The organism is Agrobacterium sp. Ap1, from assembly GCF_017313375.1.
Lineage (GTDB): Bacteria > Pseudomonadota > Alphaproteobacteria > Rhizobiales > Rhizobiaceae > Neorhizobium > Neorhizobium cellulosilyticum.
The window spans coordinates 1-114,711 of sequence record NZ_JAFLMY010000014.1; the positions used below are offsets into that span (position 1 = coordinate 1).

Annotated in this window: 111 protein-coding genes, 2 tRNA genes and 2 pseudogenes (1 of these 115 only partly in view); 50 read left to right on the top strand and 65 right to left on the bottom strand. The window is 59.4% G+C overall.

Going from position 1 to position 114,711, the window contains the following annotated elements; genetic code table 11:
* Positions 1-784 precede the first annotated feature (784 nt).
* Positions 785-2,722, top strand: a complete 1,938-nt coding sequence (locus JZX87_RS22050) for a M23 family metallopeptidase (RefSeq protein ID WP_206828041.1) — start codon at positions 785-787, stop codon at positions 2,720-2,722.
* A 74-nt stretch (positions 2,723-2,796) separates the two neighbouring features.
* Here the strand turns inward: JZX87_RS22050 and clpB are convergent, their stop codons facing one another.
* Complete coding sequence (gene clpB / locus JZX87_RS22055) at positions 2,797-5,397, bottom strand: ATP-dependent chaperone ClpB (protein ID WP_206828042.1); 2,601 nt, start codon at positions 5,395-5,397, stop codon at positions 2,797-2,799.
* A 343-nt stretch (positions 5,398-5,740) separates the two neighbouring features.
* Between clpB and JZX87_RS22060 the strand changes: the two genes are divergently transcribed.
* On the top strand, positions 5,741-5,920 hold the full coding sequence (locus JZX87_RS22060; RefSeq protein WP_148148270.1) for a hypothetical protein: 180 nt from the start codon (positions 5,741-5,743) through the stop codon (positions 5,918-5,920).
* A 118-nt stretch (positions 5,921-6,038) separates the two neighbouring features.
* Here JZX87_RS22060 and JZX87_RS22065 read toward each other — a convergent pair whose 3' ends face one another.
* The 9 genes from JZX87_RS22065 to JZX87_RS22105 form a co-directional block, all read right to left on the bottom strand.
* Entirely contained in the window at positions 6,039-6,254 is a 216-nt protein-coding gene (locus JZX87_RS22065; protein WP_206828044.1) for a hypothetical protein, read from the bottom strand.
* Between the two features lie 318 nt (positions 6,255-6,572).
* Entirely contained in the window at positions 6,573-6,902 is a 330-nt protein-coding gene (locus JZX87_RS22070) for a hypothetical protein (protein WP_206828046.1), read from the bottom strand.
* A gap of 150 nt (positions 6,903-7,052) precedes the next feature.
* The gene (locus JZX87_RS22075) at positions 7,053-8,018 is read right to left on the bottom strand and encodes a class 1 fructose-bisphosphatase (RefSeq protein WP_206828048.1); all 966 of its coding nucleotides are present in this window, start codon (positions 8,016-8,018) and stop codon (positions 7,053-7,055) included.
* Between the two features lie 294 nt (positions 8,019-8,312).
* Positions 8,313-9,170, bottom strand: coding sequence for a DUF4167 domain-containing protein (locus JZX87_RS22080; RefSeq protein WP_183828158.1), 858 nt, complete (start codon positions 9,168-9,170; stop codon positions 8,313-8,315).
* A 251-nt stretch (positions 9,171-9,421) separates the two neighbouring features.
* Positions 9,422-10,330: a peptide chain release factor N(5)-glutamine methyltransferase gene (gene prmC / locus JZX87_RS22085; protein WP_206828050.1), complete on the bottom strand. Its 909-nt coding sequence runs from the start codon at positions 10,328-10,330 to the stop codon at positions 9,422-9,424.
* A gap of 19 nt (positions 10,331-10,349) precedes the next feature.
* Positions 10,350-11,432, bottom strand: coding sequence for a peptide chain release factor 1 (gene prfA / locus JZX87_RS22090; RefSeq protein ID WP_148148265.1), 1,083 nt, complete (start codon positions 11,430-11,432; stop codon positions 10,350-10,352).
* Between the two features lie 157 nt (positions 11,433-11,589).
* Positions 11,590-13,854: a phosphoenolpyruvate--protein phosphotransferase gene (gene ptsP / locus JZX87_RS22095; protein ID WP_206828171.1), complete on the bottom strand. Its 2,265-nt coding sequence runs from the start codon at positions 13,852-13,854 to the stop codon at positions 11,590-11,592.
* 81 nt (positions 13,855-13,935) lie between these two features.
* A complete protein-coding gene (locus JZX87_RS22100) occupies positions 13,936-15,213 on the bottom strand; it encodes an aspartate kinase (RefSeq protein WP_148148264.1) in 1,278 nt (425 codons plus the stop codon).
* A gap of 258 nt (positions 15,214-15,471) precedes the next feature.
* A complete protein-coding gene (locus JZX87_RS22105) occupies positions 15,472-16,353 on the bottom strand; it encodes an SH3 domain-containing protein (protein WP_353654235.1) in 882 nt (293 codons plus the stop codon).
* 392 nt (positions 16,354-16,745) lie between these two features.
* On the opposite strand from JZX87_RS22105, the gene ubiG reads away from it, so the two are divergent.
* Positions 16,746-17,492, top strand: a complete 747-nt coding sequence (ubiG, locus tag JZX87_RS22110) for a bifunctional 2-polyprenyl-6-hydroxyphenol methylase/3-demethylubiquinol 3-O-methyltransferase UbiG (RefSeq protein ID WP_206828052.1) — start codon at positions 16,746-16,748, stop codon at positions 17,490-17,492.
* On the opposite strand, the gene JZX87_RS22115 is transcribed toward ubiG, so the two are convergent.
* The 5 genes from JZX87_RS22115 to JZX87_RS22135 are packed head-to-tail and all read right to left on the bottom strand — an operon-like array spanning position 17,493 to position 20,435.
* On the bottom strand, positions 17,493-18,068 hold the full coding sequence (locus JZX87_RS22115) for a DUF3291 domain-containing protein (protein WP_206828054.1): 576 nt from the start codon (positions 18,066-18,068) through the stop codon (positions 17,493-17,495). It abuts the gene before it with no gap.
* Positions 18,069-18,082: 14 nt separating this feature from the next.
* A complete protein-coding gene (locus tag JZX87_RS22120) occupies positions 18,083-18,511 on the bottom strand; it encodes a DUF1178 family protein (RefSeq protein ID WP_148148261.1) in 429 nt (142 codons plus the stop codon).
* Positions 18,508-19,374, bottom strand: a complete 867-nt coding sequence (locus tag JZX87_RS22125) for a carbon-nitrogen hydrolase family protein (RefSeq protein WP_206828057.1) — start codon at positions 19,372-19,374, stop codon at positions 18,508-18,510. The genes JZX87_RS22120 and JZX87_RS22125 overlap by 4 nt, the downstream gene beginning before the upstream one ends.
* Before the next feature lie 15 nt (positions 19,375-19,389).
* Positions 19,390-19,644 carry a glutaredoxin 3 gene (gene grxC / locus JZX87_RS22130; RefSeq protein WP_148148259.1) on the bottom strand — a complete coding sequence of 85 codons (255 nt, stop codon included), beginning with the start codon at positions 19,642-19,644 and terminating at the stop codon, positions 19,390-19,392.
* Positions 19,645-19,691: 47 nt separating this feature from the next.
* Positions 19,692-20,435: a ComF family protein gene (locus JZX87_RS22135; RefSeq protein ID WP_286195007.1), complete on the bottom strand. Its 744-nt coding sequence runs from the start codon at positions 20,433-20,435 to the stop codon at positions 19,692-19,694.
* 89 nt (positions 20,436-20,524) lie between these two features.
* Between JZX87_RS22135 and JZX87_RS22140 the strand changes: the two genes are divergently transcribed.
* Entirely contained in the window at positions 20,525-21,397 is an 873-nt protein-coding gene (locus JZX87_RS22140; protein ID WP_206828061.1) for a methyltransferase domain-containing protein, read from the top strand.
* A gap of 36 nt (positions 21,398-21,433) precedes the next feature.
* Here the strand turns inward: JZX87_RS22140 and JZX87_RS22145 are convergent, their stop codons facing one another.
* The 6 genes from JZX87_RS22145 to JZX87_RS22170 all read right to left on the bottom strand — a co-directional run bounded on the left by JZX87_RS22145 (position 21,434) and on the right by JZX87_RS22170 (position 25,478).
* On the bottom strand, positions 21,434-21,607 hold the full coding sequence (locus JZX87_RS22145; protein ID WP_206828063.1) for a Flp family type IVb pilin: 174 nt from the start codon (positions 21,605-21,607) through the stop codon (positions 21,434-21,436).
* Between the two features lie 45 nt (positions 21,608-21,652).
* Positions 21,653-21,973 (bottom strand): hypothetical protein, encoded by a 321-nt coding sequence (locus tag JZX87_RS22150; RefSeq protein ID WP_183828186.1) that lies wholly within the window; start codon positions 21,971-21,973, stop codon positions 21,653-21,655.
* Positions 21,974-22,076: 103 nt separating this feature from the next.
* A complete protein-coding gene (mutT, locus tag JZX87_RS22155) occupies positions 22,077-22,487 on the bottom strand; it encodes an 8-oxo-dGTP diphosphatase MutT (RefSeq protein WP_148148255.1) in 411 nt (136 codons plus the stop codon).
* Positions 22,484-23,254 (bottom strand): GNAT family N-acetyltransferase, encoded by a 771-nt coding sequence (locus JZX87_RS22160; RefSeq protein WP_206828066.1) that lies wholly within the window; start codon positions 23,252-23,254, stop codon positions 22,484-22,486. The genes mutT and JZX87_RS22160 overlap by 4 nt, the downstream gene beginning before the upstream one ends.
* 8 nt (positions 23,255-23,262) lie before the next feature.
* Positions 23,263-24,504, bottom strand: coding sequence for a bifunctional glutamate N-acetyltransferase/amino-acid acetyltransferase ArgJ (gene argJ / locus JZX87_RS22165; RefSeq protein WP_206828067.1), 1,242 nt, complete (start codon positions 24,502-24,504; stop codon positions 23,263-23,265).
* A 77-nt stretch (positions 24,505-24,581) separates the two neighbouring features.
* Complete coding sequence (locus JZX87_RS22170) at positions 24,582-25,478, bottom strand: peptidylprolyl isomerase (RefSeq protein WP_206828069.1); 897 nt, start codon at positions 25,476-25,478, stop codon at positions 24,582-24,584.
* Between the two features lie 243 nt (positions 25,479-25,721).
* Between JZX87_RS22170 and secA the strand changes: the two genes are divergently transcribed.
* The 3 genes from secA (at position 25,722) to JZX87_RS22185 (ending at position 31,275) form a co-directional block, all read left to right on the top strand.
* Positions 25,722-28,433 (top strand): preprotein translocase subunit SecA, encoded by a 2,712-nt coding sequence (gene secA / locus JZX87_RS22175; protein WP_148148251.1) that lies wholly within the window; start codon positions 25,722-25,724, stop codon positions 28,431-28,433.
* Positions 28,434-28,597: 164 nt separating this feature from the next.
* Entirely contained in the window at positions 28,598-30,007 is a 1,410-nt protein-coding gene (locus JZX87_RS22180) for a lipopolysaccharide biosynthesis protein (RefSeq protein ID WP_206828175.1), read from the top strand.
* 2 nt (positions 30,008-30,009) lie between these two features.
* Positions 30,010-31,275, top strand: a complete 1,266-nt coding sequence (locus JZX87_RS22185) for a GNAT family N-acetyltransferase (protein ID WP_206828071.1) — start codon at positions 30,010-30,012, stop codon at positions 31,273-31,275.
* A gap of 71 nt (positions 31,276-31,346) precedes the next feature.
* Here JZX87_RS22185 and JZX87_RS22190 read toward each other — a convergent pair whose 3' ends face one another.
* Entirely contained in the window at positions 31,347-32,114 is a 768-nt protein-coding gene (locus JZX87_RS22190) for a hypothetical protein (protein WP_206828073.1), read from the bottom strand.
* Between the two features lie 231 nt (positions 32,115-32,345).
* Between JZX87_RS22190 and JZX87_RS22195 the strand changes: the two genes are divergently transcribed.
* The 4 genes from JZX87_RS22195 (at position 32,346) to JZX87_RS22210 (ending at position 34,130) form a co-directional block, all read left to right on the top strand.
* Positions 32,346-32,430: transfer RNA gene (locus JZX87_RS22195), tRNA-Leu, on the top strand.
* A gap of 186 nt (positions 32,431-32,616) precedes the next feature.
* On the top strand, positions 32,617-32,898 hold the full coding sequence (locus JZX87_RS22200) for a hypothetical protein (protein ID WP_206828074.1): 282 nt from the start codon (positions 32,617-32,619) through the stop codon (positions 32,896-32,898).
* Positions 32,899-33,021: 123 nt separating this feature from the next.
* Positions 33,022-33,363: a hypothetical protein gene (locus tag JZX87_RS22205; RefSeq protein ID WP_286194999.1), complete on the top strand. Its 342-nt coding sequence runs from the start codon at positions 33,022-33,024 to the stop codon at positions 33,361-33,363.
* 251 nt (positions 33,364-33,614) lie between these two features.
* On the top strand, positions 33,615-34,130 hold the full coding sequence (locus JZX87_RS22210; protein WP_206828076.1) for a disulfide bond formation protein B: 516 nt from the start codon (positions 33,615-33,617) through the stop codon (positions 34,128-34,130).
* A gap of 33 nt (positions 34,131-34,163) precedes the next feature.
* Here the strand turns inward: JZX87_RS22210 and JZX87_RS22215 are convergent, their stop codons facing one another.
* Entirely contained in the window at positions 34,164-34,721 is a 558-nt protein-coding gene (locus JZX87_RS22215) for an HNH endonuclease (protein ID WP_148148246.1), read from the bottom strand.
* Between the two features lie 99 nt (positions 34,722-34,820).
* A complete protein-coding gene (locus tag JZX87_RS22220) occupies positions 34,821-35,477 on the bottom strand; it encodes a DNA-3-methyladenine glycosylase family protein (protein ID WP_206828077.1) in 657 nt (218 codons plus the stop codon).
* A 195-nt stretch (positions 35,478-35,672) separates the two neighbouring features.
* On the opposite strand from JZX87_RS22220, the gene gluQRS reads away from it, so the two are divergent.
* Positions 35,673-36,554 carry a tRNA glutamyl-Q(34) synthetase GluQRS gene (gene gluQRS, locus JZX87_RS22225; protein WP_206828078.1) on the top strand — a complete coding sequence of 294 codons (882 nt, stop codon included), beginning with the start codon at positions 35,673-35,675 and terminating at the stop codon, positions 36,552-36,554.
* On the opposite strand, the gene JZX87_RS22230 is transcribed toward gluQRS, so the two are convergent.
* Complete coding sequence (locus tag JZX87_RS22230) at positions 36,483-37,445, bottom strand: YihY/virulence factor BrkB family protein (RefSeq protein WP_286195008.1); 963 nt, start codon at positions 37,443-37,445, stop codon at positions 36,483-36,485. The genes gluQRS and JZX87_RS22230 overlap by 72 nt on opposite strands.
* A 94-nt stretch (positions 37,446-37,539) precedes the next feature.
* Here JZX87_RS22230 and JZX87_RS22235 point away from each other — a divergent pair, with 94 nt between their 5' ends.
* From JZX87_RS22235 to JZX87_RS22265, 7 genes are all read left to right on the top strand, one after another.
* Positions 37,540-38,373, top strand: a complete 834-nt coding sequence (locus JZX87_RS22235) for an SDR family oxidoreductase (RefSeq protein WP_206828079.1) — start codon at positions 37,540-37,542, stop codon at positions 38,371-38,373.
* A gap of 20 nt (positions 38,374-38,393) precedes the next feature.
* Entirely contained in the window at positions 38,394-38,597 is a 204-nt protein-coding gene (locus tag JZX87_RS22240; RefSeq protein ID WP_183828216.1) for a twin transmembrane helix small protein, read from the top strand.
* Positions 38,598-38,609: 12 nt separating this feature from the next.
* Entirely contained in the window at positions 38,610-39,182 is a 573-nt protein-coding gene (locus tag JZX87_RS22245) for a cob(I)yrinic acid a,c-diamide adenosyltransferase (protein WP_206828080.1), read from the top strand.
* A gap of 22 nt (positions 39,183-39,204) precedes the next feature.
* Positions 39,205-39,951 (top strand): rhomboid family intramembrane serine protease, encoded by a 747-nt coding sequence (locus JZX87_RS22250; protein ID WP_206828082.1) that lies wholly within the window; start codon positions 39,205-39,207, stop codon positions 39,949-39,951.
* Positions 39,952-40,090: 139 nt separating this feature from the next.
* The gene (locus JZX87_RS22255) at positions 40,091-40,837 is read left to right on the top strand and encodes an electron transfer flavoprotein subunit beta/FixA family protein (RefSeq protein WP_206828084.1); all 747 of its coding nucleotides are present in this window, start codon (positions 40,091-40,093) and stop codon (positions 40,835-40,837) included.
* A 25-nt stretch (positions 40,838-40,862) separates the two neighbouring features.
* Entirely contained in the window at positions 40,863-41,792 is a 930-nt protein-coding gene (locus JZX87_RS22260) for an electron transfer flavoprotein subunit alpha/FixB family protein (RefSeq protein ID WP_206828087.1), read from the top strand.
* Between the two features lie 165 nt (positions 41,793-41,957).
* Positions 41,958-42,833, top strand: coding sequence for a 3-hydroxybutyryl-CoA dehydrogenase (locus JZX87_RS22265; protein ID WP_148148236.1), 876 nt, complete (start codon positions 41,958-41,960; stop codon positions 42,831-42,833).
* 332 nt (positions 42,834-43,165) lie between these two features.
* On the opposite strand, the gene tlpA is transcribed toward JZX87_RS22265, so the two are convergent.
* Positions 43,166-43,834: a thiol:disulfide interchange protein TlpA gene (gene tlpA, locus JZX87_RS22270; protein ID WP_206828089.1), complete on the bottom strand. Its 669-nt coding sequence runs from the start codon at positions 43,832-43,834 to the stop codon at positions 43,166-43,168.
* 26 nt (positions 43,835-43,860) lie between these two features.
* Here tlpA and argH point away from each other — a divergent pair, with 26 nt between their 5' ends.
* The 4 genes from argH (at position 43,861) to JZX87_RS22290 (ending at position 49,730) form a co-directional block, all read left to right on the top strand.
* Positions 43,861-45,261 (top strand): argininosuccinate lyase, encoded by a 1,401-nt coding sequence (gene argH, locus JZX87_RS22275; RefSeq protein WP_206828091.1) that lies wholly within the window; start codon positions 43,861-43,863, stop codon positions 45,259-45,261.
* A 101-nt stretch (positions 45,262-45,362) separates the two neighbouring features.
* On the top strand, positions 45,363-45,560 hold the full coding sequence (locus tag JZX87_RS22280; RefSeq protein ID WP_148148233.1) for a hypothetical protein: 198 nt from the start codon (positions 45,363-45,365) through the stop codon (positions 45,558-45,560).
* A 15-nt stretch (positions 45,561-45,575) separates the two neighbouring features.
* The gene (gene lysA / locus JZX87_RS22285; RefSeq protein WP_206828093.1) at positions 45,576-46,844 is read left to right on the top strand and encodes a diaminopimelate decarboxylase; all 1,269 of its coding nucleotides are present in this window, start codon (positions 45,576-45,578) and stop codon (positions 46,842-46,844) included.
* A 156-nt stretch (positions 46,845-47,000) separates the two neighbouring features.
* Positions 47,001-49,730 carry a TIGR02302 family protein gene (locus tag JZX87_RS22290; RefSeq protein ID WP_206828095.1) on the top strand — a complete coding sequence of 910 codons (2,730 nt, stop codon included), beginning with the start codon at positions 47,001-47,003 and terminating at the stop codon, positions 49,728-49,730.
* 218 nt (positions 49,731-49,948) lie between these two features.
* Here JZX87_RS22290 and JZX87_RS22295 read toward each other — a convergent pair whose 3' ends face one another.
* The 3 genes from JZX87_RS22295 to JZX87_RS22305 form a co-directional block, all read right to left on the bottom strand.
* On the bottom strand, positions 49,949-50,326 hold the full coding sequence (locus JZX87_RS22295) for a response regulator (RefSeq protein ID WP_148148230.1): 378 nt from the start codon (positions 50,324-50,326) through the stop codon (positions 49,949-49,951).
* A 150-nt stretch (positions 50,327-50,476) separates the two neighbouring features.
* Positions 50,477-51,019 carry a hypoxanthine phosphoribosyltransferase gene (hpt, locus tag JZX87_RS22300; RefSeq protein WP_183994937.1) on the bottom strand — a complete coding sequence of 181 codons (543 nt, stop codon included), beginning with the start codon at positions 51,017-51,019 and terminating at the stop codon, positions 50,477-50,479.
* Between the two features lie 65 nt (positions 51,020-51,084).
* Complete coding sequence (locus JZX87_RS22305; RefSeq protein WP_206828097.1) at positions 51,085-51,747, bottom strand: hypothetical protein; 663 nt, start codon at positions 51,745-51,747, stop codon at positions 51,085-51,087.
* 221 nt (positions 51,748-51,968) lie between these two features.
* Between JZX87_RS22305 and ftsE the strand changes: the two genes are divergently transcribed.
* From ftsE to JZX87_RS22325, 4 genes are all read left to right on the top strand, one after another.
* Entirely contained in the window at positions 51,969-52,628 is a 660-nt protein-coding gene (gene ftsE, locus JZX87_RS22310) for a cell division ATP-binding protein FtsE (RefSeq protein WP_183686322.1), read from the top strand.
* A gap of 85 nt (positions 52,629-52,713) precedes the next feature.
* Positions 52,714-53,664 carry a cell division protein FtsX gene (locus JZX87_RS22315; protein WP_244654445.1) on the top strand — a complete coding sequence of 317 codons (951 nt, stop codon included), beginning with the start codon at positions 52,714-52,716 and terminating at the stop codon, positions 53,662-53,664.
* A 70-nt stretch (positions 53,665-53,734) separates the two neighbouring features.
* Positions 53,735-54,466: a YdcF family protein gene (locus tag JZX87_RS22320; protein ID WP_148148225.1), complete on the top strand. Its 732-nt coding sequence runs from the start codon at positions 53,735-53,737 to the stop codon at positions 54,464-54,466.
* A gap of 72 nt (positions 54,467-54,538) precedes the next feature.
* Entirely contained in the window at positions 54,539-55,330 is a 792-nt protein-coding gene (locus JZX87_RS22325) for a lysophospholipid acyltransferase family protein (protein WP_206828101.1), read from the top strand.
* Positions 55,331-55,335: 5 nt separating this feature from the next.
* Here the strand turns inward: JZX87_RS22325 and JZX87_RS22330 are convergent, their stop codons facing one another.
* Complete coding sequence (locus tag JZX87_RS22330) at positions 55,336-55,854, bottom strand: gamma-glutamylcyclotransferase (RefSeq protein WP_206828103.1); 519 nt, start codon at positions 55,852-55,854, stop codon at positions 55,336-55,338.
* 52 nt (positions 55,855-55,906) lie between these two features.
* Here JZX87_RS22330 and JZX87_RS22335 point away from each other — a divergent pair, with 52 nt between their 5' ends.
* On the top strand, positions 55,907-56,911 hold the full coding sequence (locus tag JZX87_RS22335) for a DUF2125 domain-containing protein (protein ID WP_206828104.1): 1,005 nt from the start codon (positions 55,907-55,909) through the stop codon (positions 56,909-56,911).
* 51 nt (positions 56,912-56,962) lie between these two features.
* Here JZX87_RS22335 and JZX87_RS22340 read toward each other — a convergent pair whose 3' ends face one another.
* Positions 56,963-57,892 (bottom strand): prephenate/arogenate dehydrogenase family protein, encoded by a 930-nt coding sequence (locus tag JZX87_RS22340; protein ID WP_286195001.1) that lies wholly within the window; start codon positions 57,890-57,892, stop codon positions 56,963-56,965.
* The gene (gene hisC / locus JZX87_RS22345) at positions 57,892-58,998 is read right to left on the bottom strand and encodes a histidinol-phosphate transaminase (RefSeq protein WP_206828109.1); all 1,107 of its coding nucleotides are present in this window, start codon (positions 58,996-58,998) and stop codon (positions 57,892-57,894) included. The genes JZX87_RS22340 and hisC overlap by 1 nt, the downstream gene beginning before the upstream one ends.
* A gap of 141 nt (positions 58,999-59,139) precedes the next feature.
* On the opposite strand from hisC, the gene JZX87_RS22350 reads away from it, so the two are divergent.
* Positions 59,140-59,568, top strand: a complete 429-nt coding sequence (locus JZX87_RS22350) for a nuclear transport factor 2 family protein (RefSeq protein ID WP_206828111.1) — start codon at positions 59,140-59,142, stop codon at positions 59,566-59,568.
* Here JZX87_RS22350 and JZX87_RS22355 read toward each other — a convergent pair.
* Positions 59,559-60,308, bottom strand: coding sequence for a class I SAM-dependent methyltransferase (locus JZX87_RS22355; protein ID WP_206828113.1), 750 nt, complete (start codon positions 60,306-60,308; stop codon positions 59,559-59,561). The two genes, JZX87_RS22350 and JZX87_RS22355, sit on opposite strands and share 10 nt — an antisense overlap.
* Before the next feature lie 89 nt (positions 60,309-60,397).
* Here JZX87_RS22355 and gloB point away from each other — a divergent pair, with 89 nt between their 5' ends.
* Both gloB and JZX87_RS22365 read left to right on the top strand, forming a co-directional pair.
* Positions 60,398-61,168 carry a hydroxyacylglutathione hydrolase gene (gene gloB, locus JZX87_RS22360; RefSeq protein WP_206828115.1) on the top strand — a complete coding sequence of 257 codons (771 nt, stop codon included), beginning with the start codon at positions 60,398-60,400 and terminating at the stop codon, positions 61,166-61,168.
* A 4-nt stretch (positions 61,169-61,172) separates the two neighbouring features.
* Positions 61,173-61,613: a cupin domain-containing protein gene (locus tag JZX87_RS22365; RefSeq protein WP_206828116.1), complete on the top strand. Its 441-nt coding sequence runs from the start codon at positions 61,173-61,175 to the stop codon at positions 61,611-61,613.
* Here JZX87_RS22365 and yddG read toward each other — a convergent pair whose 3' ends face one another.
* Both yddG and JZX87_RS22375 read right to left on the bottom strand, forming a co-directional pair.
* Positions 61,614-62,504 (bottom strand): aromatic amino acid exporter YddG, encoded by an 891-nt coding sequence (gene yddG / locus JZX87_RS22370; RefSeq protein ID WP_206828117.1) that lies wholly within the window; start codon positions 62,502-62,504, stop codon positions 61,614-61,616.
* A 51-nt stretch (positions 62,505-62,555) separates the two neighbouring features.
* Entirely contained in the window at positions 62,556-63,326 is a 771-nt protein-coding gene (locus JZX87_RS22375; RefSeq protein WP_183686326.1) for a DUF3108 domain-containing protein, read from the bottom strand.
* A gap of 243 nt (positions 63,327-63,569) precedes the next feature.
* On the opposite strand from JZX87_RS22375, the gene rpmB reads away from it, so the two are divergent.
* Both rpmB and JZX87_RS22385 read left to right on the top strand, forming a co-directional pair.
* Positions 63,570-63,860 (top strand): 50S ribosomal protein L28, encoded by a 291-nt coding sequence (rpmB, locus tag JZX87_RS22380; protein ID WP_148148213.1) that lies wholly within the window; start codon positions 63,570-63,572, stop codon positions 63,858-63,860.
* 109 nt (positions 63,861-63,969) lie between these two features.
* A complete protein-coding gene (locus tag JZX87_RS22385) occupies positions 63,970-64,611 on the top strand; it encodes a queuosine precursor transporter (protein ID WP_206828118.1) in 642 nt (213 codons plus the stop codon).
* A gap of 29 nt (positions 64,612-64,640) precedes the next feature.
* Here JZX87_RS22385 and JZX87_RS22390 read toward each other — a convergent pair whose 3' ends face one another.
* The 4 genes from JZX87_RS22390 to JZX87_RS22405 form a co-directional block, all read right to left on the bottom strand.
* A complete protein-coding gene (locus JZX87_RS22390) occupies positions 64,641-65,585 on the bottom strand; it encodes an esterase-like activity of phytase family protein (RefSeq protein ID WP_206828180.1) in 945 nt (314 codons plus the stop codon).
* Between the two features lie 50 nt (positions 65,586-65,635).
* Positions 65,636-67,546 carry a cobaltochelatase subunit CobT gene (gene cobT, locus JZX87_RS22395; RefSeq protein ID WP_206828119.1) on the bottom strand — a complete coding sequence of 637 codons (1,911 nt, stop codon included), beginning with the start codon at positions 67,544-67,546 and terminating at the stop codon, positions 65,636-65,638.
* A gap of 19 nt (positions 67,547-67,565) precedes the next feature.
* Positions 67,566-68,558 (bottom strand): cobaltochelatase subunit CobS, encoded by a 993-nt coding sequence (cobS, locus tag JZX87_RS22400; RefSeq protein ID WP_112509309.1) that lies wholly within the window; start codon positions 68,556-68,558, stop codon positions 67,566-67,568.
* Between the two features lie 61 nt (positions 68,559-68,619).
* Positions 68,620-69,252, bottom strand: a complete 633-nt coding sequence (locus tag JZX87_RS22405) for a J domain-containing protein (RefSeq protein ID WP_206828120.1) — start codon at positions 69,250-69,252, stop codon at positions 68,620-68,622.
* A 105-nt stretch (positions 69,253-69,357) separates the two neighbouring features.
* Between JZX87_RS22405 and JZX87_RS22410 the strand changes: the two genes are divergently transcribed.
* Positions 69,358-69,639, top strand: coding sequence for a BolA family protein (locus tag JZX87_RS22410; RefSeq protein WP_206828121.1), 282 nt, complete (start codon positions 69,358-69,360; stop codon positions 69,637-69,639).
* A gap of 116 nt (positions 69,640-69,755) precedes the next feature.
* The gene (locus JZX87_RS22415) at positions 69,756-70,106 is read left to right on the top strand and encodes a nucleoside triphosphate pyrophosphohydrolase family protein (protein ID WP_286195002.1); all 351 of its coding nucleotides are present in this window, start codon (positions 69,756-69,758) and stop codon (positions 70,104-70,106) included.
* Here JZX87_RS22415 and JZX87_RS31445 read toward each other — a convergent pair.
* From JZX87_RS31445 to JZX87_RS22435, 5 genes and pseudogenes are all read right to left on the bottom strand, one after another.
* A complete protein-coding gene (locus JZX87_RS31445; protein ID WP_286195009.1) occupies positions 70,103-70,729 on the bottom strand; it encodes a GGDEF domain-containing protein in 627 nt (208 codons plus the stop codon). The two genes, JZX87_RS22415 and JZX87_RS31445, sit on opposite strands and share 4 nt — an antisense overlap.
* Entirely contained in the window at positions 70,680-71,282 is a 603-nt protein-coding gene (locus tag JZX87_RS31450; protein ID WP_286195003.1) for a hypothetical protein, read from the bottom strand. Before JZX87_RS31450 ends, JZX87_RS31445 begins: the two co-directional genes overlap by 50 nt.
* Before the next feature lie 107 nt (positions 71,283-71,389).
* Positions 71,390-72,262, bottom strand: a pseudogene (locus JZX87_RS22425) (CBS domain-containing protein); the annotation flags it as partial.
* An 11-nt stretch (positions 72,263-72,273) separates the two neighbouring features.
* A complete protein-coding gene (aroB, locus tag JZX87_RS22430; protein ID WP_206828122.1) occupies positions 72,274-73,404 on the bottom strand; it encodes a 3-dehydroquinate synthase in 1,131 nt (376 codons plus the stop codon).
* Positions 73,401-74,021: a shikimate kinase gene (locus JZX87_RS22435; RefSeq protein ID WP_148148205.1), complete on the bottom strand. Its 621-nt coding sequence runs from the start codon at positions 74,019-74,021 to the stop codon at positions 73,401-73,403. Before JZX87_RS22435 ends, aroB begins: the two co-directional genes overlap by 4 nt.
* A gap of 156 nt (positions 74,022-74,177) precedes the next feature.
* Here JZX87_RS22435 and JZX87_RS22440 point away from each other — a divergent pair, with 156 nt between their 5' ends.
* From JZX87_RS22440 to JZX87_RS22460, 5 genes are all read left to right on the top strand, one after another.
* Positions 74,178-74,333 (top strand): hypothetical protein, encoded by a 156-nt coding sequence (locus JZX87_RS22440; protein ID WP_206828124.1) that lies wholly within the window; start codon positions 74,178-74,180, stop codon positions 74,331-74,333.
* Positions 74,334-74,347: 14 nt separating this feature from the next.
* Positions 74,348-75,292, top strand: coding sequence for a site-specific tyrosine recombinase XerD (xerD, locus tag JZX87_RS22445; protein WP_183828293.1), 945 nt, complete (start codon positions 74,348-74,350; stop codon positions 75,290-75,292).
* Positions 75,293-75,355: 63 nt separating this feature from the next.
* Positions 75,356-76,309 (top strand): acetyl-CoA carboxylase carboxyltransferase subunit alpha, encoded by a 954-nt coding sequence (locus tag JZX87_RS22450; protein WP_183828296.1) that lies wholly within the window; start codon positions 75,356-75,358, stop codon positions 76,307-76,309.
* A gap of 178 nt (positions 76,310-76,487) precedes the next feature.
* Positions 76,488-77,801 (top strand): L,D-transpeptidase family protein, encoded by a 1,314-nt coding sequence (locus JZX87_RS22455; RefSeq protein ID WP_206828125.1) that lies wholly within the window; start codon positions 76,488-76,490, stop codon positions 77,799-77,801.
* Positions 77,798-78,046, top strand: a complete 249-nt coding sequence (locus JZX87_RS22460; protein WP_353654236.1) for a sulfurtransferase TusA family protein — start codon at positions 77,798-77,800, stop codon at positions 78,044-78,046. The genes JZX87_RS22455 and JZX87_RS22460 overlap by 4 nt, the downstream gene beginning before the upstream one ends.
* Here the strand turns inward: JZX87_RS22460 and JZX87_RS22465 are convergent.
* Complete coding sequence (locus tag JZX87_RS22465; protein ID WP_206828126.1) at positions 78,036-79,226, bottom strand: CobW family GTP-binding protein; 1,191 nt, start codon at positions 79,224-79,226, stop codon at positions 78,036-78,038. The two genes, JZX87_RS22460 and JZX87_RS22465, sit on opposite strands and share 11 nt — an antisense overlap.
* Positions 79,227-79,238: 12 nt before the next feature.
* A complete protein-coding gene (locus JZX87_RS22470) occupies positions 79,239-80,336 on the bottom strand; it encodes a D-alanyl-D-alanine carboxypeptidase family protein (RefSeq protein WP_286195004.1) in 1,098 nt (365 codons plus the stop codon).
* Between the two features lie 258 nt (positions 80,337-80,594).
* On the opposite strand from JZX87_RS22470, the gene JZX87_RS22475 reads away from it, so the two are divergent.
* Complete coding sequence (locus tag JZX87_RS22475; protein WP_206828127.1) at positions 80,595-81,758, top strand: M20 aminoacylase family protein; 1,164 nt, start codon at positions 80,595-80,597, stop codon at positions 81,756-81,758.
* Between the two features lie 55 nt (positions 81,759-81,813).
* Positions 81,814-81,890, top strand: a tRNA-Arg gene (locus JZX87_RS22480).
* Between the two features lie 31 nt (positions 81,891-81,921).
* On the opposite strand, the gene JZX87_RS22485 is transcribed toward JZX87_RS22480, so the two are convergent.
* The 3 genes from JZX87_RS22485 to JZX87_RS22495 form a co-directional block, all read right to left on the bottom strand.
* On the bottom strand, positions 81,922-82,080 hold the full coding sequence (locus JZX87_RS22485) for a hypothetical protein (protein ID WP_183686332.1): 159 nt from the start codon (positions 82,078-82,080) through the stop codon (positions 81,922-81,924).
* Positions 82,081-82,306: 226 nt separating this feature from the next.
* Entirely contained in the window at positions 82,307-84,229 is a 1,923-nt protein-coding gene (locus JZX87_RS22490) for a hybrid sensor histidine kinase/response regulator (RefSeq protein ID WP_206828128.1), read from the bottom strand.
* 24 nt (positions 84,230-84,253) lie between these two features.
* Entirely contained in the window at positions 84,254-84,994 is a 741-nt protein-coding gene (locus JZX87_RS22495) for a helix-turn-helix domain-containing protein (RefSeq protein ID WP_148148197.1), read from the bottom strand.
* 117 nt (positions 84,995-85,111) lie between these two features.
* Between JZX87_RS22495 and JZX87_RS22500 the strand changes: the two genes are divergently transcribed.
* Positions 85,112-85,840, top strand: coding sequence for a response regulator (locus JZX87_RS22500; RefSeq protein ID WP_148148196.1), 729 nt, complete (start codon positions 85,112-85,114; stop codon positions 85,838-85,840).
* Here the strand turns inward: JZX87_RS22500 and JZX87_RS22505 are convergent.
* The 3 genes from JZX87_RS22505 to JZX87_RS22515 form a co-directional block, all read right to left on the bottom strand.
* Positions 85,813-86,277: a hypothetical protein gene (locus JZX87_RS22505; RefSeq protein WP_206828129.1), complete on the bottom strand. Its 465-nt coding sequence runs from the start codon at positions 86,275-86,277 to the stop codon at positions 85,813-85,815. The two genes, JZX87_RS22500 and JZX87_RS22505, sit on opposite strands and share 28 nt — an antisense overlap.
* Positions 86,278-86,408: 131 nt before the next feature.
* Entirely contained in the window at positions 86,409-86,957 is a 549-nt protein-coding gene (locus JZX87_RS22510) for a DUF2937 family protein (protein ID WP_353654238.1), read from the bottom strand.
* 90 nt (positions 86,958-87,047) lie between these two features.
* Positions 87,048-88,277 carry an FAD-dependent oxidoreductase gene (locus JZX87_RS22515; protein WP_206828131.1) on the bottom strand — a complete coding sequence of 410 codons (1,230 nt, stop codon included), beginning with the start codon at positions 88,275-88,277 and terminating at the stop codon, positions 87,048-87,050.
* Between the two features lie 127 nt (positions 88,278-88,404).
* On the opposite strand from JZX87_RS22515, the gene dxr reads away from it, so the two are divergent.
* A complete protein-coding gene (gene dxr / locus JZX87_RS22520) occupies positions 88,405-89,592 on the top strand; it encodes a 1-deoxy-D-xylulose-5-phosphate reductoisomerase (RefSeq protein WP_206828132.1) in 1,188 nt (395 codons plus the stop codon).
* 33 nt (positions 89,593-89,625) lie between these two features.
* On the opposite strand, the gene hemA is transcribed toward dxr, so the two are convergent.
* Positions 89,626-90,840, bottom strand: coding sequence for a 5-aminolevulinate synthase (gene hemA, locus JZX87_RS22525; RefSeq protein ID WP_206828133.1), 1,215 nt, complete (start codon positions 90,838-90,840; stop codon positions 89,626-89,628).
* A gap of 391 nt (positions 90,841-91,231) precedes the next feature.
* On the opposite strand from hemA, the gene JZX87_RS22530 reads away from it, so the two are divergent.
* The 5 genes and pseudogenes from JZX87_RS22530 to JZX87_RS22550 all read left to right on the top strand — a co-directional run bounded on the left by JZX87_RS22530 (position 91,232) and on the right by JZX87_RS22550 (position 100,767).
* Positions 91,232-91,495, top strand: coding sequence for a YMGG-like glycine zipper-containing protein (locus JZX87_RS22530; RefSeq protein WP_148148190.1), 264 nt, complete (start codon positions 91,232-91,234; stop codon positions 91,493-91,495).
* A gap of 187 nt (positions 91,496-91,682) precedes the next feature.
* Complete coding sequence (locus tag JZX87_RS22535; RefSeq protein WP_206828135.1) at positions 91,683-93,611, top strand: autotransporter assembly complex protein TamA; 1,929 nt, start codon at positions 91,683-91,685, stop codon at positions 93,609-93,611.
* A gap of 3,294 nt (positions 93,612-96,905) precedes the next feature.
* A pseudogene (locus JZX87_RS32055) lies at positions 96,906-98,126 on the top strand (translocation/assembly module TamB domain-containing protein); the annotation flags it as partial.
* Positions 98,127-98,318: 192 nt separating this feature from the next.
* On the top strand, positions 98,319-98,798 hold the full coding sequence (locus JZX87_RS22545; protein WP_148148187.1) for a chemotaxis protein CheW: 480 nt from the start codon (positions 98,319-98,321) through the stop codon (positions 98,796-98,798).
* Positions 98,799-99,003: 205 nt separating this feature from the next.
* A complete protein-coding gene (locus JZX87_RS22550; protein ID WP_206828138.1) occupies positions 99,004-100,767 on the top strand; it encodes a methyl-accepting chemotaxis protein in 1,764 nt (587 codons plus the stop codon).
* Positions 100,768-100,811: 44 nt separating this feature from the next.
* Here JZX87_RS22550 and JZX87_RS22555 read toward each other — a convergent pair whose 3' ends face one another.
* The 8 genes from JZX87_RS22555 to JZX87_RS22590 form a co-directional block, all read right to left on the bottom strand.
* Positions 100,812-101,861 (bottom strand): aldo/keto reductase, encoded by a 1,050-nt coding sequence (locus JZX87_RS22555; protein ID WP_206828139.1) that lies wholly within the window; start codon positions 101,859-101,861, stop codon positions 100,812-100,814.
* A 176-nt stretch (positions 101,862-102,037) separates the two neighbouring features.
* Positions 102,038-102,865, bottom strand: a complete 828-nt coding sequence (gene fdhD, locus JZX87_RS22560; RefSeq protein ID WP_206828140.1) for a formate dehydrogenase accessory sulfurtransferase FdhD — start codon at positions 102,863-102,865, stop codon at positions 102,038-102,040.
* A 107-nt stretch (positions 102,866-102,972) separates the two neighbouring features.
* A complete protein-coding gene (locus tag JZX87_RS22565; protein WP_206828141.1) occupies positions 102,973-103,869 on the bottom strand; it encodes a LysR family transcriptional regulator in 897 nt (298 codons plus the stop codon).
* Positions 103,866-104,672: a phosphate/phosphite/phosphonate ABC transporter substrate-binding protein gene (locus tag JZX87_RS22570; RefSeq protein ID WP_206828142.1), complete on the bottom strand. Its 807-nt coding sequence runs from the start codon at positions 104,670-104,672 to the stop codon at positions 103,866-103,868. Before JZX87_RS22570 ends, JZX87_RS22565 begins: the two co-directional genes overlap by 4 nt.
* A 103-nt stretch (positions 104,673-104,775) precedes the next feature.
* The gene (locus JZX87_RS22575) at positions 104,776-105,708 is read right to left on the bottom strand and encodes an L-lactate dehydrogenase (RefSeq protein WP_183828344.1); all 933 of its coding nucleotides are present in this window, start codon (positions 105,706-105,708) and stop codon (positions 104,776-104,778) included.
* A gap of 61 nt (positions 105,709-105,769) precedes the next feature.
* Positions 105,770-106,894 (bottom strand): mandelate racemase/muconate lactonizing enzyme family protein, encoded by a 1,125-nt coding sequence (locus tag JZX87_RS22580; RefSeq protein WP_206828143.1) that lies wholly within the window; start codon positions 106,892-106,894, stop codon positions 105,770-105,772.
* Between the two features lie 250 nt (positions 106,895-107,144).
* Positions 107,145-108,644, bottom strand: a complete 1,500-nt coding sequence (locus JZX87_RS22585) for an aldehyde dehydrogenase family protein (protein WP_206828144.1) — start codon at positions 108,642-108,644, stop codon at positions 107,145-107,147.
* Between the two features lie 12 nt (positions 108,645-108,656).
* Entirely contained in the window at positions 108,657-109,841 is a 1,185-nt protein-coding gene (locus JZX87_RS22590; RefSeq protein WP_286195006.1) for an iron-containing alcohol dehydrogenase, read from the bottom strand.
* Between the two features lie 82 nt (positions 109,842-109,923).
* On the opposite strand from JZX87_RS22590, the gene JZX87_RS22595 reads away from it, so the two are divergent.
* Positions 109,924-110,820, top strand: a complete 897-nt coding sequence (locus JZX87_RS22595; RefSeq protein ID WP_206828146.1) for a LysR substrate-binding domain-containing protein — start codon at positions 109,924-109,926, stop codon at positions 110,818-110,820.
* 212 nt (positions 110,821-111,032) lie between these two features.
* On the opposite strand, the gene JZX87_RS22600 is transcribed toward JZX87_RS22595, so the two are convergent.
* The 4 genes from JZX87_RS22600 to atpA all read right to left on the bottom strand — a co-directional run.
* The gene (locus JZX87_RS22600; RefSeq protein WP_183686345.1) at positions 111,033-111,440 is read right to left on the bottom strand and encodes a F0F1 ATP synthase subunit epsilon; all 408 of its coding nucleotides are present in this window, start codon (positions 111,438-111,440) and stop codon (positions 111,033-111,035) included.
* Positions 111,441-111,550: 110 nt separating this feature from the next.
* A complete protein-coding gene (gene atpD / locus JZX87_RS22605; protein ID WP_148148175.1) occupies positions 111,551-112,981 on the bottom strand; it encodes a F0F1 ATP synthase subunit beta in 1,431 nt (476 codons plus the stop codon).
* 23 nt (positions 112,982-113,004) lie between these two features.
* A complete protein-coding gene (locus tag JZX87_RS22610) occupies positions 113,005-113,883 on the bottom strand; it encodes a F0F1 ATP synthase subunit gamma (protein WP_148148174.1) in 879 nt (292 codons plus the stop codon).
* 32 nt (positions 113,884-113,915) lie between these two features.
* Positions 113,916-114,711 carry the 3' portion of a F0F1 ATP synthase subunit alpha gene (atpA, locus tag JZX87_RS22615; protein WP_206828148.1) on the bottom strand. 734 nt of this gene lie beyond the right edge of the window, so only the last 796 of its 1,530 coding nucleotides appear in the window; the start codon falls outside the window, past its right edge; it ends in the stop codon at positions 113,916-113,918.

A 114,711-nucleotide genomic window follows, 5' to 3' on the forward strand; every position in this document is an offset into this window, starting at 1 on the left:
AACTCTCAAGTTGAGAATTCAATCATGACTAATCACTTTGTTCTGAATCGACGAGAACATTTTTATATGTACACCAATCGCATCACTGCGATCATTTCCATCGTTCTCATTTCAAAACGTGACCGTCATTTTGTCTTCTAAACAGACCGTTCTCAAACCCTAAAGCTCAAGAACCGTCCGCGAAAACCCGCCGACCACGTTTCTCTTTCTTCTCATATTCAATTGTCAAATAACCGACGATCCATAACCCGAAAGCCTAAACCGTCACTAAAAAACACCAAAACACATCAGTTCTTCGAGACCTAACCGGAGCCCGGTCCCAATCAGCAAATGCCAATCTTTAGTGGTTTTCTTTAGAACGAGAAGCTTCGTCGCTAGCAGCGCCGCCGCCCTCGTCAGTGAGCGGGTTATAGTCCCACACCCAGGAAAACGTCAACTGGCTCAATTCGAAATTTTACAGAAAAATGACAAACAAATGAATTCATTACGAAATTTCGATTTCTCTGAATTCGGCTGATTTTCACCAACCAGTCCTCTTATATAGGCCGCCAAATTAGCGGGATGGTGACGCCCCGCCTCAAAACCGCCCCGACAAATTCACAATCCCATGGAAAGAGGGTTACAGGGCATTCGCAATCGTCCTGGGACTTCTCGCCATATGACAGCAGTTCGCGGCGGATTTGACTCATTTCGAGGAAAAGGGCACATGTTTGGCCCAAGGTCCTGCAGGCAGCATCAAGCTGCCTATGGCAATAACGCGTATATAGGGACTGGCTAAGTCGGCATGAACACGGCCCGCAACACGATCCGATCGCTTGGCAACGAACCGCCCATCCTTGCTGATGGTCGCCGCGCGCCGGACAAGCGGGAGATTTCGCTCCGCTGGCTCTCCGGCACGTTCCTGACAGGCATAACCTCTTCTGTATTGATGGGTGTCGCACTTTTTGCAGCACTTGATGGACGCCAGCAGCTGGCCATCCCGGCAGAAGCATCTGCCTCGGTTCCCAGCGACCACGACAACGATTCAGTCCAGCGCGGCAAACGCCTGCTCGGCGGCAAGATCGTCGCGATGCCGACGGATCGCAAGATCATGGAAGTGTCGACGGTGGTCCACGAGGGCAATCGCGAGCTCGTGCGCCGCCGCCCCTTCGCCCATGTGAAGATGAATCTTGCCGCAGACCATGTCGCTCCGGAAGCATATCCGAAATTCGATCCTCTTGCGATCTTCGCCTCGAGCGAAGCACCGCCTCAGCCGGGCAATAGAACCGGCCTGATCTACGGGTCAAACGTCGAATCCGAAGTCAGTCTTCAGACGCTGGCTTTCCCGACATCGGGCAGCACCTACGCTTACGCCGCGCCGATGACGCTTGAGGAAGTAGAGGAAAACGTGCGCTCGAACGGCTCGGTTCTGACCGCCGGCGACGCACAGCTTTCCGCACTCTATTATGTCGATCCGCAACGCTTCTCCACATCCGAAGATGTCGATCTGACATCAGGCCTCAGCGCCCGTGTTGTTGAAGAAAATATGTCGGTGACCGCGCCCGAGCCGATAACACCGCATACGCGAGAATATGCAGACGATATCATTCCCGTGCGCCGGCCCATGTCGATCGCAGAAGCGATGACCCAGGTCGGCTATCCGGAAGGCAAGGCGAAGGAACTCTCCGGATATCTTCAGGCGCGCTTGGGCAGTGACAAGGTTTCCCCTGGCGATGTGATCCGCATTGGCGTGATCCAGGAAGGCCAGATGGTCATGGTGGTCAGGGCCAGCCTCTATCAGCGCGGCCAGCACCGCGTCACCATCGGCCTCGATGACCATAGCCGCTTTGTCGATGCCGAAGAGCCGGCAATGCTTGATGCGGTTGCATCCGCCTTCAGTGACCAGCCGCCCCAGATCATGGCGGGCCGCGATCTGCCAAGCGTCTATGACGGCATTTATCGCGCGGCTCTTTCCTATGGCATGAGCACCGACATGACTGCTCTGCTTGTCAAATTGCTTGCCAGCAATATCGACCTTCAAGCGCAGCTGCGCTCAACCGACAAGATCGAGGCGTTTTTCTCGGTTGCAGACAAAAAGGGACAGGCCTCCAAGGACTCCGAGCTCCTCTATGTCAACGCCCATTTCGGCGATACCGACACGCGCTTCTACCGGTTCCAGAATGCGGACGACGACAATTCGGTCGACTATTTCGACCAGGACGGTCGCAGCATCCGGCAGTTCCTGTTGCGCAGCCCCGTTCCGAACGCTCGCATGACATCCGGTTTCGGCATGCGCAGCCACCCGATCCTCGGTCGCGCGCTCATGCATACCGGCACTGACTGGGCAGCCCCCCGCGGAACCCCGATCATCGCCACCGGCAACGGTGTCGTCGAAAAGGCAGGCTGGGATAGTGGCGGTTACGGCAACCAGACGCTGATCCGCCACGCAAACGGTTATGTCTCCTCCTATAACCACCAGAGCGCGATTGCCCGCGGTGTGCGCGAAGGCGCCAAGGTCACCCAGGGCCAGGTCATCGGTTATGTCGGCTCCACCGGTCAGTCCACCGGCGCCCATCTCCATTACGAGCTGATCGTCAACGGTACCAAGGTGGATGCGATGAAAGTACGCCTTCCCGGCGGTAAATCGCTGGAAGGCAAGGCGCTGGCCCGTTTCGAGGATGAGCGCAAACGCATCGATACCCTGCTGAATACGCAGACACCGAGCGAAGTCGCGAGCAAATAGATCGCTTGGAGTTGATAGCTCTGACGAAAAATGGCGGCCGAGGCCGCCATTTTCATGTCCATGAGCGAAGCGCCTTACGCCGCTTCGCTCATGCTGCCCTTGATGCGGAACAGCAGCCGGTCGGAACCGGAGGTTACCTTGACGGTTGAGCCGTCCGGGATATGACCGCCGAGGATCTGTTCGGCGAGCGGATCCTGCACGAATTTCTGGATCACCCGCTTCAACGGACGCGCGCCATAGACCGGATCGTAGCCCTTGTCAGCCAGCCATTCGCGGGCGTCGCCATCGAGTTCCAGCTCGATCTTGCGATCGGCCAGAAGCTTTAGGAGGCGCTGCAACTGGATATCGACGATCGCACCCATCTCGTTCCGCTTCAGGCGGTGGAAGAGAATGATCTCGTCGACGCGGTTCAGGAATTCCGGCCGGAACGACGCACGCACGACGCTCATCACCTGCTCGCGCACGCTTTCCGAATCCTCGTCTTCACGAAGAGCGGTCAGATATTCGGCCCCGAGGTTCGAGGTCATGATGATCATCGTGTTCTTGAAGTCGACCGTACGTCCCTGCCCGTCCGTCAGACGCCCGTCATCAAGCACCTGCAGAAGAACGTTAAACACATCCGGATGCGCCTTCTCGATCTCGTCGAACAGCACGATCTGGTAAGGTTTGCGCCGCACCGCTTCGGTCAGTGCACCACCCTCTTCGTAACCGACATAACCCGGAGGCGCACCGATCAGCCGCGCGACCGAATGCTTCTCCATGTATTCCGACATGTCGAGGCGCACCATCGCGGTCTCGTCGTCGAACATGAAGCGTGCGAGCGACTTGGTCAGTTCCGTCTTGCCGACACCGGTCGGGCCTAAGAAGATGAACGAGCCGATCGGTCGGTTCGGATCCTGCAGACCTGCCCGCGAACGGCGAACGGCACGCGATACGGCCTGAACCGCATCGCCCTGACCGACAACCGATTTCGCCAGCTCGTCTTCCATCCGCAAAAGCTTGTCACGCTCGCCTTCCAGCATCTTGTCGACCGGGATGCCGGTCCAGCGGGAAACCACATGCGCAATCGCATCCGGATTGACGACTTCCTGCACCATTGCATTGGTGGTCGTATCCTGTGCTTCAGCCTCGACCAGCCGCTTTTCGAGATCCGGAATGACGCCATAGGTCAGCTCGCCGGCGCGCTGGAACTCGCCCTTTCGCTGGGCGGTCGCCAATTCGTTGCGGGCCTCGTCAAGCTGCCGCTTCAGATCGGCGGCAAGGCCGAGCTTCTGCTTTTCAGCCTGCCAGCGAGCCGTCAGCGCATCCGCCTCTTCTTCCAGAGACGTGACTTCGGTTTCCAGACGCTGCAACCGGTCGGCCGATGCCGTATCGGTTTCCTTCTTCAAGGCTTCGCGCTCGATCTTCAGCTGCATGATGCGGCGGTCGAGTTCGTCCAGCTCCTCGGGCTTCGAATCCACCTGCATGCGAAGGCGCGAAGCGGCCTCGTCCATCAGGTCGATCGCCTTGTCCGGCAGGAACCGATCGGTAATGTAGCGGTTGGAGAGCGTAGCGGCGGCGACAAGCGCCGAATCCGAGATCCGCACTTTGTGGTGCTGCTCGTATTTTTCCTTCAGACCGCGCAGGATCGAGATCGTGTCCTCGACCGTCGGCTCTTCCACCATGACGGGCTGGAAACGACGGGCAAGTGCGGGATCCTTTTCCACATGCTTGCGATATTCGTCGAGCGTCGTCGCGCCGACGCAGTGAAGCTCGCCGCGCGCAAGCGCCGGCTTCAACAGGTTCGACGCATCCATGGCGCCATCCGACTTGCCCGCGCCGACCAGCGTATGCATCTCGTCGATGAACAGGATGATATTGCCGTTTTCGGCCTGCACTTCGTTGAGCACGCTCTTCAGCCGCTCTTCGAACTCGCCGCGATATTTCGCACCGGCAATCAGCGCGCCCATGTCGAGCGCCATCAACTGCTTGTCCTTCAGGCTTTCCGGCACGTCGCCATTGACGATACGAAGCGCCAGACCTTCCGCGATCGCCGTCTTGCCGACGCCCGGTTCACCGATCAGCACGGGGTTGTTCTTGGTGCGGCGTGATAGAACCTGGATCGTGCGACGGATTTCATCGTCGCGACCGATCACCGGGTCGAGCTTGCCGTCACGCGCATCGGCCGTCAGGTCGCGGGCATATTTCTTCAGCGCGTCAAAACCCTGTTCGGCATTGGCGCTGTCGGCGGTGCGGCCCTTGCGCAGATCATTGATCACCTGGTTCAGCCCCTGCGCCGTCAGCCCCGCCTTCTTCAGGCTGGCCGAGGTCGAAGCAGAGCTTTCGATCAGAAGCGCAAGCAACAGCCGTTCGACGGTGACAAAACTGTCACCCGCCTTCTTGGCGGCGTCTTCGGCGGTGGAAAATACGCGGGCCAGCGGCTGCGAAAGATAGATTTCGCCATTGCCGCCGGAAACCTTCGGCAGCTTGGCAAGCGCTGCATCATTGGCTATCCGCGCTTCCTTGGCGTTGCCGCCGGCGCGTTCGATCAGCGACGAAGCCATGCCCTGGTCGTCGTCGAGCAGCACTTTCAAGACATGTTCGGGCGCGAACTGCTGGTGCCCGTCGGACAGCGCCTGCGTCTGGGCAGACTGCAGAAAACCGCGCACCCGTTCGGAATATTTCTCGATATTCATTTCATACCTCCAGAAATCGCCCTGCCCTTCATAAAGGCACAGGCCGATGATTGAGATTGAGCTCCCTCCATGAGGCAAGCCCTGCCGCAGGATGCGCTCTCGCAGCCGTTGGCTTCTGCCAAGATATGGGAGCCTTTTTTCCGGTTTTAAAGGAGCATGTTGAAGCTTTTAGCGCTTGTCTAAACAGACGGGATCGCCGCTTGCCCTGCCCGTCTCGGATCACCCCGCCGTGATGCAACGATCAGAAACTCGTGATTGGCCATTTTGTCGCAGGAGGCGCACACCCACATCGTTGTCGAGGCTTTCGGGGGCAGGCTTCGTTGTATCACTAAAGGTAGATCTAATGTCGGAAGACAAAAGCACCCAGCTTATCGGAATATTCAAGACCCTGATCATGGACCACGGCATGCCGCAGGCAATCACGGAGATCACGGACCCAGATTTTCAGGCACTCGCCGCCGCTCATGTCGATGAATTCGATGAGGCACGCGACGAATGCGAAAGCATCCGCACTCTGTTTTGACTTTCACCCGGGCCGGCAGCCAAGTCGGCCTGGGCTTAGGCTCCGAGGCAGAAGCATCGCGATTTTCCATCGCAATCATCTCATCATCGCCTGCAGAACTCGATCATGAGACCGGAGTTCAGATGGATGTCTCTTCTCTGAAGTCCTGCTCTTCTTCTGCAGTCATTGCACGATAGATAGGCTTGCCGCCGACAAAGCGCATCATCAGGCACCCGGCGGCATATTCACCGCTGATCAGGCGCCTTCTGCGCAAGAATACAGCCGGCGCCCAATCTGTTGTTTTGTTGGTTATCGATATTGGCCAAACGATGAGATACTTGATCGCGCAAAACATTTATTCGATCTCGAAGATGATCTTGAGACAATAATCATCAAAGTATCGATTCGTGTAGACGCAATCGAAGAAAAACTGTCGAACAGTCTCTAAAGCATCTCTCCCGAAAGCTGTCGGCGGCTTCTCGATAGAGGTATGTGCACAAACAAAAATCTACGGCACGGCAAGCGAACTTGGAGGATTGCTCCAGAAGAGGCGGATTTTTCTCCGCCACCCCGCATACCGAAAGTCGCAGAGATCTCGTCGACCTCGAAATTCAACAAAATCTGATTGTGCAACGAGGTCGGCTTGATCCTGCAGTACAAAAGCAATCAGATCTCAGACGTAGAGAACGCGCTCTCCGAACTCTGTTGTCTCGTCGAAATTTCCGGTCCCGATCCTGTTGCTCTCGCCCGAAAACTTTTCAGCCGGGCGGCTACTTTCGACAGAAGGCTTTTCTGATGAACTGCTCGATTGCTGCGCGGCCTGCAGTTGCTGTTCAAGCGCATCGATCTCCGCCTGAATGTCAGCCTTCTCCTCCGCGTCCTTCGCTTCTTCGAGTTCAGCTTCCTTGGCGGTTATCTGTTTTTCGATTGCGGCAGTACTGCTGCTCGTCGATGATGAAGACAGGAGCGTAGAGGTCGTCGAACTTGTTACGGAACTGATCATGATGAATCCCCGAGTTGAACCGGGGCAACTATCGCAGCCATCCGTTAATTTTGAGTACTAATAAGTACCAATAATTCGCAGCCTGCAAATCAAAGGCCGGGATATCAACGGATATCCCAGCCTTCCAAAGGTCAAGCGCTCAAGGCACGGTCATTCTGCCGCAGCGGCGTCCAGAACACGTTCCCTGTAGGCGGCGCTGATTTTGTCGACTTCGTTCTTTGATCCGAAAATCACCGGCACACGCTGATGCAGCGAGGTGGGTTCGATATCGAGGATCGTGCTTGTTCCGATGATTGCGGCACCGCCGGCAGCTTCGACCAGAAGACCGATCGGGTTGGCTTCATAAAGCAGCCGCAGACGACCGCCGGAGGCCGGCTTGTTACGATCGGCCGGATAGAGAAATACGCCGCCGCGATTGAAGATGCGGTGCGTGTCGGCAACCATGGAACCTACCCAGCGCATGTTGTGGCCTGTGTCGATTGCATCTTCGATATAGGATGCGACAGCGTCATCCCAGGATGACCGGCGTGCCGCATTGATTGCAAACTCCTTGGCCTCCGGCACGATTTTCGCATCGGCGCTGGTCATCAGATAAATGCCGTCAGCACTCAGTGTAAAGATCTGCACGCCTTTACCAATGGTCAATACGAGAGTCGTCTGCGGTCCGTAGGCGGCGTAACCGGCGATCAGCTGGCCACGGCCGTTTTTCAGAATCTCGCCGGAAGTGGAAGCTCTGATCACTGAAAAGATCGTGCCGACGGTGACGTTCACGTCGAGATTGGAGGAACCGTCAAGCGGATCGAAGATCACCGCATATTTGCCGTCGCCATGAATGGCGACTTCGCTGTCCAGTTCTTCCGATACCGCGAAGGAAACCGAAGGCGACTTGCGGCAGGCCTCTAGCATGATTTCGTTGGACAGGATGTCGAGCGGCTTTTGCGCCTCACCCTGCACATTGGTGATTTCCGTGGCACCCGTGAGGCCGTCTAGGGACGATGTTCTGAGCTTGTCCGAAATCTCCCGTGTCGCCTCGGCGATGTTGCGAAGAACAACGACGAGATCGTCGTCCAGCACCGTGCCGTTGCGGGTTTCAAGGTAGGTTTCGAATGTCGTCATGAAATCGCTCCCTGCGGATTTTTTGGAAAAATCGCGGCTCTATGCCGTCGGAAAACCTATCTAGAGCGGAATTTTGCGACAACGCAACGAATTTCCGCAGTGCGGTAAGACATTATAATCGTTTAAAAAATCGGGATATGAAGAAAAACCCGGGAACGGTTGCACGCTATCGGCGCAAAACTTGCCATTCAATCGTTTCGATGCGGGCTTTACCCATCAAAGAGCGGATTTTTACCTAAAACGAAAAAATCCGGCCAAAGGCCGGATTTTTCAACTTGTTTCATGTGACCAGGCTTATTCGCCGGCCACATCCGCCATTTCAGGCGCGGTATCATCGCCCTCTGCAGCTTCAGCACTCTTGCGAGGCTGACGGCGGGGACGCGTGCTTGCGGCACGGCGGCGACGCGGCGCGGCCTCTGCCTGAGCTTCCTCTTCGACGGCGACCTCTGCCGGCGTGCCTTCGATCACCGGCTGCGGGCCCGAACCGTCCTCGACAACCGGTGCCGAAATTTCGGCGGCTTCCGCCACCTGCGATGCAACCGCGGCTTTGGCTTCAACAGCCTTCGGCTCGGCAGAACGTTCGCCGCGCTCTGCGCGCTCGCCACGTTCCTGGCGATCGGGGCGACGCTCACGGCGCTCATTGCGGTCACGACGGTTTTCGCGCGGCTGCTGGTCCTGGCCACCACTGCCCTGCTGGACATTCTGCTCACGACGTTGCTGCGGTTGCTGATCTTCGATCATCGGCTGCGGAGCATAACCCAGATCGTCGCCGTCACCGCCGTCGAGATCGTCCTGGTCGACAGCATTGCCGTCGCGATCCTGGAATTCGCCGCGATCCTGATGCTGGAAGCGATCCTGCATCTGGGCCTGCGCAGCTGCGATTATGCGATTGTAATGCTCTGCGTGCTGCAAATAGTTTTCTGCAATAACACGGTCGCCGGAGCTTTGCGCGTCACGGGCAAGAGTCGCATATTTTTCTGCGATATGCTGGGCAGTACCGCGGATTTTTACATCCGGCCCGGAACTGTCATAAGTCCGGCTGAGCGGGTTTCCGCCCTTGCGCTGGAAGTTGTTGTTACCACCTCCGCCACCGCCGCCGTTATTGTTGCTACCACGCCCTCGACCACGCTTGTTCTGCTGTCCTGGCCTCATTTATCGTTCACCAACTCTCTGTCTTCGCTGATAAGGGGCCACGCGGCTCGCCGGTCAAAGCCGGTACAAGACTTCGCGTGTTACGTACAGGTCGACCAACGCGGCCTGCCGCTTTCAAAGTCAAATTACCTGATTCACGCATCGAGAGTGCTCAACCTCGTCGGCTCTTCGAAAAGAGCGCAATTAAGGATTGACCCGTAACCCGAACGAATCGCTGTTCATTCCCAGCTGCCCCGATGCGTAGCCGCAAACTATCCCGCTTCCTTTGGAATTCCAAGCTTTTTCTTTTGCTTCGCAGCATCAACCACAGACTTGGCAAATATCAATACGCGATCATTCTCGCCGTAGTCTTTACGTGCCAGCAACAGATTGAAACCCTCTGCTTCGAATAGCTCGATCACCGCATGTTTCTGATCAAAACCGATCTCTAGAGCGACGCAACCATCAGCCGCGAGAAACTCCCCGGCCCGGTCTGCAATCTCGCGATAGGCGGTTAATCCGTCAGCCCCGCCGTCCAATGCTGCCATTGGATCGAAGTCGCGGACTTCAGGATCCAGGTCGGGAATGACATCACTACATATATAGGGCGGATTTGACACGATTATGTCGAAACACCCGTCAATCTTGTCAAACCAGTGGCTTTCCACCGCCTGGAACCGACGATCCAGACCAAGACGTCGCGCATTCTCCGCCGCCGTCTTCAAAGCATCGACGGAAATATCGCTACCGATCCCGGTGGCTGATGGTAGACCATCCAGCAATGCCAGAATGATAGCGCCCGTGCCTGTTCCTACATCGAGAATGCGGATGTCTCTGTCGCCCGCAAACTGCCGGGCCTCATCGAGAACACTATCCACCAGAACTTCCGTATCCGGTCTTGGTTCCAGGGTTTCCTTCGAAATAAGGAAATCCAGCCCGTGAAATTCTCGTTTACCTAATATGCGATGCACCGGCTCCCGTTTCAAGCGGCGGGCGACGGCATCTTCTATTTTCGCAACCGAAGCGGCATCGATCTCGCGATCGCCACCAACGAAGACCTCAGTCGAGGAAAGCTCCAGGAGGCCGCCGATCAGGATCCGCGCCTCGATCGCTGCATCGGCAAAACCGGCTGCCGAAAACCGGGCTCTCGCATCGGCGACGGCTTCGCCCAGTGTGGTCATCGGCCCGACATCCCCTTGGTCATCCCTGCTGCTCGCCAAGCGACGCCAGCTGCCCCGCCTGATAATCGGCGATCAGTGCATCAACCACTTCGTCGATTTCACCCATCATCATCCGGTCGAGCTTGTAGAGCGTCAGGTTGATGCGGTGGTCAGTGACACGGCCCTGCGGGAAATTATAGGTGCGGATACGCTCCGAACGGTCGCCGGAGCCGACCTGGCTCTTGCGGTCTGCAGAGCGTTCGCTGTCCACTCTCTGCCGTTCCATGTCATAGAGACGCGAGCGCAGGACCTGCATCGCCTTGGCGCGGTTCTGATGCTGCGATTTTTCCGCGCTCACAACGATGATCCCGGTCGGCAGGTGGGTGATACGCACAGCACTATCCGTCGTGTTGACGTGCTGCCCGCCGGCGCCCGATGCACGCATCGTATCGATGCGGATGTCCTCCGGACGGATTTCCACGTCGACCTCTTCTGCCTCGGGAAGGACCGCAACTGTTGCCGCAGACGTGTGAATGCGCCCCTGCGTTTCGGTATCCGGCACACGCTGCACCCGATGCACGCCGCTTTCGAATTTCAACTTGGAAAACACACCGCGTCCGGTCACGGTCGCGATGATTTCGCGATAACCGCCCGCCTCGCCTTCGCTGGCCGATAGCACTTCCACCTTCCAGCCATGCGCACTGGCATAACGCTCGTACATGCGAAACAGGTCGCCGGCAAAAAGTGCCGCCTCGTTGCCCCCGGTACCGGCACGAATTTCAAGAATAGCGCTCTTCTCGTCGGCCGCGTCCTTCGGCAGGAGCAGGATCTGCATATCCTTTTCCAGCGCCTCGATCCGCTCCTCCGCGTCCGGAAGCTCCATCTCGGCCAGTTCCCGCATCTCGCGGTCCGTGCCCTTGTCGTAAAGCATCGCCCTCAGATCGGCAATCTCAGCGATGGTCTTCTCATATTCACGGATCTTGGCGACGACGGGCTGCAGTTCGGAATATTCCGAAGCCAGCTTTACATAGACATCGGCGGCTGGGCCTTCCGACATACGCGCCTCGATCTCGCCAAAACGGCGTTCCAGCTCGCGCATCTTTTCGACAGGAAGCTTAGCCAATTAAAGAACTCCAGATATGCCGCTCGTTATCTTCGCCCTCGGGTCTAACCCGAGGGTGTCCCGAGAATCTATCCACGTCGAGAGGTCAGCAGATCCTCGGGACAAGCCCGAGGATGACGGTGAGCACATAGCTCGACCAATAGGCCCCATTCAAGGCCTACAGTGGAATGTTATTCGCTTCCGCGAACTTCAACAGCAGCTCCCGGATTGATTCGTGAGAGCGAATGTCGTCCAGCGCCGCATTCATTTCCGCTTCGAGCTGGCCCGCATCGAGACCAAGCAGCATCGCCTTGACCGGACCGATCGAGGTCGCCGCCATCGAGACCGAGCGGAAACCGACGCCGATCAGCGCCATGGCGGAAAGCGGCTTGCCGGCCATTTCGCCGCAAAGCGTCACCAGCGTCCGGTTACGCTCGCCGGCCCGCGCAATATCGCGCAGCATCCTGAGAAACGGTTTGCCGAGAATGTCGAAGCGTTCAGAAACTCGCGCATTGCCGCGGTCGGCCGCCATCGAGAACTGGAAGAGATCGTTCGACCCGACGGAAACGAAATCAACCTCCGCCATAAGCTCGTCGAGCTGCCACATCAGCGCCGGCACTTCCAGCATCGCACCGAACTGCAGCTTGCGCGGCAGCGTGTGGCCAAATTTGGAGAGATACTGCACTTCCTTTTGCAACAGGTCGCGCACCGCACGGATTTCCGAAACCTCGGTCACCATCGGGATCATCATCCGCAGTTCGGCACCGGCAGAAGCCTTCAGAAGCGCGCGGAGTTGGGTGCGCAATAGACCGGGCCGGTCGAGCGCAAGCCGGATCGCCCGCCATCCCAGCGCCGGGTTTTCCTCTTCCTGGGCGCGGAAATAGGAAACGACCTTGTCGCCGCCGATATCAAGCGTTCGGAAAGTCACCGGACGCCCCGCCGCCTGCTTGATCACACTGCGATAAAAGGCTTCCTGCTCTTCCAGCTTGGGCATGGTCGAGGCGATCATGAACTGGAGCTCGGTGCGGAAAAGCCCGATACCCTGCGCGCCGGATTCGGCCAGCTGCGGCAGATCCACCAGCAGCCCGGCATTCATGTTGAGGCTGATGTGCCGCCCGTCCCGGGTCAGCGACTCGACGGACCTGAGCGCCCGGAACTGCTCCTGCCGCTTGGCGCGCAGGCGAACCTTTTCCTCATAAGCGTTCTGCAGGTCCGGCATCGGCCGCACATGCACCTGCCCGTCGTCTCCATCGATGATGATCGCGTCGCCGTTTTCGGCAAGCGCCACCAGACCCACAGCCTGTCCGACGACAGGAATGCCCATGGCACGCGCGACGATCACCACATGGCTGGTGACCGCACCGTCTTCCAGCACCAGACCGCGAAGATTGGCGCGCGGATAATCCAGTAGCTCAGCCGCACCCATGGCGCGCGCAAGCACGATGGAATCGGACGGCAGCTCGTCCATGCTGCGCCCGGAATAGCCGGTGAGCTGGCGCAGCAGCCGGTTGGCCAGATCGTCAAAATCATGCATCCGCTCGCGCAGATACGAATCCGTCATGCGCATCATCCGCGCCTTGGTGTCGCTCTGCACCTTCTCGACGGCGGCTTCGGCCGTCAGACCGTTATGGATCGCCTCTTCCATGCGGCGAACCCAGCCCTGGTCATGGGCAAACATCCGGTAGGTTTCCAGCACCTCGCGATGCTCGCCTTCCTGCGCCACGTCACGCCGCGACAGCATGTCGTCGATCGAGATCCTGAGCGAACCGAGCGCTTCCGCAAGCCGGATGATTTCCTTCTCCGAATCTTCGTTCAGAAGATTGGTCACGACGATGCGGTGCTCGTGCAGCACCACATGTCCGAGCCCGATACCTTCGTTGTAACCATTGCCCTGGATCGTCACCGCGCGGGTAAGATCGAGCTCCAGCCCCGGCGCGGTGATCTTCTTGAGGTCGCCAGTGGCGATCATTTCGGCGATCACCATCGCGGTGGTCTCGAGCGCCTCGACCTCGTCCTCGCGGTAGTTGCGACTCGCCTTGTTCTGCACGACCAGAACCCCGAGCGTGCGCCCGGCCCTCAGGATCGGCACGCCGAGGAAGGAATGGTAGATCTCTTCGCCGGTTTCCGGCAGGTAGCGGAAGGCCGGATGCGCCTGGGCATCGGAAAGGTTTAACGGCTGGGCGGATGCGGCAATCGTACCGACGAGACCCTGTCCCATCTGCAGCTGCGAAAGGTGGACAGCCTCTTTGTTCAGGCCTTCGGTCGCGTAAAGCTCCAGAACGCCATCGGAGCGCAGGACATAGGCCGAGCAGACTTCGGCCACCATGTTGCTGGCAATCTGGCTGACGATCCGATCAAGGCGTTCCTGCGGATCCAGCGGTTCGGCCATCAGTTCGCGCAGGCGCTTCAACAAAACGCGCGGACCGGCCGACAGGTCTCTAATCGGCATAATGCTCCCCTTGCAGCCCAACCATCGCCGACCCGGCGACGACGCACCGAAAGGAGCATCATGCCGGATTAGACATCATTCGCTTTTATCGAGACCGTAGGAGGAATGCAAAGTCCGAACCGCAAGTTCCGAATATGCACCGTCGATAAGAATGGAAATCTTGATTTCCGAGGTCGTGATCGCCTTGATGTTGATCGATTTTTCGGCAAGTGCCCGGAAAGCCTGCGCCGCGACGCCGGCGTGGCTGCGCATGCCGATACCGATGACCGATACCTTTGCGAGACCTGATTCGGTCTGCACGACATCGAAGCCGATCTTTTCCTTGTTGGCTTCCAGAACGCTCATCGCCTTCTGCACGTCGCCCGAAGGCACGGTGAAGGTCATGTCGGTCTTGGAACCGTCCTCGGAAATGTTCTGGACGATCATGTCGACATTGATATGAGCTTCGGCGAGCGGCCCGAAGATCGCAGCCGATACGCCCGGACGATCGGAGAGACGGCGCAACGAAATCTGCGCTTCATCCTTGGCATAAGCGATGCCGGTGACGACTTCCTGTTCCACGATTTCTTCCTCGTCGCAAATCAAAGTACCGGGCGGGTTCAAGAAGTCTCCCATGCCCGGCGCATCGGGATCTTCGAAACTGGAGCGCACGAAGGTGCGGACCTTGTGGACCATGGCAAGCTCGACCGAACGCACCTGCAGCACCTTGGAGCCGAGAGACGCCATTTCGAGCATTTCCTCGAACGACACCTTCTTCATCCGGCGTGCCTTTGGCACGATGCGCGGGTCGGTCGTGTAGACGCCATCGACGTCGGTATAGATGTCGCAGCGATCAGCCTTGACGGCAGCGGCAATCGCAACGGCAGACGTATCGGAACCGCCACGGCCGAGAGTCGCGATCCGGTTGTCCGGTCCGATGCCCTGGAAGCCGGCGACCACGGCCACCTGGCCCTCGCCCATCCGCTTGATGATGTCGGAACCGTCGATTTCCATGATGCGCGCCGCGCCATGGGCATTGTCGGTGCGGATCGGGATCTGCCAGCCCTGCCACGAACGAGCATTGACGCCCATCGACTGCAGCGCGATCGCCAGGATACCGGATGTCACCTGCTCGCCGGAAGCAACGACCGCATCATATTCGCGCGCGTCGTAGAATGGTGAATTGGCGCCTGCCACTTTCGGCATGTCCTGAACCCAGCCAACCAGTTCGTTGGTCTTGCCGGACATGGCGGAGACGACGACGGCCACTTCGTGCCCTGCATCGACTTCACGTTTCACATGGCGTGCGACATTGTGAATGCGTTCGAGATTGGCGACGGACGTGCCGCCGAACTTCATGACGATGCGAGCCATACGACGAAAACCACCAACTCGCCCTCGGCCAAGCCGGGGCGTCTATTTGCTAACGCTGGATATCCCGGCGGCTGCCTGAATATCGAGTTGGGGTCTCTTAGCGAAAAGGGGGGACGCACGCAATGGCCGGATTATGGGCAAACAGTACGCCTGTCATAAAACTGGAGAAGCGGTCATCATACGCAAATGGCAGTCGATAAGAACAAGGGGCCGCTTGCGCGACCCCCTGCCGATCTGTCGTCGATCTGTTCGAAATCGTCAGTTGCAATTTGGCCCGACGACGCAGTTCTGGTTACGCTGCGGACGCTGCTGTTCCTCGCGCTGCGGGCGTTCACGGTCTCGCTCGCGGGCTCTTTCGCGATCACGATCGCGATCTCTGTCCCGCTCGCGCGCCTGATCCCGATCCCGGGCCTGATCCCGTTCTCTTTCACGGGCACGATCCCTATCCCTGTCCCTGTCACGATCACGCTCTCTCTCGCGGTCGCGATCCCAACCGGGAGGCGGGCGCCGATCGTTGCCGTCAAAGCGCGGCCGGTCACGGTCCCTGTCACGGGCCTGATCTCTGTCACGATTTCGGTCACGTTCCCACCGGTCGCGATCACGGGACTGATCCCAGCGATCCCGATCACGGGATTGGTCCCAGCGATCGCGATCACGGTCGCGATCCCAGCCCGGAGGCGGACGGCGACCATCATCCCAGCGCGGCGGGGGCGGAAGTGGACGCTGTGCACGCCAGTTGTAATCCCGCCAGCGATCACGCTCCCTATAGAAATTGCGGTCGCGGTAATAGGTGCCCCAATAATTGTCTACGTCGAACGTGACGGATGGGATGCCGAGACCGCCGTAGTAATCCGGCGCCACATAAACGCGGTTCGAGCGATAGGATGCCTGCACGTAATTGCCGGACACCCAGCCACGTCCACCGGCAAAGGAGACGTCGCACCAATTGACCGAGCTCATGCAGCCGTTGATCGTCACGGGCGCGCCGTAAGGAATAACGGTAACCGCCGGATAACCGGTACTGGGGCCGGACCGCATATTGACGTTTGCGGTGGCGTAACCGCGCACCGCCGCCTCGGCGATCGCGGGCGCCACCAGGAGCGTGCAGAAAGCCGCAGCACTCATCAGGAACTTTTTCACGGGCTTCCTCCTGAGGAATTTATCGAAACGGACATTGTTCCGTATCGAGTTTTTATCGCCATAAAATGTCGACTGGCCCCAATTGTTCCAGCATCCGCCTGAATAGGTCATGAATGACCTATTGGGCATTCATTAAGCGTCATGGACGCTTGCCGCACATAGGAATAGTAGCCTGCCGCAATGGAGTGAAATCAGTGATCTGGATAGAAGTCCACGATATCATGCTCGCGGCGTTGGAAGCGAGCATCGGCTGTTGACTACACCAACGGGCATACGTGGCGAGGTCTGCTTCGCAGGGCATTGGCGGCCAACATCGGGAAAGCCCATCAACCTCTTGACTTCATCGTCTCAACGTCCGACTTCAACACGCAAACGCGAAGGATGATAAGACGATGACGGAAGCAGCCAGAACGACGGTCGACAAGGATCAGGTCGAGATGTTCTCGAAAATGGCTGCCGAATGGTGGAGCCCCACCGGAAAATTCCGTCCGCTGCACAAGTTCAATCCGGTTCGCCTTGCCTATATCCGCGAACGCATCTGCCAGAATTTCGGCCGTGACCCGAAGGCGCATCGCCCCCTGGAAGGTCTGCGCATCCTCGATATCGGCTGCGGCGGCGGCCTCCTGTCCGAACCGGTTGCCCGCATGGGCGCAACCATCATCGGGGCCGACCCGTCGGAGAAGAATATCGGCATTGCCTCGACCCACGCGCAGGAAACCGGCACGCAGATCGATTACCGTGCCGTCACCGCCGAGGATCTTGCCCAGGCGGGAGAAACATTCGACGTCATCCTCAACATGGAAGTCGTCGAACATGTTGCCGATGTGAACCTGTTCCTCACCACCTGCGCCTCCATGGTGCGACCCGGCGGCCTGATGTTCATGGCGACGATCAACCGCACGCTGAAGGCCCGCGCACTCGCGATCTTCGCCGCCGAAAACGTCCTGCGCTGGCTGCCCCGCGGCACGCATCAGTATGAAAAGCTGGTCCGCCCGGAAGAGATCGAACGCCCGCTCCAGACCTCCGGTCTGCATATCGTTCACCGCACAGGCGTCTTCTTCAATCCACTTCAGGATCGCTGGAACCTCTCGCCCGACATGGACGTAAACTACATGCTACTGGCAAAGCGCGAGAGCTGATCAGGATTTCTGCACAAGCACGTGTGCCATCAGATCCTTGTGTCTTTCCGCATTGAGCGCAGCTAGTTCGCGCACCCGTGCACGGTCGATGGATATCCGCTTACCATCCGGTCCATAGGGATCTTTGAAGTTGAAACTGTCCGGTCCAGTCCCATGGTCGTGCAGACACTCGAAACGCTCTACGCCGTCAGACCAATTTGGCCGGCTATCCGTCCACCACAGGACAAGTGCAGGCCAACGCCGCTCCACCTGCCATTTTCGGCCATGTTTCAACGCGTCGGCATGGACGCCGGAATAGGAAAACGCCGTCAGCGATTCCAGATCGGCCCACATCGACAGCGAGGAGGGTGCGGTCTCAAAACCGCTCCCCTTTATGAAACGCGGAAAAACCTGCTGCCCCCAGCTCTCCGGACCGATCTCGCCATCATAGCCGGAACGTCCGATAAACCCTTCCGCAGTTTCGGCGGCAAGAAAATTGGCAGGCTCCCGCAAGCGAAAACCCTCAATTTCGGGGCTGTCATAAGGAGCGACGAAAAGGCCGAAATTGTAGATCGCCAGTTTCGCCGCGCTGGTCATCTCAGTTGGCCATATCAGTTCGTATCGTCCGTAAAATCCGGCAATGGCGCCACCTCGATCCCTTCGTCGATCAGGTCGCGAACCTCGTCCGCACTCGCCTGACCGATGATCCCGCGGGCATCCGCCTCGCCATAATGGATCTTGCGCGCCTCTTCGGGAAATTTTTCGCCTACATCCTCGGAATTAGCGCGGATATTGGCGACAGCTTCGCGAAGCTTAACCATTGCTTCCTGCCGAGCGAGATCCATCGCCATCTGTTTCTTCGCTTCCTTTTTCCGTGCGGTGGAAACGGAAGGCGCCATCAACGACTTGGAAATCGAACCCGAATTGCAGATCGGACAGGTCAGAAAGCCGCTCTCCACCTGCCGGTCAAAATCGGCACTTTCGGAAAACCAGCCTTCAAAGGTATGTGCGTTGTCGCAGCACAGCGAATATTTGATCACACTGCCACTCCACCGGTACCCCGGTCAGCATCCGGGCCGGCAACATCCTCCAGCACGAACTCGCGTGCATTCTTCAGATTAGGCACCTTTTTGCGAGTAATCACAACGCTGTCCAGGTCGAGATCGGCAACGAGAACTTCCTCACCCGCATCGCCACCCCGTGCGAGGATTTTGCCCCAGGGGTCGATGATCAGAGAATTGCCATAGGTCTCCCGGCCGTCCTCGTGTACCCCGGCCTGCGCTGCCGCAATCAGGAAAGCGCCGTTCTCGATGGCCCGAGCCCGTAGCAGGATCTCCCAATGCGCCTCGCCCGTCTGTCGCGTGAAGGAAGCCGGCACCGTCAGGATCGTCGCTCCGGCGACAGCCTGGGCGCAGAACAGCTGAGGGAACCGCAAGTCGTAACAGATCGACATGCCGAGCTTTGCGAAAGGCAGCTCCACCACCTTGGAGACGTCGCCCGGCTCATACGCAGAGCTCTCCCGCCAGCTCTCGCCATTGTCGAGATCCACATCGAACATATGGATCTTGTCATAGGTCGTGATCAGGCGGCCATCCGGCGCAAAGAGAAAACTGCGGTTGGCGATCTTGCCATCATCGCGAGCAATTGCCGTCGAGCCGACATGCAGGAAGATGCCGAGCTCTGCTGCAAGCCCGCGCGCTGCCGCCACGATGATGTCATCTGCCTCGACACGCAGAACCTCGCGGGCGGCCTTGCGGTCCCGCTGCAGCATACCCGTCATTTCCGGCGTCTGGACGTAAGTCGCCCCGCGCGCCGCCGCGTCCCGAACCAGCCGGGACATGTCGGCGGCATTTTTCGCCGGATCGACACCGGAACACATCTGGACTGCAGCGACCTTTATCATCGTCTAAACGCCTTGTTACGCAAGCATCGAGTCCAGCTTGCCTTGACGATCAAGCGCATGCAGATCATCGCAGCCGCCGACATGTTCGCCATTGATGAAGACCTGCGGAAAGGTCGACCGACCATTCGACTTGGCGATCATTTCGGCGCGAAGCTCCTGGCTATAGGTCGCATCATGCTCGACGAAATCGACGCCCTTGGACTGAAGCAGAGCTTTCGCACGTGAGCAATAACCGCAATATTCGCGGGTGTAGATGGTAACATCCGTCATGATAATCTCCGGGCGCGCTGGGAGGAATACGCACCGACTGTTGTCTCTCATATAGTTTCGGCCAGTGCCATTGCAAAGGTCAAAACGCTGACTTCGGTGGCACCCGCCTTCTTCAACGCCCGTGTCGCAGCGCTAACTGTGGCCCCGGTCGTGTAGACATCGTCGACAAGCACGATGTGTCTGCCGAACACCTCGGCCTCCCGTCCCTCGGCGACGGCGAAAGCTGCCCGGACATTGTCTTCGCGAGCCCGTGCAGTCAGCCCTACCTGTCGCTTCGTCCTCTTCGTCCGCACAAGCGCCGCCGACAGATAGGGCTTCCCCGTCGATATTGCGAGATGCCGCGCAAGCTCGGCTGACTGGTTGAACTTCCGGAGCGCAAAACGCGTCCGGTGCAAAGGCACCGGCAGGATTGCATCGCAGCAACGGAGGCAATCGCCCCCCGCGCGCTCCATCCATCCCGCCATGATTGGCGCAAGATCGCCTCGGTCCCTATATTTGAGCCCATGAACCATGTTGCGCGCGGTACGATCGAAGACAGTGGCTGCGCGCAGGCGATCGAAAACCGGAGGATGTGCGATGGCTTGTGCCGAGAGCATGCCTGGCCCTGGATCATAGGAGAACGGCAGGCCGAGTATGTCGCAATAGGGCCTCTCGATGAAGCGGACCTCACGCCAGCAGGAGGCGCAGACGGCCCCATGACGCCCCGTTAGAACGCCGCAACCGAGGCATACCGGAGGGTACACGACGTCGGCGATCCGCTGCAGACAGGCCGAAGCGGATTGCGAAAGCATTTTCACGAGACTATTGGCCGAATTGCCGGGCATGGACTTGACAATAAGCGACGAAATGCGCCTTAGCGAAGCATAATCGGGTGGTCATGATGGAATTTCTCTTCGACGAAGACCTGCTTGCACGCAGACGCGAACGAGCATTGGCAAATCACACCGGCAATGCGGATTTCCTGCTGGATCTGGCGGCAGGCGAATTGGCCGAGCGTCTTTCCGTTGTGGAGCGGCAGTTTCCTCTTGCCATCGAACTGCACGGAGGAACGGGAATCGCCGCGCGAAAGGCAATCGAAACCGGCAAGATCGAAACAATTCAGCGCGCAGAAACCAGCGAACGCTTCGCCAAGGCAGGAGAGCATATCCTGTCCGCCGGTCTTGATGACGTGCCGATCGAGACGGCATCGGTTAACCTCGTCCTGTCCCCGATGGCGCTGCATGCCGTCAATGACCTGCCAGGCACGCTGGTGCGCATTCGCCGCGGTCTGAAGCCTGATGGCCTGTTCCTCGCAGCCATTCCCGGTGCGGGGACGCTGTCGGAGTTGCGCGATGTCCTGCTTGCGGCCGAGGCCGAGCTGACAGGCGGCGCAAGCCCACGCGTTATCCCATTCGCCGATGTGCGCGATATAGGCGGCCTTCTCCAGCGGGCGGGTTTCGCCCTTCCGGTGGTGGACGCAGAAAACTATACGGTTCGATATGACAGCCTGTTTCCGCTGATGCGCGACTTGCGCGCCATGGGCATGGCCAATCCCTTAAGGGGCCGCAGCCGAAAACCCCTTGGGCGCGCATTTTTCCTGAGGGCAGCGGAAATCTATGCAGAGCGTTATTCCGATCCCGACGGCCGGATCAGGGCCACGTTCTCCATCATCTACGCCTCCGGATGGGCGCATCATGAGAGCCAGCAGCAACCGCTGAAACCCGGTTCTGCCAAGGTGCGTCTTGCAGATGCCCTTAAGGGCCTGGACGGTTAGCGCTTCCGACAAGAGCGGAAACGGCTTTAGACCGTCTTATTTGGACGCATTGGTGTAGGTGTTGGTGAGGGTGTTGAACATATTGCCCATCGCCTCGTAATAGTTGCCTAGCGCCGCGGCAAGCGTGATGCCGAGGACTGCGGCAAGCAAGCCGTACTCCACTGCCGTTGCACCACTGATATCCCTGATAAAACTGCGGAACAGGCGCATATGTCGTCCTTGGAATCTAATCGGTTCGATCATGCGCCGGAGTGTTCAGCAATCGCCGTCCGCTCCGTAACCCTGAACGATGCAAACCGAACCGGGTGTCTCCTGCAGAACGCTCCTGCGGATCGTGTAGTGCTTCGAACCACCTTCGGCGGGCTTGATCGATCCCGTCGTCAGCATATCGAAGTCTTCCTGCACGTGCGCAAGGCGCTTCTGGTCCGACCGCTCCGCCAGCATCGGCGTCACGATCAGCGACAGGGCAATTACGGCTGTTCCGAAAAGCAGCGCAATATTCAGCGCTCCGGTCTTGCCGGACCTGTACGTCGCCCGCTGGCGATTGCGCACAGTTTTCCAGAACTCGTCGTCCATTGTCCCGAAGCCTCGTCAGATCATTACGTGCCTAGCCACAAAGATGCCAGAATCCGTTGAACGAACTGTTAACGCGAGATAAATCCGACAGCTCTAATTTTAATTAAAGCAGATCCTGCAGCATCGGGATCAGTGGCTCATCCGCCGGCGGCATGGGATAGTCGCGAAGCGCATTCGGCCTCACCCATTTGATCTGCTGCCCCTCGCGGCCCGTCGGAACACCTTCAAACCGGCGGCAGACATAAAGCGGCATCAGCAGATGGAAGCTGTCGTAGGTGTGGCTGGCAAAGGTGAGCGGCGCAAGGCAGGCGACCTTCGTGGTGACCCCGAGTTCCTCATGAAGCTCCCGCACCAGCGTCTCTTCCGGCGTTTCACCGGGTTCGACCTTACCGCCCGGAAACTCCCACAGCCCCGCCAGCGATTTTCCCTCCGGCCGCTGCGCAAGCAGGATACGACCGTCGGCATCGATCAGCGCGCAGGCGGAAACGAGAAGAAGCTTTTTCGGTTCGCTCATGATTTCCGCCAGTAACGATAGGAATAGGCCTTGCTGAAGCCGAACCTCTGATAGAGCGCGATGGCAGCTTCATTGGTTGACTCGACCTGCAGCCAAGCGGTGCGTGCACCGCTGATCCGCGCCCAGCGAAGTGCCGAGGACAACATGTCTGTGCCGAGCCGTTCGCGGCGATGGGATGGTGCAACGGCAAGCGAAAGAATGCCGGCCAGATCGTTGTCCTGCACGCACAGCACCGTCGCCACGGCTCCATTACCGGGATCCTGTTTCATGAAGAAGCCGGATGTGGGCTTGATGGCACTGAGGATCTCGGCAAGCGCCGGCTTCAAAGCCGGATCGTCACCGGCAACCGAAAGGCATGCATCGGCAAAACGGCCGATATCGTGGCTTGGCAGATAATCGAGCGTGTCGGGAAGCTCCAGCCGGGAAAGGTCGACTGTCATGACATCCGCCGTCTCGAAGACCTCCCATCCGCTACGCGCCAGATGCTCAAGCATGACCGGCGGCGCAAGCGGTGTTTCCCTCAGCACAAGCGTCCTGCCGTAATCCGCAAAACGCTTGGCAGCCTTTGTGAGCCTGAGATCGAGATCCCGGTGATCGGAAGGATCAAGCGGAACGACGCAGTTGACCCGTTTCGACGGATGCCCGCCTGTCAGCCGCACCTGCCAGCTTCCGTCATAGACGACGGACGCGGCAGGCCATGCGCGAAACCCAACGGCTTCGAGCCTGCGGACCAGCGGCAGATCGGGCTCTACGGATGCTGCTGCCATCACCCGCATCAGCTCCGGTAATCGCCGTTGATAGCGACATATTCCTTGGTCAGATCGCAGGTCCAGACAGTCGCCTTGCCCGATCCAAGGCCGAGTTCGACCTTTACCGGAATGTCCTGGCCCTTCATCACGGCAGAGGCCGCCTCTTCAGAATAACCCGGATCGCGCTCGCCGTTGACGGCAACGCGGATGTCGCCGAACCAGATCGCCAGCTTGTCGCGATCGGCAGCTTCGCCGGCCTTGCCCACCGCCATGACGATACGGCCCCAGTTGGCGTCTTCGCCGGCGGCCGCGGTCTTGACCAGCGGCGAATTGGCGATCGACAGCGCGATCGTCTTGGCGGCCGCATCGCTTTCCGCACCGGTCACGGTGATCTCGAGCATCTTGGTGGCGCCTTCGCCATCGCGAGCGACCTGGATCGCCAGGTCCTTCAGGAGCGCGTTCAGCGCGTCACGGAAGGAGGCGAGCGCCGGATCATTGGCATCGGCAATCTGTTTCTGGCCATCGGCGGCAGCCGCGCCCGTGGCAAACAGCATCAGCGTGTCGGAGGTCGACGTGTCGCTATCGACGGTCATCGAATTGAAGCTAGGCTCGACACCGGCCGACAGCATCGACTGCAGAGCGGCAGAAGAAATGTCGGCATCGGTAACGACGAAGGACAGCATCGTCGCCATGTCGGGCGCGATCATGCCAGCGCCCTTGGCAATGCCGTTGATCGTCACCTTCACGCCGCCGATCTCGGCGGTACGCGTCGCGACCTTTGGATAGGTATCCGTCGTCATGATCGCCTTGGCGGCTTCCTGCCAGAAATCGCCGGTAGCGGTCTTGTTCATGTCGCCCAGCACGCCGGCAAACTTGGTGGCATCGAGCGGTTCACCGATGACGCCCGTGGATGCGAGATAAACCTCGTTCTCGCCGCAGCCGACAGCGTCGGATGCAGATTTCGCCGTCAGAGCGGTCGCAGCCTTGCCCTTGATACCCGTGAAAGCGTTCGCATTGCCGGAGTTGACCACCACTGCACGAGCCACGCCATGGGAGAGGTTCGAGCGGCAGAAATCGACCGGGGCCGAAGGGCATTTGGACTTGGTGAACACGCCGGCAACCGCCGCAGGCTTGTCGAAAACCATCAGCAGCACATCCGTGCGGCCCTTGTACTTGATGCCTGCAGCTGCCGTCGCCATCCGCACACCGCGGACCAGAGGCATTTCAGGATAGGATTTCGGGGCGAGCGGGGAGACGGAAGCGGACATGGTCAATACCTGCGCGAAAAGTTTTCAGTAAGCGATAGAAAAACGGGGGCACGAATGCCCCCGTTGTCATCAATGGATCAGGGCTTTGCAGCCGGGGCAGCTTCCGGGGCAGCCGCATCGCCGGCGCCGTCCTGCATCTTGCCAACTTCCTCATAGCCCTTCTTCAGGGCTTCGTCGGTGATCTCGACCTTCTGCTCAGCCTTGGCCTTTTCAAGGATTGCAACATACTTGTCGCGCATGACGAGCTGCTTCACCTGGTCCTTGACCTGGTCGAAAGCCGGCGGCGGTGCATCGCGCTTGTCTTCGACCTTGATGATGTGGAAGCCGAACTGGGTCTTGACCGGGGCTTTGGTATAGGCGCCCTTTTCGAGACCGAAAGCGGCCTCTTCGAATTCGGGAACCATGCGGCCCGGACCGAACCAACCGAGATCGCCGCCGTCGTCCTTGTTGCTGTCCTGCGAGTTTTCCTTGGCCAGCTTGGCGAAATCCTCACCCTTGTCGAGCTTGGCGATGATCGCCTTTGCTTCATCCTCGGTCTTGACCAGGATATGGGCAGCCTTCACTTCTTCCTGCTTCGGAAGAGCAGCGATTTCCTTGTCGTAGCGAGCCTTGACCTCTTCATCGGTCGTTGCTTCGACGACATGCTTGCGGAAAAAGGCGTTATGCAGTTCGCGATCGCCGATATAGGACATGCGCTTCTTGAAGTCGTCGGTCTTGTTAACGCCTTCGGCAAGCGCGCCGCTTGCGAGAAGCTTGACGTCGATCGCACCGGAAAGTGCTGCGACCTTCTTCTGCTCGTCCGGCAGCTGGGCCAGCTGCGGGTCGAGGTTCTGAACCGCAAGATCAAGTTCCGACTGGGTGATCTCGAGCGTGCCGACCTTGGCAACGACCTTGTCTTCCTGCGCGAAGGCAGGAACCTGGAACGAGATCGCAGCGGCGATTGCCGCCGTTACGAGAAGTTTGTGACGCAACATAAGTTACCTTTCGCATGGATGCCGGTCTCAGGGTTTGGATCCGGCCTGAATCCTTCACAAACACCGGAATGTGGCCATAGTGTATCGGCCGCAACCGTTGACATAATTCGGACCCCCTCTTATCTGTCACGCAACTTGGCGTCCAGAAGAGTTTCCGGGCGTTACGGGACAATTTGCCGGCATTGGAACCAACCTCTTCCGACCTGCAATCCCATGGCACTGAGATCAGAAAGGACCATTCGCATGGTCAGCTTCGGCGGCATTGCCCGCAAACTGTTCGGTTCGGCCAACGAGCGCCGCGTTCGCGGCTACAAGCCGACCCTCGCCAAGATCAATGCCATCGAGGAAGCAACCAAGGCACTGACCGATGAGCAACTCGCCCACAAGACGGTCGAGTTCCGGCAGATGCTGGCCGATGGCAAAACGCTCGAAGACATCATGATCCCCGCCTTTGCGGTGGCGCGCGAAGCATCCCGCCGCGTACTCGGCATGCGACCATTCGACGTGCAGCTGACTGGCGGCATGATCCTGCATGACGGCGCGATCGCCGAAATGAAGACCGGTGAAGGCAAGACGCTGGTCGGCACCCTGCCGGTCTACCTCAACGCCTTGTCGGGCAAGGGCGTCCACGTCGTCACCGTCAACGACTACCTCGCCCAGCGCGACGCCGGCATCATGAGCCGCCTTTACAGCTTCCTCGGCCTTTCGACCGGCGTCATCGTTCATGGCCTGGACGACGAACAGCGGCGCGCGGCCTATGCCTGCGACATCACCTATGCGACGAATAACGAACTCGGCTTCGATTATCTGCGCGACAACATGAAATACGAGCGCGGCCAGATGGTTCAGCGCGGCCACAACTATGCGATCGTCGACGAAGTGGATTCGATCCTCGTCGACGAAGCGCGCACGCCGCTGATCATTTCCGGCCCGCTGGACGACCGTTCCGATCTCTACACGACGATCGATACCTACATCCCGCTTCTCTCCGAAGAAGATTACGAGATCGACGAAAAGCAGCGCTCCGCCAATTTCTCCGAAGTCGGCACCGAGAAGCTGGAAAACCTTTTGCGCCAGGCCGGCCTCCTGAAGGGTGAATCGCTCTACGACGTCGAGAATGTCGCGATCGTCCACCACATCAACAACGCGCTGAAGGCCCACAAGCTCTTCACCCGCGACAAGGATTACATCGTCCGTAACGGCGAGATCGTCATCATCGACGAATTCACCGGCCGCATGATGCCGGGCCGCCGTTATTCGGAAGGCCAGCACCAGGCGCTGGAAGCCAAGGAAAAGGTACAGATCCAGCCGGAGAACCAGACGCTCTCCTCGATCACCTTCCAGAATTACTTCCGCATGTATTCCAAGCTCGCCGGCATGACCGGTACGGCGCAGACCGAAGCGGAAGAATTCGGCAACATCTACAAGCTCGAAGTCATCGAAGTTCCAACCAACCTGCCGATCGCCCGTATTGACGAGGACGACGAGGTCTACCGGACCTTCGAGGAAAAGTTCAAGGCGATCATCGTCGAGATCAAGGCTGCCCACGAGCGCAACCAACCGGTTCTCGTCGGTACGACCTCGATCGAAAAATCCGAGCTTCTGGCCACCATGCTGCGCCAGTCCGGCTTCGAAAACTTCAACGTGCTGAACGCCCGTTACCACGAGCAGGAAGCCTATATCGTTTCCCAGGCCGGTGTGCCGGGGGCCGTCACGATCGCCACCAACATGGCCGGTCGCGGTACCGACATCCAGCTCGGCGGCAATGTCGACATGCGTCTTGAGCGCGAGCTTGAAGGCGTGGAGGACGAAGCCGAGCGCAATGCCAGGGAAGCAGCGATCCGCGCTGAAATCAAGGAACTCAAGGCCAAGGCGCTGGAGGCCGGCGGTCTCTACGTCATCGCCACCGAACGCCACGAAAGCCGCCGTATCGACAACCAGCTGCGCGGCCGTTCCGGCCGTCAGGGTGACCCCGGCCGCTCCAAGTTCTTCCTGTCGCTTCAGGACGACCTGATGCGCATCTTCGGCTCCGACCGCATGGACGGCATGCTGCAGAAGCTGGGCCTCAAGGAAGGCGAGGCGATCGTCCATCCATGGATCAATAAGGCCGTGGAACGCGCCCAGAAGAAGGTCGAAGCCCGTAACTTCGACATCCGTAAGAACCTTTTGAAATACGACGACGTCACAAACGACCAGCGCAAGGTGATCTTCGAACAGCGTATTGAAATGATGGATTCGGAAGATGTTTCCGAGACCATCGAGGACATGCGCAACGAAGTCATCGAGGTCATCGTCGCCAAGCATATCCCGGAACGCGCCTACGCCGAACAGTGGGACGCACCCGGCCTGCATCAGGATGTCCAGCGCCTGCTCAACCTCGAACTTCCGATCGAGGACTGGGTCAAGGAAGAAGGCATCGGCGAAGACGATATCCGCGAGCGCATTACCGAGGCAGCCGACGCCGCTGCCAAGGATCGCCGCGAACGCTTCGGCAACGAGGTGATGAATTATGTCGAACGCTCGATCGTGCTGCAGACGCTTGATCACCTGTGGCGCGAGCATATCGTCAATCTCGACCACCTGCGCTCCGTCATCGGCTTCCGCGGTTATGCTCAGCGTGACCCGCTGCAGGAATACAAGGCAGAAGCTTTCGAACTATTCCAGGCGCTGCTGGCTAACCTTCGCGAAGCCGTCACCGCCCAGATGATGCGCGTCGAGCTGATGCAGAATCCGGAGCCGCCGGTTCCGCCACAGACCTATGAGGAACATCATCTCGACCCGATGACCGGCGAAAACCAGATTACCGGCCGCGACGATGAAGACTTCATTGCCGCCCCCGAGGATCGTCACCCGGAAGATCAGTCGACCTGGGGCAAGATCGGCCGCAACGAGGCCTGCCCATGCGGTTCCGGCAAGAAATACAAGCATTGCCACGGCGCCTTCGAACAGGCCTGAGGCATCTGGAAATAGCTGATACAAACGCCGCCCAATGGGCGGCGTTTTGCTTTTGAGGCCAACGGCATCCATCAGTCTATCGTCGCTGCCAACCGTTTCTTAACCGCGACCTGCCATGCTTTTCATCAGTATTTGTGCGGCATAACGAGTATCCCTTGCCCTTCATGGCGGTTATCGAAACAGCGGAAAAACTGCTTCCGCCGGGCTTGCGCGCCCGGATCGTACCGCTGATCGCAAAAATCGGCACCGCACTGACGGACAACAGCGAAACGGCGAAGGCCCAGCGGCAGGCCCTGACGGCTTTCGCTATTCGCATCGCCTCGGCCGCAATCGCTTTTCTCTCCCAAATCGCTCTCGCACGGCTGATGGGGGAGTTCGAATACGGTCTCTACGCCTTCGTCTGGGTGATCGTGATCCTGACCGGCAATCTCTCCTGCCTCGGCTTCCACACCTCGATCATCCGCTTCTACCATCAGCATCTTGCAAGCGGCGAAACCGCGATATTGCGCGGGCTGAACGTGGCATCCTGCCTTGTTGCATTTCTGACGGCAACGCTGGTCGGCACACTGGGCTTTGCCTTCCTGGCCGTGTTCGGCAACGATATCGCCTCCTATTATCTCGTTCCGATCGGCATTGCGCTTTTCATCATCCCGATGATCGCGCTCGGCGATATTCTCGACGGCATGGCAAGGGCGCGCGGCTGGACCGTTTCGGCACTGGCGCCGACCTTCATTCTGAGACCGATCCTCATCCTCGTCTTCATGGCGACTGCGGAATTCATCGACGCACCGCATGATGCGACGACTGCAATGGGAGCGGCACTCGCCGCGACCTATGTCACCACGCTTGCCCATCTCGTGCAGCTCGCCGCGCTGATCCGCAAGGAGAAAAGCGAGGCGCCGCGCCAATATCAGTTGGGCACCTGGATGAGATATTCGCTACCGCTCTTTCTCGTTGACGGGATCAGTTTTCTGCTGACCAATGCCGATGTGGTCGTGGTCGGCCTTTACCTCCCGCCCGATCAGGTCGGCATCTATTTCGCCGCAGCAAAAACGATCGTGCTGGTGCAATTCGTCTATTTCTCGGTCAAGGCTGCAGCCGCACCGCGTTTCTCAGCCATCATTGCCGCCGCAGACCATGATGCGCTTGCCGATTTCGCAGCCCGGTCGACACGCTGGACCTTCTGGCCGTCGCTCATTATCGGCCTTTGCGCCCTCGCCGCCGGCGAGATGCTTCTGTCCCTCTTCGGCCCGAACTTTACCGACGGCTATGGGCTGATGGCCATCCTTTTTGCCGGCATCCTGGCCAAGGCATCCATCGGTCCTGCAGAAGTCCTGCTTACTATGGCCGGACACCAGAAACTCTGCGTTGGAGTTTATGCTGCAACCCTGATTGCTGCAGTAATCCTGTATTCTGTGATGATCCCGCTATTCGGCTTGACTGGAGCAGCCGTTGCGGCTGCTACTGCAATCATGATCGAATCCCTGCTGCTTCATCTGACAGTCCGCCGTACGCTCGGCATCACGCTGTTTGCCTTTGCACGCAAACCTCTTGCCGGTTTGGGAGCGAATTGACCATGCAATTCCCACCACCGGGCATCGAAAATACGAAGGGGCAAGCGGCTCTGGGACAGGATAGACAGGAATTGCCCGAAGCCGATCTCAAACTGCCTGTCGGCCGGGCCGGACGCGAATTCTCGCTCTATCCCGCAACCCTTGGCTATGAGCTGCAGGAAGAGCTGGAGTTCCTGTCGCATCGGGCGATGGAACCCAACATCTTTTTCTCCGCCCGCCTTCTGGCTCCTGCCATGCCGCGTGTGGAAGACAAGCAGGTGCGTTTCGCGCTGATCCGCGATGACAACGGCATGCGCTCGCGCCTGCGCCTGCTGATGCCCTTTACCGTCGAGCGGCCAGGCTTTTCGGTCGGCGCTCCGATCATCCGTACCTGGGCCAATCCCTTTGGGCCGCTTGGAACTCCACTGCTGGACACAGAGGATGCCGCCGAGACGATCGACAACCTGTTCGAAGTTCTGACCCAGCCCCAGACCAAACTGCCATCGGTTCTGGTTCTGCCGGATATTCGCCTTAACGGTCGCTTCGCTCAATTGGCGAAGGCCGTCGCGATCGCCCGCGATCTTTCAGTCGCCACGACCGACACGTTCCGGCGCCCGATGCTGGAAAGCTATCTCGACGGTGAAAGCTACCTGAAGCAATCCGTATCGGCCCATCATTATCGCGAGATGCGCCGCCAATGGCGCAACCTGGAAAAGCTTGGCACCCTGACCTACAACGTTGCCCGCCAGCCGGAAGAGGTGCGCCTACGGATGGAGGAATTCCTCGCCCTAGAAGCGAAAGGCTGGAAGGGCAAAAAGCGGTCAGCGCTGATCAACGACCGTTATCGTGCGGCCTTCGCCCGCGAAGCGATAACCAACCTCGCCGAAATCGACGCGGTGCGCATTCACACGGTCGATCTCGATGGCCGCGCGATCGCCTCGATCATCGTTTTCATCATGGCCGGTGAGGCATATACTTGGAAAACCGCCTATGACGAGAGTTTGGGCCGCCATTCGCCCGGCAAGTTGCTGATCATGAAGCTGACGGACTGGCATCTGGACGATGCCAACATCCTGCGAACCGACAGCTGCGCCGTGCCCGATCATCCGATCATGAGCCGCATGTGGGAACAACGCGATGAGATGGGAAGCCTCGTCATCGGCCTGACACGCAATAGCGACCGTGATGTCCGGCAGGTCGCAACCCAGCTCCATCTCTATAGAAACACCCGCAATATAGCTCGTATCCTGCGCGAAAAGATCCTGAATCTGGCCGGCCGTGATACGTGACCAGAAATCTGTCGTGGATGCAGCACACTCAAGGGGCCGGCGTGTCAGCCAGCCCCGAGGAACCGTGGCCACTAACGCGACGCGGTCATGCGCAAGATGCGGCAGAGCTGGACGAGCGCCGGATCATAAGCGCCGACCGAGACATCCACGCACCGCTTCAACAGCTTCTGCCTTTCGCTCGGCGACATGGCGTTGAAGGCAGCCCGCTGAGGACCGGTCAATCCGCCTCCGGCTCCACCACCACCCGTTCCCGGACCTGTACCCGGCCCTGTTCCGGGCGTGCCGCCGCCGACCCCGACTCCGACATCCACACCGACACCAGTCGTGCCTCCGATACCGAGCCCGACAGTCGCGTCGATACCGCCGGTGCCGCCGATCGATGCGGTCGTTCTGGCATTGATGCCGTTCGACGTGCTGGCGCCGACCCGCGCATTCACCCCGTCGCGGCCTCCCACGGATGCGGCAACCCCGGCATTCAGCCCACGTGAACCGTTGACGTTTGCACCGGCATTGACACCACGGCTTCCTCCGACCGAGGCATTGGCGCTCGCCACGCTGGAATTTCGTCCGATGCCCGCACCGGCATTCGCACCATTGCGACCACCGACGGATGCCCCGACACCGACACCGCCGGATCTGCCGCCGACGCTGGCTCCGGCATTCACGCCATCACGCCCTCCCACCGACGCGCCCACACCGAGCCCGCCATTGCTGCTTCTGCCAACGCTGGCGCTGACGCCCCGATCACCCCCGATGGATAATCCCTGAGCATAGACCGGCGTCAGCCCGGACGCCGTGATACATGTGGACATCAATGCCGAAACAAATAGTTTTTTCATGATACTCTCCTCCTTGAGGGTCTGCCTGCAGAACCCACGGATTCGAATTCCAATCGCCGCCATTAGTTTCAGATTATTCTAATATAAGGCCTGCGAATATTAACGGTTTATGACGACGCCGCTTCGCGCCTCGCGTTCTTCCGGGAAGCGGATCGTTGCGGATCATATTTGAAGAACTTGCGCCTTGCATCTTCGTGGCCGCGCATGGTAAGCGCGTTCCACATCTACTGTGCCCCGTTGGCGGAATTGGTAGACGCGCCTGACTCAAAATCAGGTTCCGAGAGGAGTGCTGGTTCGATTCCGGCACGGGGCACCATATTATCCGAAATAGACAGATCAATTGTCAGTTTGCGCGATTAAAGCCGTGCAGATATCTCCCCGCATTTGCCTTAGGATGCCCTGCCGTGAGACAATATCCGGCATGCATCTTCAAGCTCCCCGTTGCGATGCACGTAAATCTTCCTAAATGACTGGGCATCGAGGAAAAATGGAGAAGAACTAGATGAGCGCCGAATTCGGCCCCTACGTCCAGATGTGCACCCTTGCTCAGCAAATGGCTGTCCAATATCAGAAAGACACCAACCTCGCCTTGGCGCCTTTTCTGAAACATTTCATGGATGAGGTCGAAGTGAACGTGGCTGCCGATAGTTTCAATCATCTCGGATTCATGCAGAAGATCCGCGAGCCGGTCGAATTGGGAGCGGAAAAGGCGTCCGACGCACGACGCAAGGAGTTTCTTCAGGCTCTTGCAACTGCTCTGCATGAGCGCATCCAAAAACACTGAGCAAAAGCCAGCCACGACTGAACCTTTCGGGCTGAACAATCAGGCTTACGAGATTTGAACCTGCCCCCCACCCTGGCACCTCTCGCCAGCCGTTCATGCGATGGTTGCACGCTTTGTTGCCGATTGCCCGATATCGATGACCTCGACAAGCCTGCAGATCAATGGTGCAGGCACTGCATCGCCGGGCGGGGCTGTTCCATCTATGTGGATCGCCCGAAACTCTGTCGTGATTTCCTTTGCCGCTGGATGCTCGACGAAGGCCTCGGTGACGAGTGGGATCCGTCGAAATCCCACATGATGGTCTACGGACAGGGGCAGCAGATCACAGTCCTGGCCGATCCTGATCGACCCGACCTATGGCGACGTGAGCCGTATATGTCACAGCTCAAGAACTGGGCGGCAAGCACGGCGCCGACGGGCGGATATGTGATCGTGTTCTGGCGAGACGAAGTGGTGAAGATCTGAAGACACGTCGTCCGGGCCGCTGACACGATGACGCGCGGCCATAGCGAGCCTTTGCAGTTCTCGCGTCTCCCGTTAGCATTCCGAAAGACGAGAAGGCCGATCACGACAATTTGCCGAAGGCAGAGTGTTACGCTGACATGTCCACCGGTTTACAGACTGGCGGATTGTGCTCTACAGCTTCGGCCCAATTTGACCCAATCGGCACAATATCGAACGGCAGCGTTCGATGGCGATTATGAAGGAGATGCGCAATGGCGCTGGCAGGTTCCACCACAAGGTTCAGCACGGGAGTAGCTTATGCCGGCTTCCTGACCCTTGCCATGGCCGCAACAGTCGGCAGCGCTCTGGGCTTCGAACATATCGGCGGCTACATTCCCTGCGCTCTCTGCCTGCTTGAGCGAGACCCTTACTATTTCGGCATTCCGATCGGGATTCTTGCGGTTGGTTCGGCAGCTTTCGGCCTGCCCTCCTGGATTACCCGTTCGCTTCTGATCGTCATCGGCATCATGATGCTGGTCGGCGCCGGCATGGGTGTCTACCACTCGGGCGTCGAATGGGGTTTCTGGCCCGGCCCTTCTGCCTGCGGTGGCAGCACAGCGATCACCACCAATGCCGGCAATCTGCTCGGCGACCTGAACACGGTTCACGGCCCGTCCTGCGCCGACGCTGCCCTTCGCGTGCTCGGCCTATCCTTTGCCGGCTGGAACGTCGTCGCCAGCATCTTCCTCGCAGCCGTTGCCTTCATCGGCGCAAAAAAGGCCGCTTAAGCGGCCTTCGTGCGATCAGATCGACTGGTGTAATCAGGGCTGTAGCTCAGTATCCCAGTAGAGATAGTCCATCCAGCTTTCATGAAGATAGTTCGGCGGAAACAGCCGGCCGTTGTTATGAAGATCCTGCACGCTCGGTGCATAGGGTTTCTGGTGCGGGATCATACCGGCCTGTTTCGGCAATTTGCTGCCCTTGCGCAGATTGCAAGGGGAACAGGCCGCCACGACATTCTCCCAAGTCGTCTCGCCGCCATGGGCACGGGGAATGACGTGATCGAAGGTCAGTTCGTCATCCGCGCCGCAATACTGGCATTCGAACTTGTCGCGCAGGAACACGTTGAACCGCGTAAAGGCCGGGTTACGGGTCGGCTGCACGTAGGTCTTGAGGCTGACGACGCTAGGCAGCTTCATCGAGAAGCTGGGCGAGCAGACCGAATGGTCGTATTCGGCGATGATGTTGACACGGTCAAGGAAGACCGCCTTGATCGCGTCCTGCCAGGACCACAACGACAAGGGATAGTAACTCAGCGGCCGGTAGTCAGCGTTCAACACGAGCGCCGGCAAGGCCTGCGGGGAGACTGCAATCGTCAAGTGACGCTCCTACCCGATTCGGCATCTATCTCCTCTATATTAGGTCCGTTGTTACAGGATTGTGAAGCCCTATAAATGCAGCGGGATACTTCCCCGCATTTATACGATGGGCAAAGCCTCGCGACGCATCGTCGCAGCGTAATAGGCCCAGAAAAGTCTGGCTGCGATCGACCGGTAAGGCGCCCATGACCGGGCGACTTCGGCGAGTTCTTTTGCCGCCGGCCGCTGCTCCATTGCGAAGGCACGAGCGACGGATGTCTGCAGCGCCACGTCGCCGCCGGGAAAGACATCCGCATGGCCGGCGCAGAACATCAGATAGACTTCCGCCGTCCACGGCCCGATGCCGGGGAGAAGCACAAGCTGCCGAAGCGCCGCCTCGCCCTCGATCACGCAGATCGCATCCAGATCGATCGCACCGGTGAGCACAGCTTCGGAAAGTTTCCGCAGGGTCGAGGCTTTGGCACGCGAAAGGCCGAATGTGGCAATAATCTCGGGATCAAGCGCGGCATAGGCTTGCGCCGTGACCGGGCCTACCGCCTCGATCCGCCGCCAGATCGCATCCGCACTTGCCCGCGACACCATTTGCGAGACGATGATCGAGGCGAGACCGGCAAAGCCGGGCGCAGCAAGCCTGAGTGGCAGCGGGCCGGCAATCTCGGCAATCGGGACAAGGCGAGGGTCGAGTTGCAGGAGCTGATTGAGTCCGGCTTCGATATCGACGTCGTTGCGGATGATACTGATCTGGTTTTCTCGCATAACGCTTTCATGCTTGTGTCTGGATCCTCGGGTCAAGCCCGAGGATGACGAAGGAAAGGTTTGCATGATAGGTGCCAGGAGACACCTTTCAGCAAGCTCTCAGGGTGCTATGTGGTAAAAACGTCTCCACAGGCTCGTCATCCTCGGGCTTGACCCGAGGTTCAAGACGCAAGCAAGCCCGAACGCAAGCAATCAATGCCGAACTCACCGCCAGAAAAACCCGTCTATCGTTTCGCCCCCAGCCCGAATGGCTTTCTCCATCTCGGCCATGCGCTTTCGGCGTTTCTGAACCACGACATGGCGAAGGCGAGTGGTGGGCGGTTTCTGCTGCGCATCGAAGACATAGACCTGACGCGCTGTACAGCCGAATTCGAGGAGATGATCTATCGCGATCTCACCTGGCTCGGTCTCGACTGGGAAATGCCGGTGCGCCGCCAGTCAGAGCATTTCGATGTCTACCGGGACGCGCTCGACAGATTGCGGAGCATGGGCCTCGTCTATCCCACATTCCTCACCCGCGGCGACGTGAAGGCGCACGTTACGGCATATGAAACAGATGGAAAAAACTGGCCGCGCGATCCCGATGGCTCGCCGCTTTATCCTGATGACGACAGACTGCGCAACGAGGCGGAACGGGCGCACCTTATCGCCAAGGGGATCAAACACGCGTGGCGAATGGATGTGATGAAAGCGATGGCCCTGGTCGGCAAACAACTTTCATGGCAGGAAACCGGCACCGGCCACCCCGAGACAATCCCGGCTGATCCGACGATCTGGGGTGATGTGATCCTGTCACGCTCGGATGCCCCGTCGAGCTATCATCTGTCGGTCGCGATCGACGATGCGTTGCAGGGAATTACCCATGTGGTGCGGGGCGCAGATCTCTATACGGCTACCGCCATCCACCGGTTGCTGCAGGAACTGCTCTGCCTGCCCGAGCCGGTCTATCATCACCATCAGTTGATTGTCGGCAGCGACGGGCGAAAACTGTCGAAAAGCGAAGGCTCAACCGGAATTGCGGCTCTTCGTGACGAGGGCCTCCTGCCCGGCGACATTCGCCGCATCGTCGGGCTCTGAGCGGCCGGCGCGCTTTGCCTTGCGCTTCTTGTTCACCTGATTGACCACCGAATAGATCTTGTATTTCAGGATAGCCGCATTGAGTTCGGCCCCCAGCATGAAGATCACGCCGACCATATAGAGGAAGACGAGCACGATCATAATCGAAGCCAGACCCGCATAGGTGGCCGCGTAATTGGCAAAACTCGACAGGTAATAGGCGAAACCGAAACCGAAGATCGTCCAGATGACGATGGTCAAAACGACGCCCGGAAGCACATCGATGATCCGGCGGTCCCCAGCCGGCAACCATTTGTGCGAAAAGAGCAGGCCAAGCATCAGAAGCAGGCCGGTGCCGACGAGGCCCCAATTGGCAAGCGCGTTGAGATCGCTCATCAGCCAAGGGAATTTCGTCTCGGCAAACCGCTGCGCCACCGGCACTGCCAGAAGCACGATGCTGATCACCGCAAAGATGATCACCGCGACGATGACGTAACCTAGGCTGGCAAGGCGCGTCACATACCATGCCCGCGTTTCGGTCACCCGATAGGCACGGTTGAGCGAGATGCGCAGCGCCTCCACCCCGTTGGAGGCGAAATAGGCGGCTGCAAGCACCGAGACCGTAAGGAGCCCGCCACGCGGCATGTCGATTACCCGCTGGATTTCCGATGCGATCGGATTGGCGATATCGGCCGGCCAGGCATCGAACATCAGATGGATCGCCGTTTCCGAAAATCCGCCCGCACCGAGAAAACCGGCAAGTGCAGTGCCGAAGATCAGGAACGGGAACAGCGCCAGCAGGCCGGAAAGTGCCACATGGCTCGCCATCGCCCAGCCGTCATCCTCCGTGAAATGCCAATAGGCATCCCACAAGACCTTGAAGGCCAATCGGTGCCATCGCGGCCGGCGCATCTCTTCCTGCAAGGTCAACTCCGTTGTGACTTCTCGCGAAATATGGGAGGAACACTCCCGCTTGTACAGGTGAGTATCGAGGATAAGCCCCCAAATGACTGCAGGAAGAACGATCATCGTCACCGGCTGTTCCTCCGGTATCGGCGCTTATGCGGCAAGGGCATTGAAGGCGGAAGGCTGGCGCGTTTTCGCAACGGCGCGAAAGACGGAGGATCTGGCCGCACTCGAAGCCGACGGCATCGAGGCTCTTATCCTCGACTATACCAAGCAAGATACGATCGACGGGTTGGTGGAAACCGTGACGACCCGCACCGGCGGAAAGATCGACGCGCTGTTCAACAACGGCGCCTATGGCCAGCCGGGAGCGGTGGAGGACCTGACGACGGACGTGTTGCGCGTCCAGTTCGAGACCAATCTTTTCGGCTGGCATGAACTGACCCGCCAGGTCATTCCCCTCATGCGGGCTCAGGGGCGCGGCCGCATCGTTAACTGCTCCTCGATCCTCGGTCTCCTGCCCTATCGTTATCGCGGGGCTTACACGGCATCGAAATATGCGCTCGAAGGACTGACGCTGACCCTGCGCATGGAACTGGCCGGCAGCGGCATCGAGGTGAGCCTGATCGAACCTGGCCCGATCGCCACCCGTTTCACCGCCAATGCACTCGCCAAGATCAGCGAGAATATCGATCTGACCGGCTCCGTCCATGCCGCCGATTATGCGCGCCAGTTGAAACGCCTTGATGGCAGTGGCCCCGTCAACCGCCACAAGCTTGGTCCCGAAGCTGTTTACAAGGTGCTCGATCATGCCTTGAACGCGCCTCGTCCAAAGCCGCATTATCTGGTAACCAGACCTGCAAAGCAGGGTGCGTTGCTGAAGAAATTGCTCCCGGCTCAGCTCTTCTACACGCTGATGCGCCGTATCGACTGACAACTGACGGGAGGCAGGACATGTCGAGTTTCACCACCTTTCTGACCCTGATCGTGATGGGCCTCGTCGTGCTCGTCCTGATCCGCGGGCTGATCAACATGCTGAAAGGTACAGACGCCAACCGCTCCAACAAGCTGATGCAACTGCGCGTCATCCTGCAGGCGGTGGCGATTGCGCTGATCATGCTGACGCTTTGGATCACCGGCGGGGGAAGGCCGAGCTAAGGAAAAGGAAACATGGTCAAGCTGAACAAGATCTACACCCGCACCGGCGACAAAGGCACGACCGGGCTTGTCTCTGGTCCGCGCCGCGAAAAATTCGACCTGCGGGTGGAAGCTTACGGCACGGTTGACGAAACCAATTCGGCGGTCGGCCTCGCCCGGCTTCACACCATCGGCCTCGACGAACTCGACGTCATGCTCGTCCGCATCCAGAACGATCTCTTCGATCTCGGCTCGGACCTTGCAACACCCGACACCGGAGAGGAGTTGAGCTGCGAGCCGCTGCGGATCATCGAGGCGCAAGCGGAGCGGCTGGAGCGGGAGATTGACGCCCTGAACGGCGAACTCGATCCGTTGAAATCCTTCGTGCTGCCCGGCGGCACGGCAGCGGCCGCACATCTGCACATGGCACGCACGATCGCAAGGCGCGCCGAACGGCTGATGGTCGAGCTGTCGCGGCAGGAAAAGGTCGGCGACGCAGCGCTGAAATACATCAACCGCCTCTCCGATTTCCTCTTCGTCGCCGCCCGCTTTGCAAATGATCGCGGACAGGCTGACATTTTGTGGGTACCCGGCAAACACCGCTAAACGCCGCTCCAGGAGGTCGCGCATGTTCGTCCCGCTGCATGACACGAACGAACTGAAATATATCCGCGTCCAATGGGTCACGATCAGCCTGATCGTGTTGAATGTGCTGGCATGGCTGTTCACCACACTCGCTCCGGTGGAACAAGCGGAGCGTGCGTCACTGGTCTTGGGCTTCATCCCTGCCCTGATCTTCGACCACGCGGTTCTCGATCCATCACTGGTCCTGGTGCCGGAAGATATGACCTTCCTGACCTACGCCTTCCTGCATATCGATTTCTGGCATCTCGCCCCCAACATGCTTTTCCTTTGGGTCTTTGGCGATAATGTCGAGGATGCGCTGGGCCATTTCCGCTTCCTGATCTTCTATCTTCTCTGTGCCGCAGCGGGAGCCGCACTCCATGGTTTCGTTACCCCTCAATCGGAAGGCCCGCTGATCGGTGCATCGGGTGCGATTTCCGGCGTGGTTGCCGCTTATTTTCTGCTGCATCCGCGGGTACGGGTGTGGGTCCTCGTGCTCTTTCGTATTCCCCTGCCGCTTCCCGCCTTCATTCCGCTGGCGCTCTGGATTGCCCAGCAATTCGTCATGCTGGGGCTGAACATGGATGACGCCGTGTCATGGGGAGCGCATGTGGGCGGCATCATCGCCGGCGCGCTTCTGGTTCTCGTCATGCGCCGTCCTGGGGTTCCGCTCTTCGACCGACAGATCGTCACCCCTCGCGCCGTACATCACAAACAGAGCGTTCCGCAGGTACCGGCACGCGTCGAATAGGGATATGAGAAATGCGCAAGTGTCGGCATGGAAACGGCGTTGTAATCGGGTGAAAAATGCGTATCCATGTCGCCCACTGACACATGAGGAGATGGCAAATGTCGCATTTTGCCGTCGGAGATAGTCAAGGAAGGACCCCATGAAGATCCTGGTGCCTGTTAAGCGAGTCGTCGATTACAACGTGAAAATCCGCGTCAAACCGGATGGCACGGGCGTTGAACTCGCCAATGTGAAAATGTCGATGAACCCGTTCGACGAAATCTCCGTCGAAGAGGCTCTGCGACTGAAGGAAGCAGGCAAGGCGGAAGAAGTGGTGGTCGTGTCAATCGGACCGGCCAAGGCGGAAGAAACGCTGCGCACGGCGCTCGCCATGGGTGCCGACCGCGCCATCCTGATCGAGACAGAGGATCAGGTCGAGCCGCTCGCAGTTGCCAAGATCCTGAAGGGCGTCGTCGATGCCGAAGCGCCCGGCCTTATCATCGTCGGCAAGCAGGCGATCGATGACGATTCGAACCAGACCGGCCAGATGCTGGCAGCCCTTCTCGGCTCCGCGCAGGCCACCTTCGCATCGAAGATCGAGATCGCCGGCGACAAGGCAACCGTGACCCGCGAAGTCGATGGCGGCTCGCAGACGATCGAAGTGAAGCTTCCGGCCGTCGTCACCACCGATCTGCGTTTGAACGAGCCGCGTTACGCGTCGCTGCCCAACATCATGAAGGCGAAGAAGAAGCCACTCGACAAGAAGTCGCCTGCCGACTTCGGCGTCGATACCGCGCCGCGCCTGAAGGTTCTGAAGACCGAAGAGCCGGGCGGCCGCAAGGCTGGCGTCAAGGTGGCAAGCGTCGAAGAGCTGGTCTCCAGCCTCAAGACCGCCGGCGTGATCTGAGAACGGAAGACAGGAGACAACAATCATGACCATTCTTCTTTTGGCAGAAAACGATGCTTCCGGCCTGTCCGACCAGACTGCAAAGGCACTGACGGCAGCATCCCAGATCGGCGGCGACGTGCATGTCCTGGTCGCCGGCGCAGGTGCAAAGGCTGCTGCAGACGCGGCCGCCAAGCTTTCCGGCGTCTCCAGGGTTCTCGTGGCCGACGATGCAAGCCTCGCCAACAATCTCGCGGAACCGCTGGCCGACCTGATCGTATCGCTTAGCGCTTCCTATGACGTGATCGTCGGACCGGCCACGACCTCCGCCAAGAACGTCCTGCCGCGCGTTGCAGCTTTGCTCGACGTTATGCAGATCTCGGAAATCGTCGAGGTCGTCTCGGCTGACACGTTCAAGCGCCCGATCTATGCTGGCAACGCCATCCAGACCGTCCAGTCCACCGATGCCAAGAAGGTCATCACCGTGCGTACGGCATCGTTTGCCGCAGCAGGCGAAGGCGGTTCGGCAGCGGTTGAAACCGTTTCGGCTGCCGGAAATCCGGGTGTATCGAGCTTCGTCTCCGACGCACTCGCCTCCTCCGAACGCCCTGAACTGACCTCGGCCAAGGTGATAATCTCGGGCGGTCGCGCGCTCGGATCTTCGGAAAAGTTCCAGGAGGTCATCCTTCCGGTCGCCGATAAGCTGGGTGCCGCCGTTGGCGCATCACGCGCCGCGGTCGATGCCGGTTACGCCCCGAACGACTGGCAGGTCGGCCAGACCGGCAAGGTCGTCGCTCCCGATCTCTATATCGCGGTCGGCATTTCCGGTGCGATCCAGCACCTCGCCGGCATGAAGGATTCGAAGGTCATCGTCGCCATCAACAAGGACGAGGAAGCCCCGATCTTCCAGGTCGCAGACTACGGCCTCGTCGGCGATCTGTTCGACATCCTGCCGAAGCTCGAAAAGGCGCTCTGACAGACGAGCCGCCTTCGCGGCAGCGAAAAAAGCTGGCAAAATGATGGCCAGGCGAATAGAAAATGCCGGACCGCTACACGTGGCCCGGCATTTTTTAAATAAGAATTTTCAAATAAAAAGCGTGCACCACAAGTGCGCCCAAGCCCAAGGGATGGAGTAAGCGTTATGGCCTTCCAGAATATCGGCATCATCGGCGCAGGTCAGATGGGCTGCGGCATCGCGCATGTTTCCTCCCTCGCAGGCTACAGGGTGCAGATCTACGATCTGGACCCGGACCGGATCCAGGCAGCACTTGCAACGATCAACGGCACGCTCGCCCGCCTCGTCGCCGGCGAGAAGATAACCGATGAGGAACGCAACGCGGCGCTCTCCAAAATCTCCGGCTCCGCCGACGTGAATGATCTGGCGCCGATGGACATCGTCATCGAGGCGGCAACCGAGGATGAAAGCGTCAAGCGCAAGATCTACGCACATGTCTGCCCTGTCCTGAAACCCGAGGCGCTGCTCGCCACCAACACGTCGTCGCTCTCCATCACCCGCCTTGCATCGGCAACCGACCGCCCGGAACGGTTCATGGGCATTCACTTCATGAACCCGGTGCCGGTGATGAAGCTGGTCGAGCTGGTGCGCGGCATCGCCACCGACGAGCCGACCTTCAGGGCCGCCAAGGAATATGTCGCCTCGCTGGACAAGACCGTCACCGTCTCCGAGGATTTCCCGGCCTTCATCGTCAACCGCATCCTTCTGCCGATGATCAACGAAGCGATCTACACCCTTTATGAAGGCGTGGGGTCGGTAGACGCGATCGACACAGCCATGAAACTCGGCGCCAACCATCCCATGGGGCCGCTGCAGCTCGCGGATTTCATCGGTCTCGATACCTGCCTGTCGATCATGCAGGTTCTTTATGATGGCCTGGCTGACAGCAAATACCGCCCCTGCCCGCTTCTGGTGAAATATGTCGAAGCCGGTTGGCTCGGCCGCAAATCCGGCCGCGGGTTCTATGATTATCGCGGCGAGGTTCCGGTTCCGACGCGATAAGACGGCTTCCGGAGGTCTTGCTTGTAAGAAATTACGCGACAGACTATATTGCGGAGTGAGAGGCGAGCTATTGCCCACCTCTCTGGTTTATTTATCGGAATGTGACCCGCACGCTTGCCTGCCAGCTCGTGCGGGTTTTCCGTAAGATAAACGTGATGCTAAATGGCATTGGCCACATAGTTCACTCTCCGGTTGGATGACGAGGCCTTCGCCCGGTCGAAGTGGCCTATCCTCTCCGATACGCCTGGCAGCGCGCGTCTGCTTCCACCATCACAACTTTCGAGAGAATATCGAAAAGCATGCTGCCGTCCATCAGCAATAATGCCGTGCAGCTAACTTCCCTTCGCCGCCGTGATCAGCGCCTTGGCATCCTCGCTGTCCCATTCGGCGGGGCCGTTCATGGCGCCGATCAGGCAGCCTTTTTTGTCGAGGATCAGGGTGGCCGGCAGGCCGAAGGCGAGGCCTTCCTTTTTCACCGCATTGAACACGCCCATCGAGCTGTCGCTGTAGAAGGCGAGCTTGTCGATCTTGTAGTCCTGATAAAAATTCTTCGGTTTCTGGTCGCTGCCGGTATCGATATTAACGGCCACAACCTCGAAATCACTCCCGCCCATCGTGCTCTGCAAGGCGTTGAGCGCCGGCATTTCTTCCCGGCAGGGCACGCACCATGTCGCCCAGAGGTTGAGCAGCACCGTCTTGCCGGCCAGATCGGCCACCGTCATATCCTTGCCTTCCGGCCCCTTGAACGCCAGTTGCAGCGGGCGCGGCGGTTGGGCCGCCGCCATCGCAGCCACCTCACCCTTGGAGAAAGCGGAAACCGATTTCGCCAGTTCGGCAGCACCCTCGCATTGCCCGGCTGACGCCGTCGTCAGGCCATCCATGCCATTGCCAGACCCCATGCTCCTCACGTATACCGCCACGGCGCCGGCGGTAATCCCGAGAACGGCGGCAATCATGATCAATCGGGCGGATGGGAGACCAAGCGGTCTTTTGGATGCCATTTCTTAACTCCAGGACTTAAAGCATCATGGCCGATACGAAGGACGCGACCTCTTCCAATCAGATGTGGGGCGGACGCTTCGCTTCCGGGCCGGACGCGATCATGGAGGAGATAAATGCCTCGATCGGTTTCGACAAGAAGCTCTACGCCCAGGACATCCGCGGTTCGATCGCCCACGCAACCATGCTGGCCGAAAAAGGCATTATTTCGCGTGAAGATAAAGACAAGATCGTCGAAGGTCTGAACACGATCCTGTCAGAGATCGAGAGCGGCAAGTTCGAGTTTTCTAGGCAGCTCGAAGACATCCACATGAATATCGAGGCACGGCTGGCGACCCTGATCGGCCCCGCCGCCGGTCGCCTGCACACCGCCCGTTCGCGCAACGACCAGGTGGCGCTCGATTTCCGGCTATGGGTGAAGGAAGAACTTGCCAAGACGGAAAACATGCTGACCGCGCTGATCGCCGCCTTCCTTGACCGCGCGGAAGAACATGCAGACACCGTCATGCCGGGCTTCACCCACCTGCAGACCGCCCAGCCGGTCACATTCGGCCATCACTGCATGGCCTATGTCGAAATGTTCGGCCGTGACCGCGCCCGCGTGCGCCACGCGATCGACCACCTGGACGAAAGCCCGATCGGCGCGGCTGCCCTTGCCGGCACCGGTTTCCCGATCGACCGCCACATGACCGCCAAGGCACTTGGTTTCCGCGAGCCGACCCGCAACTCGATCGACACCGTGTCGGACCGCGATTTCGCCCTGGAATTCCTCTCCGTCGCGGCGATCTGCGCCATGCACCTGTCGCGTCTCGCCGAAGAGATCGTCATCTGGTCGACCCCGCAATTCGGCTTCGTGCGCCTGTCGGATGCGTTTTCGACCGGCTCGTCGATCATGCCGCAGAAGAAGAACCCGGATGCCGCCGAACTGGTGCGCGCCAAGACCGGTCGTATCAACGGCTCGCTGGTGGCGCTCTTGACCATCATGAAGGGCCTGCCGCTCGCCTATTCCAAGGACATGCAGGAAGACAAGGAACAGGTGTTCGACGCCGCCGAAAACCTGGAACTGGCAATTGCCGCCATGACCGGCATGATGCGCGACATGACGATCCGCGTCGACCGCATGCGCGCCGCCGCCGGCTCCGGTTATTCCACCGCCACCGATCTGGCCGACTGGCTGGTGCGCGAGGCGGGCCTGCCCTTCCGCGACGCCCATCACGCCACCGGCCATGCCGTGGCACTGGCAGAGAAGAAAGGCTGTGAACTGGCTGAACTCTCGCTTGAGGAGCTGCAGGCGATCAACCCGGCAATCACCGAAAAGGTCTTCGACGTCCTGACGGTCGATGCCTCCGTCGCCAGCCGCCAGAGTTTTGGCGGTACCGCGCCATCCGAGGTGCGGAAACAGATCGCTTACTGGCGCGGGCGCAATTGAACCCATATCAATTGATCGCCGATTGATACGGAAATGAACTGCACAAAAGGCTGGAACTTCGTTATGAAAGTTCCGCCTGTCCGTGCCGGAGAAAGAAGAGAATGTCCAAGTCGCTGATGAATACCGCCCGCGTCGCCCTGGTGCTCGGCCTTGCCGGCATCATTACCGTTGGCTGCGGCCGCAAAGGCGAGCTGGACCGCCCAAGCACGCCCGTGGAACAGCAGAATGTCCGCAAATCGGACGCTGCAAAAAAAGACCCGGTCGCTGAGCGCCCCTTCATCCTCGACAAGCTTCTGTAATTTCCGAGACCTGACGTGAACCATTTCCAGTATATCGACGGCGTGCTGCACGCCGAAAACGTCGACATTCGCGACATCGCCAAGGCTGTCGGAACCCCGTTCTACGTCTATTCGACGGCAACGCTGGAACGCCATTACAAGGTCTTCGCCGCAGCGTTTTCCGATGTCGACACCATGGTCTGCTACGCCATGAAGGCCAATTCCAACCAGGCCGTGTTGAAGACACTCGGCCGCCTTGGCGCCGGTGTCGATGTCGTTTCGGGCGGCGAACTGCGCCGCGCGCTGGCGGCCGGCATTCCGGCCAACCGCATCATGTTTTCCGGCGTCGGCAAAACGGTCGGCGAAATGGACCTCGCGCTGGAAGCCGGCATCTACTGTTTCAACGTCGAATCCGAACCGGAACTGGAAGTCCTCAACCTTCGCGCAGTCAAGGCCGGGAAAAAGGCGCATGTCTCCTTCCGCATCAACCCGGATGTGGATGCGGGAACGCATGCCAAGATCTCGACCGGCAAGAAGGAAAACAAGTTCGGCATCGCCTATGAACGCGCCCGCGCCGTCTATGCCCATGCGGCAACGCTTCCCGGCATCGAAGTTACCGGCATCGACATGCATATCGGCAGCCAGATCACCGAGCTTGCGCCCTTCGAGCACGCTTTCCGTCTGCTGCGCGAACTGGTCGACACGCTGCGCGGCGATGGCCACCGGATCGACCATGTCGATATCGGCGGCGGTCTCGGTATTCCTTACAAGGACGACAACACGCCTCCCCCGCTGCCGGACGCCTATGCAGATACGGTCAAGCGCCAGTTGCGCTCGCTTAACTGCAAGATCGTTACCGAACCGGGCCGCCTGATCGTCGGCAATGCCGGCATTCTGGTGACCGAGGTCATCTACGTGAAGGACGGCGGCGAAAAGACATTCGTCATCGTCGACGGTGCGATGAACGACCTGATCCGTCCGACGCTTTATGAAGCCTACCACATGATCCGCCCGGTCGTCGTGCCGGCAACCGATGCACCGCGCATCCGGGGCGATATCGTCGGACCGGTCTGCGAGACCGGCGACTATCTGGCGCTCGATCGCGAGATGGCCGAACCGAAGCCGGGCGACCTGATCGCAGTCGCATCTGCCGGAGCCTATGGCGCCGTGCAGGCCGGAACCTACAATTCGCGCCTTCTCGTGCCGGAAGTTCTGGTCAAGGGCTCGGAGTTCCACGTCATCCGCCCGCGCGGGACCTATGATGAGCTTATCGGGCTTGATTCCGTTCCAGCCTGGCTCAGCTGAGGGCGGATAAACGCCCGGATGCGCATTTGACGTGACATTCACAATTGCGGGAAACTGCCTAAAATATGAGGGCTGGCCCACGCCTGCCCTCGTCTTCGCCACAAAGACTGTTATCTTAGGAGCTTGTTTGCGCCGCCACGATCGGAGACGGACCGCATGAGCTTTACCCGCAAAGGTGCTTTTGAGACCCATCCCGCGCTTGCCCGCAAGGTGGCCCTGAAGCGTTCCTTCGCGCGTATCGTCCTGTTTTTCGAGCGTCTTTTGCCGCGGGCGCTTGCGCCGGCCGGCATCGTTGCCCTGTTTTTCTCCGCATCGTGGTTCGGCATTTTCCGCCTGTCGCCGGATTGGCTGCGCTGGGTCCTGATCACCGCGTTTCTTTTCACGCTGATCGCAACACTCCTGCCCTTGGCGCGGATTCGTTGGCCAAGCGCCAATGAAGCGGACCGTCTGCTGGAGGATCGCAACAATCTTCCGCACCAGCCGGTCGGCGTGCAGGAAGACGAGCCAGCCTTTGAGACACCCCTATCCCGCGCCCTGTGGAAGGAACACCAGATCCGCATGGCGAAGCGGATCGCAGCGCTCGATGCAGGCCTGCCGCAGCCGGATATCGCCAAGCACGACCGTTTCGGCCTGCGCGCCATCCCGGCGCTTGTCTTTACCGTTGCGCTTGCCTTCTCCTATTCCAACCGCGGCGGCAGCCTGGGCGATGCCTTTATCCCCGCACCTCCGGCACCCAGCATCAATCCCGACCTGCGCATCGATGCGTGGCTGACCCCGCCTTCCTATACCGGGCGCGCACCGGTGTTCCTGACCGGCCAGCAGGCGCAGAACAATAACGGCAACGTGTCGATACCGCAGAACTCCGCCCTGACGGTCCGCGTCACCGGTGGTGAGGGCGAAGAGGCGGTGGTATTCACCACAACCGCCAACAAGCAGGATGTGACGCTCCAGACGGAAGAGGCTAAGGCCGCGGCGAAAAAGGCTGCCGAGCAGGCCCAGAATGACGCTAATGCTCCAGTCGACCAGACCGCGAGGCCTCAGCCGCAGGCAGCACCGGCAAACGGCAACCAGCCGCTCGCACCGCGCACCTATGCCATGGCAATTAATGAAAGCGGCAATCTTACCGTCAACGGCCAGAACTGGATATTCAACGTCATCCCCGATCGCCCGCCGGAAATCGCCTTCGAGGGCCAGCCGAAGCGCTCGGTCAATGGTGCGTTGGAAATCGGCTTCAAGGCCAAGGACGATTACGGCATTCGCGAAGCCCATGCGCTGATCGAGCCTGCAGGTCCACAGGATCCGGCAGCCACGCCTCTCTATCCGTTGCCGGAATACCGGCTCGATTTGCCCCGCCAGACAAAAGGCCAGGAGATTAAGGGCCTCACCAGCCGCAGCTTGATCGAACATCCGCTGGCCGGAAAGCGCGTTCGCGTGACGCTGGTCGCAACCGACGGCGCCGGCCAGACGGGGCGCAGCCCGGTGCATGAAATGATCCTTCCCAGCCGCGGTTTCTCCGAGCCTCTCGCCGCAGCCGTTGCCGAACAGCGGCAGGTCTTCGCGCTCGATACGCGCCAGATGCCGAAGGCGATCGAGCTCAACGAAGCCCTGACCATTCGCCCGGACGAGACAATTCCGAACCTCAGCCATTTTCTTCTGATCGAATCTGCGCGTGGACGCATGAAGCTCGCCCGCAACGAGGAGCAGCTGAAGGAAACCGCCGACTATCTGTGGGAAATCGCACTCGGCATCGAGGATGGCGATCTGTCGATGGCAGAGCGTCGCCTGCGTGATGCGCAGCGCAATCTTTCGGAAGCCCTGCAGAACGGGGCAAACGATCAGGAGATCGCCCGCCTCATGCAGGAAATGCGCGAGGCGATGCAGCAATACATGAACGAACTGGCCCAACGCATGCAGAACGCCCCGCGGGCGCAGCAGAACATGCAGGCGCAGAACGTCATCCGCCAGCGCGACCTGCAGAACATGATGGACCAGATCGAAAACCTGGCCCGTTCCGGCAATCGCGATGCCGCCCAGCAGATGCTGAACGAATTGCAGCGGATGATGAACAACCTGCAGGCCGGACGCCCGCAGCGCGGCCAGCAGGGCCAGCAGCAGCAGAACAGCCAGATGCGCCAGCAGATCGACAAGCTCGGCGAGATCATGCAGGAACAGCAACGGCTGATGGATCAGACCTTCAAGCTGGATCAGGCGCTGCGCGACCGCATGCAGCGCGGCGACCCCGACAATCAGGGTGAAGGCGAACAGCAGCAGTCGCAGCAGGGCCAACAGCAACAGGGGCAACAAGGCCAAGGGCAGCAGGGGCAAGGCCAGCAAGGGCAGCAGAACACCGACCAGATGACTGCCGAACAGTTGCGCGAGGCGCTGAAGAACCTGCGCGCGCAGCAGGAAGGCCTCGGCAAGAAGCTTGGCGAATTGCAACAGGGCCTTAAGGGTCTAGGCATGCAGCCCGGCGAAGGCTTCGGCCAGGCAGAGCGCGAAATGGGCAATGCAGGCAAGGCTCTGGGTCAGGGTCAGGGCGAACAGGCTGTGCAGGGACAGGGCAATGCGCTCAATGCCCTACGCCAGGGCGCTCAAAACATGATGCAGCAGATGATGCAGGCCATGCAGGGCCAGCAAGGGCAGCAGGGCGAGCAGAATGGCGAGGGCGAAGGCATGGCCAACCAGGGCGGCCAGAACGGCCGCGATCCCCTCGGCCGCCCACGCGCCACGTCAGGCCCGGATTTCGGCGATCAGGTGAAGGTCCCCGACGAGATCGACGTGCAGCGGGCGCGAGAAATTCTCGACGCCATTCGCGAGAAGCTTGGTGGTGCGCTCTCGGGCGATGCGGAGCGGCAATATCTGGAGCGGTTGCTGGAGATCAGGTGAGGGTAAAAAAAGCAAAGGCGGCGCGAGCATTGCCCCTCATCCGCCTGCCGGCTCCTTCTCCCTGTCATGGCGGGGAAAGGAGCGGCGACCTCTCAATCCATCTCCAGCGTCAAACGGCACGTCCCCTCTCCCCGCTTTCGGGGGGCCGAAAGACGGGTGAGACCCGTGGCTAGCCCTGGTATGGGCTAGGGTCAGTGGCAGCTTATCTCAGATAGATTTCAGGCAGCCTGTGACGACACACCCGCAAGCGCTCTTGCCACCGCCTTGCGGATATCCGGCAGCGCAAACGGCTTCGGCACGACATCAACGATCTTGCTGGCGAGATCGTCAGCGCGTTCCCGCTGCTCGGCATAACCGGTCATCAGCAGGATTTTCATCTCCGGAAAGCGGGCGGAAGCCTGGTGGGCGAGTTCGATCCCGTCCATCACAGGCATGCGGATATCGGAGAGAAGCAGATCGTATGAGCCCTCGTCGAGCTTCTCGAGCCCTTCGGCCCCATCACCGGCTTCAAAGGTCTCGTGACCGTCAAGACGCAGCGCGCGTGCGACGAAGCGGCGGAGAGATTCCTCGTCTTCGGTAATAAGGATTCTGGCCATAGCGATCATCGCTCCCTGTGTTTCAATTCGGGAGCAAATGACCAGACTTTCCTTTTCGAGGAGTAAACGGAGCCCCTGCGGAGGCTCCAGATGGTTAACGCCTTGCGACCGCCGGGATGCGATTTCTTACCTCCCGACGCCCGTCCAGCATCAGGCATCGCCGGTAACGACGCCGACGAAAGGCAGTTCGCGGAAGGCATAGGCTGCATCCATGCCGTAGCCGACGACGAAATAGTCGGGGCATTCGAAACCGACGTAATCGGCTTCCAGCTCTTCCTTGCGCTTGACGCTCTTGTCCAAAAGCACGGCGATCGTCACGTTGCGCGCGCCGCGCTCATAGAGCAGTTCCTTGGCGAATTTCAGCGTGCGACCGGATTCGAGGATATCGTCGATCAGAAGCACATCGCGGCCATGCACGTCGCTGTCGATATCCTTGACGATGCGGACACCCTGCGACACCGTGCCCGTGCCGTAGCTCGACAATGTGATGAATTCAACTTCCGGGGCAAGGCCCGTCTCATGCAGCGAGCGCAGAAGGTCGGCCGCGAAAATGAACGATCCCTTGAGGATGGCGATGACCAGCAGGTCCTTGGTCGGACCCTTGGCGATCTCGGCCGCGATGGCATGATTGCGCTCAGCAATCTGCTCGGCGGAAAATAGCGGTTCGATCTGCTTGCCGCGCACGACTGGCATGAGGCTCTCCTGCGTGTCTCTCAAAGACGCCGCGATAGCACAATCGGCCCTGCTAAAGAAAGCTTTCAGGCTCCGCGCCCGGCCAATGAGAGCCTTAGATCGGGAAGTTTTCCACCGGGATGGGGTACGCGCACGGAAAAGCCATAGCTTTCGCGGCCACCGATCTGCGAGGCAGAGGTCGAGATCAGGGTGCTTGCAACCACCGTTTCGCCCGAGAGAAGATCGGCACGGATCGACGGCATGTCGAGGCGGCCTTCAGTGCGGTTCTCGACGATCCCGTTGATCAGGAGCACCCGCATGCCATTCGCATCCTGCGGCGTCATCGTCACATGGGTGATATCGAGCGCCGGCCCTGGCTCGGTCGATGCGCCCGAAAGCAGCGAGAAGCCGCCGAAGATCGTAAACACCGTCACGACGACGCTCGCGACGACGGCAACGAAGGCATCCGGCGACAGACGCAGGAGTTTTCGTTCGATTGCGCCGACAATGGTTTGGCGAGGCATGGCTTCGGCTTTGCGCGGTCGGCGATCGTTCGAAGAGGTGGCAGCGTGGCGGCGAGCACGATCGTTGACCGGCACGAAATGCGCGTCCTCGACTTCGTACGCCTTTACGAATGGTTTGGGAAACCGGATGACCTTCCCTTTGCCGTCCTTCTCGTCACCCTCAGGCGGAAGAATATCGATCGGCATCTTGGCACGGGCTTGGCGACGGTCCTGGAAGGTGCTCATGGTGCCCTCTCCGCCTACCTCCTCTTTACCCCTGATCAGTCTCGATCAGGCTTCAGAGGTCGGGCATTGAAACAAACTCTCCCCAGTCGTAAACTGATATGGTTAACGCTTTCCAAATTTGGCCTGAAAATCGCCCTTTTGACTGCTTGATTTACCCTTCGTTTACCCGCGGCGTTAAGAGATAGCCGCTGAAGCTTCACACAGCCAAGACAAGGTCGCCGGTGATCCATTTCGAAAATGTCGGTCTGCGTTATGGCATGGGCCCGGAAATCCTTCGGGACATGACGTTCGACATTCCCAAACGATCCTTCCAGTTCCTGACCGGCCCCTCGGGCGCGGGCAAGACGACGTTGCTTCGGCTCCTGTTCATGTCGCTCAATCCGACCCGCGGCATCATCCGCATGTTTGGGCGCGATCTGTCGCAGATCCCGCGCGACGAGTTTCCCATGCTGCGCCGCCGTGTCGGTATCGTCTTTCAGGACTTTCGTCTTCTCGATCACCTGACGACCTATGAGAACGTCGCTCTGCCCTTGCGGGTCAGGGGCAAGGACGAAGCCTCCTATCGCAATGACGTGATCGACCTTTTGAAATGGGTGGGCCTCGGCGAACGGATCAACGTACTTCCGGCAATCCTGTCGGGCGGTGAAAAGCAGCGTGCGGCAATCGCCCGTGCCCTGATGGACCGCCCGGAGATATTGCTTGCCGACGAACCGACGGGCAATGTCGACCCGCCGATGGCGCGCCGCCTGCTCAGCCTGTTTCTGGAATTGAACCGACTGGGCACCGCCGTCGTTATCGCAACGCACGACCTGGCATTGATGGATCAGGTCGACGCGCGACGTATGATCCTGACAGATGGACGGCTCGACATCTATGAGTGACGCAGGCCGAATGGGAAGGTCGCAATTTCCTGAAGAGGAAACCAGCAATAGCGGACGCCAGGACACCGCACGGCGCCGCACGGAAATGCACGTCCGCTCGACAGCCGCAATCCTGCCGCCCGCCAACATCCAGGGCAATGCGCTGATGGTCGTCATCGCCATCATGGCCTTTCTTGCCTGTCTCACGCTCGGCGCCGTCAGCATGGTGCGCGCCACGGCAGCCGGCTGGCAAAGCCAGATCTCCCGCGAGATCACCATCCAGATCAAGCCGGCTGAAGGGCTGGACATGGATGCTGCGCTGAAAAAGGCGCGGGATCTGGCGCTGACATTCGTCGGGACCAAGTCCGGCACGATCATGGATGACGCCGCAACCGCGAGACTTCTCGAACCCTGGCTTGGCTCCGACCTGCAGTTGGACGATCTGCCTGTACCCCGCCTCGTCATCATCACCATCGACGAGAGCAATCCGCCGGATTTCGAGGGGATGCGTGCATTATTGAAGACGGAAGTGCCGCAGGCGTTTCTCGACGATCACCGCACTTGGGTCGACCGGCTCGTTTCCATGGCCCGCACCACCGTCTGGATCGGCACGGGCGTCCTGATCCTGGTTTTCACCGCGATGATCCTGACGGTGATCTTCGCCACCCGCGGCGCGCTTTCGGGCAACCGCCATATCGTCGAAGTGCTGCATTTCGTCGGCGCCGAACGCACCTTCGTTGCGAACGAATTTCAGAAACACTTCCTCAAGATCAGCCTGAAGGGCTCCGCGGTCGGCGGCGTGGTGGCAGCGCTCCTCTTCGCCACGGCCAGCCTCTGGCAGTCAAATTCCCGTGCGACACCGGAAAGTGAGCAGGCAATGGCGCTGTTCGGATCTTTCACGATCGGCTGGAACGGCTATCTCGGCATCTTTGCCACAATGCTGATCATCGCGCTTCTGACCACGTTGACGGCGCGTTTCACCGTGATGCGGACGATCGACGAAATCGATCTCGTAAGATCCGATCCATCTCGCTCAGATGGACTGCCACCATCATGACATTCAATCATATTACCTGGTAACGTTTCGAGGACTATTCACCGCCTCAATCTGCGACTAATGACAGGTCATGAAATTCGGCTGGAGCAATCGCTGGACGCCCGAAAGCCGCCCTCCGGGCAGGCCGGAAATCGGGCTATTGTCGCGCCAGAGCGCCTTGCGGCGGTTCGCAAGGCGACTGATCATGCTGGTCTTTATCTGTGCGGCTATCCTCGGCGGCGGTTTTTTATGGTTCGCTGATTCGGTCACGTCGCTGCGCGCACCCGACGGTGTAAAAGCAGACGCCATTGTGGTTCTTACCGGCGGTTATCTTCGCATCGAGCAGGCAGTCGGCCTGTTGCGAGACGGCGCGGGTAAGCGACTGCTGATCTCAGGTGCCCATCCTTCCACCACGCCGACCCAGATCCGCAAGGCGACCCAGGCATCTGCTGACCTGTTCAAATGCTGTGTCGATATTGGTTACGATGCGATCGACACGATCGGCAATGCCAACGAGATCACTCGCTGGATCCATGACCATGGTTACAAATCCGTTCTGGTCGTGACCAACAACTATCACATGCTGCGCAGCCTGCATGAATTGCGCCGCGCCGATCCCGCAACCGAGTTCATTGCTTATCCGGTCGTCAACGCCGACCTCGCCCGTCGCGCCTGGTTCGCGGAACCCGACACGCTGCGCACGATGCTGTCGGAATACGGAAAGGTCGTGCTCGCCTCACTTCGGGACTGGCTTGGCATGGCGCGCTGGACCGGGCTTCGGACAGAAGAAGATCCTGACAAAACCAAGAACCCTTCTCCCTGATCTCGCACCGAGAACTCTTTTTTCCGTGCCCGATCTCGTGTAGGCAACGCGCAATCCTCAAAGGAACCCATCATGCTGTTGCTGCGCTCGATCCTGTTCAATACCGCGTTCTATACCAACACCATCCTGCGCATGATCCTGCTCTCGCCGGTCTATTTTCTCTCCCCGCGCAAGGCAGCCTTTCGGGTTCCGAAGGCCTGGGCAGCATCCAACAACTGGCTGATGGAAAAGATCGTCGGTGCGACATTCGAGATCGAGGGTATCGAGAACATCCCCGAAGGCGGCTGCATATTCGCGCCGAAACACCAGTCGGCCTGGGACACGTTTGCACTGCTGCCCTACCAGCGCGATCCAGTCTATATTCTGAAGCGCGAACTGATGTGGATCCCGCTTTTCGGCTGGTATGTCGCCAAACAACGGATGATCCCAGTCAACCGTGGCGCTCGCGGCAAGGTCATGGTCGAGGTGATGAAGCGCACCCGGCAGGAAATGGACAACGGCCGCCAGTTGATCATCTATCCGGAAGGCACGCGCAAACCGCCCGGCGCCCCGCCGGAATACCGTTACGGCATCGCCCGCATCTATCGCGACGTCAAGGTTCCGGTTGTGCCGATCGTTGCCCATTGGGGCTTGTTCTGGGGCCGCCGCAAACTGGTGAAGCATCCCGGCCGCTTCAAGGTCCGCATCCTGCCTCCGATCGAGCCGGGCATGGACCCGGATGCCTTTTATGCGCACCTGATCGAGACGCTGGAAAAGGCGAGCGACGAACTGCTGATCGAAACCGTAGAGGCCAACCCGCACCTGCCGCTGCCACCGACTGCGGTAAAGCGCTTGGCGGAATTGCGGGCTCAGTCGGCGGCCTGAGCCGTTTACGGGCTGACAGCGTCCCCGACTGCCTCCAGCCATAGATCGCGAATACCCATCTGCTTCAGTTGCGCCACCGTGTTGAGCACATAGGCATCGTTCGGCCCGGACTGACCATGCGATCGCAATACGACTTCCGCCGCCTCCTCCACGCTGAGGCTCCCGGCATATTGCTCGTGGTGGCGGTCGACCACATAGGTCACGGCCTGCACGCGACGCCCGCCCGGCAGGCCGATGGGTAGGATGCGTTCCTTGTAGACATTGGTGATGAGTTCACGTTTGCGCAGATAATCCAGCGCATCGTCACGATCCTTGTCGTCAACCCTGAATGCCATGCCCCGGCAGGACCCACCCCGGTCCAGTCCCATGACGAGACCTGGGTTTTCTGCGGTTCCGCGATGCGCGGTTGACCAGATGCAAAGCGAGCGGCGAAACCCGTGAACGCGTGCAGCCTCTCGTTCCACATAGGGAAATCCCGGGTTCCACATCAGTGATCCGTAGCCAAAGACCCAAAATTCGTCCATATCGCACGCCATGCCATCATTTTAGTTTGCGTCGCACCATTGGGAGAACAACATGGCAGCGTCAAGCCGAACCGGCACCAGCAGAAAACTCTGGTTTCTTGCGAGTGCCGTCGTGCTCGTCATCGCAGTCTACACCGCGGGCTGGTTTTATGCCGCCTCGGCCCTGCGCGAAAGGACGCTGCTTCTGCTCGGTAGCCAAGCGGATGCCGGTATTTCGGCCAACTGCGAGAATGCCGAATATCGCGGTTATCCCTTCCGCATCGGGCTGTTCTGCTCGAAGGTAGATGTCGACGATACCGTCAACGGAATATCCGCAAGCTTCGGCCCTCTGCGTTCGGCAGCTCAGGTCTACAATCCGGGCCATATCGTATGGGAGCTCGATGCGCCGTCGGAAGTGCGCACCGGCCATGGCCTTTCCGTCGCCAGTACATGGGAAAGCCTGCAATCCAGCCTCGTGACCAAGCTAAAGGGCGTCGAGCGCGCCTCCATGGTCATCCAGAAGCCGAAGACGACCATTCAGTCTTCCGCCAGCGGGCAGGCTTTCGATATCGCGGCTGACCAGTCAGAAATTCATCTGCGCCAGAATGGTGCGGATCTCGACGCCGCCATCCAGCTGCAGAACGCCACAACGACAGCCAAGGGCCTGCCGCAGCTTCTACCCGCCACCAATACCAGCATCGACGTGACGCTCAAGGACCGCGCCGGTGTTCTGGACGGAAGCGACCGCAACGGACTTGCGCTGCATGGTTCGGAAGGAGACTTGCGCGAATTCAAGGCCGATCTTGGCCAAGGCCAGGTACTGACCCTTTCCGGTCCATTCTCCTTCGACGACAGGGGTCGCATGTCCGGCAAGATGAAGCTGAGGATTGAGGATATCCCGGCCTGGCAGGACAGCCTGAGCCGCGCATTTCCGGGCCTGGAATCGACGATCGGCACGGCAGCAAACATGCTGCAGGCACTAGGCGGCGGAGAGAAGGCTTCCCTCGATATCACAATCCGCCGCGGCAAGGTGTTTGCCGGTGGGCTGATCCCGATCGGCGAAATCCCGCCGATCTGAGCGCCATCATCCGAAGCCGCGACGGGCTTCGGATGATCTCATGACACAGATTTATTTCTTCGTGTCGAGCGCGTGGCGACCGAAGTCCGGCGCATCCACGTCCTGACCGGCCTGGATGATCGAGCGGCGGATCGCGCGGGTGCGGGTGAAGAGTTCAAACAGCTTGTCGCCCTCCCCCCAGCGGATCGCCCGCTGCAGATAGGCGAGATCTTCCGAAAACCGCGCCAGCATTTCGAGGATCGCATCTTTGTTATGCAGGCAGATGTCGCGCCACATGGTCGGGTCGGACGCCGCCAGACGGGTGAAATCGCGGAAACCGGAAGCGGAATATTTGATCACTTCCGATTCCGTTACCGTTTCCAGATCGTCGGCCGTGCCGACGATATTGTAGGCAATGATATGCGGAAGATGCGACACGATCGCCAGCACCTTGTCATGGTGCTGCGGGTCCATGTCGTCCACCCGCGAGCCGAGCGCCATCCAGAAGGCTTTCAGCCTGTCCAGTGCGTCAGCATCGGTATCCGGCAGCGGCGTGAAGATGCACCAGCGATCGCGGAACAGACCGGCAAAACCGGCATCCGGACCCGACTTTTCCGTACCCGCCAGCGGATGGCCCGGAATGAAATGCACGTGCTCGGGCATATGCGGCGCCATCTGCGCGATAACGGACGCCTTGGTCGAGCCGACATCGGTGACAATCGCACCCGGCTTAAGCGAGCCCGCAATCTGCTTGGCGACGGCTTCCGATGCACCGACCGGCACCGAGACGATAACGAGATCAGCATCTTTTACCGCATCGGCGGCCGACACGGTGTATTCGGTGCCGAGCTCCAGTTCTTCGGCGCGGCGGAGCGTTTCCTCGCTGCGAGTCGAGACGACCACATGTTTGGCCAGCTCGAGCTGCTTGACGTCGCGGGCTATCGACGAGCCGATCAGGCCGATACCGATTAGCGCGATCCGCTCGAAATGCACGTCACTCATCATTTCCGTCCCATGAATTCGCCGAGCGCTTCGATGACGCCGCGATTGGCTTCTTCCGAGCCGACCGTCATGCGCAGTGCATTCGGCAGGCCGTAACCCTTCACCATGCGCAGGATGTAACCGCGGCTGGTGAGGAATTCGTCGGCATCTGGTGCACGCTTGCCGTCGACATCCGGAAAATGGATCAGCACGAAATTCGTCACCGAAGGCGTGACCGTAAGACCGATCGTCTCGAAGGCATGGGTCAGCTTGTCCTTCCAGAGCAGGTTGTGCTCGACCGCCTGAACGATGAAATCCTGATCGCGCATGGCGGCGGCACCGGCTGCGATTGCCGGCGCATTCATGTTGAACGGACCACGCACGCGGTTCAGCGCATCGAGAATGCCGGCCGGGCCATACATCCAGCCGATACGAAGTGCGGCAAGGCCATAGACCTTCGAGAACGTGCGGCACATGACGACGTTCTTGTTCTGCGAAACCAGTTCGACGCCGGCTTCATAATCGTTCTTGCGCACATATTCCGCGTAAGCCGCATCGAGCACGAGAATGACGTTCTTCGGCAGACCGGCATGCAGGCGACGGATATCGGCAACCGGAACATAGGTGCCGGTCGGGTTGCCCGGATTGGCGATGAAGACGAGCTTGGTCTTGTCCGTAACGGCCGCGAGGATCGCGTCGACATTGACCGTGTAATCCTTCTCGGGCACTTCGATCGCGGCAGCACCGGCACCCATGATCTGGATCTTGTAGACGAGGAAACCGTGCTGGGTGATGATCGCCTCGTCACCTGCGCCCAGATAGACGTGGCAGAGAAGGCCGAGCAATTCGTCCGAGCCGTTGCCGCACATGATGTTTGCGACATTCAGCCCGTGTACGGAAGCGATCGCCTCGCGCAGCGCCATCGCCTGACCATCCGGATAAAGTTCCAGATGACCGGCCGACTGGCGGAAAGCCTCAAGCGCCTTGGGGCTGGCGCCAAGCGGCGTTTCGTTGGAGGAAAGCTTGAACACGCGCGCAACGCCGGGAGCATGTTCCTTGCCGGGCACATAGGCGGCGATGTCCAGAATGCCTGGACGCGGAACGGGCTCACTCACAACGATGCTCATCGGATCAACCTTCTTGGAAATGCCTGCTCTGGCAGGGATGTGAGACGGATTAAAGCCGAAAACGATTGTTGTCGAGAGTAAGTGTCGGAACGATCGGAACCAAAACGTCTTTCAGATGATCGACGACAGAAGGATGAGATCATGGCAACCGGAGACCACGACGATATCAGAGCCTTGCTGGAAGAATGGATGCGGGCCTTAAGGGACAAGGACGCAGACAGGATCATAAATTGCCAGTCCGCAACTGTCCGCCAATTCGGCCTTGCCCCACCACTCCAGGAGACAGGAAACGACAAAGCCGGCCTTCAGGCCTGGTTTGACACCTGGGATGGGCCGCTGGAATTCCACGTTCGTGACACGGACCTGAGGCTCGGTGGCGACATTGCCTGTTGCTCAGCTCTTGCCTGGCTGGGAGGTACGAAAAAAGACGGAGAGAAAAACGGCTTCTGGTTCCGGCTGACTGTCGCTTTCTCCCGCGAAGATGGCCGCTGGCTGATTGCCCATATCCACGAATCCGTGCCCTTCTCCATGGAAGGACAGCCACTCGGCCTGTTCGACCTTCAACCCTGATTACGGTCGCGCGTGGTTCTTACGCCCTGCGGCGCCAGCACAGGTACAAAAACGCGGCGTGATGCACGCGCGGCAACTGGCAGCCCCTGATAGAGCCGCTTCTGCGCCTCGATGACGATGACGCCGGAAAAGACCGGCCAGAACCGCCGTCCCAGGCGTTCAAGGAGGTTACGAAACTTCAGGATCGTACGGACCTTGGATGGCGGGAAAAATAGGGCCTCGGCCGATGCACCGGGGGTGAAATTCGCCTCACGCAACAGGGTCGTCAGCTGGCTGCGGGAATAGGGCCGCCCGGAACCGAAGGGCGTATGTTCCATTCGCGCCCAGACGCCGCGCCGGTTGGGAACGACGATGACCAGCCTCCCGCCAGGAGCAAGCACACGCCAGATTTCCTTAAGGCTCTCACGCGGGTTTTCGGTAAATTCCAGGGAATGGACCATCAGCACGCGATCGACGGAACTGTCCGGCAAAGGCAGTTCCTCATCGAAAACCAGCGCTGTCGAGGATTTTTCCCCGACCGGCCAGTTCACCGCCCCCTGCCCGGCCGGCATGAAGGCGAAGGTCCGTTCCGTATCGGTCCGGAACCGATCGAGATAGGGAACCGCATAGCCCAGCCCCACCAGGCGCTCCTCCGGCAGCCGCGCCCACAGCGAGGAAAGCGCCATGGCGATCGACTGCTCCGCCAGACGGCCGAGCGCGGAATGATAGAACTCACGGAGGTCAACAATATCGACAGACAAAACGCAAATGCTCGTGTTCAGTGGTTGGACTTGGACATGCCTCCCTCTACATTGTTCCGCAAGAAGCATTGAGCAATAGGTCTATTCTGATGAAGCCTTTGGAAATCGAAGTTTTTTCCTGCAGGAGCGATAATTACGGCGTTCTGGTACATGAACCGGAAAGCGGATTGACGGTATCGATCGATGCGCCGGAGGAAAAACCCATCGTCGAGGCAGCAAACCGCCGCGGCTGGCAACTCACCCATATCTTCACCACCCACCACCATACCGACCATGTGGAAGCCAATCTGGCGTTGAAGGAGCGTTATGGGCTGGAGATTATCGGACCGGTCAACGAGGCGGTCGTTATCCCCGGGCTCGACAGGAGTGTCGAGGACGGTGAGGAATTCCAGTTCGGTGAGCATCTTGTGCGGGTGATCGAAACGCCCGGCCACACCGCCGGCCATATCTGCTTCCATTTCCCTGACGACAAGATCCTGTTTGCCGCCGATACGCTGTTTGCGCTCGGCTGCGGACGACTGTTCGAGCGCCCCGCCGCCGACATGTGGCACTCGCTGCAGAAACTGGCAGGCCTCCCGGACGAGACCGCGATATATTTCGGCCACGAATACACGTTGTCCAACGCGCGATTTGCGCTGACGATCGATCCCGACAACGAGCCGTTGCAGCGTCGCGCCGCCCAGATCGAGGAACTGCGTAAAGAGGGCAAGTTCACCATTCCGACCATGATGGGGCTGGAGAAGGAAACCAACCCCTTCCTGCGTGCCAAGGATCCAAAAATCCGCCGCAACCTGATCATGGAAGGCAAGACGAACGAGGAAGTGTTTGCAGAAATCCGCAAGCGCAAGGACAATTTCTAAATCGATGACACCCAACCCCGTCAGGCAGACAGCAAAAGAAATCATTGCCACGCTGAACATGCAGCGCCACCCGGAAGGCGGCTGGTTTGCCGAGACCTTTCGGGATGGCGACGGCAAGACCCGTGGCGCCTCGACGGCGATATATTATCTGCTGCAGGCGGGTGAACGCTCCCATTGGCATCGCGTCCGTGATACGGTCGAGGTCTGGCACTACTATGCCGGAGATCCGCTGCTTCTGAAGATCTCGGATGGAACCGCGGTCGAGGAAATCCGCCTGGGTACGGATCTAGCCGCCGGTGAGCGTCCGCAGGCGGTGGTGCCGGCAAACGCATGGCAATCGGCCGAGCCGCTGGGCAACTTCACGCTCGTCGGCTGCACGGTGGCACCAGCATTCGAATTTTCGAGTTTTGAGATGGCAGAGCCCGGCTGGGAGCCGGGCCGATAACTATTTCGCGGGTGCCTCTGCCGCTTTCCGCTTGGGCTTGATCATCTCCTTCGCGGCCAGCACCGCCCCGCCAGTAATCAGCACGCAGGCGATCAGAATCCGCCAGCTCGGTTCGGCAAAGCCGCTGGTTAGCAGGATCAACGTCGAAAGCAGTGGCGCGGCATAGCTTGCAGCTCCGATCACCTGAATATCGCCATTCTTGACGCCGTAATCCCAGGCGTAGAAGGCAGCACCCACCGGCAACAGACCAAGGCCGACCACAGCCGCCCATTCGCCACCGCTCGCAGGCCAGACCGTCGTTTCCAGCGCCAGATGGCAGACGAGCGACAGAAGCGACGTTGCCAGGCAGAAGCCCGTCACCACGTCCGTCGACACCCGATCGAAACTACGTGTCAGCAGCGAATAGCCCGACCACGTGAAGGCGCAAAGCAGAGCCGCGCCATAACCCAGGAGATAGGACTGGTCGAAGGATACGCCATTGCGCGAGACGATAGCGACAGTGCCGCATAGTCCGGCGAGTGCCCCGGCGACGTGATACCAGCGCAGCCTTTCCCCTGGCAGAAGCGCCGAACCGACAACGATCAATAGCGGCCAGAGATAGGCGATCAATCCGGCCTCAACAGCCGGCGCGTTACGAAGCGCGGTAAAATAGAGGAAATGATAGCCGAAGAGACCGGCGATCCCGATGATCCACACCTTCGCCGGCTGCTTGAGCAGCCTGATACGATCCGGCTTGATGGACAGCAAAACCAGTCCCGGCAGGCTACCGATCGCGAATGTCATCGCATTCATCTGGAACGGCGGAACGCTTCCGGAGGCCGCCGTCATGAGAGCCAGCAGCGACCACATCAGGATCGCGGTAAAACCGATCAAGGTACCCCGTAACTTCAACCTCAGTTCCCCTCTTTATTGGCCACGTTGCCGCGAGCACGACACACGCTCTCAACCGCCGTATCGGGCGGCCGTTATATAGAGCGGTCCCATCCTCGTTGGGATACGGGCATAGATCGGGGCATATACATTGGACCCGTCTGCCTTGGCAAACCACACTTCCATCGGGGTCTTCTGCAGATACTCGATGTCATCGCGTCCCTTACGGTAACCGGATTTCGGCTGGTAGCGGACAGTGCAGACGATGGCTTCGCCCTTGAAGCCCTTGGTCTCATAGGGCTTGGTCCCTTCCCGCTTGAGCAGCAGGTCCATCCGCGATTCCCCGTCATAAACCGGCACGCGGCTCGGGCAGACGGTCGCCCCCTCCGGGAAGATCAGCCCGCTCAACGGATCCAGCACCGAACGCAGGTCCTGTGGCGTAACAGGCACCCAGTTTTCCGCCTTGCGGCGCGGTGGCGGCGTAATCGTCGTGTCCGTCACATTGCCGTTGGTATAGACGACATCATAGATCCGCGTCCGTTTCCCCAACTTGTAGACCAGATTGTATCGGTTGGCCTGCAGGCGATCCCCCTCGATCCGTCCTGCCACGTTCGTCTCGGCCGACACCTTCTTGATCACGTTGACGATGCCGCCTGACTTGAAGATGCCGTTGATCTTGTAGCCGTTACCGTCGAATTCACTCGAAAAGCTCGCCGTACCGATCGGCAGGATACCAAGAGTGATATCGTAATCGGTGACATGTTTATCGGCAGACCATGCCGATGAGGTGCCTGCAACAAAGAGGAAGACAGCTCCCGCAAGCGGGCGGATGAATGAGAACATGGTTTGCCTGCGACCGGTTTGAGAATTCCAAGAATCCGATATAAGAGGCGCATCATGGCAAGAAAATAGCCATGGCTGCAGTTAGTCGCGGTGCAAAGACGTACGAAAGCCGAGGTTTTGGCTTGACGCGCCGAGCCTCACTGACTATAGAACCGCAACTTTCCAATCAGGACCAGTTGGATCGGCGTGCTGGACATTGTCCGGATGAGCCTCCGATTGCAGAAGAAAACAAAGGTGAATGCCATGTCTCGTGTATGCGAACTGACCGGCAAGGGCGTAATGACCGGCAACAACGTCAGCCATGCCAACAACAAGACCCGTCGTCGGTTCCTCCCGAACCTGTGCCAGGTCACTCTGATCTCCGACGCTCTCGGCCAGCGCTTCCGCCTGCGCGTTTCCGCGCACGCTCTGCGTTCGGTTGAACACCGCGGCGGCCTCGATGCCTTCCTCCTGAAGTCCGACGAGACCGAACTGTCGATGCGCGCTCGTCTGCTGCGTCGCCAGATCGCCAAGAAGACTGCAGAAGCCGCTTAATAGCGACCTCAACACTTCACCGGCTTTGGAGAAGGCTTGACCGGATAATACCGGGCAAGCCTTTTCTCTTGGCCTATCCGCAACTGGTGGCATACCCCAGGATAAAAAAATGCAAGTAGCACGCTATACCCTTATCTATTCGCTCGCGATGGCAGCCATCGTGGTCGCCTCCAATATCCTCGTCCAGTTTCACCTGACCGGAACTCTGTGGGGCATCGCTCTCGGCGATATCCTCACCTGGGGCGCATTCACCTATCCCGTCGCTTTCCTCGTCACCGACCTTGCCAACCGCCAGTTCGGTCCGGCGATTGCCCGTCGCATCGTGTTCGTCGGCTTTGTCGTCGGCGTGGCGCTTTCCTTCTGGCTATCCGAACCGCGCATCGCGATCGCGTCGGGCACCGCTTTCCTGATTGGCCAGCTTCTCGATATCTCGGTCTTCAACGAACTGCGCCGAAAGACCTGGTGGAAGGCACCGCTTGCCGCCTCGATGATCGGCACCGTGATCGACACGGTCCTGTTCTTCTCGATCGCTTTTGCACCGGTCTTCGCCGTCATCGGCCCGAATTTCGATTTCGCCACGGCTCCCGCCCCTATCCTCGGCGTCATGTCCACGGAAGCGCCGCGCTGGATCTCCTGGGCACTCGGCGACCTCGTGGTCAAGGTCGTCGTCGGCGTCGTCCTGCTTCTGCCCTATGGCGCGCTGATGAACGTGCTGAAGCCGATGCCGCATGTGGCGGCAAAGACGGCCTGAAACATCAAAGGGAGCCTCGGCTCCCTTTTTTATTGGCTGATTTTGAACTCCAGCATCAGATTGCGCTGGAGAAAAAGTCCGTTGTCATCCGAGATGATAATGACATGTGAGCTGCCATCCGGCCCTGCCACCACGTCGATGCCTTCCATGTTGTCGATCGAATGATCTGCCCCGACATCGATCAACACCTCGCCATCGACCACGGCGCCCGGACGGATATCCGCGCCCTTGATCCGCCTGATTTTCATTCCCATCCCGCCAATGAAGCTGAAGCGGCGCTCCAGCAGCAGAAGATCGCCGTCCGGCAGGAAGGCACCGTCCGTCGCATCATAGGGGTCGTGGCGCACGACGGTGAATTGCCCCTTCAGCGGCCCGTCTACGATCGCCGCAAGCAGATTGCCCGCCGCATCCCGGCTGCTCTCCGCAATCGCCACAAGCCCGCCGGCAAGCGGACTGGAAGCCGGAGACGCAACCAGTGTTTCGATCCCGGCATTGCGCCGAAGCTCCTGCCGCGGAATGAGGAAATTGACGTTGCGCGAGGGCTTCGAGGTCTCGAAACCGGGATCCGGATAGGCATCGACCCGATGCTGCTGCTCGAAGCTGACAAATGCCTCGCCATCCCGCAGCGCCAGCCCTTCGGCATCCGAGGCGGATTTGGACCCCGCCTGCCCGTTGCGCATCAGGATAGGGCTAACAGCGACTTCGGAAAGCCCGGAGAGCCTCCCCGACGCGTCCCGCATTATCTGCCCGGTCAGCCATTCGCCCGTATCGAGAACGGAAATGAAATGCGTGCCATCCGGCCGAAAACGAATACTGGAAAGCGACTGGACGCGGCCATCATCAGAGCTGAACTCGATACCGCCAAGAAACTCCAGCGGTCCGAACTTCGTCTGATTGGAGTTCGGCTTGAATTGCAAGATCGGCTTTGCCGTCACCCGCGCAGCATCCTGCGCAAATGACATGGCCGGCATCATCGCAAGGACGACACCGGTCAGAAGAAGGTGCGAAAGCTTCGACAACTAAGTCAGCCAGCCCGGCGCATACGGCCGGCACGAGCCGGGCGGCCACCCGCCGACTTGTCGGCAAACAGTTCCGCCAGCTGCTCGGTCATCGCACCGGCAAGCTCGTCGGCATCGACGATCGTCACGGCATTGCGATAATAGCGCGTCACATCATGGCCGATACCGATCGCCAGCAGCTCCACCGGAGACTTGGTTTCGACTTGCTCGATGACGGCGCGCAGGTGCCGCTCCAGATAATTGCCCGGATTGACCGACAGGGTCGAATCGTCGACCGGTGCACCATCCGAGATCATCATCAGGATCTTGCGCTGTTCCGGCCGGTTGATCAGCCGGTTATGCGCCCACATCAGCGCTTCGCCGTCGATGTTTTCCTTCAGCAGGCCCTCGCGCATCATCAGGCCGAGATTGCGGCGCGAACGACGCCACGGCGCATCCGCCGACTTGTAGATGATATGGCGCAGGTCGTTGAGGCGGCCGGGCGAAGCCGGCTTGCCGCTGGCAAGCCAGTTCTCGCGGCTCTGGCCGCCCTTCCACGCCTTGGTGGTGAAGCCGAGGATCTCGACCTTGACGCCGCAACGCTCCAGCGTGCGCGCCAGAATATCGGCGCAGGAAGCCGCAACCGTGATCGGCCGCCCACGCATAGAGCCGGAATTGTCGATCACAAGAGTGACAACCGTATCGCGGAACTGCGTGTCGCGCTCCTTCTTGAAGGAGAGCGGCTGCATCGGGTCGATGATCAGACGCACCAGCCGGGCCGGATCGAGGTAACCTTCTTCCAGGTCGAAATCCCAGGAGCGGTTCTGCTGCGCCATCAAGCGGCGCTGCAGGCGGTTCGCCAAACGACCGACGGCACCCTGCAGGTGAGCAAGCTGCTTGTCGAGGAAAGCTCTGAGCCGATCGAGTTCCGCCTCGTCGCAAAGCTCTTCCGCCGTGATCTCCTCATCGAATTCCTGCGTGAAGATGTGATAATCCACCTTCTCGTTGAAATCGTCGAACGGGCTGTTGGGGCGGCGGGTTTCGCCGGGCGTTTCGGAATGGTCGTCGGCCTCATCGGACATTTCGTCGTCCGACATTTCCGCGCCGTCCATCTCGCCTTCGTCCATCTCCTCGTCGGCAGCTTCGCTCTGCTCGGCGGGCGCTGCGTCGGAGCCGGCCTCTTCCTCGACCTCTTCGTTTTCGGTCTCGCCGCTGCTCGGCTGATCCTCTTCCGACTGGTTCTCGATCTCTTCCGGCTCGTTCTCGTCGCCGTCCAGATCCTCGGCCATCTGCATGGAAGAAAGCATGTGGCGGACAAGCTTGGCGAATGCCTGCTGGTCCTCGATCACATTTTTCAGGTTATCGAGATCGCTGGAAGTATTCTGCTCGATGAAAGGACGCCAGAGATCGAGCACCTTGCCGGCGCTTTCCGGCGGCTTCTGGCCGGTCAGCTTTTCGCGCACCAGCATGGCGACCGCCTCGCCGATCGGCGCCTCTTCCTGCCGCTCGATGCCGGAAAAATTCGCCTTGGCGTATTTCTCTTCCTGCATCGAATTGAGGTTGGCGGCGACGCCGGCCATTCGCAATGCGCCGATCGATTCGACGCGCGCCTGCTCGACGGCATCGAAAATCGCACGGGCATCAGACCCTTGCGGCGAAAGCGTCGCGTGGACATTGCTGTCGTGGCAGGCGATCCGGAGAGCCATGGAATCGCCAAGGCCGCGCGTTACCGCAAGCTCGTGCGCCGTCGGTCGCTTGGAAATTTCCGGCAGGCGAATACGCTCGCCGGCCAGTCCCGGACGCTCATTGGCGAAGGAAACCTCCACCTCCTGGCTACCGGCAATCGACCGCACACAGCCGGTTATCGCCCGCCGCATCGGTTCGGTATCGACCGGACCGGCGGGCTTGCCTTTGGAATTGTCTCCGCGACCTGCCATAGGTTTGGCTTCCCCTGCCTTATGCTCCCAATACGATGTTGGCGGCGCTTTCCTTCAGCTCGACACCGAAGGCGCGCTGGTACTGCTCGGCCACCAGGGTCCGTTCCAGCTCATCGCACTTGTTGAGGAAGGTAATGCGGAAGGCGAAGGCCACGTCACCGAAAATCTCGGCATTTTCGGCCCAGGTGATGACGGTACGCGGGCTCATGACTGTCGACAGGTCGCCGTTGATAAAGGCCGAACGGGTGAGATCGGCAACGCGAACCATCTTGGAAACCGTTTCGCGGCCTTCCTTGGTCGCGCCGAACGATTTTACCTTGGCGGCAACGATATCGACTTCCTTCTCATGCGGCAGATAGTTCAGCGTGGTCACGATAGACCAGCGGTCCATCTGCGCCTGGTTGATCTGCTGCGTGCCGTGATAAAGGCCGGTCGTATCGCCCAAGCCAACAGTGTTGGCCGTCGCAAAAATACGGAAGGCGGGGTGAGGACGGATGACGCGGCTCTGGTCGAGCAATGTCAGACGACCCGACGATTCCAGCACACGCTGGATAACGAACATCACGTCCGGGCGGCCGGCATCGTATTCGTCGAAGACGAGCGCGACATTGTGCTGGTAGGCCCAGGGCAGGATGCCGTCCTTGAATTCGGTGATCTGTTTGCCGTCTTTCAGAACGATCGCATCCTTGCCGACGAGATCGATACGGCTGACATGGCTGTCGAGGTTGATACGTACGCACGGCCAGTTGAGGCGGGCAGCAACCTGCTCGATATGGGTGGATTTACCGGTGCCGTGGAAGCCGGAAACCATGACGCGTCGGTTATGGGCAAAGCCTGCAAGAATGGCGAGCGTCGTGTCGCGATCGAAGAGATAGTCCGGGTCGAGGTCCGGCACGTAAGGGTCGCCATTGCTGTAGGCGGGCACCATCAGATCGGTATCGATGCCGAAAACTTCCCGAACCGAAACCGTCGTGTCGGGGAGGTTGGTAATATCCAGGTCAATCTTGCTCATCATAACTCCAGGGCACGGGCAACCGCCCGGCCATCAATCACGCTGCCTTGATTTTTGAGGCTTAGCAGAAACCCGCCTGCTTCAACAACTGATATGCTTGCACCACGGCACGAAAACGTTCCTCTGACCCGCGATCACCACCATTGGCATCAGGATGGTGTTTTTTCACCAATTCCTTGTAACGGGTCTTGATCTCGGTCGAGGTGGCGTTGGCGCCAAGTTCCATCGTATTGAAAGCCTTGGCCTCCAGCGTCTTCAGCTTGCGCCCCTGCGTTTCGTATCGCCCGCCACCACCTCCGGCACGCGCCTGTGCAACGAAGCCGAACGGATCCTTGAAACGCTGCTGCGTATAGGCGGAACCAGAGCGTGACGACGAATGGATCGGCCCGTCCTTGGCGTCCTTGTTGACGCCGACCTTCCATGTCGGGCGGTGACCCGTGATCGCTTCCTTCTGGTAGCGCGCGATTTCGCCATCCGACAGGCCGGAGAAATAATTGTAGCCCTTGTTGTATTCCTTCACATGCTCGAAGCAGAAGATGAAGAACTGGTTTTCGGCATTGCGACCGACCGGCGCCTTGTGCACGCCCGGCTTGTCACAGCCGTCCCACTGGCAGGTCGGGGCCTGCGGCGGGGCATCTTGCTGCCTTTTCCGGCGCGTCCGGATCCGGTCGAAATATTTGGAGTCGAGTTTCATGAGGCACACATTATGGGGCCCAAGACGGGGCCGAACAAGAATTGACAAAGCGGTTTGTTGCTGGTTTCTGGATCACCCTCTTGCGCCGACCACCGGAGCCTAAAAATGTCAGTCATAGCCCGCATAGAAGCCACGCTCCGCGAGAATCTCGCGCCCGAAAGGCTAGATGTGATCAACGAAAGCCATCAGCATGCCGGCCACCAGCCGGGCATGGATGGAGACGGCGAGACACATATGCGTGTGCGTATCGTCGCAGCCGCCTTTTCAGGAATGAGCCGGATCGACCGGCACCGCACGGTAAACGCTCTTTTGAAACCTGAACTGGACGCCGGTCTTCACGCGCTCGCGGTGGAGGCCGCAGCACCGGGAGAACCGACACGCTGGTGATGGGGTTTAGATAGGGATCGGAAGGCGAAACGCCAAGATACGCTGCATCCCTGTCACAAGTTGCTGCTTAGATCATGGCCAAAGGTACGATCGGCTATGGCTGGGGAGCGGCAGAAATGAGCGCTACATTTTCCGAATTGAGTGAACGCATCGGTCGTGTCGGAGAACTGCACGCACAGGCGCACAACATTCCACGCGATCCCGATTGGTATCTGCTCAAGCTGACGGAGGAACTCGGCGAACTGACCGCCGAGCATCTCCTGCTGAACGGCCGATCCAAACCGAATGCCGATGGATCAGGCGGAACCCGCGAGGCACTGGAAAACGAAGCGGCAGACCTCTTCGGCCAGTTCGTCCTCTATCTGCGCGCCAACGATATAGATATCGAAGCCGCCATCGAACGAAAATGGCTGCGGCACCTCGATCGCCATGAAGAGTTGCTCATAGATCGCACCGTATCTGACTAAGCCGCGACCTGCGGCTCTTCCGAGATAACGACCATGTTGCGCCCACGGTGCTTGGCCTCGTAAAGCGCTTCGTCAGCCCTCTGGAGAAGCTTTTCGATCGCTGTCTGCACGGGCATGGCGGAAGCGACACCGAGGCTTGCGGTCACGACACCATGATCCGACTTGCCATGTGGAATGGCTAATTCTTCTATCGCCCTGCGGATTTTTTCAGCCATGGCCAAGGCCTGCAGGGCCCCCTGCCCCGGCAACAAAACCAGCATCTCTTCTCCACCAAAGCGGAAGACGGAGTTCACCCTGCCCACGGTTGCACAGATATGCTGCGAAACAGTTCGGATGCAGGCATCTCCGTCCATGTGGCCGTAGAGATCGTTGAACCGCTTGAAATGATCGATGTCGAGCAGGATTGCGGAAACGACCGGCGGCTCCAGTTGCCGACCCGTATTCCAGATTTCGCGCCCTATACGCGCCAGCGACCGACGGTTCAGAAGCCCGGTTAGCTCATCCCGCTCGGCATTGACCTCCAGCCGTCGATAAAGCAGGCCGGCACGTAGCTGATTGAGGAAATTCCGCCGGTCAGTGCGCTCCAGAAAATAGGCGGCAGCGGCAAGGAATATCGACAGCATCAGGTAAAACGTGACGATGCCGCCAAAGGTAACGGCGTCGAACGCGCCCGTCAGATAGGCCGCGGAAAGATGCGAGACACACATCAGCACCAGCCGCCAACATGGCGGGAAACAGGGGCCGCAGGGCGATAACGAAAAACAGGAACGCCGCGGCATTGTAGTTCTGATAGATCAGAAGATAGGAACTCTGGCTACCGACAGCAGCCGCCATCGGCAGGCTGACGCCGAGCACGGCAACAAGCACGCTCAAGGCATCATAAAGACGTGAACTCGGCCAACGGCGCACCACGAGAGCACATGCGATGACGGCGGGCGTGAACACGAGAAGTCTGAGCGCCGTCACTTCGGTCAATACGTCGGGGATCATGGCCCGATCGCCGAAATAGACCAGATCATAGATAAAAAGACCGATCACGGCCCAGATGCCGATGAGGCGATTGCGCTCCGCGACATAATCCTGCCTGAACAGCAATTCGATTTCCGGCTCGAAACGCAGAAGCGCGAAACGATGCGCGATCTGGGCCTCTACCTGCTCCAATGTCACGATACTCATGGCAATACCTTAAACATACGGTAGTGCCGGCGTTAGGTTACAAAACTAAAGATTGAGCTAAGCTTTTGTGATCATTTGTCGGCATTGCACACGCCGCCCGAGCCGGACTACTCCGCGACCGGCACCGCATCGTCCGCCGGCCTGATCCTCAGCCGGGTGATCCGGTTCTTCTCCCGCTTCATCACGATGAAGCGCTTGCCGTAGAAGGTAAACGCCTGCCGTTCTTCGGGAATGAGCATGGATGAGTTGATGACGAGGCCCGCGATCGTCGTCGCATCGCCATCCGGCAAATCCCACCCGAGCGCGCGGTTGAGGTCGCGGATCGGCACCGAGCCTTCGACCACAATCGAACCGTTGGCTTCCTTGCGCACGCCCTGGATCTCGACATCGTGTTCATCGGCAATGTCGCCGACGATCTCTTCCATGATGTCTTCCAGCGTGACGATGCCCTGCACCTCGCCATATTCGTCGACGACGACGGCGAAATGCACCTTTCGCTTCAGGAAGGCCGCAAGCTGGTCCTTGAGGCTGGTGCTGTCGGGCACGAACCACGGCTTCTGCATGATTTTCAAAATATCGACATCGGCAGGCGTCGTATCCGGCTCCAGGAGCGCGCGCAGCAGGTCCTTGGCATGCACCACGCCGATGATGTTTTCCGTCGAATTGCGCCACACCGGCATGCGGGTATAGGGGCTTTCGAGCACCGTGCGCACGATCACGTCCGCCGGGTCATCCGCATTGACGGCGACCATGGCCATGCGGTGGCGCATCACGTCGGAAACTTCAAGTTCGGTAAGATCGAACAATTCGCTCAGCCGGTCGCGGTCCTCGGCGCCGAAATTGCCCTCCCGATGCATGGCATCGAGCGCGGCATGCAGTTCGTCATGACCACAGAGTGTCAGCGTTTGGCCGTTGAGCGACGTCCCGGTCGCACGCATCAGCCCACGGATGACCGCGTTTATGCTGCGCGAAAGGAGGCCGCCTGACGCTGTCATTTTGCGAGCTTTTCTTTCAGGAAGCTCAGGACTTCCGAAGATGGAACATCGTCAGCGACAAACGACTGGCCGATGCCGCGGGTAAGGATGAAGGTCAGCTTGCCGCCCTTCACCTTCTTATCCTGCATGATCGCACCGAGAAGCACGTCCGCACCCGGCAGATCACCCGGAATCTCACTCATCCTGGTCGGCAGGCCGACAGCCTTCAGATGCGCCTCGACGCGCTTTGCGTCATCCGGGCTTGCGAGATTGAGGCGGGCGGAGAATTCATGCGCCAGAACCATGCCGATCGCCACACCTTCGCCATGCACCAGCCTTGCGCTGTCATACTGCGTGGCCGCTTCCAGCGCATGCCCGAATGTATGGCCGAGATTGAGCAGCGCGCGACGGCCCATCTCGCGTTCGTCCTCGACGACGACATCGGCCTTGGACTGGCAGCTGACGGCAATTGCCTCGATCCGCTCCGGGCCGCCCTCGAACACTTGTTTCCAGTTCTTTTCCAGCCATTCGAAAAAGGCCGGGTTGTCGATCAGCCCGTATTTCGCAACTTCCGCATAACCGGCGCGGAATTCGCGCGGCGACAGCGTATCGAGAATGGATGTATCGGCCAGAACCAGATCCGGCTGGTGGAACACGCCGAGCAGGTTCTTGCCATGGCGTGAGTTGACGCCGGTCTTACCGCCGACGGAACTGTCGACCTGCGACAGAAGCGAGGTCGGGATCTGCACAAAGCGCACGCCGCGGCGCACGATACCGGCGGCAAAACCGGCAAGGTCGCCGATCACGCCGCCGCCGAGCGCGATCACCGCGTCATTGCGCTCGATGCGGGCCGCGAGCACCATGTCACAGACGGTTGCCAGATGATCGAAGCTCTTGGTCTTCTCCCCGGCAGGCAGCGTCAGCGACACGGCTTCGATACCGTCGGTCTGCAGCGCATCCATCAGGGCTTCGAGATAGAGCGGGGCGACATGTTCGTCGGTGATGATCGCAGCCTTGCGCCCTTTGAGCCGCGAGGTGATCTCGCCGCCGGCACGGGCCAGCAATCCCGGACCGATCAGGATATCGTAGGCCCGGTCTCCGAGCGGCACATGCACAAGGCGTTCGGGGGATCGGGACTGCACTGTCATTCTGTATCACCTTGTTGGGCCGGATCGGACTGGACCACACCGGATTGAGCCAAACCGGTAATTGCCTCCAGAACCGCGTTGGCCATCAATTCCTTGCGAATATTCACCGACATCACCGTCAGATCGGCCTCGGCATAAATCGGGTAACGCTGGATCATCAGGTTCTCCAGCGTCTGCCTTGGATTTTCGGTTTTAAGCAGCGGACGGTGGTCTCGCCGGCTGACCCGGTCCCACAATGTATCGAGATCGGCATTCAGCCAGATCGACAGGCCGCCCTGTTTGATCTGGGCGCGGGTCGCTTCATTGATGAAGGCGCCACCGCCTGTGGATACGACCCGCGGCCCCTGTTTCAGCAGCCGTTCGACCACCCGCGTTTCCAGCGCCCGGAACTCCGTCTCACCATATTGTGAAAACAGTTCCGCGATCGTCATCCTGGAAACGGACTCGATTTCCGCGTCGGTATCGACAAACGGAATTCCGAGCGTCTGGGCGACCAGACGGCCGATAACCGACTTGCCCGCACCCATCAGGCCGACAAAAATCAGGTTGCGGTCGCCGAGCGCTTCGCGAGCCTGGTCCCGTAATGTCTGTCGCTCGACTGTTAGTTCTTCACTCATGATGCCGTCCGTTCGCAAAAACGGTATCAACAAATGTTCATTCAGCGTCAAGCCACGCACGCGACCAGATCCCCCAAGATCACGCAGCAGATGCAGTTCTTGTCGATCTGTAAACCATTCGGGCTATAGTGCGCCGTAACGATACGGAGCCTTTTCATGCCCACTCTCTTCCGCTTCCTGTTGATCCTGGCTGCCATTGCCGGCGTGATCTATGGCAGCATGGTCGCGCTCGTGGTGCTGGTCGAGCCGAAAGACCGCGAAATCACCATCAGGGTCCCCTCCGAACGGCTCAACCCGCCCGCGCAGCAATAGGCGAGGCCATTCTCATGCGAGATCTGTCCGCTGCCCATATAGAAGCTTTTCTGGAAATGTTGAGCGCAGAACGGGGCGCTGCCGAAAACACGCTTCAAAGCTACCGACGGGATCTGGACGACCTCTATGATTTCCTGATTTCCCACAAGACCACGCCGCTTCTGGCCGAAAGCAAAAACCTGTCAGCCTATCTTGCCAATCTGGGAAAACGCGCCTTTGCGCCCTCCTCTCAGGCGCGCAGGCTTTCCGCCATGCGCCAGTTCTACAAGTTTCTTTATGCGGAAGGCCTGCGCGGCGACGATCCGACCGCAGTGCTCGATGCACCGAAGAAACAGCGCGCCCTGCCGAAAAACCTGAGCGAGGCGGATGTCACCCGGCTTCTGGAACGCGCAGCACTGGAAGCGGCCGAACCCGCAAAGGATCGCCTCAACCGCCTGCGCATGCTGGCGCTGCTGGAACTGCTCTACGCAACCGGCATGCGCGTCAGCGAACTCGTCTCCCTGCCGCTGAAAGTGCTCGAACAGGACGGGCGTTTTCTAATGATCCGCGGAAAGGGCAACAAGGAACGGCTCGTTCCGCTGTCGCGATCTTCGATCGCAGCACTGAAATCCTACGGCGAAGCGAAGAAGGCGGCGGAAACCGATGGCGAGCCCAGCCCGTGGCTGTTCCCCTCGCATGGCAGCGCGGGTTACTTACCGCGCCAGGTCTTTGCCCGCGACCTCAAGGGATTGGCGGCAAGGGCCGGCATAAAGGCCGCGTCCATATCGCCGCATGTCATGCGCCACGCCTTTGCCAGCCATCTTTTGGCGCATGGCGCAGACCTGCGCGTGGTACAGGAACTGCTTGGACATTCAGACATTTCGACCACTCAGATATATACGCATGTGCTGGAAGAAAGGCTTCGTCAACTGGTGGAAACACATCACCCCCTTGCAAAAGAAGCCAAAAACCGGGATTAGAAGCCCCAAATGAAAAATGGGAGCTCTACGTTCCCATGGGAAAACAACGGGAAACCGGATCTGATGCAGACTTATCTCGATTTCGAAAAGCCTATCTCGGACCTCGAGGGCAAGATTCACGAGCTGAAGAAGCTCGCGACCGAAGACGAGAGCATCGACACGTCGGACGAAATCACCAGGCTCGAGGCGCGCGTCAAGGAAGCCACCCGCGAGATCTATTCCAAGCTCGGCGCCTGGGAAAAGACTCAAGTTGCACGTCATCCGCAGCGCCCGCATTTCGTCGATTACGCGGCGCATCTGTTCACCGAGTTCACGCCGCTCGCCGGTGACCGCAATTTCGGCGAGGACGCCGCCATCCAGGCAGGCCTTGCTCGCTTCAACGGCATTCCGGTCGCCCTGATCGGCCAGGAAAAAGGCAGCGACACCAAGACTCGCCTGAAGCACAATTTCGGCAGCCCGCGTCCCGAAGGATACCGCAAGGCGATCCGTATCATGGAAATGGCCGACCGTTTCGGCCTTCCCGTTATCAGCCTTGTCGACACGGCCGGTGCCTATCCGGGCGTTGGCGCGGAAGAGCGCGGCCAGGCGGAAGCTATCGCCCGTTCGACGGAAATGTGCCTTGGCCTGAAAGTTCCGATGATCTCGATCGTCATCGGCGAAGGCGGCTCGGGCGGCGCAATCGCGATCGCTACCGGCAACCGCGTCTACATGCTCGAACATTCGATCTATTCGGTCATTTCGCCAGAAGGTGCAGCCTCAATTCTCTGGCGCGATTCGACCCGCGCCCGCGAAGCGGCCACCAATATGAAGATCACCGCGCAGGACTTGAAGGGCCTCGGCATCATCGACGAGATCATTCCGGAGCCGAATGGCGGCGCGCATCGCGAGCCGAAGACGGTCATGGATGCAGCCGGCAAGGTCATTTCGTCGGCTCTGACAGACCTTTCGAAGCTCTCGGGCGAAGAAGTCCGCAACGCACGCCGCCAGAAATTCCTGGAAATCGGCCGGAACCTCTGATTGCCGCCTTCTTTATGGAAGGTTGCCAATTTCGGCCACATTGATCATAACAGTGGTGCGCTGAGGGTTTTGCTGGACAGGCGATTTTGAGCGGTTAAGAAAATGTAAAGCTTACCGTATTATTATCGCACGCCTCTGCCCCCGGTTTGATGCCGAACTAGATATGTGGTCCGTTCCGATGCGTTTGAAGCACATCGCCCTCGCTCTTCTGGTTGCAACAGCTCTCACAGGCTGCAACGACACCCTTGATTCCGCGACCAGCGTCGATATTTCCAAGGTCAAGAACAAGGTCGAGCAGCCCTTGCCGGCAAAGATCGTCGCCGACATGCAGGCGAAGAACATGCCGCGCAATTCGCCGATCATGATCCGCATCCTCAAGGAAGAGGGTAAGCTGGAGATCTGGAAGGCGAAGGCGGACAACCGCTTCGACATCATCAAGAGCTACGACATCTGCGCGTGGTCGGGAAAGCTCGGCCCGAAGATCAAGGAAGGCGACCGCCAGGCGCCCGAAGGCTTCTACAGCCTGACGCCGGCGCACCTGAACCCGAATTCGCAATATTATCTCGCGATCAACACCGGCTTCCCCAACCGCTATGACGCAGCCAACGGACGCAACGGTACGAACCTGATGATCCACGGCGCCTGCTCGTCGTCGGGTTGTTATTCGATGACCGACGAGCAGATCCTCGAAATCTACGCCTTTGCCCGCGACGCCTTCAAGGGCGGCCAGACCTCCGTGCAGCTGCAGGCCCTACCCTTCCGCATGACGGCGGAAAACATGGCGCGCCATCGCGATAGCGAGCACAGCGACTTCTGGAAGATGGTCAAGGTCGGCTACGACAATTTCGAAGTCACCAAGCGCCCGCCGGAAGTGGCGGTCTGCGGCAAGAAATACGTCTTCAACCAGGAGGCCAAAGGGCCGCTCAGCGCAGCCGCTGCCTGCCCGGACATGTCGACGCCGCCAGCACTGGTTTCAGCTCTTTCCTCCTACAACAAGACCTACGATCTCGCCTTCGAAAAGGCCGTCGACAAGCTTGGAAAGAAGGTCTGGTACGAACCGAGCGAAGCCGAACGCAAGGCAGTGGTTGCTGAAAAGCGCAAGGGCCGCGAACTTGCCTACGCGCCGACCGGAACCTCGCTCGAAGCCGGCAAGCTGATGAGCCAGTCGGAATTCCAGGAAATGATGCAGAAGCGCATGGCTGCTGGCCAGCCGAAGCCTGCATCGACCCAGCTTGCTTCGCTTTCTGCCGCTCCGCAGACGGCAACCGTCACCGAACGAATGAAACAGGGCCGCCTGCCGGCATCGACCGGTGCAATTCCGTCTGCGACAGGAGCAACCGTCGCCAGCACGACAGTGCCGACGATCCAGACAGCCGAAGGCAAGACGACCGCCGTGCCTGTTCCCGAACAAAACCCGCTCGCCTATGCAGCGCCCGCGGCACCGGTCAGCGAAGCCAAGAAGCCTTTCTGGAAGTTCTGGGACAAGCAGTGACCTCGCCGATAGACGTGATCTATGACCTCAGGGGGCTGAAATGCCCTCTGCCGGTGCTGAAGACCCGTCGCCGGCTGAAAGCACTTCATGACGGCGACCGCCTCGTCGTGGAGACCACCGATCCGCTCGCCGGCATCGATATCCCGCATTTCTGCAGCCAGGAAGGTCACGAACTCGTGGACAGCGAGAAGACGGCAGAAGGCCACCGCTTCATCATTCGCAAGGGTATCTCTGTTATCGGCTGAAGCCGGGCACGGCCAGCGGATTGTCTTCCAGCGCCGCCCGGTCCGGACGGTCGAGACGCGGTTCGCCGGTAAACGCCGCGAAAAGATCGGCGACGAATTCCTCCGTCAGCCCCTTGGTGATCAACACCATCCGGGTCTTTTGGTCGGAACCCTCCGGCCAGCGCGGCAAACGCTGCGGCGGATGGAAGATCGCCTGCACGCCATGCAGAACCAGCGGCCGCTCCGGATTGTCCGACAGCTTTACCACCGCCTTCATCCGCAAAAGCTTCTCGCCATGCGCCGATCTCAGAAGATCGACGAACATATCGATCGCCATCGGATCGATCGGCCGGTCATGCACGATCGAAAACGACCTTATATCGTCGCCATGGCGGTTCACGTCATGATGATGGTGGTGCCCATGGTCGTGTGCGTGGTGATGATGATCGTGTCCATGGTCATGTCCGCAGTCGCATCCACCATCATGATCGTAGCCATGATGGTGATGCTCATGCTGATCCGCAGCAATCTCGTCGCGCAGCCAGCGATCCACATCCGCAATTTTCGACGATGGATTATAAAGCCCGTTTGCCAGCATCGAGAGGCTGCTCACCGAATCATCGTCACCATCGGACACCGGCGCACGCGGATTGAGCGAGGCAAGCCGAGCACGCAAGGCCGAGAGCTGTCCGGCATCCGCCAGCGTCTGCTTGGAAACGATCAGCCGATCGGCAACCGCCACCTGCTTCACCGCTTCCGGATGCGAACCGAGCGTCGCAAGTCCGTTGACCGCATCGACGACCGTCACCACGCCCTCAAGCTCGAAATTCTGGGCGATCACCGGATTGCCCATTACCGACTGCATCACCGGCGCTGGATCGGCAAGGCCGGTGGTTTCGATAACGACCCGCGTGATCGGCTCGGCGCGGCCGGTCTGGATCGCATCGATCATCGAGGCAAGCGTATCGACCAGCTCACCGCGTACAGTGCAGCACAGGCAACCGTTCGACAGTTCGATCATCGAATCGCCGGAGGCTTCGACGAGCAGGTTGTCGATCCCGACCTCGCCGAACTCGTTGATGATGACGGCGATATCCTTGGCTGCAGGATCGCGAAGCATCCTGTTGAGCAAGGTCGATTTTCCGGCACCGAGAAAACCGGTGATGATGGAGACCGGGATGCGGTCCTGACCGAGGGCCATATGCTGTTCCAATCAGAATGTCGGACGCGGTACCGGGATCGGGATATTGGCGTAGGTTTTTTCGCCGATCTTCGTTTCGACCGGTTCTGTTCCCGGGATCAGGCCGGCAAACACATAGGCCGGCGGATGCGTCATTTCGTGAAGATAGGGCGAGTGCATGATCGTCCGGCCTGCATCGTCGCGCGTTTCGCTGCGAACTTTTGCTGCTTTCGGATTGCAGATGTCCTGGGTGAGGTCGTTGACCACGGCCGTATCGCCATAAGGCGCGAGCGACGCCAGCGGTGTGCCCTGGCTGCCCGTCGTGGTCAGGCCCTGCTGCAGCAGATTGGCGGAATCGTCCGCACGGCCCGCAAGGCTGTCAGCCCCGAGCACGACCGAGATCACCGTGCGCCCGTTGCGGGTGGCCGAAGACACCTGGTTGAAACCGGCGGCACAGATGAAACCGGTCTTCATCCCGTCGGCACCGTCGAAACGGCCGATCAGCGTGTTGAAGTTCGGATACTGCTTCTTGCCGGTATCGATGCCTTCGATGGTGAAATAGGTCGAATATTGCGGGAATTCCCGTTTGATCTGCATCGCAAGGATGCCGAGGTCACGGGCCGTCGTATATTGTCCCTTGCCCGGCAATCCGTGCGGATTGATGAAATGCGACGAGGACATGCCGAGCCGCTGCGCCTCGGCATTCATCATCGCCACGAACTGATCGGTAGAGCCGCCGACGGTCTCCGCCACAGCAACAGCCATATCATTGGCGGACTTCACCAGCATGATCTTCAGCGCATTGTCCATGGTCAGCTGCGAGCCGGGCCGGAAATACATCTTGCTGGCCGGCTGATCAGTGGCGAATTTGCTCATCGTCACCGTGCTGTCCAGCGACAGGCGACCGCTCTTCAGCGCCCGGAACGTGACATAGGCCGTCATAAGCTTTGTCAGCGAAGCCGGGTACCATTTCCGGAAAGCATCCTGATGCGCGATCACGCGGCCCGTATTGGCATCGATGATCATGCGCGGGTTGGCGAGCGCAGCATTGGCGGAGGCGAAAACTCCGAATGCCGTCACGAGGCAGGCAAGCCGTCTGGCGGTGCGGTGGCGAATATTTAGGTGCGGCAAGATCGTCCTCGTCCGAATGTTAACGAGTGGGGCCATTAGATGGCCTATATGTCGAAGCAATGGCAAAGAAGATTGATTACGTCAATCACCCGGCGCACTATGCAAGACGGAGGGTGAACATAACCACGTGAAGCCGGATCGCATCGGGCAGGAATGCGAGAGGGTTTTGCGGCCGCGGCGGCGGAAAACAAAAGGAGGAGCATTGACGGCATCAGCACCTTCGCCGGAAATGCTCTGGACGTTCAGGAAAGAGATATTATGCCCATATTGAACCGCGCTGCCGAACTTCAGGGCGAAGTGACCGGCTGGCGACGATTTCTTCATCAGCATCCCGAAATTCTCTATGATGTTCACAATACTGCGGCCTTCGTGGCGGAAAAGCTGCGCGAATTCGGCGTTGACGAGGTCGCAACAGGCATCGGCCGCACCGGCGTTGTCGGCATTATTCGCGGCAGGGGTGAAGGCACGCGCACGATCGGCATGCGCGCCGACATGGACGCGCTCCCGCTGACGGAAATGACCGGCAAGAATTATGCATCGACCGCCCCGGGCAAGATGCATGCCTGCGGCCATGACGGCCACACGTCGATGCTTTTGGGTGCCGCAAAATATCTCTCCGAGACCCGTAATTTCAACGGCAGCGTTGCCGTCATCTTCCAGCCTGCCGAAGAAGGCGGCGCCGGTGCGCTGGCCATGGTCGAAGACGGGCTGATGGACCGCTTCGGTATCGAGGAAGTTTATGGCATGCACAACATGCCGGGAATTCCTGTCGGCCAGTTCGCCATCCGCAAGGGCGGCATCATGGCAGCCCCCGACCGCTTCACCATCACCATTACCGGACGCGGCGGCCACGCCGCCCAACCGCACAAGACTATCGACCCGATCTTCATCGGCTCCCAGCTTGTCGGCAGCCTGCAGGCGATTGCCGCCCGCAATGCCGACCCGGTCCAGTCGGTGGTGATTTCGGTGACGCGTTTCGACGCCGGAACCTCCCATAACATCATCCCCGACACGGCAACGATCATGGGCACGGTCCGCACCCTGAGCGAGGATACACGCGATCTGGCGCAAAACCGGATAAAGCAGATCGTCGACGGACTGGTGAGCGCCCATGGCGCAACGGCGGATATCGAATATTACCGGCAGTGCCCGGTCACCTTCAATCACGACCTGGAAACCGACCACGCGATCGAGGTGGCGACCGGCGTGGTGGGGGCCGCCAATGTCGATGCGAATGTCGACCCGACCATGGCCGGCGAGGACTTTGCCTTCATGCTGAAACAGCGCCCCGGCGCCTTCATCTTCATCGGCAACGGCGACACTGCCCCGCTTCACAACCCGAAATACGATTTCGACGACGAATCGATCGCCTACGGCATTTCCTATTGGGTAAAACTCGCGGAGAAACGGCTATCGGAATGATCGCCGGAAAAAGGCTTGGCTAATCCGGACGGCTTTTGTATGGATGAGCGCAAGTGGTCCCATAGCTCAGTAGGATAGAGCGCAGGATTCCTAATCCTGAGGCCGATGGTTCGAATCCATCTGGGATCACCACTTCCACAAAATCTTATCGACAACGCCGCCCTCAAGGCCGCGCCGGCTGCGGCATGTCGCTTTGCGGACCGATCGAACTTGTAAACGTCCGGTCGACCGATTGAAGACGCGTCCAGGAGACGGACACGCCGAAAAGCAGGATCGCGATGATCGGGATAACAAGAAGCACAACGCCGCCACTGATGCGCATGACCAACTCCAAAACTACATAGTCATGGGTGGGACCTTGTGCGCAGCAGCTTAACGGTTCGTTAATTTGCGCCGGTTTTACACAAGAGCAAGGCTTGCTCCTGCCTCCTTTTGAAACAAAGGCGGCCAGGCACAAAATGGCCGAAAAATGGCCTCAATCGCCACCGCGGACGCAGCTAAACCGGATCAACTGGACTCGAGCCTGCAAACTTACGATCAGCTGATCATCAGTCCAGTAGCTCGCGAATCCGAACGGCAAGCTCTCGCGCGGTATAGGGCTTCTTCAGCCAGCTTCCCGACAGGGCAAGTTCCCGGCCCGCAATCGCCGGCTCTGCGTAACCAGAGGTGAACAAAACCGGGATATGCGGTTTTTCCGAACGGACGCGATTGGCCAGTTCATCACCCGTCATACCACCCGGCATCACCACGTCGGTAAACAGAAGCGCGATATCCTGATGGCGATCGAGCTGGGAAAGCGCCTGACTGCCGTTCTCGGCCTCGATGACCTCGTAGCCGAAGCTCGTCAGACGTGAGACCGTGACACGGCGCACTCGCGGATCATCCTCGACTACCAGAATTTTCTCCGGTCCACCGGGAAGCGGGCTGTGCGTCTGATGCACCACGGCATGAAGATTTTCACGATCGACTTTCTTCTTTGCGGCGGGCAGGAACATCCTCACCGACGTCCCCTGCCCTGGCTCGCTGTAGAGCTGGATATTGCCGCCCGACTGCTTGACGAAGCCATAGACCATGCTGAGGCCAAGCCCCGTGCCGGCGCTCACACCCTTTGTGGTGAAGAACGGCTCGAAGGCTTTTTCCTTCACCTCCGGCGTCATGCCCGTTCCGGTATCGGTAACGGCAACCAGAATGAACTCGCCTGTCCGCATGTTGGAATACATCTGCGCATAATCGACATCGAGCTTGATCCGGGAAATCTCGACCGTCAGCTTGCCGCCACGCGGCATCGCATCACGCGCATTGATGACGAGATTGAGGATGGCGTTCTGCAGTTGCGACGCATCGACAAGCGCCTCGTTCGGCGCACCTGCGATGATCGTCCTGAATTCGATCGCCTCGCCCAGCGTGCGGCGCATCAGCTCGGAGAAGCTCGAGACGAGCTGCCCGACATCCACCAGCTTGTTGTTGAGCGGCTGGCGTCGCCCGAAGGCCAGCAATTGGCCGGTCAGCTTCGCGCCGTCATCCGCAGCCGCCTGGGCCTCCTGCAACAGGACACGAAGGTTGGGATCTTCGAGCTTGTATTCCATCATCTCAAGATTGCCGCTGATAACTGTCAGGAGATTGTTGAAGTCATGCGCAAGACCGCCGGTCAGCTGGCCGATCGCTTCCATCTTCTGCGATTGGCGAAGCTCCTCCTCGATCTTCTGGCGGCTGGTGAGATCGCGGATGAAACCGGTAAAGATGCGCTTGCCGCCAGTGCGCGCTTCGCCAACCGCCAGTTCCATCGGGAAGGTCGTGCCGTCCTTGCGAAGCCCGGTTACCACACGGCCGTAACCTATGATACGCCGCTCCCCCGTTTCCATATAGTTGGAAATGTAACCGTCATGAGCATCGCGATCGGGATTGGGCATCAGCATTCTGACATTCTGGCCACAGACTTCCGAAGCGCTGTAACCGAACAGCCGCTCTGCGGCGGCGCTGAACGAAGTGACCGTCCCTCTATCGTCGATGACGATCGTGGATTCCGGAACGGTGTCGAGGATCGAGCGCAGATGCGCTTCCCTTTCTGCCAGATCGGTCTGTACCCTTTTCATCGCGGTCACATCGTTGTTGGTCTGGATGATTATGGGCGCTCCGTCGACCGACAGGGAGACGGCAACCAGACGCGTCGCAACGAAAACCGCAAGGCCGTCGCGTGTGCGGTGCTCCAGCTCTCCCTGCCAGGAATACTCCGATGCGAGCTGCTGCCTGATTTCATCGAGCGGCTTGGGAAAGCGCGTCTGCAGCAACTGGTGAACGGACTGGCCAACCGCCTCCTCACGCGACCAGCCATAGAGCGCCTCACAGCCCGAGCTCCACCGGGTGATGATACCGTCACTCCCGTGGACGATGACATTGGCATCGTCCAGAAGGTGAAGAACCGCATCCAGTTCAGCCTGGGTCGTGAGAGTGTTTCTTATCTTGTGTGGCATCAAATATCCTGGCTGCGCTGCGGCTTAGTGGTGGCGCCGATCTTCGGCTGCACCTGCATCTCCCCAGCCGTATTCATCGTCGTCTCCAGCCAATTGTGCAAGCAACATCGGCTTGATGACCTTCACCGAATGACGGCCTACGCAGCCCAGAACACCCTTGGTGCTAAGTTTGGTGATCGTACGCGAGACGGTCTCGATCGTCAGGCCGAGATAGTCCGCCATGTCCTGGCGTGTCATCGGCAGCTGCACCATCGACTGGACGTCGCTCTTGGCCGCCGCCCTGCGAAGGTGCTTCAGCAGGAATGTGCAGAGGCGTTCCTCAGCGCTCTTGCACGAAAGCAATACCATCTGGTCCTGGGCAGCGGCCATTTCATCACAAACCCGTTCGAACACCTGCGGGCGCAGTTCTTCCGAATCTTGTACGGCTGCTTCGAAATTCTTTCTGGTCAGCCGGCGAACCTTTGTCCCGACAATCGCTTCGGCGCTGTAGAGGTAATTGCGCTTCAGCGACACCCCGAGAAGATCACCGTCGAAAACAAAACCGGTGATGACCCGGCGACCGTCCGAAATGATCCGGAAGATGCGCAATGCGCCTTCGACGACCTCGAAGACGTGCTTTGCTTCGTCGCCCTCGAAGAAGATCGACTGGCCGGGGTGAATAAACTCGACCGGCTGCCGCGAGAACAGACCATTGAGCGTTTCCGGCTCTGCTTCATGAAGAAGAGTTGCTGCTGTGCGTTCGCGATTATAGCTGGTGAGAAGCATGGTATTAACCCCGTCGTTTGATAGGGGTAGTTGACCTGTCGGCAGTAACACGCGAATGCTACAGCCGTAAAAGACGGTTCGAATTGGTAACAGTTTGTAACAGCCCGGCTAGTTTTAATGTCTATTGACCCAGCCCATGCGGCACACATCCTCGTCGTCGATGACGATCCTCGTATCCGCCAGATGCTTTCCCGATATTTCGAAGGTGAAGGCTATCGGGTTACGACCGTACCCGATGGCGTCGAGATGAACGTTGCGATGCGTCAAAATAGTATCGACGCCGTGCTGCTCGATCTCTCTCTTCCGGGTGGACGCGACGGCCTCGACCTTGCGCGCGATATCCGTGCGAAATCCGACGTGCCGATCATGATGCTGACGGGCCGCGACGACGTTGTCGATCGCATCATCGGCATCGAGATCGGCGCCGATGATTATATCGCAAAACCTTTTCATTTGAGAGAAGTCCATGCCCGCCTAAAATCCATATTGAGGCGGCGGCAGCCAGCCACACCGCGGGTTGTGCAGGAAGAGGATCAGGTCATCCGCTTCGAAGGCTGGGCCCTTAACATCTCTCGGCGGCAGCTGCTCGATCCTGCTGGGGCCGAAATTGAACTGACGACCGGCGAATTCGACATGCTCGCAGCGTTCCTCAACCACGCAGGACGTGTGCTGACGCGTGACTTCCTCATGGACATGACACGCGGCCGACAGCTTGAGGCGTTCGACCGCACGATCGACGCCCAGATTGTCAGGCTTCGACGAAAGATCGAGGCGGATGTCAAACATCCCCAGTTCATCAAAGCGATCCGCGGCGTGGGCTACATTTTCACCGGCAAGATAGGATAATCCAGCGGGACGTCGTCATCGACGCCGCAAATCAGCCCATGGTCCCACGGTCCGCGCTCCAGAAAGCCGGTCAGTACGGACCAATCCGGAGGCAGGGCAGTCCATATGTGGATCGTTCGGCATTTTTCCTTGATCGCAAAATTTCTGACAGCTGAAAAAAGTAGGCCCAGCACCTGTCTGTTGTCGACAAGGCTCACCGATACAAAGAGCGGGACTTCGACCTGGCGTCGCAGATCCCCCTCACCTCTGACGGCAACATAGGCTATGCCCCGGATATAACCCATGCTGTCCTTGACGATGAACCAGCAGCGGCACAACGATGTCGTGGCCGTGAGCGCTGTCCACTGCTCCAGATCGACTCCCGGCATGGCTCGCTCAATCAGTGCATAGGCACGCAAGACGTCTCTGGGGCTGAGTGTGCCGATCTTGTAGCCCATTCGCTTCGTCCGCACCGTCTGCACGTTCATTGTTGATCAGATGACAGCCGAGCTATTTTGACGCACCTAAAGGATGTCACCTTGATGCTAATCAACCGCAGGCTGGAATGCTGAAGGCACGGAAGCGCGGATTACTGCAGCGCTTTACCCTTGATGCGGGAAAAGGCTTTCGACCGGGCCTCACGACGAAACCTTGCCGCCGTGCCAAACAGCGCACCGACGCTCGCCACACAGAGCATGCCGATCAAGACACCAGCTCCGCACCATATCACTCCGGCTAAACTGACTGGCAAAGACGGCATGAAGCCCCGCCAGGCATCGCTTAAAATTCTGTGATCTGGCTGCCTTGTGATCACCACAGGCCTCAAGACAGAAGAGGCAGCGGCAAGATCTTCAAGTTGGTCCGAAAGCAACTGATATCGCGCTACACTTCGCCGCATTGCATCAACCTGCTGATGCAGAGAGCTCTCGTTCGAGGAGGCGTAAATATTCAGTGCCGTTTGCCGGTCGAGGCCGGCATGATTCGCCTGTTCGTCGAAAATCTGGATAGCGGTTGTAAGCTCGTCTATCGCACTCGCGAGACGGTACCGATATTGCTGGGCGAATTCCGGCGCCTGAGAAAACAGCAGGGCGCAGCCTCCAACAATCAGAACTACCAGCACCCGGCGAACAAGAAACACGGCCAACCCTCGGCTTCGTCATAGTCGTCAACGAATCCGGATCGCAAAGGTTGCAATTCGAAATAAGCCCGATACCCGCGCGGATAAGCCTTATCGTGTGGGACGCGGCTCCCTGACCCGCTCCATCCTGAAGCCGAGGCCGATCAACCGGCCGGAAAGATGCGCAAGCACCGGCCATCGGGCGATCCCGCGAATGAAGCCGGGTGGGCCTTTGCGCTTGTGCTCATTCGCCTGATCCGCCCGCCGGCTGCTGCGCATCATTAACTGCAACTTCTGCGTCGCTCGGGTGGGAAAGCTGCGGCGTTTTTCGACGGCCGCGAGATCCGCATCAGCAAGCCTGCCTTCGCGAAGCGGGCGCGAGAGGATATTTGCTGCCGCAACGGCATCCTGGATGGCGAGGTTCACGCCCACCCCGCCGATCGGCGACATGGCATGCGCCGCATCTCCAATGCAGATCAATCCCGACCGCCACCACTGCCTGAGGCGATCGATCCGCACCGTCAGAAGGCTCGTATCGGAAAATGACCGTATTTCATCCATGCGCGATGCCGGAAGAGGCGAGACATCCGCCACCATCTTTCGGAAAGCCTCGATGCCATGATCACAGATTTGAGCGAATGTCGTCCGACGGACGACATAACCGCATTGCCAGTAGTCACCGCGATCAATCAGGACGAATCCCTGCCTTGGGCCTGCATGGCCCATGACCTCGTTGGGATCGCCATCCTGTTTTGAAAGCTTCATCCAGACGACTTCACTCGGCACGCCGAAATTTTCGACACGCAGCCCAGCTTTGGCGCGAACGACGGAATTACGGCCATCCGCACCGACGACAAGATCACTCTCAATTTGAATGTCGCCTTCTGCCGTTCGGGCAACAACGCCCGAGACCCTGCTACCATCTTCGACGACGCGGGTAATCTCGGCATTCATGATCAACCGGAAATTGGGAAGCCCTTGCGCGGATGCCGCCAGGAAATTCAGAAAATCCCATTGCGGCATGAAGGCGATGAAACGGTTTTTCACCGGCAGGCGGGAAAAATCCGCAATCGTGATCGTCTTTCCTCCCATCTCGGCCGAGAGCTTTTCAGCCCGCGTATGCGGCAGGGCGAGAAATGCGTCTATCAGGCCGAGCTGATCGATCACTTCGAGCGTCGAGGGATGGATTGTGTCACCACGAAAATCCCGCAGAAAATCCGCATGTTTTTCCACAACAATGACATCGACCCCGGCCCGCGCCAGCAGAAATCCGAGCATCAGCCCGGCAGGGCCGGCACCGGCAATGACACAGGTCGTCTTGATCTTCACGATTTCGCTCATCGCTCCATTTCGCTCCGATCAGCCGCCGGATCAAGTCGTATCAGATCACATCTGCCGCATCGCAAGCGGTCTTGTGGCCGCCATCGTTCACTTGTAGACCAACGGCAACAGTGAATATGGAAACGGCATGGCAGACATGGATAGACGCCGCATCAGCATTCTCGGGTCGACTGGCTCGATCGGCGTCAACACGCTCGACGTGGTAGCGCGGCTGGGTGGACGGGATGCGTTCGACATCGTCGCAATCACGGGCAACAGCAATGTCACGCTGCTCGCAGAACAGGCCGTGACGTTCGGCGCCCGCCTCGCCGTCACGGCCGACGACAAACAATATGCGACGCTGAAGGATGCGCTTGCCGGCACCGGCATCGAGGTTGCTGCCGGCCGCGCGGCACTGGTGGAAGCAGGCCAGCGCCCGTCCGATTGGGTCATGGCTGCGATCGTCGGCACCGCCGGCCTCGCGCCGACGGTAGCTGCCGCCGAACGCGGCGCAGATATCGCGCTTGCCAACAAGGAATGCCTGGTTTCCGCCGGCGAACTCTTCGTCAAGGCAGTCGCGGATGGCGGCGGCAAGCTCATTCCGGTCGACAGCGAACATAGCGCAATCTTCCAGTCGCTGGAGGATGATCAGCGTCACGCAGTCGAGCGGATCGTGCTCACCGCATCCGGCGGGCCTTTCCGCACCTGGAGCCGCGAGCAGATGGCGAATGTGACCGCCGATGTTGCGCGCGCCCATCCCAACTGGTCGATGGGCCTGAAGATCTCGATCGGCAGCGCCTCGATGTTCAACAAGGCGCTGGAAATGATCGAGGCCAAACACCTCTTCAATGTCCGCCCTGACCAGATCGAGGTGATCGTTCATCCGCAGTCGATCATTCATTCCATGGTCGGCTACACCGATGGATCCGTGCTTGCCCAACTCGGTTGCCCCGACATGCGCACCGCCATCGGTTACGCACTGACCTATCCGGATCGCCCGAAGCTCGATGTCGAACGACTGGATTTCGCCAAGCTGGCGCGGCTGGACTTCGAAGCACCGGACGAGACGCGTTTTCCGGCATTGCGGCTTGCGCGCACCGCCATGGATCGCGGCGGCGTGCAGGGTGCGGTGATGAATGCGGCGGAAGAAACCGCCTTCAACGCCTTCCTGGAAAAGCGTATCGGCTTCCTGCAGATGGCGGATATCGCCGAGGACGTGATGGAAGACATGGTCGGCTACGGTTCCGCCATCACCATGGACGACGTCTTTGCTGCCGACGCGGAAGCCCGACGTCGTGCTGCTGAAGCAATTGCCCAAAAGGAAATGGCCGCATAAGCGGCCATTTTTCTTTAACTCAGAATTTTTGGATCAAGCCACATGCCGCGCCAGCGCGCAGCGTGACCAGAGCTGATGCAGCGAGGCGACCAGATGCTCAAGATCGGCATCTGAATGTAGCGGCGTCGGCGTGATGCGCAAACGCTCGGTCTTGCGCGGCACGGTTGGATAGTTGATCGGCTGCACATAGATATTGCAGTTATCCATCAACAGGTCCGAAATCCACTTGCACTTCGCTGCATCGCCGACCATGACCGGCACGATATGGCTGGGGTTCGGCATATGCGGAATGCCCTTGGCGTCGAGCATGCTGCGCAGCTTGCGGACACGCTCCTGATGGCGCGCACGCTCCATCTGGCTGACCTTCAGATGCTTGATCGAGGCGATCGCACCGGCAGCAAGAGCCGGAGGCAAGGATGTCGTGAAGATGAAGCCGGAAGCGAACGAACGGACAAAATCGCAAAGTGCCGCCGACGCTGTGATATAACCGCCCATCACGCCGAATGCCTTGGCAAGCGTGCCCTCGATAATCGTCACACGATCCATCAGGCCTTCGCGCTCGGCAATACCGCCACCGCGCGGGCCGTACATGCCCACCGCATGAACTTCATCCAGATAAGTCATCGCGCCGTATTTGTCGGCGAGATCGCAGATTTCCTTGATCGGCGCGATATCGCCGTCCATCGAATAGACGCTTTCGAACGCGATCATCTTCGGTGCCTTCGGATCGGCCGCCGCAAGCTTGGCTTCCAGGTCGACGAGATCGTTATGCTTCCAGATCACCCGCTCGCACTTGCCGTGGCGGATGCCTTCGATCATCGAAGCGTGGTTCAGCGCGTCGGAGAAGATGATGAGACCAGGGATTTTCTGGCCAAGGACGCCGAGCGTCGCCCAGTTCGACATATAGCCGGAATTGAAGATCAGGCCGGCTTCCTTGCCGTGCAGATCTGCGAGCTCGCGCTCGAGAAGAACGTGGTAGTGGTTGGTGCCAGAAATATTCCGGGTGCCTCCCGCACCCGCGCCACAGTGATCGATGGCTTCATGCATGGCCGCGATCACGGCCGGATGCTGGCCCATACCGAGGTAGTCGTTGGAACACCAGACGGTCACATCCTTGGTGCCATCAGGCGTGTGGTGCGTCGCTCGCGGGAAACTTCCACGCTGTCGTTCGAGATCGGCGAACACGCGGTAACGGCCTTCCTGATGCAGTCCGTCCAGTTCGCTTTTGAAAAATGCCTCGAAATCCATGCTTACGCTCCAAAACCTGCGTCAGGCCTTTTTTTGATTTTTGCCATCTTCTTCGTCAACCCGAAAGAGGCTGCTTGCGCTTGCCTGCGGCAATAGGCCCATTTTAGATTTATTCCAATCCGAATCTTAGCGGTAGCCGAAATGTGAAGATTGACCCACATCAAGCATCTGGCGAATAAATTTGCTCCAATTGGACACAATCAACGTTGACAGACAGTGATTGAAGAACCGGCCTCGCCACTATCCTGGGCAGCATTCTTGCATCGTTTTCGGCAATCCGAACAATAAAATACATTACTCATATGGACTCTTTACAAGCGAGACCTATTGTTCCAACGGAAACGTAGCGCCGTCAGGGAATGGTTGCGACGAAACGGAACTGGAGGAAGCCATGAAGAAGGCTCTGATTATGTTGATGGTGGGCGCATCGCTCGCAAGTTGCACGGCGACCGAGCAGGGAGCTGGCATTGGAGCTGCATCAGGCGCCATTATCGGTGGCGTTGCCACCGGCAACGTTCGCGGCGCGGCAGTCGGCGCAGCCGTTGGCGGCGTGGCCGGTGCGCTGATTGGCAATGTCTCCGAGCAGCCGGGCCAGTGCTACTATCGCGACCGCTATGGTCGCCGCTACATCGACGATTGCCCGCGCCGTTATTAAAGCGCAGGAACCGACATAACGTCAGATATTTCAAATATGTGGCCCCGAAGCCAGCTTCGGGGCCTTTTATTTCATCAAATCATCATGCAGCCGAGATCAAGGGTACCCCTTTTAGGATTTTCCGGGTACAGAGGTTTCAAGCGACCATGAGGGTCTTCACCGACAGCTGCGATACTTAAGTCTGCGTATGGAAAAGAGAAAAGCTGGGAGGATGAGCGACTGGAGCAGCCGGCGGAGAAGTCTGGCCTGCTTGCTGGCTGGTAGCCTGGCTCTTTCGCCCGTCTTTGCGCCGGAGGCATACGCATTCAAGATTTTCGGCATCACGTTGTTCGGCAGCGACGAGGAAACCGTCGAAGTCATCGATCCGGTTCGTTATGAAGCAACGATCGAAACAGGCGACGCGGACGGCGACCTGGCTGACCGGTTGAAATCGGCCGCCGCACTTGTGAATGACGACGAAAAGCCGGTTTCCGGTGATCTCGGCATCATCGTCAAGGCGCGCGAAGACCGGGACCGCCTGGTGGCCGTTCTTTACGAAGAAGCCCGATACGGCGGTATCGTCAACATATCGATCGCCGGAACCGATATCGACCAGCTCCCCCCTAATCCGACATTCGACCATTCCAAGCCTGTTCCGGTAACCGTGAATGTGACGCCCGGTCCCGAATTCAAGCTCGGCGCAGTGCGCTTCGAGGGAGACGCGGCGGGTAGAAACCCTGCTGATTACGATCTGGAACCGGGCGGACCGGCCGGCTCGCTGATCATCCTGAAAGCCGGCGAAAAGATCGTTGTCGATTTGAAAGAAGAGGGGCGCCCGCTTGCCCATCCTCTCCAGCGACAGATCACGGCAGATCATGCAAAGAGGACAGTCGATGTGGTGCTTGGCGCCGTCGGCGGCCCCGTAGCGCCGTTCGGCACAGTAACGGTCAAGGGCGCTCGGGCCGTCAATCCTGACTTCATCCAGAGTTACTCCCGTCTCGACCGGCGCGAACGCTACTCCCCGGAACAGCTCAAAAAAGCCTCGGAACGTCTACGCCAGCTTGGCGTATTCTCCAGCATCACCATCCATGAAGCAGACAGCTTGGCTCCCGATGGTTCCCTGCCGCTTGCGATCGAAGTATCCGAAGGCAAGTTTCGCTATTTCGGCTTTGGTCTTGAATACGCGTCGACTGATGGCGCAGGGGTTCAGGGATATTGGGGACATCGCAACCTGTTCGGCCAGGCGGAATCGCTGCGGCTTGAGGGGGCTGTTTCCGGCATCGGCGCCACGACAGACGTGACGACATTCGATTACTCCGCCGGCATCACCTTCACCAAACCCGGTTTCTACGTCCCGGAAGCGACCTTCGTCTCCAAGCTCGAAGCCAAGAGCGAAAATCCCGAAGACATCTACGAAGCCCAGTCGATCACCTATTCCGCCGGCATCGCTTACGAACTTAACGCCACCGACAAGGTCACTGGTGGCGGCGAGATCTCCTACATCCGCGCCGACGACGCGTTTGATCGCAATGACTACCTGACCTTCAGCCTGCCGGTATCCTTCGAGCGCGACACGCGAGACAACAAGCTTGATCCGACCGAGGGCTATTACGGAACAGTCTCCGCCAAACCGAGTTATGAGGCACTTAAGGGCAATGTCTTCTCGTCATTCGAAGGCTCCATCGCAGGTTATTATGGGCTTGGCGCCGAAGACAAGGTGGTTCTCGCAGCCCGGCTGGGTGCTGGCACATTGGTCGGAACAGGCGACTTGCAGGATATTCCGGTAACCCGTCGCTTCTACCAGGGCGGGGGCGGATCGGTGCGTGGTTACAGCTATCGCGAGATATCGCCCTATAATGACGATGACGATGCGGTAGGTGGCCGCTCTTACGTTTTGGCGTCTTTCGAAACGCGCGTAAAAGTGTCAGAGAATATCGGCATTGTTCCGTTTATAGACGTCGGAACGGTAGCAACCGAAATCGTGCCTGATTTCTCTGATATTCGCGCGGGTGCAGGATTGGGTTTGCGTTATGCAACGCCCTTTGGTCCAATTCGCTTGGATTTCGCAGTTCCACTCAGGCGCTATGACGGTGGAAATTCTTTCGGTATCTACGCTGGCATTGGCCAGGCTTTCTAAAGAGGCAGCAACACAATTATGACATTCATCGTCCGCCTCCTGAAATGGACATTGAGAGCCGCAATCGCGGCAATCGGCGTTCTTTTCGTCATGGCGCTCGGCGTTGTTCTCTTCGTCGCCTTCACGCCCGTGGGCGGCGATATCGCTGCCAGCCGCATATCGTCACTTGTGTCCACTCCCGATCGCTCGATCACATTCACACGGCCCGAAGGCCTGCTGACGGGTGACCTTCGCGTCGGCGCACTGACGCTGTCCGACAGCAAAGGCCCTTACGCCCAGATCAACGGCATCGAGATCGACTGGTCGCCGACAGCGCTGATCACCGGCGAGTTCCGTGCAGACCGCATCACCGCAGGCGCGATCGATGTCTATCGTCCACCGGAACCAACCGCTGCAAAGCCCGCCACAACCACGACTTCGTCGGGGGGCACGACATTGCCCGTCGGCATCAGGGTCGCACAGCTCGACCTGCCGGACATCAATCTCGCTCAAGCGCTATCGGGCCGTGACTTCGCACTTTCGCTGAAAGGCTCGATCGATGCGACGGGGCCGAATATCGCGCTAGATCTTCAGGCGACCCGCAAGGATGAGCCGGATGCCAGAGCGCTTGCCGACATCGTTTATGCTCCCTCCGAAAATCGCCTGACACTCAAGGCATCGGTATCCGAGCCACAGGGCGGGCTTCTCGCACGCCTGCTGCGGCTACCCGGCGCTCCTGCTGTTCAGCTCGCCCTCGACGGCGAAGGCCCGCTGTCCAACTGGGCTGGCAAGCTTTCCGGGAATGTCGACGGCCAGCCGGTTATCTCGGTCGATGGTAGGCATGTGATGGTCGATAATGGCGGGCACCGCGTCGAGGTCAAAGGCGGCGGCCAGCTTGCCACTCTGATGCCGCCCGCACTTCGCGACCTGTTCGATGGCACGACCGATATCGATATCGCGGCAACCTATTCGAAATCGGGCCGCGTCGATTTCCAGCGCGGCCAGCTGACCTCGGGTGCCGTACGCATTTCCGCCAAGGGCGCGTGGGACCCCAAGGGTGACAACAGCCTGACTGCAAGCCTTGCTGGCACCAAGGGACCGGTCGAAGTGGCATGGCCGATCAACGGCCAGCCAAGCCGTTTTTCGCTCGAAACCCTGAATTTTACCCTGACCGGCGCCGCCGCGGCCGCGCGCTTCAACGCGACCGCATCCCTCCCCTATGCCGAGATTCCGCAAGGGCGGTTCCGCCAGATCCGGCTTCAGGCGGAAAGCGAAGACCTTGATCTGATTGCTCGTGCAGGCAGCATCCGCAGCCGCTTCACCGTCGGCGAACTGAACTTCGCCAACGCCGATATCGGCCGGATGGTCCGGGGACCGGTAACGCTCGATGCACCGCTGCGCCTTGCGCCACCCGCCATCGGGCTTGATGCCGCCACCTTCGAAAGCGCAGGCTTCAACGGCACCGTCAGCGGTGCCTACGACACATCCAAGCAGGCGGTGACCGGCAATTTCCGCCTTTCGGCCAATCCGAGCATCCTGCCGCCGGCACTCGCGCCACGCTTCGAAGGTGCCATCGCTGCAGAAGGATATGTGGACGTCGTTCAGGGCGGCCGCATGAGCCTGGAAAACCTCGTTATCAAGTCGAACGCGCTCGAAGCCCATGGCAACGTGCTGATGGAAAACGGCAACGTTTCCGGCCGGCTTGCGGGTCGCCTGCCGGATATCAAGCGCTGGCTGGGTGACGCAGAAGGCGCCGCAGGCTTCGATATTTCCGCGAAGGGCCCACTGACCGGCGCGAATGTCAGAGCCGTCATCAATTCAGCCGAAGCCCGGCTTGCCGGTCGCAGGCTGGAAGACCTGAGCCTCATCCTAGAAGGCACGGCAAATCCCGATGCGCCGCAGGGCCGCCTTACCGTCAACGGCTCGATCGACAGCAAGCCGATCCGCATCAGCAGCGACCTGGCATCGGCGAACGGCGAAACCCAGGCACCGGCGATCAATGCCGAAATCGGCCCGAACAAGCTGACCGGTGCCTTGACCTTCTCGCCGGAATTCATGCCGTCCGGCCAGCTCCAGTTCGATTTCCCCGACGTATCGCTGCTTGCAGCGCTGGCCGCTCAGCAGGCCCAGGGTGATCTCAAGGGTTCCGTCACCTTCAATCGCGAAGGCCAGACAACCGGTGCCGTCATCAAGGCGAACGGTTCGGCAATTCGACGCGGCAATGCAGGCCTGGTGCAGCCGGCAATCGACCTGACCATACCGGACATCAAGACGATCGCCGCACAGGGCTCTATCCGTGCCGCGCGTCTTGGAACCGACAGCATTTTCCTTGAAGGCCTGAATGTCGGATTGGATCACTCCGGCACAACGACCTCGATCGACCTGTCAGCCAATTACGACGGCGCGCCTTTGACCACCAAGGCGACGATCGAAACCGCAAATGGTCTTGCCATCGGCCTGCAGAATTTCGAGGCAACACCGCGCAAGATCCCGGTACGTCTGGAAAATCCGACACGCATCGTCATCGAGAACGGCGGCGCACGCCTGTCAAACCTCACCCTTGCGACCGGCACTGGCAGCGTTTCTGTAAACGGGACGGCCGGCTCCACGCTCGATGTGGCCGCAACGATCAATGCGCTGCCGGCAAGCCTGCTCAACACCTTCCTGCCCACCATCCACGCGGCAGGCAACATTTCGGGCACGATCAATGCAACGGGCACAAGCTCTGCTCCCGCAATACGATATGATTTAGAATGGAGTGATGCCCAGCTTCGCCAGATGCGCGACGCTGGCATCAGTCCGTTTCGCATCTCTGCGACCGGCACCTTTGCAGATGGCGCAGTCACACTAGACGAAACGCGCATTGCCGGCAGCGGCGGCATGGAAATCACCGCCGACGGCAAGGTGCTTCTCAACGCGAACGGTGGCCCGGCACTGAATATCAATGCCCGCGCCAAGGCTATTCCCGCCAGTATCGCCAATTCCTTCGTTCCCAGTCTCGGCGCCGAGGGCATGATTTCCGGCACCGTTACAGCCACCGGCACGCCTCAGGCACCTGCAGTCCGTTACAATCTCCGCTGGGACAATGCAGCCGTCAGCCAGACCTCGACTGCCGGCGTTGCAGCGGTCGACATAACCGCTGAGGGCACATTTCAGGATGGCCGCGTTACCGTCGACACTCGCCTTTCCGGCGGAGGAGGCATCGCGCTCTCGGGCGGGGGCACAGCCGTGATTACCGGTGACCGGCCGCTCGATCTCAAATTCTCCGGCAGCCTTCCCTTCTCCATTCTTGCAGGTCAGCTTTCCGCCCAGGGCTTCATTCTGGAAGGCACCGGCAATGTCGATATCGCAGTCCGAGGCAATGCAGCGTCTCCGGCGATTACCGGCACGCTTGTCACATCCGGCTCGCGCTTCATTGATGTCCGCCGAAACCTCGCGATCAATTCGCTTACCGCCAATATCGCATTGGACGGCAAGACCGCACGTCTCTCGGGCATCTCGGGTTCGCTATCAGGCGGCGGCACCGTCACAGTTGATGGCACCGTCGGCATCGAACCCGCATCCGGCTTCCCCGCAGACCTGACGATCAGGCTGGCCCAGGCGAGTTATGCCGATGGCACCCTGTTTGCGATCACGGCAGACGGCACTCTCACATTCAAGGGTCCGGTGATGTCCGGCCCCATACTGGGCGGCGACATCGCGCTGACCAAGGCTTCGATCACCGTTCCGGCCAAGCTCCCGACCTCGCTCCGTTCGATCGATATTAGGCACCGCAACGCACCGGCTGCAGTTCTGCGACAGATGGAAGAGATCAGGCCGAAACAGGCATCGGGCAGCTCTAACCCCATCAGGCTCGAACTCAAGGTACGCGCACCAAACGGCATCTTCGTCCGCGGCCGCGGCATCGATGCGGAGCTCGGCGGGGAACTGACCGTCGCAGGCACGGCGATCGAGCCACAGGTATCGGGCGGCTTCGAAATGCGCCGCGGCCGTATCATCATTCTGACCAAACGTCTCGATTTCACCGAGGGCGATATCACTTTCGGCGGTGGCCTGATCCCGGTCCTCAACATGTCGGCCGACACGACATCCGGCTCCACGACGATCACAGTCGGTGTAACCGGAATGGCCGACGACCCGACCATCGCCTTTTCTTCCTCCCCTGCCCTGCCGCAGGATGAAGTTTTGGCACAGCTGATCTTCGGCCAGTCTATGTCACGGTTGTCGCCGCTGCAGATCGCCCAGCTGGCAGATGCTGTTAGCCAGCTTGCCGGCGGCGGCTCGACCTCGCTTCTGCAGACGTTGCGCAGCAATCTCGGCGTCGATGATCTGGACGTCAACACCGATGCAACCGGTCAGACAACCGTTTCGGTTGGCCGTTACATCAATAACCGCACCTATCTTCAGGTAGAACAGGGCGGCGAAGGTGGGGCGCAGGCGACGATCAATCTCGATGTCGGCCGCGGCGTGAAGCTCAAGGCAGGAGCAGGCACCGAGGGCGGCAAGGCCGGTATCTTCTACGAGAAAGAATATTAAGGCCTTAGCCTCTAGACCGCGATTTTGCGTTCTATGATTTATGTTTGAGAAATAATCCTCGATTAAAGTCGGCATCGCGCAATCTGAGATTCGCCGTGCTTCGGCGCCGGATTGCGACGTGATGGGATTTGCACCTGAATTCGTCAGGCGCGGTGACCACCATGCGGGCAACGGACAGCTGGGGCATTTCTGATGGCGACCACGATCAATTCCACCATGTATAACGGCGAAATGCTTGAGATCATCGCCTTCCGTCTTCACGATCAGGAATTCTGCGTCAAGACGACGACGATCCGCGAAATCCGCGGCTGGGCACCGTCCACGCCGCTCCCGCATGCACCGAAGGACGTCATCGGCGTCATGAACCTGCGCGGCTCGGTCATTCCGATCATCGACCTTGCCTACAAGCTCGGCATGAAGAGCACTGTTGCCAACGAGCGCAGCGCGATCGTCGTCGCCGAAGTACACAACATGGTCATCGGCATGCTCGTTGACCGCGTCTCCGACATCCTCACCATTCCCTCGAGCCAGGTTCAGCCGGTTCCGGAAGTCTCCGCATCCTTCGACAAGTCCTTCTCCGAAGGCATCATCGCCAACGAGCACGGCATGATCTGCTTCCTGAACCTCGCCAAGATGTTCAAGGGCACCGAGATGGAAGATATTGCCGCCTGAGGCAAGCTTTTACAGCAAAACCAAGTCAAAGAGCCGCGAAAATGCGGCTCTTATTATTTCCTGGCTAATAATTGTAGTTTTAATAAAGGTCGCATTAATTTTTTGATGTCCTAATATAAGTGGAAGTTCAGCGCGTTGTCTGAAGCGCAACCTCCATTGACTATATGGCAGTAGCCGCCACAAGGTTACGTCTGAGGGACACTCAATGCTGGGACTGGGCAAGACGGCAGGTGCGCTGGACACTCTCGCCGCGATATCGCGATCGCAAGCAGTCATCGAATTCGATCTTGGCGGAAACATCCTAAACGCCAATCCCAATTTCTGCGAGGCGCTCGGTTATTCGCTTGCAGAGATCAAGGGAAAACACCATCGCATCTTCTGCGAAGCGGACTATGTCGCATCGGCCGAATACAAGGCTTTCTGGGCCAATCTTGCAGCCGGAAATTTCGACGCCAAAGAATATAAGCGGATCACCAAGTCCGGCCGCGAGATCTGGATCCAGGCCTCCTACAACCCTGTTTCGCGCGGCGGCAAGCCCTACAAGGTCATCAAGCTCGCAACCGATATAACCGCAGCGAAGATCAAGGCAACCGAAGACGCCGCCAAGCTTTCCGCCATCAGCCGCTCGCAGGCTGTCATCGAATTTCTCCCAGATGGCACGATCCTGGAGGCAAACGAAAACTTCTGCGCCGGCCTCGGTTACGACCTGTCGGAGATCAAGGGCAAGCATCACCGGATGTTCTGCGAACCCGGCTACGCCGCATCACAGGACTACGCGGAATTCTGGCCGCGCCTCGCCAATGGAGAATTCATTGCCGATGAATTCGTCCGTTACGGCAAGGGTGGTAAGGAGATCTGGATCCAGGCGGCCTATAACCCTATCACCGATCTGAACGGCAAGGTGTGCAAGGTGGTGAAATTCGCCACCGACGTGACCCCGCGCATGAGCGCGATCGGCATGCTCGGCACGGGTCTTCGCGATCTGGCTGACGGCAAGCTCGATCAATCGATCGAAACCCGCTTCGTGCCCAGCATGGAATCGACCCGCCAGGATTTCAACTCGGTCGCCGCCAAGCTGCGTGACGCGATGAAGGTCGTCTCGCAGAACGCTTCCGGCATCGCCTCTGCATCGAGTGAAATCCGCGACGCGTCTCAAGAACTGGCAAAACGCACCGAGCAGCAGGCCGCATCGCTGGAGGAAGCTGCAGCGGCGTTGGAAGAAATCACCCGCACGGTCGGCGATTCCAGTCATCGCGCCGAAGAAGCCGGACGGCTTGTCACCAACACACGCCAGAATGCCGAACAGTCCGGCCTTGTCGTCCAGCAGGCAATCGCCGCCATGGACGAGATCGCGAAATCGTCCAACGAGATCACCAACATTATCGGCGTCATCGACGACATTGCCTTCCAGACCAATCTTCTGGCACTGAATGCCGGTGTCGAGGCCGCACGTGCAGGCGAGGCCGGCAAGGGATTTGCAGTCGTCGCCCAGGAAGTCCGCGAACTGGCGCAACGCTCAGCCAAGGCCGCCAAGGAGATCAAGACCCTGATCAATACCTCCAGCCATCAGGTTTCCGGCGGTGTCGAGCTTGTCGGACGTACGGGAGGCTCATTGCGCGATATTCTCGGCCAGGTCGCCAGCATCCACGACAACGTCTCTGCCATCGTCGAAGCCTCCCGCGAACAGGCATCGAGCCTCCGCGAGATCAGTCAGGCGGTGAACCACATGGATCAGGCGACCCAACAGAACGCCGCCATGGTGGAAGAGACGACCGCGGCCAGCCATTCGCTGGCAAGCGAGGCACAGAGCCTGCGCGACCTGCTGATGCAGTTCGATATCGGAGAAGGCACACGGCTCGCATCCCGACCGGCCGCCCATATCGCTCCTCAAACCGCACATGTCGTAACGGCCCCGTTGCGGATGGCGCATGCCAATCTGAAGAAGGCCGCAGGCTGGGAAGACTTTTGAGCTGAAACGGAAATGGGGAGGCCAGGTTAGCCTCCCCATCAATTTCAATCCTTTGGCTCGAACGGCTCCGGGCGGCGGCCCACACCCTGCCGCTCCAGCATCCAGCCGGGATATTCCGGCATCAGCGCGCTAACCTCATCGAGTTTCTTCAGGTCCTCGGCATCGAGCTTGACCGAAACGGCTTTCAGGTTCTCATCCAGCTGCTCGATCCTCTTCGCGCCGATGATGACGCTAGTAACGAAAGGCTTGGCAAGGATATAGGCCAGCGCCACCGCAGCCACGCTCGTTTCATGCCTGGCCGCAATCTCCCGCATGGCGGCAACGCAGGCCCAGGCGCGGTAATTGTCGACCGGCGGGAAATCGAATTCCTGACGCCGTCCCTCGCCATTTCCGGGCGCGCCGGGGCCGTATTTACCCGAAAGCAGACCTCCGGCGAGCGGCGACCATACCATGAGGCCGAGCTTTTCCTCCTGCATCAACGGCACGATCTCACGCTCCAGGTCACGGCCGGCAATCGAATAATAGGCCTGCACCGTTTCGAACCGGGAGAAACCTCGCCGTTCCGAAATGCCGAGCGCCTTGGCAATCCGCCACGCTGCCCAGTTGGAAAGCCCGATATAGCGAACGAGCCCGCGTGAAACGAGATCGTCGAGCGCTCTCAACGTCTCGTCAATCGGCGTGACAGTATCCGTGCCATGGATCTGGTAGAGATCGATATGATCGACCTGCAGCCGCTCGAGGCTTTTCTCGACCGAATCCATGATATGCCCGCGCGAGGCCCCACGGTCGTTGGGCTTGTCGCCCATCTGGCCTAGAAATTTGGTTGCGATCACGATGTCCTTGCGGGCAACGCCGACATTGCGGATGGCCTGACCGAGAATCTGTTCCGAAGTGCCGAAGGAATAGACATCCGCCGTATCAACGAAATTGACCCCAGCTTTGATCGAACGGTCGAGAATCTGGTCGGCCGCATCCTGATCGACGCCGGCGATCTTGCCCCACAGGGCTGCATTGTCGGCCTCGCCGAAGGTCATCGTGCCGAGGCACAGTTCGGATACGAACAGCCCTGTATTGCCCAATTGATTGTATCGCATGAACGGCTCCATCTGGGAGATATGCTATGTGAAATGAGAAGATGCCCCGGCCGCAGGACTGCGCAATCCGCGAAAGGCACGGCGCATCAATAACCGACATTGATCGGTTTGGCAAGATAAACGGAGGCATCTCCGTTTATAAAAATTGCCCTGCCGCTGACATCAGGCCAGAGGCATCACGCGACGTCGGCGACAGATCCCGTGCCGATGCGCTCCGCACCGGCAAATATCTCGAAATCCTCACCGCGCGTCAGCGCCACGAGCGTCATGCCGGCTTCTTCCGCGGTACGAATGGCAAGCGCTGTCGGTGCCGAGATCGCCACGAGCGTCGAGCTTCCAAGGATTGCCGTCTTCTGCACCATCTCCACGGAGATACGGCTGGTGACGACGACGATGCCCTGACCACCCTCTCGCCCAGCGCGGATCACCGCTCCGGCAAGCTTGTCGAGCGCATTATGCCGGCCGACATCCTCGCGCACAGCGATCAATCCCTCGCCGGGAATGAAAAAACCTGCTCCGTGAACCGCATGTGTCTCGGCATGCAAAGGCTGCGCGCCGTTCAAAGCTGCCATCGCTGCAGTAATGTCTTCAGGCGTCAGTACCACCCCAACATCACGGACATCCGGAACGACCCGCATGGCCTGCTCGATCGACTCGATGCCGCAGAGCCCGCAGCCAACAGGCCCGGCCATATGCCGCCGCCGGGCGCGCAGCGCGTCCTCCTTGTTTTCCGCAAGCCGCACCTGCACGTCGAGGCCCTGGCCCTCGTCCAGAACCGTGACCTCCTCGATCTCGGCCATTGAGGCGATGATGCCTTCCGTCAGACTGAAACCGATGGCGAAGTCTTCTAGATCCGCCGGTGTGCCCATCATGACGGCATGGGTGGAGCCACCATAGGAAAAGGCGATCGGCACTTCCGCAGGCACCACACGCGAGCCTGCACGGACCACGCCATTCCGGCGAATGATCTCCTGCGCCACGATCGTCGTCCTGAAGCCGGTCATGACCTCTCCTCGATTGCCTCATCTGTTTACGTTCGGTGCCACCACTATCACGTAGTGCTTCCGTGATCGATCGCCAGTCGCATACTGCGATCGTGGATCCGGGAAAACTATATCTCTGTCATGTCCTTGCCGAGGCCCCTCGCCTCATGCAGCAGGGCAGAGACTAGGGGAGTAAACGGCTCCCGATAAGGTGCAACCAGCCCCACCATGTGTTTCGCTTCCGGCTCCACAATTGGGATCATGCGGAGGCTCTGCGTGAAGCCGAAGGATTTTGCGACATTGCGCGGCATGATACTGGCCCATCGGCCTGTCGCCACATGCGATAGCAGCACGACCATCGAATTCGATTCCAGCATCGGCGTGATCGACACGCCTGCATTGGAAAGATGCTGGTTGATAATCCGCCGGTTCTGCATGTCCGGCGTCAGCAGGCACAGCCGCAGATCCGCCATCTCGGCCCACCTCACACTCTCCCGGTCAGCGAGAGGCGTCCCTTCAGCCGTAACGAGCGTATAGTTTTCAGAATAGAGCGGAACGCTGGTCACGCGCCCGAGCGGCTCGTTGTCCAGATAGGTAATCCCGGCATCAATCTCGAAATCGTCGAGCTGCGACAGAACCTGCAGCGAATTTCGCGAGACGATCGAGAAGGTCACGTTCGGATGTTTTGCCTGAAACGGCTCCGTCAGCCGCGGCACCATGGCAAGCGCAGTGGGAATGACGGCAAGCCGGATATGTCCCGCCAGCCCCTTGCGCGCCGCCCGCATCTCCTCGCGCATGGTGCGGGCATCGCCGACGATACGTTTTGCCCACTCCAGAACCCGCTGCCCTTCCGGCGTCAGCCCCTGATAACGGGACCCCCGCACCACGAGCTGAACACCGAGCTGTTCCTCCAGCTGGCGAATGGCGGCCGACAACGAAGGCTGGGCAATGCCGCACTCCTCGGCAGCCCGCCCGAAATGACCTTCTCGCGCCAGAACGATGAAGAATTCCAGCTTGTCGATCATTGCGGCACCGCAAAAGATGTGAGGGAATAGGCGGCATCTGATGGCAGCTGGCCCTCGATGGAACGCCACGCTTCGGCAACGCCGACGTAATCTTCGGCATTTCGGCGCAGGAAACCGATGAGCAGAAGTTCGCGGCGAAGCGAAGGGGAAAGCATTTTAACTGCCTCTTCGAACGCACTGGCAAGACCGTCGGTCGCCACATCTGGCAACGCGCTGATCAACGCCATTCCCGGCGTCGGGCGCGTGCAACCAATCACTTCGACGGCATCAGCTTCCGGCGTGTAGCGCTTCGCCAGGGTGAAGGAGACGATATCGATCGCCGCAAGCTCCGCCTCACCGTTCGCCACCGCCTTGATCGAGGCGCGATGCGCACCGGATGCGCGAACATTCACCTCGTTCATATCCACGCCGGCCGCCACGAGCGACAGCATCAGCGTTGCAAAGCCGGACTGGGAACTGAACTCGTTGATCACGACAGGCCCGCGAAACCTCTCAAGTTCCGTGGACCTGCCCTTCGGCACGATCAGCACGCTGTAATAACAGCCGGGCGCGCAGCCGATATCATAGGCGGGAGATCCGATCAGCCGGACATGGCGATTAAGATCCATGGCAAAGGGAAGCGCACATGTCTGTCCGAAGACAAGATCGGGAGAATGCCACATCCCGGCCAGATCATCCTGCCGCGTCAAAGCTTCAGGCGCATCAATGCCCCGGCGCAACAGACAGCCCCTGAGCAAAGTCCAGAACTCGTCCGTGGCCGCCGAAATTTCCGGCCAGTCATACATGGGTAGGCCTGCAAGCATCTCGTCCTCGACATCGTCAGGACAAGTTCTATCTCTTCCTGCTCGAACCTGCCAACAGGCAAATCCGGCAGTACCTGCAGGCCACACCTGTTTCGACAAAGCCTCAGATATGCAGGGAGTCGGAAAGCTCCTTGAGCATCTGAGCGCTGCGTGTCAGCGCCTGCTGCTCGGACGGTTCGAGATCCGGCAACAAATCAGCCGTGACGCCACGGGCGCCAACGACACGCGGCAGGGAGAGCGTCACATTGTCGACGCCAGCGACATGGTCCGTATGGATCGAGACGGAAAGCACCGACCCCTCGTCCCGCGTGATCGCTCGGACGATCCGGGCAATGCCGGCCCCGATGCCGTAATAGGTTGCCCCCTTGCCTTCGATGATCTTGTAGGCGGCATTGCGCACGTCGTGGTCGATCGCCTTGCGGACATCCTCGGTGATCGGCTTGCCGAGTTGCGCGGCAAACGAGATGAGATCGGCCGAACCGGCAACCGCACCGGACCATGCGAGCACTTCGCTGTCCCCATGTTCGCCGATCACAAAGGCCGGAATGGACTGCGGCGAGATTTCGATATGACGGGCAAGCAGGCTGCGGAACCGCGCCGTATCGAGGATCGTGCCCGACCCGATCACCCGGTTGCGCGGCAGGCCGGAAATCTTTGCCGCGATGTGGGTGATGACATCGACGGGATTGGCCGCGACCAGCAGGATAGGATCGGGCACGACCGCCAGAATCTCGCTGACGATACTGCGAATGACGACGGCATTGCGTTCCAGAAGCTCGAGCCGTCCCTCGCCCGGACGCTGCCCGACCCCGGCGGAAAGAACCACGATCCCGGCCCCGGCGAGATCCGCATAACCGCCAGCCCTCACCCGCGTGGCAGACATGAACGGTACGGCATGGGAAATATCCTCGGCCTGCGCCACCGCAAGCGCCTCATTCTTGTCCACGAAAACGATCTCATTGGCATAACCGGCAATCGCAAGCGCGAAGCCCGCCGAACTGCCCACCATGCCCGCACCGACAATACCGATCTTCATCGCAATCACTCCATGAAATGCACCAACCATAGCAGGTCGGCATCACGGCGCCATGGCGAAATCAGCCGATCCGTGTGGCGCAAAGACGCTCCTCGTCCAGCACCACGCCAAGGCCCGGCGCATCGCCCAGCTCCAGCCAGCCGTCGTGGTGCCTGAGCGGCGAGACCATCGGATAATCCCGCCGCGCCTCGCTCCATTCGGGATTGTCGTAAGGGTATTCAAGAAACGGCGCATCGCCCGCACCTGCCGTCAGATGCGCATTGGCGAGAACTCCGATCCCGTTCGTCCAGCTATGGGGCGTGAACATCACGCCCGCCTCGCGCGCCTGGTAGACCAGCCGCCGGCAACCGGTAATGCCGCCCACCAGTGCCACATCCGGCTGGATCACATCGAAGGCGCGTTCCTCGATGATGTCGCGAAACTCGTAAAGCTCACGAGTCATCTCGCCGCCTGCGATCCTGACAGACGTCGCCTCCTTCAAAGCCTGCATCCCCTTTCTGTCGGAACGGAACAGCGGTTCCTCCATCCAGTAGACGCCGAGCTTCTCCAGTTCCTTCGCAACCGCAAGCGCATCCTTGAAGCTCCAGGGCAAGGTCGTATCCCAGGGCATGCGCCAGCCTTGGTTACAGTCGACCAACAATTCCAGCCTGGTCCCAACCCTTGACCTGATCGCTTCCAGCGCCTTCACGTCATCACGCCAACTGGTCCGCCCACCGGCGGAAGATGAAAAGCGCACCTTCATTGCCGGAAAACCTTCGTCGATATAACGCTCCGCCTGATCTGCCATCGCCGAAGGCTCACGCAACACGCCGGAAGACGCATAGAGCCTCACCCTGTCAGATCGCCCGCCAAGCATCCTCCATACCGGCTCGCCGGTAATCTTGCCGGAAAGATCCCACAGCGCCAGATCCAGCGGCCAGCAGCGGCCATAGTGAAAATTGATATGCGACAAGACCTCGTAATGCCGCTCCAGATGCCGCGGATCCTCACCGATAAACAGGTCTTCATGCCCCTCGAACCCTTTCATCAGGTCGCCCGAACCGATCCCCTCACGGCCCTCATTATCCCTCACCCTGACGATCGTCGCATCGAAATGCCCCCGCGCGCGCCCATCCCAGCTCGCCTTGAATGGCGGATCGAGAGGGAGACGGTGATGGGTGATCTCGATGGATGTGATGCGGGGCATATGGTCCTCTCCCACTTCAGACTAGGCGTCTCTCGGCTGCTTGTGCTTGGATCCTCGGGTCAAGCCCGAGGATGACGAGTTTGTGGTTGGCGGCAAATCTCAAACGCTACCATTGCGGTTTGTGGAGCGCTTGATTTGGTAACCCATGGCACTCACTTTCAGCCGTCATCCTCGGGCTTGACCCGAGGATCCGCACACAAGCCGGTCGCCCTTCACCATCAGCATGTACCCACAGGCGATCGAGAAAACCTCACCCGAACTGCTGCCAGATCGTCTTGTAGTCGCAATACTTGTCAATCGCATGCACCGAGCGATCCCGCCCGAAACCGGACTGTTTGAAGCCGCCGAACGGTGTCGAGAAATTCGACATGTCATAGCTATTGATCCACACCGTACCGGCATGCAGCGCCTCGGAAAAGCGATGTGCCCGGTCCATGTCCTTCGTGAACACGGCGCCTGCCAGCCCGTAGATCGTATCATTGGCAAGCCTTAGCGCCTCTTCCTCCGTATCGAAGGGGATTGCCGCCAGAACCGGCCCAAAGATCTCCTGCCGCGCCAGATTCATATCGTTGGTCATATCGACGAACACCCCGGGAGAGATGTACCAGCCGCCGGTTTCCGACATCACCTGCTCGGCCCCGAAGGCACGCCGTGCACCGTCCTTCTCACCGGCCGCGATCATGCCAAGCACTTTTCGCATATGGGCTTCCTCGATCAGCGCGCCGATCTGCGCCGACGGCTCGAACGGATGTGCCAGCGCGATATCGCTCTTCGTCACCGCCTCGATCTTCTCGATTAGTCTCTCCTGCACTGAGCGCTGAACGAGAAGCCTTGTCGAAGCATGGCAGGTCTCGCCGGAATTGTAGAAACAGCCCCACGCAACGGCCGAGGCAGCCGCATCGAGATCGGCATCTTCAAACACGACGAGCGGCGACTTGCCGCCGAGTTCCAGCGCCACGCGCTTGACGTTGGATTGCGCCGCATAGCCCATGATCAGTTTGCCCACCTCGGTCGAGCCGGTAAAGGCGATCATGTCGACATCCATATGCAGCGCCAGCGGCTTGCCCGCCTCTTCGCCGTAACCGGTCACGACATTGAAGACACCGGCCGGAAGCCCCGCTTCAAGCGCCAGCGCCGCCAGCCGGATGGCTGTGAGCGACGATTGCTCTGCCGGCTTCAGGACCACCGAATTGCCGGCAGCAATCGCCGGCCCGAGCTTCCACGCATCGATGATCATCGGATAGTTCCACGGTGTAATCACCCCGATCACCCCGAGCGGCACCTTGCGCACCAGAGCCCGGGCATTCGGCCCGGTCGGCGCGATCTCGTCATAGAGCTTGTCGATCATTTCTGCATAAAACTGGATGCCGTCGGCACAAAGCCGGACATCGACATTCAGCGACGCCAGCACCGGCTTGCCGACATCCAGCGTCTCCAGCATCGCAAGCTCTTGCGCATGAGCGCGGATCAACTCCGCCCATTTCAGCATGATCCGCTTCTTCTCCAGCGGCTCCTGTCTCCACCAGACACCACTCTCGAAGGCAGCTCGCGCTGAAGCCACGGCAAGATCGATATCACCCACTCCACCGCGTGCCAAAACCGCACCCGGTTTGCCGTCCATCGGCCGCTTACGGATGAATGTCTCACCAGACAGCGCATCGCGACACTCACCGTCGATGAAATGCCGGCCCTCCAGCTTGAGATCGGAAAGAGCGTTTTCCCAGTATTCACGGCTGTAGGTCTTTGTCATCGCAGCACCTCGTCAAAGCGTTTTCGGCAGCGTCATGATCTTCGCCGCAAAGGCATCGATATCGGCATCCGTGACCTCTCGAATGGTAGAGCGCCGCATCGGCTGGTTTTCGGGCGCCCGCATCTCAGCAGCCAGATCCTGCGCAGAAAACCCGCCGAACACCTTCGGCAAGGCCCGCTCGACACCACAGCGATCCATCATCTTGGACACGAAAGCAGGCAGTTGAGTAGCAACGGATAGCCCGATCGCCCGCGCTGCCTCGTTGAGATCGGTCGTATCTTTCTCGAGCAGCCACGGAAGCGTCACCTCGAAGCCAAGCGCGGTCGCCAGCCCATGATGCACGGCGCCAAGCCCCGCCAGTGCATGGCTGATGTTGTGAGCGATCGCCGTGCCGCAATTGTCGATGGCGATGCCGGCATAGCATGAGCCCAGCAACACCTTGCCGCGCGCCTCCAGATTTCCCGGCGCCTTGACCGCCGCTTCCAGCGAGCCTGCAACCAGCCGCAACGCCTCGTGCGCATAGAGCTTTGCTCCGGCATGCGCACAAACTGGGGCGTTGCGGTTGGTCGCGGCCTCGAAAGCGTGAATGAAGGCGTCCATGCCGCACCATGAAGTCAGATTCGGTGGCAGCGAGATCGTCAGTTCGGGATCGAGCAGCACCAAATCCGCCTTGGTTTCCGGCCCCCAGATCCAGAGTTTTCTCCCCTCCGGCCCGGCAAAGATGTTGGTGGCGGACGTCTCCGATCCGGTCCCGGCCGTGGTCGGAACCATGATCTTCTTCAGCGGCTTCTTCGGTAAGGGATTGGCAGCCAGCGCATAAAACATCGGGTCCTCGCCCGACGCGGCACAACAGGCCGCCACCTTGGCAATATCGAGCGCCGAACCACCACCGACACCGATCACCATGTCGGCTCCCCTCGCCATCTCGCTGGCGGCTCTCAGATGATGAAGCTTCGGTTCACCGGAGAAATCGGAATAAAGCCGCGGCTCGATTCCGGCCTCCGCCAGTCCCCTTGCAAGGTCCTTCGCCAGACCTCTTGCGGCGAGAAAGCCGTCCATGACGACGAGGGCAGCGCGTATACCCTCGAAGTTTTTGACCATGTCCGCCAGGCTGCCGAAAATGCCGGCCCCGAAGCGGATATCGGGAATGAAGGAGGTGGAGAACTGCATGGCGGCCCGCGATGGTGAAACGAACATCCATACTCTGCATCACAATCTCAGCTCTTCAAATCCGTCAAAATCTTGGCATATTTGATAATCTGAGATCATGGAGGAATAGATGCTGGACCGCATACCGCTGGAGGCTTTCCGGGTTTATGACGCCGCCTGCCGGTTCATGAACTTTTCCCGAGCCGGCCGTGAACTGCACATAACCCAGGCCGCAGTCAGTCGCCGTATTCAGGGTCTTGAGGCACAGCTCGGAGCAAAGCTCTTCACCCGCCGCGGCCGCAACCTTGCCCTGACGTCGGAAGGCGAACGGTTGGCCCAGCGGGTTCGCGCCACGCTTGAATATCTGGAAGAAAGCCTCGAGCCTTTTCGCGGCGGTGGCTTTGAGACCATCTCGATTGCCGCCAGTGGCTCGGTCTCGCATCTCTGGCTTGCCAAGCGTCTCAAGGATTTCGACAACGGCAATCCACCCGTTTCCGTAAGGCTGCTGACCACGGACACCCCTTCTGAACTTGCCTCGGAGGCCAACGATCTCGTCATTCTCTATTCCACCGGCGAGCACCCACGCTGGAACCTGACGCCGCTGATGAAGGAAGTGCTGGTGCCGGTCGCCTCGCCGGGTTTTATTCAAAGAAATGGCCTCAACCCGGCCTTGATCCGGCCCGACGAGATCGCCCGCCTCGACCTGATCGATTACGAGCGCTTCAACGCCCACTGGATTTCCTTCCGCCAATGGTTTGCGCGGCTCGCCATTCCGCCCAAGGCGCGTATTGCGCCCCGACTTTCCTTTTCCACCTATTCGCTTGCGGTTGATGCGGCTTTGCGAGGAGAAGGCATCACGCTCGGCAGCACCGGCCTCATTGCCGATGAATTGGCTTCAGGTACACTCATCGAGCTTGGAACGCATCGCCTCGACACTGGCTACGGCTACCACCTCGGCACCCCGCGTTATCGCTCGCTGACGCCAGGCGCGATACGGCTGCATCAGCATCTGTTATCGGGAATATAGACAGAAAGTGGCTATAGTTGACGAGCGGCCCCGCTCCACGTCGTCATCCTCGGGCTTGTCCCGAGGATCTGTTGTCGCTTCAGCTCCCGTTAGATTTCGGATTCGGCGATCTGGTTAGATCCTCGGGACGAGCCCGGGCATGACAGCGAGAGACCTTAAAACGAAAAAAGCGGCCCGCAAGGACCGCCTTTCAAACTGCGATGTCGCGCAAATTACGCGGCGACAACGATACCGTTCAGCTGCGTCAGGTCCGTCAGGAACTGCTCGAGACGGGTCTTGTGCTCATCGCCCGTCGCTTTGCCGATCTCGGCCTGCGTGGTTTCGATGCGGCTCTGCAGCGTGTCGACCGTCAGTTCGGCAGCAGGGATGGCGGCATCTGCCAGCAGCGTGCAGCTATCCGGCAGGATGTCGGCAAAACCGCCGAACACCACGTATTTGTTGACCTGTCCCGAAGCGAGTTTCACCGAAACCACGCCCGGCTTGATGGTCGTCATCGTCGGCGCGTGGCTTGCAAGCACCGTCATTTCGCCAAGCGTCGCCGGGATCACCACTTCGGATACTTTTTCCGAAACGAGCAGGCGCTCGGGCGAAACCAGTTCAAAATTGAAAGCGTCGGCCATGAAGGTCCACTTCCCCTAATTCCCACGTCGATGAATATCTTTACGTGGGCTTGCGTGTCTTATGCAGGAATGACGCGCCGAAATATCCGGCGCGCCGTTACAATTTGCAATTAAGCGGCTTCAGCCAGCTTCTTTGCTTTTTCGATCGCTTCTTCGATCGAGCCGACCATGTAGAATGCAGCTTCCGGCAGGTGGTCGTAGTCGCCGTTGACGAGACCCTTGAAGCCCTTGATCGTGTCTTCGAGAGCAACCAGCTTGCCCGGCGAACCGGTGAAGACTTCGGCAACGAAGAACGGCTGGCTCAAGAAGCGCTCGATCTTGCGGGCGCGGGCAACGGTCATCTTGTCCTCTTCGGACAGTTCGTCCATGCCGAGGATGGCGATGATGTCCTGCAGCGACTTGTAACGCTGCAGCGTCGTCTGAACCTTACGGGCGATCTCGTAATGCTCTTCGCCCACAACCAGCGGGTCGAGCATGCGCGAGGTCGAGTCGAGCGGGTCGACAGCCGGGTAGATACCCTTTTCAGCGATCGAACGCGACAGAACCGTCGTTGCGTCCAGATGGGCGAACGAGGTTGCCGGTGCCGGGTCGGTCAAGTCGTCGGCGGGAACGTAGATGGCCTGAACCGAGGTAATAGAACCGGTCGTTGTCGTGGTGATGCGTTCCTGCATCTGACCCATGTCGGTAGCAAGCGTCGGCTGATAACCAACGGCCGAAGGAATACGGCCGAGCAGAGCCGACACTTCCGAACCAGCCTGGGTGAAGCGGAAGATGTTGTCCACGAAGAACAGAACGTCCTGGCCCTTGTCGCGGAAGTCTTCAGCGATCGTCAGACCGGTCAGAGCAACGCGTGCGCGTGCGCCCGGCGGTTCGTTCATCTGGCCGTACACCAGCGCAGCCTTGGAGCCTTCGCCGCCGCCGTGCTTGTTGACGCCCGATTCGATCATTTCGTGGTAAAGGTCGTTACCTTCACGGGTACGCTCGCCAACGCCGGCGAATACGGAGTAACCGCCGTGAGCTTTGGCGACGTTGTTGATCAGTTCCATGATGAGAACGGTCTTGCCAACGCCGGCGCCGCCGAACAGGCCGATCTTACCGCCCTTTGCGTAAGGAGCGAGAAGGTCGACGACCTTGATGCCGGTGACCAGGATCTGGCCTTCTGTCGACTGCTCGACATAGGAAGGAGCTTCCTGGTGGATGGCGCGCAACGTAGAGCGGTCCAGCGGACCAGCTTCGTCAACCGGCTCGCCGATGACGTTCATGATACGGCCGAGCGTCTGATCGCCAACCGGAACCGAGATCGGAGCGCCCGTGTCCGTGACCTTCTGGCCGCGGACGAGACCTTCGGTCGAGTCCATGGCGATAGTGCGGACCTGATTTTCACCAAGGTGCTGCGCGACTTCGAGAACCAGGCGGTTGCCGTTGTTCTCGGTCTCGAGTGCGTTGAGGATCGCCGGCAGTTCGCCGTCGAACGCGACGTCTACGACAGCGCCGATAACCTGGGTCACTTTGCCGAGGGACGAGCCCGTTGCGGTAGCCATGATTCTTACCCTCTTCTTTTCGGTCAGAGCGCTTCCGCGCCCGAAATGATTTCGATGAGTTCCTTGGTGATCTGTGCCTGGCGCTGACGGTTGTAGGACAGCGTCAGCTTGTTGATCATGTCACCAGCGTTGCGCGTTGCGTTGTCCATCGCGGACATCTGCGCACCGTAGAAGGAAGCGTTGTTTTCGAGCAGTGCCCGGAAAATCTGGACTGCGATGTTCTTCGGCAGCAGTTCTTCAAGGATCTCTTCTTCGCTCGGTTCGTATTCGTAGAACACAGGCGAAGCAGCGTCCGTAGCAGCCGCCTCGAACTTCGCGGGAATGATCTGCTGTGCGGTCGCGACCTGCGAGATCACCGACTGGAAGCGTGCAAAGAACAGCGTCGCAACGTCGAATTCACCGGCATTGAACATGTCCAGCACCTTGCCCGCGACTTCATCAGCCTGGACGAAACCGAGCTGCTTCACTTCGCGGAAGGTGATGTAGTGAACGATGTTGTCCTTGAACGAACGACGCAGAACGTCGTTGCCCTTGCGGCCGACCGTCAGGATCTTGACTGTCTTGCCCTGCGCGATGAGCTTCAAGGCATGATCGCGCGCCAGACGAATGATCGAGGAGTTGAAACCGCCGGCAAGGCCGCGCTCGCCGGTGGCAACGACCAGGAGATGAACCTGATCCTTGCCGGTTCCGGAAAGCAGAAGCGGTGCACCCGCATTGCCGGCGTTGGCAGCCGAAAGGCTCGCCAATACCTTGTTCATCCGTTCTGCGTAAGGACGGGCGGCTTCGGCCGCTTCCTGCGCACGACGCAGCTTCGCCGCGGCGACCATTTTCATCGCCTTGGTGATCTTCTGCGTCGCCTTGACGGAGGCGATCCGGTTTTTCAGATCCTTAAGTGAAGGCATCCGTTATCGGTCCTTAAGCTAGATCCGTACTTTTAGGCGAAAGACTTCGAATAGGCGTCGAGCGCCGACTTGAGCTTCGCCTTCGTGTCGTCCGAGATCTGCTTCTCGGTGCGGATCGTGTCGAGAACTACCTTGCCTTCCGAACGGAGGTAGGAGAGCAGACCCTGTTCGAACTTGCCGACATCGGAAACCGCGATCTTGTCGAGGTAACCGTTGACGCCTGCGAAGATCACCGCAACCTGTTCTTCCGTCTTGAGCGGCGAGAACTGCGGCTGCTTCAGGAGTTCCGTCAGACGTGCACCGCGGTTCAAGAGGCGCTGCGTCGAGGCATCGAGGTCGGAACCGAACTGCGCGAACGCGGCCATTTCGCGATACTGGGCAAGCTCGCCCTTGATCGAACCGGCAACCTGCTTCATCGCCTTGACCTGAGCGGCCGAGCCAACACGGGAAACCGACAGACCGACGTTAACGGCCGGACGGATGCCCTGGTAGAACAGGTCGGTTTCGAGGAAGATCTGGCCGTCGGTGATCGAGATCACGTTGGTCGGAATGAAGGCCGAAACGTCGTTACCCTGGGTTTCGATGACCGGCAGAGCCGTCAGCGAACCGGCGCCGCGCTCGTCGGAGAGCTTGGCAGCGCGCTCGAGAAGACGCGAGTGCAGATAGAAAACGTCGCCCGGATAAGCTTCGCGGCCCGGAGGACGACGCAGAAGCAGAGACATCTGACGGTAGGCGACGGCCTGCTTGGAAAGGTCGTCATAAGCGATCAGCGCGTGCTGGCTGTTGTCGCGGAAATATTCGCCCATGGCAGCACCGGCAAACGGTGCG

Coding starts and splice junctions, on each gene's coding strand:
- JZX87_RS22135 (WP_286195007.1), bottom strand. CDS start 20,435: ATGCTTTCGCAATCCGCTTCGGCCTGTCTGCAGCGGATCGCCGACGTC.
- JZX87_RS22330 (WP_206828103.1), bottom strand. CDS start 55,854: ATGGACGAATTTTGGGTCTTTGGCTACGGATCACTGATGTGGAACCCG.
- JZX87_RS22190 (WP_206828073.1), bottom strand. CDS start 32,114: ATGAAAAAACTATTTGTTTCGGCATTGATGTCCACATGTATCACGGCG.
- JZX87_RS22230 (WP_286195008.1), bottom strand. CDS start 37,445: ATGCGCCGGCCGCGATGGCACCGATTGGCCTTCAAGGTCTTGTGGGAT.
- JZX87_RS22170 (WP_206828069.1), bottom strand. CDS start 25,478: ATGTTGCGTCACAAACTTCTCGTAACGGCGGCAATCGCCGCTGCGATC.
- JZX87_RS22305 (WP_206828097.1), bottom strand. CDS start 51,747: ATGAGCACCTTCCAGGACCGTCGCCAAGCCCGTGCCAAGATGCCGATC.
- JZX87_RS22220 (WP_206828077.1), bottom strand. CDS start 35,477: ATGCGAGAAAACCAGATCAGTATCATCCGCAACGACGTCGATATCGAA.
- JZX87_RS22260 (WP_206828087.1), top strand. CDS start 40,863: ATGACCATTCTTCTTTTGGCAGAAAACGATGCTTCCGGCCTGTCCGAC.
- hpt (WP_183994937.1), bottom strand. CDS start 51,019: ATGCCAGTCGTGCGCGGCAAGCAGATCGAACCGCTATTTTCCGCCGAG.
- JZX87_RS22145 (WP_206828063.1), bottom strand. CDS start 21,607: ATGCGCCTGTTCCGCAGTTTTATCAGGGATATCAGTGGTGCAACGGCA.
- cobT (WP_206828119.1), bottom strand. CDS start 67,546: ATGGCAGGTCGCGGAGACAATTCCAAAGGCAAGCCCGCCGGTCCGGTC.
- hemA (WP_206828133.1), bottom strand. CDS start 90,840: ATGGATTTCGAGGCATTTTTCAAAAGCGAACTGGACGGACTGCATCAG.
- argJ (WP_206828067.1), bottom strand. CDS start 24,504: ATGTCCGCTTCCGTCTCCCCGCTCGCCCCGAAATCCTATCCTGAAATG.
- JZX87_RS22255 (WP_206828084.1), top strand. CDS start 40,091: ATGAAGATCCTGGTGCCTGTTAAGCGAGTCGTCGATTACAACGTGAAA.
- ubiG (WP_206828052.1), top strand. CDS start 16,746: ATGACGGAAGCAGCCAGAACGACGGTCGACAAGGATCAGGTCGAGATG.
- JZX87_RS22240 (WP_183828216.1), top strand. CDS start 38,394: ATGTCGAGTTTCACCACCTTTCTGACCCTGATCGTGATGGGCCTCGTC.
- JZX87_RS22340 (WP_286195001.1), bottom strand. CDS start 57,892: ATGAGTGACGTGCATTTCGAGCGGATCGCGCTAATCGGTATCGGCCTG.
- JZX87_RS22495 (WP_148148197.1), bottom strand. CDS start 84,994: ATGCTTCTCACCAGCTATAATCGCGAACGCACAGCAGCAACTCTTCTT.
- JZX87_RS22375 (WP_183686326.1), bottom strand. CDS start 63,326: ATGTTCTCATTCATCCGCCCGCTTGCGGGAGCTGTCTTCCTCTTTGTT.
- xerD (WP_183828293.1), top strand. CDS start 74,348: ATGCGAGATCTGTCCGCTGCCCATATAGAAGCTTTTCTGGAAATGTTG.
- JZX87_RS22585 (WP_206828144.1), bottom strand. CDS start 108,644: ATGACAAAGACCTACAGCCGTGAATACTGGGAAAACGCTCTTTCCGAT.
- JZX87_RS22050 (WP_206828041.1), top strand. CDS start 785: ATGAACACGGCCCGCAACACGATCCGATCGCTTGGCAACGAACCGCCC.
- JZX87_RS22570 (WP_206828142.1), bottom strand. CDS start 104,672: ATGCTTGCAGGCCTACCCATGTATGACTGGCCGGAAATTTCGGCGGCC.
- argH (WP_206828091.1), top strand. CDS start 43,861: ATGGCCGATACGAAGGACGCGACCTCTTCCAATCAGATGTGGGGCGGA.
- JZX87_RS22505 (WP_206828129.1), bottom strand. CDS start 86,277: ATGGGCTACAAGATCGGCACACTCAGCCCCAGAGACGTCTTGCGTGCC.
- JZX87_RS22200 (WP_206828074.1), top strand. CDS start 32,617: ATGAGCGCCGAATTCGGCCCCTACGTCCAGATGTGCACCCTTGCTCAG.
- JZX87_RS22575 (WP_183828344.1), bottom strand. CDS start 105,708: ATGAAGATCGGTATTGTCGGTGCGGGCATGGTGGGCAGTTCGGCGGGC.
- JZX87_RS22490 (WP_206828128.1), bottom strand. CDS start 84,229: ATGCCACACAAGATAAGAAACACTCTCACGACCCAGGCTGAACTGGAT.
- JZX87_RS22235 (WP_206828079.1), top strand. CDS start 37,540: ATGACTGCAGGAAGAACGATCATCGTCACCGGCTGTTCCTCCGGTATC.
- JZX87_RS22440 (WP_206828124.1), top strand. CDS start 74,178: ATGCCCACTCTCTTCCGCTTCCTGTTGATCCTGGCTGCCATTGCCGGC.
- JZX87_RS22565 (WP_206828141.1), bottom strand. CDS start 103,869: ATGATCGACAAGCTGGAATTCTTCATCGTTCTGGCGCGAGAAGGTCAT.
- JZX87_RS31450 (WP_286195003.1), bottom strand. CDS start 71,282: ATGAGTATCGTGACATTGGAGCAGGTAGAGGCCCAGATCGCGCATCGT.
- JZX87_RS22115 (WP_206828054.1), bottom strand. CDS start 18,068: ATGACCAGCGCGGCGAAACTGGCGATCTACAATTTCGGCCTTTTCGTC.
- fdhD (WP_206828140.1), bottom strand. CDS start 102,865: ATGACCGGCTTCAGGACGACGATCGTGGCGCAGGAGATCATTCGCCGG.
- JZX87_RS22390 (WP_206828180.1), bottom strand. CDS start 65,585: ATGATGCCGGCCATGTCATTTGCGCAGGATGCTGCGCGGGTGACGGCA.
- JZX87_RS22450 (WP_183828296.1), top strand. CDS start 75,356: ATGCAGACTTATCTCGATTTCGAAAAGCCTATCTCGGACCTCGAGGGC.
- JZX87_RS22295 (WP_148148230.1), bottom strand. CDS start 50,326: ATGGCCAGAATCCTTATTACCGAAGACGAGGAATCTCTCCGCCGCTTC.
- JZX87_RS22535 (WP_206828135.1), top strand. CDS start 91,683: ATGGAAAAGAGAAAAGCTGGGAGGATGAGCGACTGGAGCAGCCGGCGG.
- secA (WP_148148251.1), top strand. CDS start 25,722: ATGGTCAGCTTCGGCGGCATTGCCCGCAAACTGTTCGGTTCGGCCAAC.
- JZX87_RS22405 (WP_206828120.1), bottom strand. CDS start 69,252: ATGAAACTCGACTCCAAATATTTCGACCGGATCCGGACGCGCCGGAAA.
- aroB (WP_206828122.1), bottom strand. CDS start 73,404: ATGACAGTGCAGTCCCGATCCCCCGAACGCCTTGTGCATGTGCCGCTC.
- dxr (WP_206828132.1), top strand. CDS start 88,405: ATGGCAGACATGGATAGACGCCGCATCAGCATTCTCGGGTCGACTGGC.
- JZX87_RS22265 (WP_148148236.1), top strand. CDS start 41,958: ATGGCCTTCCAGAATATCGGCATCATCGGCGCAGGTCAGATGGGCTGC.
- JZX87_RS22315 (WP_244654445.1), top strand. CDS start 52,714: ATGCACGTCCGCTCGACAGCCGCAATCCTGCCGCCCGCCAACATCCAG.
- JZX87_RS22500 (WP_148148196.1), top strand. CDS start 85,112: ATGTCTATTGACCCAGCCCATGCGGCACACATCCTCGTCGTCGATGAC.
- prmC (WP_206828050.1), bottom strand. CDS start 10,330: ATGACCACACTGGGCGAAGCCGTCGCCGATGCGAGAGCCCGGTTTTCG.
- JZX87_RS22140 (WP_206828061.1), top strand. CDS start 20,525: ATGGAATTTCTCTTCGACGAAGACCTGCTTGCACGCAGACGCGAACGA.
- JZX87_RS22550 (WP_206828138.1), top strand. CDS start 99,004: ATGCTGGGACTGGGCAAGACGGCAGGTGCGCTGGACACTCTCGCCGCG.
- JZX87_RS22595 (WP_206828146.1), top strand. CDS start 109,924: ATGCTGGACCGCATACCGCTGGAGGCTTTCCGGGTTTATGACGCCGCC.
- JZX87_RS22555 (WP_206828139.1), bottom strand. CDS start 101,861: ATGCGATACAATCAATTGGGCAATACAGGGCTGTTCGTATCCGAACTG.
- JZX87_RS22365 (WP_206828116.1), top strand. CDS start 61,173: ATGACACCCAACCCCGTCAGGCAGACAGCAAAAGAAATCATTGCCACG.
- JZX87_RS22100 (WP_148148264.1), bottom strand. CDS start 15,213: ATGGCTCGCATCGTCATGAAGTTCGGCGGCACGTCCGTCGCCAATCTC.
- JZX87_RS22210 (WP_206828076.1), top strand. CDS start 33,615: ATGGCGCTGGCAGGTTCCACCACAAGGTTCAGCACGGGAGTAGCTTAT.
- JZX87_RS22065 (WP_206828044.1), bottom strand. CDS start 6,254: ATGTTTTGCGCGATCAAGTATCTCATCGTTTGGCCAATATCGATAACC.
- clpB (WP_206828042.1), bottom strand. CDS start 5,397: ATGAATATCGAGAAATATTCCGAACGGGTGCGCGGTTTTCTGCAGTCT.
- JZX87_RS22125 (WP_206828057.1), bottom strand. CDS start 19,374: ATGATAAAGGTCGCTGCAGTCCAGATGTGTTCCGGTGTCGATCCGGCG.
- JZX87_RS22080 (WP_183828158.1), bottom strand. CDS start 9,170: ATGAGGCCAGGACAGCAGAACAAGCGTGGTCGAGGGCGTGGTAGCAAC.
- grxC (WP_148148259.1), bottom strand. CDS start 19,644: ATGACGGATGTTACCATCTACACCCGCGAATATTGCGGTTATTGCTCA.
- JZX87_RS22150 (WP_183828186.1), bottom strand. CDS start 21,973: ATGGACGACGAGTTCTGGAAAACTGTGCGCAATCGCCAGCGGGCGACG.
- JZX87_RS22180 (WP_206828175.1), top strand. CDS start 28,598: ATGGCGGTTATCGAAACAGCGGAAAAACTGCTTCCGCCGGGCTTGCGC.
- JZX87_RS22415 (WP_286195002.1), top strand. CDS start 69,756: ATGAGCGCTACATTTTCCGAATTGAGTGAACGCATCGGTCGTGTCGGA.
- JZX87_RS22335 (WP_206828104.1), top strand. CDS start 55,907: ATGGCAGCGTCAAGCCGAACCGGCACCAGCAGAAAACTCTGGTTTCTT.
- JZX87_RS22350 (WP_206828111.1), top strand. CDS start 59,140: ATGGCAACCGGAGACCACGACGATATCAGAGCCTTGCTGGAAGAATGG.
- JZX87_RS22060 (WP_148148270.1), top strand. CDS start 5,741: ATGTCGGAAGACAAAAGCACCCAGCTTATCGGAATATTCAAGACCCTG.
- JZX87_RS22590 (WP_286195006.1), bottom strand. CDS start 109,841: ATGTTCGTTTCACCATCGCGGGCCGCCATGCAGTTCTCCACCTCCTTC.
- JZX87_RS22410 (WP_206828121.1), top strand. CDS start 69,358: ATGTCAGTCATAGCCCGCATAGAAGCCACGCTCCGCGAGAATCTCGCG.
- JZX87_RS22465 (WP_206828126.1), bottom strand. CDS start 79,226: ATGGCCCTCGGTCAGGACCGCATCCCGGTCTCCATCATCACCGGTTTT.
- JZX87_RS22075 (WP_206828048.1), bottom strand. CDS start 8,018: ATGACGACATTCGAAACCTACCTTGAAACCCGCAACGGCACGGTGCTG.
- JZX87_RS22475 (WP_206828127.1), top strand. CDS start 80,595: ATGCCCATATTGAACCGCGCTGCCGAACTTCAGGGCGAAGTGACCGGC.
- JZX87_RS22385 (WP_206828118.1), top strand. CDS start 63,970: ATGCAAGTAGCACGCTATACCCTTATCTATTCGCTCGCGATGGCAGCC.
- JZX87_RS22245 (WP_206828080.1), top strand. CDS start 38,610: ATGGTCAAGCTGAACAAGATCTACACCCGCACCGGCGACAAAGGCACG.
- JZX87_RS31445 (WP_286195009.1), bottom strand. CDS start 70,729: ATGCTGTCGATATTCCTTGCCGCTGCCGCCTATTTTCTGGAGCGCACT.
- gluQRS (WP_206828078.1), top strand. CDS start 35,673: ATGCCGAACTCACCGCCAGAAAAACCCGTCTATCGTTTCGCCCCCAGC.
- rpmB (WP_148148213.1), top strand. CDS start 63,570: ATGTCTCGTGTATGCGAACTGACCGGCAAGGGCGTAATGACCGGCAAC.
- JZX87_RS22530 (WP_148148190.1), top strand. CDS start 91,232: ATGAAGAAGGCTCTGATTATGTTGATGGTGGGCGCATCGCTCGCAAGT.
- hisC (WP_206828109.1), bottom strand. CDS start 58,998: ATGAGCATCGTTGTGAGTGAGCCCGTTCCGCGTCCAGGCATTCTGGAC.
- JZX87_RS22250 (WP_206828082.1), top strand. CDS start 39,205: ATGTTCGTCCCGCTGCATGACACGAACGAACTGAAATATATCCGCGTC.
- JZX87_RS22160 (WP_206828066.1), bottom strand. CDS start 23,254: ATGGCAGCAGCATCCGTAGAGCCCGATCTGCCGCTGGTCCGCAGGCTC.
- JZX87_RS22070 (WP_206828046.1), bottom strand. CDS start 6,902: ATGATCAGTTCCGTAACAAGTTCGACGACCTCTACGCTCCTGTCTTCA.
- JZX87_RS22455 (WP_206828125.1), top strand. CDS start 76,488: ATGCGTTTGAAGCACATCGCCCTCGCTCTTCTGGTTGCAACAGCTCTC.
- JZX87_RS22290 (WP_206828095.1), top strand. CDS start 47,001: ATGAGCTTTACCCGCAAAGGTGCTTTTGAGACCCATCCCGCGCTTGCC.
- tlpA (WP_206828089.1), bottom strand. CDS start 43,834: ATGGCATCCAAAAGACCGCTTGGTCTCCCATCCGCCCGATTGATCATG.
- atpD (WP_148148175.1), bottom strand. CDS start 112,981: ATGGCTACCGCAACGGGCTCGTCCCTCGGCAAAGTGACCCAGGTTATC.
- JZX87_RS22485 (WP_183686332.1), bottom strand. CDS start 82,080: ATGCGCATCAGTGGCGGCGTTGTGCTTCTTGTTATCCCGATCATCGCG.
- JZX87_RS22515 (WP_206828131.1), bottom strand. CDS start 88,277: ATGAGCGAAATCGTGAAGATCAAGACGACCTGTGTCATTGCCGGTGCC.
- mutT (WP_148148255.1), bottom strand. CDS start 22,487: ATGAGCGAACCGAAAAAGCTTCTTCTCGTTTCCGCCTGCGCGCTGATC.
- JZX87_RS22320 (WP_148148225.1), top strand. CDS start 53,735: ATGAAATTCGGCTGGAGCAATCGCTGGACGCCCGAAAGCCGCCCTCCG.
- JZX87_RS22325 (WP_206828101.1), top strand. CDS start 54,539: ATGCTGTTGCTGCGCTCGATCCTGTTCAATACCGCGTTCTATACCAAC.
- JZX87_RS22435 (WP_148148205.1), bottom strand. CDS start 74,021: ATGAGTGAAGAACTAACAGTCGAGCGACAGACATTACGGGACCAGGCT.
- cobS (WP_112509309.1), bottom strand. CDS start 68,558: ATGAGCAAGATTGACCTGGATATTACCAACCTCCCCGACACGACGGTT.
- JZX87_RS22185 (WP_206828071.1), top strand. CDS start 30,010: ATGCAATTCCCACCACCGGGCATCGAAAATACGAAGGGGCAAGCGGCT.
- JZX87_RS22610 (WP_148148174.1), bottom strand. CDS start 113,883: ATGCCTTCACTTAAGGATCTGAAAAACCGGATCGCCTCCGTCAAGGCG.
- JZX87_RS22600 (WP_183686345.1), bottom strand. CDS start 111,440: ATGGCCGACGCTTTCAATTTTGAACTGGTTTCGCCCGAGCGCCTGCTC.
- JZX87_RS22280 (WP_148148233.1), top strand. CDS start 45,363: ATGTCCAAGTCGCTGATGAATACCGCCCGCGTCGCCCTGGTGCTCGGC.
- gloB (WP_206828115.1), top strand. CDS start 60,398: ATGAAGCCTTTGGAAATCGAAGTTTTTTCCTGCAGGAGCGATAATTAC.
- JZX87_RS22580 (WP_206828143.1), bottom strand. CDS start 106,894: ATGCCCCGCATCACATCCATCGAGATCACCCATCACCGTCTCCCTCTC.
- JZX87_RS22545 (WP_148148187.1), top strand. CDS start 98,319: ATGGCGACCACGATCAATTCCACCATGTATAACGGCGAAATGCTTGAG.